Source organism: Amycolatopsis regifaucium (assembly GCF_001613935.1).
In the GTDB taxonomy this organism is placed as follows: domain Bacteria; phylum Actinomycetota; class Actinomycetes; order Mycobacteriales; family Pseudonocardiaceae; genus Amycolatopsis; species Amycolatopsis regifaucium.
The window spans coordinates 403,701-516,086 of record NZ_LQCI01000009.1 but is presented as its reverse complement, the minus strand read 5'-3'; the positions used below and the strand labels follow the sequence as shown (position 1 = coordinate 516,086).

Sequence of the window (112,386 nt, the reverse complement as noted above, 5' to 3'; positions counted from 1 at the left end):
TGTCTCTGTCGCGCAGGGTGGCGGACTGGGTCGCGATCATCCGTGAGGTGGCCTCGTCGCGCTCCCGGGCCGCGATGTTCTCCCGGACGGCCACGACGATGGCGGCGGTGATCGCGATCGTCGCGAGGACGGCGAGCGCTGTGATGACGCCGCCGCGCTGCCGCTTCTTACGTCGAACCTGACGCTGGCTGCTGGACAGGTACTCGGCCGGGATGCCGGTGACCTCGCCTGGGTAGCGGGTCGACCATCGGGTGGCGTCGTCGAGGAACGTGCCTCGCAGGAGGTCTTCCGGGTGGCGTCCGCGCGTGTCCCAGTCGTAGGCCCGCTGTTCCAGATGCTGGCGGAGGACGCGGCCGCGCCGGTCGCGATTCATCCAGGCGCGCAGGGTCGGCCAGGCGACCATGAGGGCGTCGTGGGTGATCTCCACGGTGTCGGCGTCCACGGTCAGCAGCCGTTGCTGGACGAACTTGTCCAAGACCTCGTGGAAGTCGGGGTCTTCGTGCTCGCTGGGGAGTTCGGCCAGCGGGAGTCTTCGGCGGACGTCCGCTCCGGAGTCGTGGATGTGGGTCAGGCGGCGGAACAACAGCCGGGCAAGCCGTTGCTGCGCTGGGGTGAGAGCGTTGAACACCTCGGTCGCGCTCGCGGCGACCGCTTTGTCGATGCCGCCGATCGCGGTGTAGTTCGCGATGGTCATCGCTTCCCCCTGGCCGCGGGTCCAGGTTTCGTGCAGGGCGTGGGAGAGCAGGGGAAGCACGCCGGCGTCGTGGGCGGTGCGGCCTCGCCGCGAGGAGACCTCACGCAGCAGCAGGTCCGCGAAGCCGTCGTCGAGCCGGACGCCTGCCTTCTTCGCCGGTTCCTCGATCACCGCACGCAGGCCCTCATCGTCCAGGTGCGTGACGGCTACCTGATCCCCGCCGGTCAGGCTCTGCAGGTGGTGGTTGTTGAGGGCGGGTTCGTAGAGATTCGCCCGCACGCCGAACAGCACGACGCAGCCCTGGTGGGCGCGGGTCATGGCGCCGAGGACGGAGAAGAAGGTGTCGAGGGCGGCGGCGTCGTCGTCGCTGGTCTCGGTGGTCAGGGCCTGCTCGAACTGATCGACGATGAGCACCGCGCCCGACGGACCGCCGGAGGGGCTGCTGCGCTGCTGGTCCTCCAGCAACCGGTCGAGAAAGTGCGCGCCCTGTGCGGGGGAGTCGGCCAGGGTGCGGGCGATCCGGTCCGGGTCGTCGTCGAGCCGGGCGGACAGCTCGTCGGCCAGGCCGCGCAGCGGCGACGGCCCGGCCGGGATCGACAGGACGGGCCAGGTGGCGCTGCCAGGGAGCTGTCCTCGGCGCAGTGCGGCCTGGATACCCGCGTGCAAGATCGAAGACTTCCCCGCGCCGGAGGCGCCGACGAGCATCAGCGCACCACCGCCGAGGTCGTGGAGCTGCTCGACCCGGTCGAGGATGGTGCGCACGAGCGACTCCCGGCCGAAGAACCAATCCGCGTCCTCGGCCCCGAAACTCTCCAGTCCGCGGTAGGGCTCCACCCCAGCCACTACCCGTGGCTTCGGCCGCAGCCGACGTATCGCCTCGAGCCAGAGGTCGAGCTCGGCGCGCCTCGTGATCCCGAGGATTCTCAGCAGCGTCGTGAAGCCGTCCTCGTTGTTTTGCTGCGGGAGGCTGCCGCCGAACCAGCCCTGCAAGGTGCTGGAAGTGACGGCGTGTCCGGCGGCGGTGCACGCCTCACTCATGCCGCGGAAGGTCCAGCCGCCAGCGTCCCTCATCGTCCCCATCGCCTCACGGAAGGCAACGCGGGTGTGGATGAGGCGGGGGTCGGGGAAATTCTCGGTGGTGCCTGGGTGATCGGTCACCTGCAGGTGCTCCTCACATCAGCAAAAGGCAACAATGGGTAACGGCAACGCTACCGGTCGGGGACCAGCGATTTCGCCGTCCGCGGGTGTACGGGTCTTGTACGTAACCACTGTTGATCTTGATAAACCACTTCCCAGCAGGGAAGACTCGGAATGGTCAGGACGTACACCACGCCATCCGCCGCTCCGGCCTCCGCAGCAGCAAGTCAGCACACTGAGTGATCATCTTCGGATGAAGGACTCCGTCATCGGGTGCACACGATGACCTGATCCCCGACGGCGGCGTGTGCGCAATCCCCCGGAACGCGCCCCAACCCGGGCGCGACCGCCACCGCTTGTGAAAACTTTCGCAAGCAGGGAAGGGAGTTCGAACCATGTCCGTCAACTCCGACCAGCGCGGTACCGCCGCCGCGGCCCGCCGGGGTCCGCGGCGAGCGGCGATGGTCGCGGTGACCGCGCTCGGGCTGAGCACCGCCGCGACGCTGGGCCCGATCGCGGCGACCGCGAACGCCGCCCCGTGCGGGGTGAGCGCCTACAGCGCCGGCGTCACCGTCGACACCGAGACCAACGCGCCGGACTTCCGGATCAGCATCGCGCCGACCGACAACGCGCGCTGGGCGCAGGTCTCCGGCCACGGGCACGAGGCGACCGTGCACCTCTGGCACGACGTCCAAGGCTGTATCCCCTGCCTCTACCACGGGCTCGCCGACAGCATCTACCAGCAGATCGAGTGTCACGTCATCTTCGGCCGCATCGACCCGGCGACCGGATCGACGTTCGATCTGGAGAGCTGGCACGCGCCGCTGGCCACCCCGGACGTGGCGAACTACGTCGAGACCGGCTGTCTCAACAACGTCACCGGAGGCTGGAAGGGCACGGGCCGCAACCTGCCCGGCGGCCTCGACCAGCCCGCCAACTCCACCACCGCCTGACCCGGGGGAGGGGAAAAGGGGTGGCCGCGCCCGCGCGGCCACCCCGCCCACCCCCTTCCTACATCGGCACACGCACGCGGTGCACCGTGCACCGCGCGGAAAGGAGAACAAGATGTTCAAGAGAATCGCCGCGACGCTCGCTTTGGCGCTCGGCCTGGGAATGGGCCTCACGGTCCCCGCCCAGGCGGCTACCGTGGTCGGCGGCCTGTCGGTCGAAGCCGCCTGCGACACCCAGCGGGGGGCCATCACCTACGCAGTCCTCATCGGGCCCAACGCCTACAACTGGCGCTGCCGGCTCGACCTCGGCGGCACGAGCGGCTACTACAGCGTCGACCTGAACCGCGAATGCCAACGCGTATACGGAGGCAACACCTGGGCGACCCCACTCAACAGCAACGACCCCTACAGCTGGCGCTGCTGGCGCTGATCCGGCAGGGGAGATCCGTCGCCTGCCATGGACGGACCTGCAAGTGGCCTCTCGGTAGCGACCGAGGGGCCACTCGACATGCCGACGACGGCTGTCCCCGTGCGGTCTATCTCAACAACTCGCCCGCCCTCGAACTTCGGCTGCGCCACCCGCCGCGGCCAAGGACGGTGAGCACCACCACGCCTGCGTTGACTACCCCGGCATCGACCTGATCGCTCCGGTACCTGCGCTTAGGTTGAGAGTGCTGCGCGGAGGAGTTTCTCCGTCACGTCCATGCCGAGCCGAAGCCCGGTCGAGATCGGGATCAGGCGCCCGTTGATGGGGTTGGAGTACCGGCCAGCCGCCTTCAGCCCTCAGCGGCGTCCCGGCACTCGCTGTCAGGCGCCGCCCAGAGTGAACCGGCGTCGGGAGCCCGGTTCACACGTCGGGGCAGAAGCGCTCGGGCATATAGCGCTCGAACAACTCGTCGCCGAGACGCTCCCGGTCCACCGCAGAGCGCGATCGGATGCGATCAGCTCGGGCCGGCGTCAGGAAGTGGGTACTAGCATGGATCCAGAAGAGCTGACCGGTCTTGCGCGTTCGTGGCTGGCTCGCAGAGGAACGTCCCTGACGAAGGTGGAAACTCTTAGTCACTCTGCAAAATATGCAATAATATGAATGTGAATCTTCGGGATATTTGGACACGGTCAACTAAACATCTAAAACCGTGGAAAAGATTGAGCATGCGGTCGTCAGTTGATACGCCATCGACTGCTCGCGAACATCACGCACCTCGGCGTAAACGTAGGCCGAGCCGCGGCCGGCCGGGTGCCTCGCCTCGTCGACGAGGAGGGTGTTCTCGGCGTGTCCCGGATGTGGCGCGGAAAGGACGGAGCTGAGGAGCGCCAGGTGCGTTTCCGGGGACAGGACCGTCCGCGTCGCGTCGCGGGGCACCCGCCAACTTTCAGTCAGACATCTACTGCATTGGCAAGGATCAGTCGGGCGAGTGGGATAAAGATCTTGAAGCTCGACTTCGAGGAATCGGCACCAGCATCGTGAGGGTGCCAGCATGCTGGCCGGAAAAATATTCTACTACCTTGATCTACTTTGACAGGAACAATGATTGGAGCGGTTGAGCGTCTAGCTTTTCGGGTACTGCAACAGTCGACCCATGTCGCCCAATAAAGGCTTGCGCGACATCAATAGCTGGAGGATACACTCGCAGTGTCACAGCTTGTCAATCTCAGGCTCCACTATTTTGACGAATGGATCACTCGTGAGCGGACTCGACCAGGTGCAGATGAACCGCCTGGTCCACACCAAGGCACTCTTTGAACGCGCGATGCGGATCTCTCATGAGGCGCACCCCTTCGACGCCGACTCCCTGTTACTCTTCCACGACTCGGTGGAGAACCTGCTGCATCAGGCTGCAGGATTCCTTGAAGTTGAACTTCAAAAGAGTTCGACATTCGATAGCTACTGGAAAGCGACACAGGAGCAAAAGAACATCACACTTTCTGGTCGGGGGCCGATGAAACGCATGAACGACGCGCGAGTCGGATTCAAGCACCACGGTCTCGTGCCGTCAACCTCCACGATCGAGCAAGTGCGAGCAGACGTGAGAACCTTTTTTGATTGACACCATTCCAATGGTTTTCGATATCGAATTCGACAAGATCGGCATGGACTTGCTGATCCAGGATACTAAAGCGCGCAGGCTCCTGGACGAAGCCGATGAGCTGGCGGCGATCGGGACTACGTATGCGATCGCTGTTGCGATGCTCCACCTCCACGACGCCTTTCAGATGCTTTTCAACCCATTTATCAAACCTGAATCGTACGACGCGGACTGGCCTGCACTGCGGCGCGCCAGTCGCGGCGCCGACTGGGAGCACCTTCTGGGTGTCGTCGAGACCGACATATTCGCTTATCAGTACTACTGGCCAGTCTTTCTGCTCAACCTTGACTACGCCGACTACGGCAAGTTCGTGAGCCTGGCCCCGCGGCACCACGCAGGCCCGACGTGGTCAGGAACTCGCACCGAGCCGGACACTGAGCTCTGGTTCGAGCCGAAATTCATGACTAGGGAGAACTACGAGTCAAGCCGTGAATTCCTTGTCCGCGCTGCTATCCGAGTAAAGGAGATCGGGACACCTCAGCCCGCCGTCTATTCTGGCGACACCGTCCACGTCACCCTGAGCAGGCTGCTCTCGCAGGCTAAAGCAGGACGTGCGGCTCGGGTGCGAGCCAAAGGGCAAAGTTAGTTCAGAGAAGCAGGCGTGTTCGTGGATGCAGGACGTCCCGAAGGCGCGAGCGCAGGTGCCGAGCGAGACTTTGCGCTTCTCGAAATTTCTCTGCACTTGTCAAGTTGATCAGGCATGATGCTGGGGAGGCTGGCGCGCTGTCATGCCGATGAGCGGACACTGTCATGGGACTGGGGGTACGACCTCCACGACGTCGGCCAGGCCGACTAGCCGGGCACCCTCGTACATCGAGAGCCGCAGACCCGGTGCGACCTCGGGCCAAAGATCGGGTGCGAGCAGGTGGAGGCGAACCATCGCCTCTTCGCCAGGTGCGAGTGTCCTCGTCGGTTCCAGTGTCAGAGGTGCGTCGTGGCCGTCGTGATGGAGGCCGGGCGGGAAAGCCCAGTGCGACCGGTAGCCCGAGTAGATCGGGGTGCGGCGACCACCTTGCGCCGTGGTGAGTAGTCGCAATCGTGCACGAATGTACCCACGCTCATGTTCGGTCGCCGTCCACCGGTCGTGCTCGCGATCAGGATCCACGCTGAGATTTTGCCCGTCCGATGCCCCATGCCGCGAAGCGGGTATTCGCCGATCTGATTCGGCCGGGCCGTTCCCAGCTCGATGCTGGCGCTGGGAACGACCGACGGGAACTCCAGTCATCGCCGCCCAGCGATGACGGGTATACCGAGCTCGACCGGCGCGATGCGGGCCAGGCGCTTGGCCTCCTCTCGTTTCTGCCGGGTGAGATCGATGCCTTCAACCTCACCGAGCCATGCCTCGTGTTCGGCACGGGCGCGTCGGGCCAGCAGGTCTTCCTCGATCTTGTCGAGACGGTGGCCCGCAACTCTCCGGTCTCGGGTAGCACGAACCCCGCTAGACGCCGCCCGGATTGATCGCTTTGAGGCACGCACGAGCCTTCGCGTCTGCGGGCCGCCGGAACCATCCGGTACCGCGACCGCGCAGGGCTGAACCGTGCTGTCCACGTCACTGGAGGAGGTGAACTGTTGTGACGGACGACAGTCCGCGCGTGAGCACTTCCGCGCTGGATTCCGTCGATGGCGGTGCGGCGCTGGCGGCTCGATCCGGGAGCTCGCCAGTGCGGTCCGCGCTTTGGCGGCGCATTGTCCCCGCGATCCCGACGCGCTGCTGACAGCCGAGGACGTCGGTGCGTTGCTCGGCTTGTCTCCGAGGACGTTGAAGGATCGTGCTGCGGCCGGAGTGTTCCCGCATCGCCGGTTCGGCAAGCACTACCGGTTCAGCCGGGAGGACGTCGCGGAGATTGTGCAGCTGACGAAGAACGCGGTGCGTCCGTACCGCGGTGGCATGCGTGCTGCGTGAGCGTCGGCCCATCACGTCCCGGAACTGGCCGGGGCGCTCGCCAAGGAAGAGAGGTATCCGTCGTGGCTTACGCACAACCAACCGACGGTGATCCGCCGGGCTGGCGTGCTCGGTTCAAACGTCCTGACGGGACGTGGGGAAGCAGGTCGGGTTTCAACACCGAGAAGGCGGCCGAGGCGTGGGGTGTGGAGCAGGAGGCGTTGATCCGGCGCAACCTGTGGCTGGACCCGCGTGAGGCGGAGATGTTGTTCGGTGTGTTCGCCGAGGAGTTCATGGACGCGGTCGGTCCGCGGCTGGAGCCGACGACGCAGGCGAAGTACCGGTCCTTTCTGGACAACCATCTACTGCCCAGTGGTCGTCAGGGCCGCTGGCGGGGATCTTCAACAGCTACGTCGAGATCGAGAAGTGGCTCTCGGAGTTGCACGAGGACTACGCCGACTCGTCGGTGGCGTCGATCTTCTCGCTGTTCTCCACGATCCTCGGCGCTGCGGTCAAGGCTCGGAAGATCCCGGCGAACCCATGCGCCGGGATCCGGGTCACCTCGGGCGAGTTCGAGATCGAGAACCTCGTCGCGACACCGGTGCAGGCATTGCGTGCGTCGATGCGTCTCTACGAGAGCGGGCTCGGGCTCGCGGGGTTCGTGCTCGGGTTGCTCGACTTCTACACCGGTTCCCGGTGGGGTGAGCTGGTCGGTCAGCAGCGGCACGAGTACGACAGCGAGGCCCGAGCGATCCAGATCCGTGAGCCGTTGAAGGAGATCGGCGGACACCTCTTTAAAGGCGGGCGAAGGGTCGACACCTCCAGGCTGGCCGATCTCGGGCGGCAGCCGACTCGCCCGGTGACTCTGAGGCGGCAGGGTGGCCGGGCGAAGAAGGGCCGGACCAAGACCCCGGCCGGTACACGGAGCGTGGAGCTGCCGCCGAGCATCGCGGTCTTCTACGAGGAGCTGATCGACAGCCACAGCTTTACGTTCGTGCTCTGCAGCGCGGAAGGCGCACCGTTGCGGCGGTCGAACTTTCGCAACCGGTACTGGCGCCCGGTCTGGGACGGCAGTGACGCTGAACACACGCGATCGGCGGAACTGGTGCAGCCGACCCTGCCAACCTTCACCTTCCATGAAGGGCGGCACAGCCACAGCACCTGGCTGGCCGAGGACGGCATCCCCGAAGTCGCCCGTCGAGCGCGGCTCGGGCAGAAGATGAAAGGCATCGCGAGGGTCTACGACCATGTGACCCCGTTGATGCGTCGTCAGATCCTGCAGGCGCTCGAGACCCGGTGGATCGGGTCTCTGGTCGCACTCACGCCGAGCGAGCGGACGAAGCTGGGGGAGTGGTTCCCGCACCTGCACGCCACGTTCCGTGACGGGCAGTTGGAGACGGCCCCGAGGGCCATCGCCATTTCATCGCCATTGAACGACTGAAGCCCCGCCCCTCCGAGGAGGAGCAGGGCTTCTGACCTGCGAAAACAGATGGTGCGCGATACTGGGATTGAACCAGTGACCTCTTCCGTGTCAGGGAAGCGCTCTCCCGCTGAGCTAATCGCGCGAGGTGGAGACGGGATTCGAACCCGTGTACACGGCTTTGCAGGCCGTTGCCTCGCCTCTCGGCCACTCCACCGTGTCAGGCCCGAGAGGGCCTTCCGAGCGGATGACGGGATTCGAACCCGCGACCCTCACCTTGGCAAGGTGATGCGCTACCAGCTGCGCTACATCCGCACATCCTCGGTCGGGTTGGGAGGTCAGATCCTCGCGGTTCTGCTCCTCACCCCGTCGCCGTGGTGTGTGTAAACACTATCCGACCCCGAAAACGGCCCTGCAACCGGGGTGCCACTTGCTGTTCGCAAGCCCGTCATCAGGCCAAATCGTTGGGGATGAGGTGGGTCAGGGCGTCGTCGACGTCGACCCACAGGTGCTCGTTGCCGGGCAGCACGACGTCGTAGGTCCGGTCGAGGAAGTCGGCCAGCTCCTGAGCGGACGCCTCGAACATGGCGTGCCCGGACGGCGAGTTCAGTTCGATGAGGACGGACTCGGGGTCTTCGACGGAGGGGCGGATGCGTACGTCGCCGTCGCCCGCGTCGGCCAGGAGGCCGTCCGCGAGGAGATCCCGCGCGTAGACCCACTCGACCCAGCCTGCCCGGCCGGTGCGGAAGGCGGCGACGACCGCATAGGGGTCGCGTGTGTCGTATCGCAGCTCCACCTTCACCGGGACCGCGGGTGTCCGCGGCGCCAGGAGGTCGAACACCGCCGTCGAGCGGAGCGTCACGTGATCGTTGCGCATCGTCCTACCCTTCGTCTCCTTCCCGGCTCGGTCGAACCGAGTGGCGATGATGTGACGTACCGGCCGGCCGATCGGAACGCGGTTTTGCCGCAGATCACCCGGACGGGGTCATCGGACCCCGGGTCCATGCTCCGTCACCCCATCATCACCCGCGCGACGCGCAGCCCTCCATGCGCCCTGCAGGCAGTCCACATGTACATACTGCGCGGTTTAGTCGTCACGCGATAGCACCGTCGCACGAATGTCGAAACGCGTCGCGGGCGGCCCCCTGTCCGCACAGCCCCGGCTAGCTCGCGGTTGTTCGCTCCGTATTTGCTGGTGAGCGGAGTGTGGTCGGAGCGAACCACCCGTTTGCAGGCCCCCTAAAGTCGTGGGGTAGAGTCTGCCGGACACCGCGAGCGGGCGATTAGCTCAGCGGGAGAGCGCTTCGTTCACACCGAAGAGGTCACTGGTTCGATCCCAGTATCGCCCACCGGATGAAGGCCCTGGACCACTCGGTCCGGGGCCTTGTTCATTCTCGGACAGTGTCGGCAGAGAGCCGTCCGGACGCAGTGGATCCCCAGGTCGGACGCGGGTTATCCGGGGACGGTACTTCTGCCGTGGTGGGATGGTCCGGTACTGCGTCCGAATTCCCCGGTGCGACGGCGATGGCCGGAAATGGTCGCGTTCGAAGATCGGTTGCCGGACCAGCGCGACCGGTGTGGACATTTGACATAAGGCTTGCGTTCCGTAGTGAATTAGTGGCGCAAGCAGGTCGTCGAGACGATATTGTGATCCTCGGCACTGTGCCCTGCGTCGGAAGGTTCAGACCACTGTGGAAGTGATGCGGGGCACGGAGGAGCGTCCATCCGCACGGCCCCCGTGTCGTGGTCCCCGTGATGCTGACGTGATGTGACGAAACGCCACTCCGGTGACCGATTGACAAGGTAGGTCGGCGTGCCGTGGACGAGCCTCGGAGGTGGCGGCCCTCGGCGAGCGTGGAATCCACAGTGGACCGGCGGATGACCGATTCCCTCGAACCGTCCACTATGGAGTTTTCCGGGCGTTCGGCCGTTCGGGCGCGTGGTGCGCCAAGTGGCCGTGAGAGCCAAATGTTTTCGTGACTACTTTGTGTAGTTGTCCGGCGGATACGGTCTATTACGCATCGTCATCACCTTGTTATCTTTTGGACATTCATTTGCCGGAAGTCCGCACAGGATGTGGCTGGAAATCCTTGTAACGATGGCCGGAGAGTGGCCGATACCTTGGCGTGTGTCGCCCCATCGGCTGCTGAAGTACCTCGAGAATCGATCACTCTTCGACATCGTTCTCCTTGACTCAGCGTGTCGATCCGGCGTTCGGGAATTCCCACTCCGGGAGGTCTGATGGAAGAGTCGGTGCGGCCGTCGTCCACCGTCAACGGGACGTCGCAGCACATCGACCTCCAGTCGATCCCGCTTCCCCCGCAACGGGGTGCGGGCAACGCCACCGCGGTCGACCACACGTCGGCGCGGCCGCCGTACGCGGCTTGGGAATCGCGCTACCGCGCCTGGGTCATCGGTAGTGACGTTTTCACCGCCTTCGTGCTCATCGTGATGAGCGCCTTCTTGATCGATCGATCCGATCCGCACGACATGCACGCGCTCGGTACCGCCGCCGCCTTCCTGTTCGGACTGTCGGTGTGCCGTGCCTGGAGTCCGCGCGTGCTCGGCGAAGGCGCGGAGGAGTACCGGACACTGGGACGCGGCCTGATGACCACCGCGGTGCTCGTCGCTCTGGGCGGCCTGCTCTTCGGCGCGCTCGCCGTGCAGCCGTGGGTCTTCATCGTCGTCCCGATGATCTCGGTCGTCATGTTCCTGCAGCGGTACGCGCTGAGACAGGTGCTGCACCGGCGCAGACGGCTCGGTGAATGCCTGCTGCCGGTGCTCGCGGCCGGAAGCCCCGACACGGTCGCCGACCTCATCGCCCGCACCAAGGCCGATCCTCATGTCGGCTGGCGGGTCGAAGCCGTGTGCACCTACTCCGGTGCCGGGGCGGAGCGGGGGAGTGGGGAGGTGGAGGGTGTCCCGGTCGTCGGGAAGCTCGACGAACTCGCGGGCCACGTCCGCCGTGGCGGTTATCGCGTGGTCGCCGTGACCGCGGATCAGCACTGGAATCCCAAGCGCCTCCAGCGGCTCGCCTGGGACCTCGAAGGGACTTCCGCCGAGATGGTGGTCGCCCCGATGCTGATGGAGGTGGCGGGCCCACGGCTGAACGTCTCCGGTGTACTCGGCATGCCGCTCCTGCGGGTCAGCGCGCCGAGCTTCACCGGCGGACGCCGTCTGGTCAAGGAAGTGCTCGACAGGTTCGGCTCGACCCTGCTCCTCACCCTCGTTTCCCCGCTGCTGCTGGCGATCGCGGTCGCGATCAAGCTCGACGACCGCGGCCCGGTGATCTACCGCCAGCGCCGCGTCGGCCGCGACGGCCACACCTTCACCATGCTGAAGTTCCGCACGATGGTCACCGGCGCCGACAAGCTCAAGCAGAGCCTCCAGGCGGACAACGAAGGCGCGGGTCCGCTGTTCAAGATGCGCAAGGATCCCCGGGTGACCCGCGTCGGCGGCCTGCTCCGGCGGTATTCGCTCGACGAGCTGCCGCAGCTGTTCAACGTCGTGAGCGGACGGATGTCCCTCGTCGGCCCCCGCCCGCCGTTGCCGGAGGAGACCGCGAAATACGCCCCCGACGCGCGGCGCCGTCTGCTGGTGAAGCCGGGGTTGACCGGGCTCTGGCAGGTCAGCGGCCGCAGTGACCTCAGCTGGGCCGAGAGCGTCCGGCTCGACCTGCGGTACGTCGAAGACTGGTCCCTCGCCCTCGACCTGGTGATCCTGTGGAAGACCTTCCGTGCCGTCGTGCAGGGGAGGGGAGCGTACTGACGCCTACCTGTGACCGGACCCACACGCAGTGATAGTTGAACGAGAAATAGTTCAGCGCTCAACTAGGTTGGGAGGGGTACAGGCAAGCGTACGGAAGGAAGATCCACCCATGACCACCAGCGTTGAGTCGACCGAAGCCCTGCGCCTCCCGCAGGACGTCCAGGACCTGTTGTTCCGCGAAGCCCGCACGGCGAACAGCTTCAGCGACGAGCCGGTGACCGACGAGCAGATCCGCGCGATCTACGAGCTGGTCAAGTGGGCCCCGACGTCGATGAACAACCAGCCGCTGCGCGCGCTGGTCATCCGCACCGAAGAGGGCAAGAAGCGCCTCGCGCCGCTGATGTCCGAGGGCAACCGCGCCAAGACCGAGGCCGCGCCGGTGACCGTCGTCCTGGCCGCCGACACCGAGTTCCACGAGAACCTCCCGCGGACGTTCCCGCACTTCCCCGGAGCCAAGGACCTGTTCGCCGACGAGGCGGGCCGGGTCGAGACCGCCAAGCTGAACGCACTGCTGCAGGTCGGCTACTTCATCATCGGCGTGCGCGCCGCCGGGCTGGCCGCCGGCCCGATGACCGGTTTCGACGCCGAAGGCATCGACAAGGAGTTCTTCGCGGACAAGCCGTGGAAGTCCCTCGTCGTGATCAACGTCGGCAAGCCGGGCGACAACCCCTGGTTCGACCGTCTGCCGCGACTGGACTTCGACGAGGTCGTCGAGACCGTCTGATCTCGTTCCGCGCTGCGCGAAGGCCTCCTTCCGATGGGAAGGGGGCCTTCGTGGTGCTTGGGGTAATGCGCGTGAGCCGCGTCGCGCCTGACGACTAACATCACGCATATCCGAGTTGATTGAACTAAGGAGTCATCGTGCCCCAGCCGTCGTCAGGAGCAGCCGCAACCGCCCCGCGCGTGGTGGTACCGGCGGGCACTACGGCGGGCACCGCGGTCCGCGAAGCCGGGCTGCCGACCAAGGGGCCGGACACGATCGTCGTCGTGCGCGACGCCGAGGGCAACCTCCGCGATCTCGCCTGGGCCCCGGAGTCCGAGGTCGAGGTCGAGGCCGTCGCCGCGAACACCGAAGACGGCCGCAGCGTCATCCGTCACTCGGCCGCCCACGTGCTCGCGCAGGCCGTGCAGCAGCAGTTCCCGCAGGCCAAGCTCGGCATCGGCCCGCCGGTCAAGGACGGCTTCTACTACGACTTCGCCGTCGACACCCCGTTCACCCCGGAAGACCTGCAGGCGCTGGAAAAGCGCATGAAGCAGATCGTGAAGGGCGCGCAGCAGTTCTCCCGCCGCGTCTTCGACTCGGTCGACGAGGCCAAGAAGGAACTGGTCGACGAGCCGTTCAAGCTCGAACTGGTCGACATCAAGTCCGATGTGGACACCTCCGAGGTGATGGAGGTCGGCGGCGGCGAGCTGACCATCTACGACAACCTCGACCCGCGCACCAAGGAGCGCGTGTGGAGCGACCTCTGCCGCGGCCCGCACGTGCCGACCACCAAGTTCATCCCGGCGTTCAAGCTCACCCGCGTCGCCGCCGCGTACTGGCGCGGCGACGACAAGAACCCGCAGCTGCAGCGGATCTACGGCACCGCTTGGGAATCCGCCGAGGCGCAGGACGTCTACCTGGAGCGCCTCGCCGAGGCCGAGCGGCGCGACCACCGCAAGCTCGGCGTCGAGCTGGACCTGTTCTCCTTCCCCGACGAGATCGGCTCCGGGCTGCCCGTGTTCCACCCCAAGGGCGGGATCATCCGGCAGGAAATGGAGAACTACTCGCGTCAGCGGCACGTCGAGGCGGGCTACGAGTTCGTCTACTCGCCGCACATCACCAAGGGCGCGCTGTTCGAGACCTCCGGTCACCTCGACTGGTACCGCGACGGCATGTACCCGGCGATGCACCTCGACGCCGAGCACAACGAGGACGGTTCGGTCCGCAAGCCCGGCCAGGACTACTACCTCAAGCCGATGAACTGCCCGTTCCACGACCTGATCTTCCGCTCGCGCGGGCGTTCCTACCGGGAACTGCCGCTGCGGATGTTCGAGTTCGGTTCGGTGTACCGCTACGAGAAGTCCGGCGTGATCCACGGGCTCACTCGCGTCCGGGGCATGACGCAGGACGACGCGCACATCTTCTGCACCCTGGAGCAGGTCCCCGGTGAGCTGAAGTCCCTTTTGGACTTCGTGCTGAACCTGTTGCGCGACTACGGTCTCGACGACTTCTACCTCGAACTGTCCACTCGGAACGATGAGAAGTACATCGGTTCCGACGAGGTGTGGGCCGAGGCCACCGAGGTGCTGCGCACCGCCGCCCTCGACTCCGGACTGGAGCTGGTGCCGGATCCGGGCGGCGCGGCGTTCTACGGGCCGAAGATCTCCGTCCAGGCGAAGGACGCGCTGGGCCGCACCTGGCAGATGTCCACCATCCAGCTGGACTTCATGCTGCCCGACAAGTTCGAGCTGGAGTACACCGCGGCCGACGGCAGCCGTCAGCGTCCGGTGATGATCCACCGCGCGCTGTTCGGCTCGATCGAGCGGTTCTTCGGCGTGCTGACCGAGCACTACGCCGGCGCGTTCCCGGCGTGGCTTTCGCCGGTACAGGTGGTCGGCATCCCGATCACCGAGGACCAGGTCGAGCATCTGCGCGAGGTCGAGAAGGCGTTGCGGGCCAAGGGGGTCCGGATCAACGTCGACGCGAGTGACGACCGGATGCAGAAGAAGATCCGCACCCACACCACGCAGAAGGTGCCCTTCATGCTCCTGGCGGGCGCGAAGGACGTCGAGGCGGGCGCGGTCTCGTTCCGGTTCCGCGACGGCGGCCAGATCAACGGCGTCCCGGTGGCCGACGCGGTCGAGGCGATCGCCGGATGGATCCAGCGTCGTGAGAACTCCTCGCCGACGGTGGCGGGCTTGGAGGCGGTCCTCCGGTGACGGGCCCCGATGGCCCGGAAGTCGTCGGACAGGACGGTGTGGGGGTCCCGGACGCGTTGCAGCGTCTGTGGACCCCGCACCGGCTCGCCTACGTGCAAGGGTCGAAGAAACCCGACGAGGGCTGTCCGTTCTGCCATCTCCCCGAGAAGAGTGACGAGGACGCGCTGATCCTCGCGCGGGGGAAGAACGTCTACGCGGTACTGAACCTGTACCCGTACAACCCCGGCCACCTGATGGCCGTGCCGTACCGCCATGTCGCGGACTACACGGACCTGACGGCGGAAGAGACCGTCGAACTGGCGGAGTTCACCCAGCACGCGATGCGGGTGATCCGGGAGGTGTCCTCGGCGCACGGGTTCAACATCGGGATGAACCAGGGCGTGATCGCCGGCGCGGGCATCGCCGCGCATCTGCATCAGCACGTGGTGCCGCGGTGGGGTGGCGACGCGAACTTCATGCCGGTGATCGGGCATACGAAGGTGTTGCCGCAGCTGCTGGGGGAGACGCGGAAACTGCTGGCCGGGGCCTGGTAGTTCAGCGGCAAGTACGTGAAGGCCTCCTTCACTGCGCTAGACGCAGTGAAGGAGGCCTTCACGTACTTACGGAGGCGTGGGCTCAGGAGTTGAGCGCGGCCTGCAGTTCGATGTCGATCTTCACCTTCTCGGACAGGAAGGCGTTGCCCTCCGGGCCGATGCCGAAGTCGCGGCGGTTCACGGTGGCGGTGGCCGAGACGCCGAGCGTGGTGGCGTTGTTGTTGGCCGGGTTGGTGCCGATGCCGTTGAACTCGGCTTCGAGCGAGACCGGGACGGTCTTGCCGCGCCAGGTGAGCTCGCCGTCGATGACGTAGTCGCCGCCGTCCTCACGGATGCCGGTCGAGCGGAAGGTGATGACCGGGTGCTCGTCGACGTGGAAGAAGTCCTCGGACTTCAGGTGCGTGTCACGCCCGTCGACACCGCTGGCGACCGAGGAGGCGTCGATTTCGACGGTGACCGAGGAGTCCAGGATGTTGTCGGCGGTGACGACCTCACCGGTGAAGGCGGTGAAGTTGCCCCGGGACTTCGCCAGGCCGAGGTGCTTCACGGTGTAAGCGATGTCGGAGTGCGCGGTGTCGATCGTCCACTTGCCTGCGACGTAGCCCGGGATTTCGGTGGTGGTCATGGAAGTCGATCTCCAAAGTCTGTGGTCTGCCGGTGGCGAGCCCTCGGCTTGTTGAGCGCTCAACAAGGACTGTAGCGCAATTTGGTTGAGCGTTCAACCAGGGGTAGTATGGGTGGCATGTCCGAACCCCGATGGCTCTCCGACGAGGAGCAAAAAGTCTGGCGCGACTTCTCCGCGGCCACGCGGATGCTGCAAGCGCATCTGGAGGGCCAGCTTCAGCACGAGGCGGGCATGCCCCACACCTACTACGAAGTGCTCGTCGCTCTGTCCGAGGCGCCGGGCCGCCGCCTGCGCATGAGCGAACTCGCGGACGCGCGCAAGGCGTCACGCAGCAGGTTGTCGCACGCGGTCGCGCGACTCGAAGCGAACGGCTGGGTGCGGCGTGAGTCCTGTCCCACCGACAAACGCGGTTCGTGGGCGGTGCTCACCGCCGAAGGTTTCGCCGCGCTGGAGGAGGCGGCTCCCGGGCACGTCGAGGCCGTCCGCGAGAGCCTCTTCGACCCGTTGACCCCCGAACAGGTCGAAGCGCTCGGGGAGATCAGCGCCGCCGTGCTGGCCCGGCTCTCGCCGAAATGCGCCGCCGCCGAGGCGGAACTGGCCTTGCGGGAGGAATCCGGCGACCTTCGGGACACACCCGAACTGGCCGAAGCGGACTGAGGAAAAGCCGGTCCAGGGCAGGCACGGCGACAGGTGTCGGTGCGGGTGGATAGGCTTCGGGCACCCATCCGACCCTGCTGCTTAGGTGCACCTGAAGAACCGATGCTCAACATTTTCGCGCGCGCCTCCGTTTCCCGCGTCACCGACCCCATGGGGAAGGTGCTCGTCCGCGCCGGTCTGACCCCGAACGCGATGACCGTCATCGGCACGGCCGGTGCGGTGCTGTGCGCGCTCGCGTTCTTCCCCAACGACATGCTGCTGTGGGGCACTTTCACCGTGTGGGGCTTCGCGATGCTGGACCTGCTCGACGGCGCGATGGCCCGCGCCCGCGGCTACGGCACGGCGTTCGGGGCCGTCCTGGATGCGACCTGCGACCGACTGGTCGACGGCGCGTTGTTCGCCGCCATCGCGTGGTGGTGCTTCGTCCACGACGACAATCGCCCCGCCGCGGCCGCCGCGCTGATCTGCCTGGTGCTCGCGCAGGTCATCTCCTACGTCAAGGCCCGCGCCGAGGCCTCCGGGCTGGAGGCCGACGGCGGGCTCGTCGAGCGTGCCGAACGGCTGATCATCGCCCTTGTGGGAACCGGACTGCACGGTCTCGGCGTTCCGTACACCGTGGACATCACCCTCTGGCTGCTCGCGGTGCTCTCGGTGATCACCCTGCTGCAGCGGACGGCCGCGGTGGCCAAGGCGGCGAGGGCCGCCAAAGCGGCCGGGCCACCCGCCACGGAAGGCGGGTCATGAGCGGGTTCTCCCAGCGACTCGGCGATTGGGGCTACGCGGCGGGGTGGCGGCTCGCGCGCTGGCTGCCGGAGCAGGTCGGCTCGGTGACCTTCGGGCTCGGCGCCGACCTCGCCGTCCGGCGCGACGGCGGCGGGGTGCGCCAGCTGCGGAGCAACCTCGCCCGGGTCGTGCCACAGGCCGACGAGGCCGAACTGGACGAACTGACCCGCCGCGCGATGCGGTCCTACGCCCGCTACTGGCACGAGATGTTCCGGCTGCCTTCGATGGACCACAAGGAGGTCAGCCGCAAGGTCGCCCAGTCGATCACCGGCGTCGAGAACCTCGACGCCGCGCTGGCCGAGGGCAACGGCGCGGTGATGGCGCTGCCGCACAGCGGGAACTGGGACGCGGCGGGGGTCTGGCTCGCGGATTACCTCGGTGGTTTCACCACGGTCGCGGAGCGGTTGAAACCCGAGTCGTTGTACCAGCGGTTCGTGTCCTATCGGGAATCGCTCGGTTTCGAGATCGTGCCGCTGACCGGCGACAGTTCCGCGATGCGCGTCCTGCTCAAACGGCTGCGGGAGAACAAGGCGATCTGCCTGGTGGGGGACAGGGACCTGACGAAATCGGGTGTCCCGGTCAAGTTCTTCGGCGAGCAGACCCGGATGCCCGGCGGACCGGCGCGGCTGGCCGCAACCACCGGTGCCGCGTTGATCCCGGCCGGCTGCTGGTTCACCGAGAACGGCTGGCAGATCCGGCTGCACCCGCGGATCCGGGTCACGAACCGCTCCGAGGTCCCGGCGGCCACCCAGGCGCTCGCGGACATCTTCGCCGGCGACATCGCCGCGCATCCGGCCGACTGGCACATGATGCAGAAGTTCTGGCTCTCCGATCTCGAACCCGGGGAACGGGCCGACCTCGGCGAAGCGAGCTGAGCCGATGGCTCAGGCGCGGGTCATGAAGATCGGGATCGTCTGTCCGTACTCGTTCGACGTGCCGGGCGGGGTACAGGGACACGTCATCGATCTCGCGAAGGCGCTGCTCGCACGCGGGCACGAGGTATCGGTGCTCGCGCCGGCCGACGAGGATTCCGACGTCCCGGATTTCGTCGTCCCCGCGGGGAAGGCGCTCGGCATCCCGTACAACGGCTCGGTCGCGCGGCTGCAGTTCGGCCCGGTGTCCTACGCCAGGGTGCGGCGCTGGATCCGTGACGGCGAGTTCGACGTCCTCCACCTGCACGAGCCCGCCGCGCCGAGTCTTTCCTTGCTGGCGTTGAAGGTCGCGGACGGTCCGATCGTGGCGACCTTCCACACCGCGACGACTCGTTCGCGCACGCTGGCGGCCTTCCAGCCGGTGCTGCGGCCGCTGCTGGAGAAGATCACGGCGCGGATCGCGGTGTCGGCGCTGGCTCGCCGCGTGCAGGTCGAGCACGCCGGCGGTGACGCGGTCGAGGTGCCCAACGGCGTCGACGTCGACTTCTTCTCCCGCGCGCTCCCTCTGGATGGCTACCCGCGAGCGGGCGGCACGGTCGGCTTCGTCGGACGGTACACCGAGCCTCGCAAGGGGATGGGTGTGCTGCTGGAGGCGTTGCGGATCCTGCTGCCGGAGTTCGAAGACCTGCGGATGCTGGTGGTCGGCCGCGGTGACGCGGAGCAGCTCCGGCGCGAGGCCGGGCCGGAACTCGCGTCGCATATCGATCTGCTGGGCCAGGTCGACGACGAGACGAAGGCGCGGGCACTGCGCAGCGTCGACGTCTACTGCGCGCCGAACACGGGCGGCGAGAGTTTCGGGATGATCCTCACCGAGGCGATGGCGGCGGGCACGCCGGTACTGGCGAGCGGGCTGGACTCGTTCCGCCGGGTGCTCGACGACGGCAAGGCCGGGATGCTGGCCGAAACCGGTGACGCGGCCGCGCTGGCCGCCGGGTTGCGTGAGCTGCTCGGTGATCCGGCGCGACGGGTGTCGCTGGCCGCGGCCGCGGGGGAGCGGGTCGCGATGTTCGACTGGTCCGTGGTCACCACGCAGGTCCTGCGGGTGTACGAGACGGCGATCGCCGCCGACCCCCGGCGGGTCGGCGCGGGCGAACGCGAGTTCAGCCGGTGACGACGTGGTTGTGGATCGGCGGCCTGGTGGCCGTGATCGTGGTGCTGGGCGGGCTGTTCCTGCTCGCGACGGCGAACCGGCTCGACCGGCTGCACGTGCGCACGGACGCGGGGTGGGCGGCGCTCGACGCGGCCCTCGCGCGGCGCGCCGTCGTCGCCAGGGCGGCCGCCGCGATCCTGGGTGACGAGGAATTGCGCGCGCTGGCCGAACGGGCCGAGCACGCCGAGCGCCCGGATCGCGAAGGCGAGGAAAGCGAACTGACGCTGCGGCTGGCGCACGTCGACCGGACGACGTTGCCCGCGCCGTTGGCCGAGGAGCTGACCGACGCCGAGCACCGCGTCGTCATCGCGCGGCGGGTGCACAACGACGCCGTCCGGGACACGCTGCATCTTCGACGGCGGCGGAAGGTCCGGTACTTCGGCCTCGCCGGGACCGCGCGGCTCCCGGAGTACTTCGAAATCGCCGAACCCGAACTCTGACCCCCGCGCCCAGTCCCGCATTCAGTCCTCTGCATGCGGTAGTTCGTGTGGCCAACTACCGCATTTAGAGGACTGAACGCGGTGGTTGCGCGTGCATAGAGCGCGCCCAGAGGGGACGGAATGCGGGAAGATGGGCGCGTGAGCGACGAACAGCGGGTGTTGGTAGCGGTGTTCGCGACGCCGGTGGCGTCGTACCTCCTGCGCTACGGCAAGGATCTCGGGTACACGACGGTGTTGTTCGAGCCGGACGGCGCGCGGGCGACGGATGTCGCGAACGGCTTCGAAGCCGTCTCGACGGTGCCGGGCCTCGGAGCGGGCACCGACGTGGTCGTCACCGACCACAACCGGCCCGAACTCGGCGAGGTGCTCAAGGCCGTGCTCGACCACCCGGCCCGCTGGGTCGGGGTGCTGGGCAATCCACGCCGGGTCGGGCCGCACGTCGCCGCGCTCAAGGCACTGGATGTCCCGGAGAACCAGATCGCGCGCGTGCAGCGTCCAGTCGGCTTGAACATCGGCTCGCGCACGCCGCCCGAGATCGCCGTCGCGACCTTGGCCGGCCTGCTCGCCGACCGGAACGGCCGTCCGGGCGGCTTCGAGTTCCCGCCGCCCGGCGATTAGCCTCTGCATGCGGTAGTTCGTGTCGCCAACCACCGCATTCAGAGGACGAAATGCGGTGGTTCAGCGGGCCACGGCTCCTTCCGGCATGGGTTCGAACCGGGCGTGCTTGCGGGTGAACGTCGCCGTGCCCGAGGTCAGCGAGCGTAGGTCGATCGCGTAGCGCAGCAGTTCCGCGGCGGGTACCTCGGCGCGGATGACCGTGCGGCCGCCCTCACCCGATTCGGTGCCGAGCACGCGGCCACGCCGGGACGACAGATCACCCAGCACGGTGCCCAGGTGCTCATCCGGAAGCCGCACCGCCACCTCTTCGAGTGGTTCGAGCAACACGATCTTCGCGGCCGCGGCGGCTTCCTTGAGCGCCAACGCGCCCGCGGTCTGGAACGCCGCGTCCGACGAATCGACACTGTGCGCCTTGCCGTCGACCAGGGTCACCCGGATGTCGATCAGCGGATGGCCGTCGACCAGCCCCCGCTGCGCTTGGGCCCTGACTCCCTTTTCGACACTCGGGATGAACTGGTGGGGCACCGAGCCGCCGACGACCTTGTCGACGAACTCGAAGCCCGAACCCCGCGGCAGCGGCTGGACCTCGATGTCGCAGACGGCGAACTGGCCGTGGCCGCCGGACTGTTTGACGTGCCGCCCGTGCCCACGGCCCGGCCCGGCGAACGTCGAACGCAGGCTGATGCGGACGGGTTCGGTGTCCACCTCGGCGCCTCCCGCGCGCAGCCGCGACAGCACGACGTCGGCGTGCGCCTCACCCATGCACCACAGCACGAGCTGGTTGGTCTCGGCGTTGCGGTCCAGCCGTAGCGTCGGATCGCCCGCGACCAGCCGAGAAAGGTTGCGCGCCAGGGTGTCCTCGTCGCTGCGTGTCTTGGCGATGACGGCGACCGGCAGCAGCGGTTCCGGCATCGTCCACGGCTTCATGATCAGCGGATCGTCCGGCGAGGAAACGGTGTCACCCGTTTCGGCCGAGCCGACCTTGGTGAGCGCGCAGAGGTCGCCCGCGACGCAGTACGGGACTTCGCGCAGGTTGGCGCCGAGCGGCGAGTACAGGTGCGCGACCCGTTCGTCGGCGTCGTGATCCTCGTGCCCGCGTTCGGCGAGCCCGTGGCCCGAGACGTGCACCGGGCGTTCCGGGCGAAGCGTTCCGGAAAACACCCGCACGAGCGACACCCGGCCGACGTACGAGTCGACCGCGGTCCGGACCACCTCGGCGGCCAGCGGGCCGTCGGGATCGGCGCGGAGGCTCGCGTGCGGCTCGCCGGTGGGGGAGGTGACCTCCGGCGGGACATGCTCCAGCGGTGACGGGAAGGCGCGCACGATGCCGTCGAGGACTTCGGCGAGCCCGACCCCGGTGGTCGCGCACACCGGGATCACCGGATGGAAGGACCCGCGCGCGACGGCGGTCTCGAGGTCGGCGATCAGCGTGTCCTCGGCGATCTCCTCACCGGCGAGGTACCGGTCCATCAGGGACTCGTCTTCGCTCTCGGCGATGACACCTTCGATCAGTTCGTTGCGTGCCTCGCCGATCCTGGCGAGATCGGCCTCGTCCGGCTCGCCGATCTTGGGCGGGTAGCCCTCCGAATAGTCGAAGTAGCGACGTGTGATCAGCCCGACGAGTCCCTCCCGAGCGGGCAGATACAGCGGCAGGACGCCGGCGCCGAAGGCCGCTTGGCAGGCCGCGATCTCGCCTTCGGGGTCGGCGCGGTGATGGTCGAGCCGGGAGACGACCACCGCCCTCGGCATTCCGACGGCCGCGCATTCCTCCCACACCGCGACCGTGGCCGCGTCGACGCCTTCCGCGGCGCAGACCACGAACAGCGCCGCGTCGGCGGCACGGAGCCCGGCGCGCAGTTCGCCGACGAAATCGGCGTATCCGGGGGTGTCGATGAGATTGATCTTGTGGCCCTGGTGCAGCACCGGCGCGACCGCAAGGCCGACCGACCGCTGCTGCCGGACCGCGGCGGGGTCGTGGTCGCACACCGTGGTGCCCTCCACGACGGAGCCCGCCCGCGTCACCGTGCCGGACGCGGCGAGCAAGGCTTCGGCGAGTGTCGTCTTGCCGGATCCCGAGGGGCCGACCAGGACCACGTTGCGCACTTTCACCGGGTCGTCCACAGCGACGGCGGCCCCGGAGTCCCCGTTCTTGCTCTGTTTGTCGGCCATGCCGGTCTCCTCACCACACGACGCCGGTAACAGGTGTGTCCTCGATCACACACCCGCGACGGCCGTCGCGGCAAGGCGACCGGCGATGGACCCCCCGAATGTCGACCGTCGCTATGCTCGATGGTGGACACCTGGAGGCGAATCCGAATCGAATCCAACGGTGGGGAGAGCGATGGAGCTCGACAGACGGACGGTGTTGCGGCTGGCGGGCGCGGTTCCGGCGATGGCGGTGATCCCCGGGGCCGGCGGTGGAGACGAGTGGGAACGGCTGCGCGTCCGGCTCGGGGGCACGCTGTTTCGGCCCGGCGAGCCCGGCTATGACGAAGCGCGGCTCGGTTTCTTCTCTCTGTACGACCATCGGCTTCCCGCCGGTATCGCGGTCTGCGCGAACGAGGACGACGTCCGGTGCTGTGTCGATTTCGCGGCCGAGCACCAGGTGCCGATCGCGGCGCGATCGGGCGGGCACAGCTACGCCGGTTATTCCATAGTGGACAGCGGGCTCGTCGTCGACCTGTCCCGCCTTTCCGCGGTCGAGATCCTGCCGGGTGGCCGGGCGGCGATCGGCGCGGGCGCGGTACTGGGCCAGGTGTACGAGGCCCTGGCGGCGGCGGGCCGCGCGCTGCCCGCCGGCACTTGTCCGGGGGCCGGCATCGGCGGGCTGACCCTCGGTGGCGGGGTCGGCGTCCTGGGTCGCAAATACGGACTGACCTGCGATGTCCTGGAATCCGTGCGTTTCGTCGGCGCGGACGGAAAACTGCGCTTCGTATCGGCGGAGACCGCGCCGGATCTGCTGTGGGCGTTGCGCGGTGGTGGCGGCGGCAACTTCGGCATCGTCACGTCGTTCACCTTCCAGACGGCGGCCGCGCGGACGCTGACGAACTTCGCGCTCTCCTTCCCGCCCGCCGCGCTCGCCGACCTCGTCGCGGCGTGGCAGGAGTGGCAACCCGTGATGCCGGACGAACTGTGGTCCGGGATGGGACTCGGCGCGACGGTCGTGAACTGCGGTGGCTGTTTCGTGGGCTCCGCCGCGCAGGTGAACCCGCTGCTCGACGACCTCGTCCGCCGCGTCGGCACCCAGCCGACCACGCGCGAGGTGACCGAACAAAGCCATTTGGCCTCGATGCGCGCCTTCGCCAAGGAGGTTGACTTCCCGGCCGCGGCCCGTGACCGGGCGGATTATGTGGCCACTTCGAGGATGCTGACCCATCCCGGCCGGGTACGTCAACTACATCGACCCGGAGATGCCGCACTGGGCGAAGGCGTACTACGGCGAGAGCCTGCCGCGGCTGCGGCGGGTGGCGCGGAAGTACGACCCGGACGGCCTGTTCGCCTTCGCGCAGGGCCTGGCCCGCTAGCCCCCTTTTCGCATTTAGTCCTCTGGTTGCGGTACTTGCGCGGGCAACTACCGCAACCAGAGGACCAAATGCGGGCCAGATCACCCAGTGGACTGCTGAAATCGTCGCGAACTGGCCTGCCTGAGAGGTCCAAAAGCGGCCTACCCTCGGAAGGGTCACCCCACCTCGTGCGCTTTCCGAAAGGTCCAGCAGTGTCTGACGACTCCACGAACACGGCCACCACCTCGCTCACCGGCACCGCCCGGGTCAAGCGCGGGATGGCGGAGATGCTCAAGGGCGGTGTGATCATGGACGTGGTCACCGCCGAGCAGGCGAAGATCGCCGAAGACGCCGGTGCCGTCGCGGTGATGGCGCTCGAGCGGGTCCCCGCGGACATCCGCGCGCAGGGCGGCGTCGCCCGGATGAGTGACCCGGACCTGATCGACGGCATCATCGAGGCCGTCTCGATCCCGGTCATGGCGAAGGCCCGCATCGGTCACTTCGTCGAGGCTCAGCTGCTGCAGTCGCTCGGCGTCGACTACATCGACGAGTCCGAGGTGCTGACCCCCGCCGACTACGAGAACCACATCGACAAGTGGGCCTTCACCGTGCCGTTCGTCTGCGGTGCGACCAACCTCGGCGAGGCGCTGCGGCGGATCAACGAGGGCGCGGCCATGATCCGCTCCAAGGGTGAGGCCGGCACTGGCGACGTCTCGAACGCGACCACGCACATGCGCAAGATCCGCGCGGAGCTGCGCCGCCTTTCCTCGCTGCCCGAGGACGAGCTTTACGTTGCGGCGAAGGAACTTCAAGCCCCGTACGACCTCGTCAAGGAGGTCGCGGAAAAGGGCAAGCTCCCCGTCGTGCTGTTCACCGCGGGTGGCATCGCGACCCCGGCCGACGCCGCGATGATGATGCAACTCGGCGCCGAAGGCGTCTTCGTCGGTTCCGGCATCTTCAAGTCGGGTAACCCGGCGCAGCGCGCCGAGGCGATCGTCAAGGCCACCACCTTCTACGACGACCCGGACGTCATCGCGAAGGTTTCGCGTGGCCTCGGCGAGGCCATGGTCGGGATCAACGTCGACGACGTCCCGGAGCCCCACCGCCTTTCCGAACGCGGCTGGTGATCGGCGGGCGATCCGCCCGTTTCGACCTCGGCATCTGAGGACCCCGGACAGGCGTGCCTGTCCGGGGTCCTCGCTATCCAGCCGCGCACAGGTCTGTGACGCCTCTGAGGTGGCAGTTCATCCGGGTTCCGCAGTACCCCGGAGGGTGAACGCGGGTCTTCGAATCGACGTTCTACGCTCTTCGGTGAGCGGCCGTCATTATCCCAGCGCGGCCGAAGCGACGGGATAAGGTTGTTGTGATGGCGCTCGCGCAGGCCGAACAAACGGTTCCACTGAGAGCGGTGTCGGCCAAGCCACCCGCCCAGCGCCGGGACATCCAGGGGTTGCGTGCGCTGGCGGTCGGTTTGGTGATCGTCTATCACCTTCGGCCGGAATGGCTGCCCGGCGGCTTCATCGGTGTCGACGTCTTCTTCGTCATCTCCGGCTACCTCATCATCGGCACCCTCACCGGCGAACTACGCCGCACCGGGACCATCCGCCTGCGCCAGTTCTACGCTCGCCGCATCCGGCGTCTACTGCCTGCCGCCTCGCTCGTCCTGCTGAGCACCGTGCTCGTGACCTGGCTGTTACTGCCGATCTCACGCTGGCCCGCCATCATGAGCGACGTTCTCACCTCGTCGCTGAACGTTCATAACTGGGCGCTGGCCGCCAAGGCCGCCGATTACGCCCACGCCACGGCCGCCGTCTCACCGGTCCAGCATTTCTGGTCTCTGAGCGTCGAAGAGCAGTTCTATCTGGTCATCCCTTTGGTCCTGCTGATCTGCGCTCGCCTGGCTCACCGGGCCGGCCCGCAGGCCGCACGCCGCGCCGTCACGGCGGTCGCCCTCGTCACCGCCGCGTCGTTCGTGTTCTCCGTGATCTACAGCGAACTCGACCACGGCCGTGCTTACTTCGTGACACCCACCCGGATGTGGGAACTCGGCCTCGGCGGCCTCACCGCGATGACCGTCCATCGGATCCGTCTCAAGGGCGGGCTCCGGCTGCTTCTCGGTTGGGGCGGATTGGTCGCCGTCCTGGTCGGTTCGTTCCTGCTGACCACCGAGATGGCGTTCCCGGGCTACGTCGCTCTCCTGCCGACGCTGGGTACCGTCGGCTTGCTGCTGGCCGGGGTCGTCGCCGCGGGTCAGCGAGTGGCACGCCGGGAAACCGCGGTCGTGCTCGGTCTCCAGCCGCTGCGCTACCTCGGCGACATCTCCTACAGCCTGTACCTGTGGCACTGGCCGGTCATCGTGGTGGTCCTTCAGATCGCGGGCGATACGGAATTGACGCGGCGACAGGCGGTGGGTGCCCTCGTGCTGAGTCTGGCGCTGGCCGTGGTGTCCAAGCACTTGGTCGAAGACGCCTTCCGCGGCGGGAGGGCCGTGTTCCCGCCGTTCCGGCTCCGGATGCCCCGGCTCCGCGGTGCCTACCTGCTCGGCGCGGCCATGATCGCGATGACGACGGTCTCCGCGACGGTACCGTGGCAGTACGCCTCGGCGGAACTCGATCGCCTCGCGGCGGCCGCCGGCCTCGACGAAGATCATCCGGGCGCCCTCGCACTGGACAGGGACAACCCGAAAGCGGTGCCGGAAGGTGTCCCGCTGACTCCTGACCCGGCGGTGGCGGGAAAGGATTGGCCGCTGAAGGACCAGTCCGTCAACTGCACCGCATACGACATCGAGAACTGGCCGCCCACCGGCGACAAGTGCACCTATGGTGCCCCGACCGCACCGAAGACGCTCGTCTTGGTCGGCGACTCGCACGCGGCGATGTTCAGCACGGTGTTCGCCCGGTTCGTGCGCGAGCATCCGGAGTGGCGGGTGAAGATGATGCTGCGCAACGGCTGCCCCTTCAACGCTGTCGCGCCGTCCGGCCTCACCGTCTGTTCCGACCAGAACGAACTCGAACTCGCCGGGATCCTCGCCCTGAAGCCGAAAATCGTGGTGACCTCGGCGATGTCTCCCGCGTCGTACGACAAGGATCTGGGATGGCGCTGGGAGTCGCGCGCGCAGACCGTGGACGGTTACGAGTCCATGTTGCGGCGCGTCTCCGACGCCGGTATCCGAACCGGAGTGATCCGCGACGTGCCCCGGCCGGCCAAGAACACGCCGCGGTGCCTGGAAGACCACCCCGGCCGGCCCAAGGAATGCGACACCGCCCAGGCTGTCGCCTTCGGCCCGGACAAGGATCCCTTGGTGGAGGCCGCCGAACGTGTGCCGCGTTCGACGGTCGTCGACTTGACTCCGTGGCTCTGCGTCGGCGACGTGTGCCCGGCTGTCATCGGCAACGTCGTGGTGTACCGGGACAATCACCTCACGGACTCGTACGTGCGCACTCTCTACGGGCCGTTGACCGCCGGGTTACGGCTGAGATGAGCGGTCCGGCGGTCAGGAGGTCGCGCCATTCCTGGTCATCACGCTTCCTTGCGCCGCGGCACTGAGCGTCGTGGTTCCGTCCTCACCGACCACGCGGAGATCACAGCGGCAGGTGGCCTGCCGTCGGCCGCTGTAGAGGACCTGCGCCTCCGCCACGAGCCGGATTCCCTTGGCGGGTCGCAGATAGTCGATGCTGAAGCCACTGGTGAGAATGGCCGGTCCCAGCGTCGTTCCCGCCGCGAAGGTGATCGCGTTGTCCGCGGCGTAGGCGAGTACGCCGCCGTGGAGATAACCGTTCTGTTGCAACAGGTCTTCGCGGATGTCGAGTTCCAGGGTCGCCACGCCGTCGCCGAACGAGGTCACCCGGGCGCCGAGCAGAACGCTGAACGGTTGCGCGGCGAGGCCCTTCCGGGCGTCTTCGAGGGTCAACACGGTCATCAGAGCCACGCTTTCAGGTCGGTCGAATCCACCATGGTCATTCCCCAGCGCAGCGCCGCCACTTCGAGGTCGGCGCTGCCTGCCATGGTGCCGTCGGCGATCATAGCCAGCTTGTGGATCGCTTTCGGGGAAACGCGATGACGCCGTCCAGCGCGGGCGGTGACCTCGACGGTCGACGCGACTATCGGTTCTCCGGTTTCAAGGTTTCGACGGCGTAGCGTCCGGTGGTCCAGGCGATGGCCCGGCCGAACTGGTCGAAGATGACCGGGTTGACGTTGTCGAGGGTGTCGCAGGGCTGGTGGTAGCAGTGGTCGAGCATTTCCCCCGCGATTCCCCCGAACAGGGGTACCCACTCGGCAGGCTTGAGGGCTTCCGCGCCCGCGTTGACGCCACCGGCGGGGATGCCCGCCTTGATGAAGGGGGAATGATCCGAACGGTCGTCGAGTTCGAGTCCGACGGTGGGAAGGTTCCGCCCGGCGAAGTAGTCGTTGATGGTCTTCGTGATCTGTTCCGACCCCGCCGGGGCAGGCCCGCCGGGCGTGCGTCCATTGTAGACCTGGCGGGCGAAGTTCGGTGAGCCGATCATCTCGAGGTTCAGGTACAGGCCGGTCTCACCGCGCTGCCGGGGACTGAGCTGATCGACGTAGTACCGGGATCCGACGAGGCCCTTCTCTTCGGCGTCCCACCAGGCGAACCGGACCCGGTTCGCGACCTTGCCGTCGTGGTGGGCGAGCTGCCGCGCGATCTCCAGTTGCATCGCCGCGGCGGCGGCGTTGTCGTTCGATCCGGGGGTGGTGTCGACACTGTCGAGGTGGGATCCGACGACGACCGTGTGGGTTCCGGTGCCGGAAGGGGTGTCGGCGATGAGGTTGTATCCCTTGGTGGTGACCGGCTTGGTCCGGAGATCGAGGTGAAGGGTGACTTCGCCCTGATCGGCGTCGGCTCTCAGCTTTTCGGCCTCGGCACGGGTGAGGGTGGCGGTGGGGATGCGCGCGGTTTCGGGCGGCACGACCCGGTGCCGGATGTTCATCGTGGGATTGCCGTAGTTCACGTTCATCACCATCGCGATCGCGCCGGCGTCGGCAGCGGTGACCTGCTTGAGCGAGGTGGCGCAGCCCCCCGCGTCGACGAGCACGATCTTGCCGGTGACATCGCCGCCGGCGTAGTCCTCCGGCGCGCATCCTGTTGCCCTTCCCGCCGGTTCGGCGAGAGCGGCGGAGACCCCGGTCTCGGGAGTGGAGACGGAGAAGTAGGCCAGAAGCGGGTGCAGCTCCCGGCTGACCGGGGCGGTTTCGGTCCCCGTTTCCGCGACCACCTCGTAGTCCGGGAACGTGAATTCCTGGCGCTGAACGCGGTAACCGGCGTCGGTCAGGGTTTTGGTCACGTACTCGGCGGCCGCGTCGTAGCCTGGGGAACCGGAAACGCGGTTGCCGCCATGAGCGTGCGTCGCCTCGGAGATCATCTTCAGGTGGTGCCACGCCTGGCGGCCGGTCACCGCGGACGCCAGCGCTTTCGCCAGCCACCACGGCCCGGACGCGGCTGCGTGCGGCGCTGTCGTCACGGTCGTGGCGAGTAAGACGGCCGCGACAGCCGACGAGGACAGGACGCGACCGGGTCGGCTCGTCCTGCGCGGGTGACCGTTCATGAGGCTCGTTCCTTCCGGTGGATGTCGAGACGTGTCGCGGGCTATCGCGGGGACGCGGTCGAGGCAGAGGATGCGACCGCGCCGGTCCGGAGAGTGGAGCGCAGGAACAACGAAGACGCCGCGGCGGTGGCGGCGGCGGCCGCGGCGGCCAGGAACGTGGTGGTGTGGTCGCCTTCGCTCCAGGTCACGAGCTGCCCGGCGAGGGCCGTGCCGATGCCGTTGCCCACCCACATGAAGGTGCTCATCCACGCGAACGCTTCGGTCCGCTGCCGCGGCGGAGCCACCTCACCGAGCACGATCTGGTGCAGCGTGTCGCGCGGACCACTGACCAGACCCACGGCGAGCAACGCCGCACCGGCCGGCAGGAGTCCGGGCACGAACCCCGTGGCGACGAGCAGAACGGCGGACGCGGTGTGGAAGGTGACGAGCTGGCGGCGGGGACGGCCCTCGCGACGTCGTATGCCGTAAGCGAGCGCGCTGACCACCGCGCCCACCGAGTAGGTACCGAGCAGTACACCGGAGAGGCCGGGAGTCCCGCCGGAAGCCGCCGCGGCCGAAACCCCGACGACGACGCAGCCGAACGCCAGCATGTCGCAGGCGGTGATCCCGAGCAGCACCCGGACGTGTCCGTCGGAAAGGGGGCCGAAGACCCGTCGAGTCCGGGACACCGCACTCGACGATTCCGCGCCGGCCTGTGTGCGCGGAATCGGCACCGTCACCAGGGTCGATACTCCCAGGACCGTGCAAGTCCCGGCCACCGCCACGGCGGCCACGGGGGAGGCGAGCGCGACGAGGACCGAGACCAGCAGTGTCCCGGTCACCACCATGACCTCGTTGAGTACTGCGTCCAAGGCATAGGCGGTCCGGGTGTGTCCGGCGGGCACGAGCACGGGCCACGTGGATCGGATGACCGGTGCCGACGGGGGTGTGCTCGCCCCCAAGGCGATGGCGGCACCCACGAGAACCCACGCGGGGGCCTGCTGCGCCATGCCGGTCACCGCCGCCGCGTACGCGAGGGCGTGGACGGCGAGCATTCCGAGGAGGACAGGGCGGGGACGAAGCCGGTCCACCAGCCTTCCGGACAGGGGGACGCAGACCGCGAGCGCGATGGAGAATCCGGTCAACGACGCACCGCCGACGGCGTAAGAGCCGTGCGTGGAAACGATCGCCAGCAACATGCTGAGGTTGAGGATCGGTGCCGCCAGCCTGCTCGCGATCAGCGCCAGCACCAACCGCGGCACACCACGAAACCCCAGTAAATGCCGATACGCTCGCATCCCACCCCTAGTTCGTCTTCGTCATCCGGGTCACGGCGATTCTCTCAGGCTGTCACCCGACGCCGGTGGTCTTCACCATGGCGATGCCCCCGCCCGTAGGCGGGAGCATCGCACTCTTCGGCCGGATGCACTGACTGGGGTCAGTGGGAGACCTTCGTGGGGGGCCAGTACGCCATGGTCGTTCACCTCCTTTCTTCCGTGAAAGAATCGATGCGCCGGGGTGGCACGGTGATCCCCCGGAACGGGAAATCAGTGCCGCGGTGGGAGCCGGGGACTCACGGAATTGAAACAGTGGAATCAAACGCATGCTCCAGTGAATCCCGGCCGTCGGTCGATGCGGGCACGCACGGCTTCCGAACCGAAATGGTAGTCGATTCGTCGGGCGGCTTCGGACCATTCTTCGACCGTGTGAACAGAGGACAGGATTTCGGTGACGAAAGGATGACTCCATCGTTCGATCGCGCGGTGCCATAATGTCTCGCCGGACTCGTGGAGGAGACTGCCGACGGTACCTTCGTAGATCGGCATCGCCCTGACTTCGCCGTCGGGCTCGATCTGCAACGCCGTGAAGTTGTCGATCCCCTGGTCCGGCTTCATGCGCAAGTCGAGGTTGTCCGTGCAGGTGACGGTCACCGATGGCGGTGCGAGTGACCGCAGGTGCCGGGTCCAGGCGGCACTGCCCAGCTGTTCGACCTGGGCATCGGAGAGCAGTTCATGCTCGGCGAATCCCGGCCTGCTGGCCAGGCCCGCCGGGATGACGGCGCCCAGATCGAGGAACTTCAGTGCCGGGAAGCGGGGCGCGATCGAAGTGCACATCTCCTCGTGAACCTCGAAGTTGCTGCGCACCACCACGGTGTCGATGCCGAACCGGAACCCGGGCGGCCCATCGTCGAGCACCGCGTCGTCGAGCATCCGCAATGCCGCCATGGCCCGGTCGAACGAGCCGGCGCGGCCGCGGATCCGGTCGTGCACCCGCGCGGTCGGTCCATCGAGGCTGATCGTCACCGTGGCGCAGCAGCGCATCAACTTCTCGACCATGTCCGGTTTCATCGGCCATCCGCCGGAATAGCACACGACATGGATACCTGCTCGCGACAAGCGGTCCGCGACCTCGAATATCCCCTTCACCACGAGCGGTTCGCCACCGGCCAGCGCCACCATCTTCGGCTGAAGCTCGATAATCGAATCCGCAACTCGTAGTTGTTCGTTCAGGCTCAATTGCCGGGTCGGCCGTCGACCGGATTCGGAGTAACAATGGATACATCGCAATGGGCACGCGTAGGTGATATCCCAAATGATGTTCGTCGGCCGGGCGGGCGCGCCCATCGTCGGACCCCCTGTGTCGCATCCCGAATTTGTTTCCACTTCGGCTTGCTTTTTCACGCTACCGCCGTCGCGAACGTCCTCGCAACGGCGGAATAACGTTTACACTCGGTTGGCGCAACAGTCGCATATCGCCCCGAAGGTGTTCGCGGAATTCCTATTCCTGTCGGTATGGGGAAGTCCGACGACGCGATTCGAACCCAGGTAGCCGAACGACTGCCGGATAAGCAATCGGCCACCCGTCGTGAAGGTCGGAGCGTCGTGGGATGCGGTCTGTGGGGTGGAGTCCGTTGCAGCGCGGAGCGTCCGCGGTGATACTCGACCGATGGTGAGGAAGCAGGTGAACGTGAACTGCTGCGAAACGTGCGGACGTCGATGGGAAATCAGCGGTTCACCGCAGCGCGTCATCGCGTTCTGCACCTGGCACTGCCTTTGGCAGGGCATCCGGGCCCGATGGAACTCGCCCGAGTACCAGGCGTCGCTGTCGCGATCCATGGGATTGATGAACACCATGGTCCGCGACCTGGCGCAGCAGCGGGCCGCGCGGAACGAACACGGTGACTGACGACCGGGACGCGTGCGGCTCGTTCCGAGTCGGACGCGGGTGACGTCAGCGGCGATGGGACGCCGGGATCGTCCGGCCGCATGACGAAACTCGCTGTCGTGCTGCCTGTTCGCGCCGATTCCGCAACGTCGGCTGATTTTCGCCCCGACAAGCGCTGTGAGTCCTGTCCCGCTCATGACCGTTGAGCGATTCGCCCGAACGGATGACGCCGGCTTCCGCTATGCCGTGACACTCTTGAGCTAGGTGTCACATTAAAGGGGGCTTCATGAGGACAGGAGCACGCTTTTATCGCTTACTGGGGGAGCCGGCCGCCGAATGGGAGGGTGCGGATCTCCCACTCGGTCCACCTCAGGCCCGACGGCTCTTCGCGCTGCTGCTCATCCAGGCCGGGCAACTCGTCTCCTGCGACCGGATCATCGACGAACTCTGGGGTGCCGCTCCGCCGGCGTCGGCGAAAGTGCAGGTCCAGGGGCTGGTCTCCGGCCTTCGTCGGGCTCTGCGGTCACCGCTGGGCGATCAGCCGATCCTCACCAGGGGAGCGGCGTACCTGCTCGACGCGCGACCGGAGGAGACCGACGGCGGCCGGTTCACCTGCCTGGCCGCCCACGGCCGCGAACTGCTCGCGCGCGGAAGTCACCGCGAGGCGGCGCGACGGTTCCAGGAAGCGCTCGCGCTGTGGCGCGGGCCGGTGCTCGCCGGGGTTCCCGTCGCGGCCGAGGTCGTCGCGCGCTGGGAGGATCAGCGGCTTTCCGTGCTGGAAGACCGGGTCGAGGCCGAACTCGGGCTCGGCGAGCACGAGCGGCTGGTGCCGGAGCTGCGCGACATGCTCGCCGCGGCCCCGTTCCGCGAACGGACCTGCGGGCAGCTGATGACCGCGCTCGCCAGGGCGGGCCGGATGGCCGAGGCACTCGACGTCTACGGGAAATGGCGCCGCAGGCTTGTCGACGAACTTGGCGTGGAACCGTCCTCGGCGATCCGCGCGCTGCAGGAGGAGATCCTGTGTGACGGCCCGAAGATGACCGCGCGCGAGTATCCCGCGTACCGGGAACCTGCGGTGCCGAGCCAGTTGCCCCCCGGCATTCCGGACTTCGTCGGCCGCGAGGCGCTGGTCAAGGACCTGCTGGCGGAATTGGTCCCGGCCGGGGACCGCGGGACACCGCGCGTCCTGCTGCTCACCGGCGCGGGCGGGATCGGGAAGTCGTCCTTGGCGATCCGGCTCGCGCACGAGGTGGCCGAGGAGTATCCGGACGGCAGGCTGTTCGCCTCCCTCCGCGGCACCACGACCGAACCACGGTCGCCGGAGGCCGTACTCGCCGGATTTCTCCGCGCGTTCGGCGTTCCCTCCGACGCGATCCCCGCCGACGTCGACGAAAGCGCCTGCCTGTTCCGGAGTATGGTCCATGGGCGCCGGGTCCTGCTGGTCCTCGACGACGCCGCGGGTGAGGCCCAGCTCCGGCCGTTGCTGCCCGCCGGCGGCGGCTGCGCGGTGCTCGTCACGAGCAGGTTCGCCCTGGACGGCCTCGAAATCGGCCGCCCGGTCCCGCTGGACGTCCTGCCGCCTGCCGACGCGGCCGCGCTGCTCGCGAGGCTCACCGGCAGCGGCGAGATCGACGAGGATTCCGATGCCGCTCAACAGGTTCTCGAGTACTGCGGCGGGTTGCCGCTGGCACTGCGGATCGTCGGGAGCCGGATCGGTGATCGCTCCGGCTGGAGACTGGCCGACGTCGCCGTCGAGCTGTCGGTCGAACGGCGGCGGCTCGACTGGCTTCGTGCCGGAGATCTCGCGGTCCGCAGCAGTCTTTCCCTGGGCTACCGCCAACTGGCGCCGGATGGGCAGCGGCTCTTCCGCAGGCTGGGGCTCCTGCCCGCGGCCGATTTCCCCGCCTGGGCGGCCGGGCTCGCCGACGGCGGCGACCCTGTTCACGTCGATGGCGTGCTCGAAGATCTGAGACACCGGCACATGATCCAGCCGGTCTGTCGCGGAACCGGTGGTATCCCCCGCTACCGGGTACACGACCTGCTGCGCGCGTTCGCCGTCGAGGAGGTGAGCGCCGAGCCGGAGCGCGAGCGCGCGGACACCGTCGAGCGGGTGCTCGGCGGGTGGCTCTGGCTCGCGGAGAAGGCGGCCGGCCGATTGCCCGGCAGTGTGCTGCTGCCCGAACCCGGCACGGCCGCCCGTACGGCCGTCGACGAAACGCTGGTGGCCGAACCACATTCATGGTTCCAGGGCGAACTTCCCGCGCTGGAAGCCGCCGTCTCGCAAGCGGCGGATGCCGGACTCGGGGAACTGGCCTGGGAGATCGCCGTCGTCGCGGCGTCCTACTTCGACCACAGTGGACTGTACGCGGAATGGTCGCGGTGTCATCGGCGGGCGCTCGTAGCGGCGAGGGCGTCGGGACGCGCACGCGGGGAAGCCGCCCTGCTGCGCGGAATCGGCCAGCTCCACCTGTACTGGGACGACTATCCGGAGGCCACCAGGGCGCTCATCGAGTCGTACCGGATCAGTGAACGCATCGGTGATCCCGCCGGGCGGGCCAGAGCGCTGACCGGACTCTGCGTCGTCGCGCGGTCGACCGGACGGCCCGAGGAATCACGAGCGACCGCGAAACGCGCGCTGGCGATCTTCACCGAGATCGGCGACGTGCTCGGCATGGCGCATCTCCACACGTCGCACGCCGTCGCGAGCGCCGAACTCGACCTGCTCGACGAAGCCGAGGCGGAGCTGGACGAGGCCTGGCGGCTCTGCGTCGAACTGGATGATCCGCACCGGATGGCACTCGTCCTGCGCAGGCAAGGACAGTTGCATCTGCGGCGCAAGGACCCGCGCGGCGCGATGTCCTGCCTGCGCCGCGCTTTGGAACTGCTCGAATCGCTCTCCGACGAACTCTGCGCCGCGCAGGTCCGGCTCGACATCGGCCGGACCTACACGACATTGGGGGAGCGGCAGGCCGCCGCGAAGGTGCTGACCGGCGCGTCCTCGCAGTTCACCGGGGCGGGCAACCGCAGCAGCGCGGCCGCCTGCGCACGCCTGCTCGGCGCCCTGTCCGGTTCCTGACCCCGCGTTTCGTCCTCTGGATGCGGTCCTTGTACACGCAACTACCGCATTCAGAGGATTAAACGCGCGGGGTCAAGCGCGCCAACGTGACGTCGGGAGGGCGGGAACCCGGTGACCTCGGTGACCGGTCGTCTCCTCGTTCGCGAAGAGCGCGTTGAGCACCGCCTCTTCGGTCGCCTGCACCACGGCTTCGAAGAACGGGTCGAGCCTGCCCCAGGGAACGAATCGGAGGCTCTCGTACTCGGCCTCCTCGGTGCGCGGGAACCGGCTGGTGAGCGCGCCCGGGTTCGCCGTGCTGAAGGCGAGGAAGAGGTCACCGGAGAAATGCGAGCCCGTGGTGCCGGTCCGCGCGAGGCCGAGCGGGACCCGGCGTGCGAGCGAGGTGCACTGGCCGGGCAGCAAGGGAGCGTCGGTGCCTACGAGCACGATCACCGAACCCGCGCCCGGCGGCGCCGTCCACGCCTCCTCCATCGGGTTGTCCTCGCCCAGTTCGAGCCCGACCGGTTCGCCGGCGACGGTGAGTTCGCGGCGTGAGCCGAAGTTGGCCTGTACCAACACGCCCACGGTGTACTCGTCGTCCCCATAGGACACCAGGCGCGAGGCCGTGCCGGTGCCGCCCTTGAAGCCGTAGCAGGTCATCCCGGTCCCGCCGCCGACGGAGCCTTCGTCGAGCGCCCCGCCCCGCGCGGCGTCGATCGCGGCGATGGCGTGTCCACTGTGGATGGTCGGCGCGGTGCTGTCGTTCAGGTAGCCGTCCCAGGTTTCGGCGATCACCGGCAGCAGCCATTCGGCGGCCACGTCAGGTCGTTCGCGGACCACCCAATCGATCACGCCGCGGTGACACGGGCCGACAGCGTGCGTCGAGGTGATCAGCACCGGCAAGGTCAGCGATCCGGTCTCGGCCAGCCAGGCGGTGCCGGTCATCTCGCCGTTGCCGTTGAGGGCATCCGTCCCGGCCGCGCACGGCACGGCGAACTCCTCGCGTCCGCGCGGCAGGACGGCGGTGACGCCGGTGCGCACCGAGTCGCCCTCGACGATCGTCGTGAAGCCGACCTCGACACCGGGGACGTCGGTGAGCGCGTTGTGCTCGCCGGTCCGGCCGGACAGGGGGACACCCAGGTCGCGGGCGCGGGTCATGACAGTTCCTCCAAGGGGTGCGCGGTGGCGGTGCGGGCGTAGGAGAGCAACATCGCTTCGGCGGTGGCGGTTTCCAGTGTCGGCACGGCCTGGGTGAGGTGCAGGCCGTAGCCGTCCTCCAGTGCGACCAGGTTCCGCGCGATCGACACCGCGTCCGCGGTCAGGGCGAACTCGCCGGTGGCCGCGCCGGCTTCGAGGATGCCGGTGTAGATCCGCACCTGCTGTTCGAAGAGCGTGATGTGCCGCGCGGCGTACACGGGATCGCGCCGGGCGATGGTGCCGAGTTCGTAGAGCAGCACGCAGAGTTCGTCGTCCGGGCCGGTCGGCAGGCCGCTGCGGATCATCGAGCGCAGCCGCTCGCCAGGATCCGTCTTCGCGGCGGCGGCCTGTTCCCTCGCCGAGCAGAAGCGCGCGACCGCCTCCCGCTGCACCTCTCGGAGCAGGTCGTCGAGGGTGGGGAAGTAGTACAGGATCGATCCGGACGACAGGCCCGCGCCCTCGGCGATGTCCCGCAGCCGCAGGTTCAGCACGCCGCGTTCGAGGACGGCCCGTCTCGCCACCTCGATCAGCTCGGCTCGTCGTTCCGGTGCCTTGCTCGGTCTCGCCATGCCTCCATTCTTCGAAGGTTGTTCAAAAAACGCAACCCCGGATCCGGATCTGCTCTTGACGTCACAACGAGAAGGGCCTTTGATGCGTGCTCAACAGTTTTTCGAAGGAGACTCAAAGAACCGATTCCCGCCCCCACTGGAGGTCGGCCGTGTCCACTCCCGCTCTTCGCCGTGGTCTGCGCACCCTCGGCACGCTGCTCATCACGCTCTCCGCGATCAGCCCGGCCTCGTCGGTCTTCATCATCGCGCCGGGGGTCGTCGCCGGCGCCGGTACGGGCGCCTTCTACAGCTTCGTGGCCGCCGCGGTCGTCGGCGTGTTCATGGCCTTCGTCTACGCCGAACTCGCGTCGGCGTTCCCGCTGGCAGGCGGGGAGTACGCGATCGTCACCCGCACCCTCGGCAGACTGCCGGGGTTCGCCGTACTGGGCCTGATGATCGTCACCCAGGTGCTCATCGTCGCGGTGATCGCGCTCGGCGTCGGCACCTACCTCGGGGTGCTGATGCCCGGCGTGCCCGGCCCGGTGATCGCGGCGGTGACGTGCGCGGTCGCCGCCGTCGTGGGGGTATTCGACATCAAGCTCAACGCCTGGGTCACCGGGATCTTCCTGGCGATCGAGATCCTCGCGCTGATCGTGGTCAGCGCACTCGGCCTGCTGAACCCGGCACGCTCGTTCGGCGAACTGCTCGCACATCCGGTCGCCCCGGACGGCGGCCCGGCCACGGTCGGCGCCATCGCGATCGCCACCTCGGTCGCGATCTTCGCCTACAACGGCTACGGCTCGGCGGTGTACTTCGGCGAGGAGACGCAGGACGCCTCCCGCGGTATCGCCCGCGCGATCCTGTTCGCGCTCGGCATCACGGTCCTCGCCGAACTGGTCCCGGTGACCGCGGTACTGCTCGGCGCGCCAGATCTGAACGCGTTGTTCGCCTCGGGGAACATGCTGTCCTACTTCATCGACTCGCGTGGCGGCGGCACGCTCGACACCGTGCTCGGCCTGGCGGTCGCGCTCGCGATCATCAACGCGGTGCTGGCGATCGTGCTGATCAGCTCGCGGATGCTGTTCAGCAGTGGCCGCGACCGCGCGTGGCCTTCGCCGGTCAACCGCGCGCTGGCCGCGGTGCATCCGAAGTTCGGGACGCCGTGGGTAGCCACCGTCGGTACCGGGCTGGTGGCCGCGCTGCTCTGCTTCGTCGATCCGAAACTGCTGCTCGTGGTGACGAGCACGTCGATCGTGGCGGTCTACGCGGCGCTGTGCCTCGGCGCGATCGCCGGCCGCCGCTCCGGGGCGACCGCGCATGCAAAGTACCGGATGCCCTGGTTCCCGGTCGCACCGGTGCTGGCGCTGGCCGTCCTGGTGTTCGTGGTCTACCAGAACCTGCTCGACCCGGCGGTGGGCAGGCCGAGCCTGATCGTCACGGCCTGCGTCGCCCTGCTGTCGATCGCGTACTACGTCTTCGTGCTGCGACGGAAGGGTGGCTGGAAGCTCGCCGACGTCACCGAAGAGAAGGCCGAGGAGCCGGCCTGACTCAGGTGTACTCCGCGATCTCCACGCCGTAAGTGCCCGGTTCGAGCGCCTCGAAGATGTGCGGCACGTCGCCGGGGTAACAGATGTAGTCGCCGGGCAGCAGTTCCACCGGCTCGTCGCGCGGTCCGACCTTGGCGCGGCCCGCACTGAGGACGATGTGCTCGACGATGCCGCTCATGTGCGGATCCGAAAGCCTGGGCTTCCCGGGCTCGGCGCGAATCAGGTACACGTCGCGCCGGGCACCGGGCGGGCAGGAGCTGAGCAGCGTGCACGCGTAGTCGGCGTGTTCGGCGAACACCGTCGGCCCGCTGCCCGAGCGGATGACCTGGACGCGGGGGCGTTCGGGTTCGACCACCCGCGAGAACGGGACGTCGAGCGCGACGCACAACGCCCAGATCGTCTCGACGCTCGGGTTGCCCGTCCCGGACTCCAGCTGGGAGAGCGTCGACTTCGCGATCCCGGCGCGTTTGGCGACCTCGGTGAGGGACAGCCCGGTGCGGGCGCGTTCCCGGCGCAGGGACGTGGCGATGACGTCCAGTGGTGCGCCGTCGGACGCGGTCGGGGACATGCGTTCGCTCCATCGGTCTTTGCGTTCGCCTTGACGAACGCGGCTGCGGTCGTTCATTGTATGACGCTATGCGTTCGATATGGCGAACAACCACTCGTGTCTTGGGGCGCGATCTTCTCCGTGACATCGGGCTGGTCTGCCTCGCCGACACCATTGTCGGCATCTCCTACGGCGCGATCGCGGTGGGCTCCGGCTTCCCGATCTGGGCGCCGATGCTGCTTTCGGTACTGGTCTTCGCCGGTGCCTCGCAGTTCATGTTCGTCGGCATCATCGCCGCCGGTGGCAGTCCGGTCGCGGCCGTCGCGGCTGGTCTGCTGGCCAACGCGCGGCATCTGCCGTTCGGCTTCGCGATCGGCGATGTCCTGGGAAAGCGCTGGTCGACGCGGCTCGTCGGCAGCCATCTCATGATCGACGAATCGGTCGCGTTCGCGCTGGCCCAACGGGACGAGGAACGGCGCCGGGCCGCGTACTGGGTCTGCGGGATCGGGCTGTTCGTGTGCTGGAACGTCGGCGTGCTCGCCGGCGCGTACGCCGGGACCGCGATCAGTGACACCGACGCGTTCGGTCTCGACGCGGCCTTCCCCGCGGTACTGCTCGCACTGGTCCTGCCGTCGCTGCGCGACCGCGCCGCCCGGCTGCCCGTGTTCCTGGGGGTGGCCGTCGCGCTGGCCACGACGCCGTTCCTGCCCGCCGGTCTGCCGGTGCTGCTCGCGCTGGTCGGCGTACTGGCCGGAGTCGCCGCGAAGGAACCCGCCGACCGTGAGCCCGAGGGAGTGCGCTGATGGACCCGCTGGACCTGATCATCGCGGGCGGTGTGCTCGCCATCGGTACCTTTGCCTTCCGCTTCGCCGGACCGGTGCTCAAGGCACGATTCACGGTTTCGCCCAAGGCCGAGAAGCTGATGACACGCTCGGCCGTCGTCCTGCTGGCCGCCCTGGTCGCGGTCGCCGCGCTGACCGAGGGGCACGAGTTCGCCGGGTACGCCCGGCCCGCCGGTGTGCTGGTCGGCGGCGTGCTCGCCTGGCGGAAGGCGCCGTTCGCCCTGGTCGTCGTGGCCGCCGCCGCGACCGCCGCCCTGTTGCGGCTCGCCGGGGTCCCCTGACCTGGCCGTTCCCCGGGACGCCTAAGCTGGGGGGAAGGTCTTTCGGGAGGTCGAGTGGCGATCGCGACGGGGGCACGGCCGGTGGTCGGCGTGCTCGCACTGCAGGGTGACGTGCGGGAGCACGCCGCGATGGTGGAGCGCGCGGGCGCCCGTGCGCTGCCGGTCCGCCGCGCCGGCGAACTGTCCGAAGTGGACGGTCTGGTGCTGCCGGGTGGCGAATCGACCACCATGTCGAGGCTCCTGGAGAGCTTCGAACTGCTCGAACCCCTGCAGGAACGCATCGCGGCCGGACTGCCCGCGTTCGGCTCCTGCGCCGGGATGATCCTGCTCGCCCGCCAGGCCCTCGACGGACGGCCTGACCAGCGGCAACTCGGCGGACTCGACGTCGTCGTCCGGCGCAACGCCTTCGGGCGGCAGGTGGACTCGTTCGAAGCCGACCTCGACTTCACCGGTATCGAAGGCGGCCCGGTGCACGCCGTGTTCATCCGCGCCCCGTGGGTGGAGAAGGCGGGCGACGGGGTGGAAGTACTCGCCAGTGTTCCCGAAATACCCGGCTCGGACGACGTGGCCGCTAGGATCGTCGCGGTCCGGCAGGGGGCGGTACTCGCCACGTCGTTCCATCCCGAACTCACCGGGGACGAACGCGTGCACAGGCTGTTCGTCGACCTCGTGCGGCAGGCTTAAGCAAAACCGACACTGTGCTCAGCGGCGGGCACAGGAGTAGATGGAGGAGAGATGAGCGGCCACTCCAAGTGGGCCACCACGAAGCACAAGAAGGCCAACCTGGACGCGAAGCGCGGCAAGCTCTTCGCCCGGTTGATCAAGAACATCGAGGTGGCGGCACGGACCGGCGGTGGCGACCCGGATGGCAATCCGACGCTCTACGACGCCATCCAGAAGGCGAAGAAGAACTCGGTCCCGCAGGACAACATCGAGCGCGCCCGCAAACGCGGCGCCGGTGAAGAGGCGGGCGGCGCCGACTGGCAGACCATCACCTACGAAGGCTACGGCCCGAACGGTGTGGCCGTGCTGATCGAATGCCTCACCGACAACAAGAACCGCGCCGCCATGGAGGTACGGACCGCGCTCACCCGGAACAACGGCTCCCTCGCCGACCCGGGTTCGGTCGCCTACATGTTCAACCGCAAGGGCGTCGTGATCATGCCCAAGGGTGACGCCGCCGAGGACGACGTCCTCATGGCCGTGCTCGACGCGGGAGCCGAAGAGGTCAACGACCTCGACGAGAACTTCGAGATCGTCGCCGAGGCCACCGACCTCGTCCCGGTCCGGAAAGCCTTGCAGGAAGCCGGTTTCGAGTACGAGTCCGCGGATCTCACCTTCCTGCCGTCGGTCAGCGTCCCGCTGGACGTCGAGGGCGCGAAGAAGGTCTTCAAACTCATCGACGCACTCGAGGACTGCGACGACGTCCAGAACGTTTACGCGAACTTCGATGTTTCAGATGAGGTCATGGCCGAGGTCGGCTGATCGTTTTTCCAGTCGTGCCGCGGAAAATCCGTCCCGGGGCTAGGTGCGGGCGCGGACGTGGGGCAGAATGTCGCGCGTGACGACCTCCGAAGCCGATGCCCTCACCGCCGAAGAAACCGAACTCATCCACTGGATCGAGTCGCAGGCGAAGGCGAGAGGGAACGCGGTCATCGCGGTCGCGGGCGACGAGGAGGAAGCGGGCTTCTGCTTCACCGCGTGCGCCTGGGCACTGCACAGCGTCGCGGAAGCGGTCGTGATCGGGCTGCCCGAGCACATGGGGCCGGTCCTGCTCGACGCCTACGTCGACCGCGCGGCCAACGGTGAGATCTTCGAGGTCGGCAAGCGCTACGACGATTTCTTCGAGGGCGCGCCGGTGGTCTTCGAACGGGTCGCGAAGGGGCACTATCCCGAGTACTTCGGGAGCGCGTTCCTGATCTACCCGGACGGCGACTTTCCGGCGCTGCAGCTGATCGTCGCCACCCCGGACGGGCACTTCCCCTGGCATCCGGACGCGCCGGAGGGCTTCGCGCGGTACCAGCCGGTGCTGACCGAATCCGGTGACCCGGAGAGCTGGACGCCGGGCGTCGACGGCCCTTGAGGTGTGCTGAAGTTGAGATGAAGGGGCCTTTCATTGCAAATTTTGCGATGAAAGGCCCCTTCATTGCGCTTTGGTTCCTTGAGGTTAGGCCGCCCACCCCGCGCATTCAGAGGACTAAACGCGCCAGGGCGACAGGTCCTCGGCGGCCTCCGGCCACTCGGCGGCCAGCGCCGAAGCGGACCGGAATTCCACACAGTCGTCCGTATAGGGCGGCACCACCACGGTGCCCACCAAGCTCCACTCACCGGTACTGACCGACGCCTGCCACACCCCGGCCGGCACCACCACCTGCGGACGCTGACCCGCCGCGACGTCGGGACCCAGTACCGGCCGCGCGATCCGTCCGTCCGGGAACAGCAGCAGCATCCGCACCGGCGCGCCCGCGTGATGGGCGTAGATCTCCAGTCGGTCCAGCCGGTGCGGCGCCGAGGTTTCCGGTGGGGCCAGCAGGTAGTAGATCGCCGACGCGGTTTCGTCGCGCCAGCTCTGCGCCCAGCGGCCACCCTCCACGGGCAGGGGCTGGAGACCCAGATGAACGGTGAACTCGTCGAGGCTCGGCATGTCCTCATCTTGCCCGGAGGGATCCCGGGTAGCCTCAGGCTCGAACGGATGTTCGTGGGAACGGCGGAGGGAAACGCGTGCGGGTACTCGGGGTCGACCCCGGTCTGACCAGGTGCGGACTGGGCGTGGTCGACGGCGGCACGGGCCGCACCGTCCGCGCGGTGGCCGTCGACGTCGTGCGGACCTCGCCGGACGCCGAACTTTCCGTGCGCCTGCTGGGGATCTCCGACGCCGTGGAGAGGTGGATGGATCGCTACCGGCCCGAAGCCGTCGCCGTGGAACGGGTTTTCGCGCAGCACAACGTGCGCACCGCGATGGGCACCGCGCAGGCGGGCGGGGTCGTCGCGCTGGCGGCCGCCCGGCGCGGGCTGCCGGTCGTGTTCCACACGCCGAGTGAGGTCAAGGCCGCCGTCACCGGCTCCGGCCGGGCGGACAAGGCACAGGTCACCGGTATGGTCATGCGGCTGCTCAACCTCGAGGTCAAACCGCATCCGGCCGACGCCGCGGACGCGCTCGCGCTCGCCATCTGCCACCTCTGGCGCGAACCGATGCGGGTCCGCCTCGCCGAAGCCGAGGCCAGGGCGGCCGAGATCGCCAAGAACCACAAGGCCAGGCTCGCCGCCGCGGCCAGGCAAGCCAAAACACAGGGAGCGGCTCGATGATCTCCTCGGTACGCGGAGAAATCCTCTCCATCGGCCTCGACCACGTGGTGATCGAGGTCGGGGGAGTCGGCTTCGCCGTGCAGGCCACACCCGCCACGCTCGCGACGCTTCGTCGCGGGGAAGAGGCGATGCTGCACACCGCGCTCGTGGTCCGCGAGGATTCCTTGACGCTGTTCGGTTTCGCCGACGCCGACGCCCGCGAGCTGTTCGGCCTGCTGCAGACGGTCTCCGGGATCGGTCCGCGGCTCGCGCTGGCGACGCTGGCGGTGCTCGACCCGGACAAACTGCGGTCCGCGCTGGTCGAAGGCAACATCACCGTGCTGACCCAGGTGCCCGGCATCGGCCGCAAGGGCGCCGAGCGGCTGACCCTCGAACTGCGCGACAAGGTCACCGCGCTCGCCGGCCCGACCGACGGCTCCCCGGTGGTCGCCGCAGCCGGCGTGCTCCGGGGCGAGGTCGTCGAAGCGCTCGCCGGCCTCGGTTTCCCGGCCAAGCAGGCCGAACAGGCCGTCGACAACGTGCTCAGCGAGGGTGACGGGCACACGACGTCCTCCGTGCTGCGTGCCGCGTTGGCCACCCTCGGGCGTAAGCGGTAACGAGCCACATGGACCATGAGGCCGTGACGGATTTCGACGCCGGGGAAGAGACGCTTTCGGCGCTGCCGCAGACCGGCGAACGTGAGGTCGAGACGACCCTGCGCCCACGCAAACTCGACGAGTTCGTCGGCCAGCCGCGGGTACGCGAACAGCTCGAACTCGTCCTGGAGAGCGCGCGCCGCCGCGGGGTGCCGCCGGACCACGTCCTGCTCTCCGGGCCGCCCGGACTGGGCAAGACCAGTATGGCGATGATCGTCGCCGCCGAACTCAACGCCGCCATCCGGATCACCTCCGGCCCGGCGCTGGAACGCGCGGGCGACCTCGCCGCGATGCTGTCCAACCTGGCGCCCGGTGACGTGCTGTTCATCGACGAGATCCACCGCATCGCCCGCCCCGCCGAGGAAATGCTGTACCTCGCGATGGAGGACTTCCGCGTCGACGTCGTGGTCGGCAAGGGACCCGGCGCGACCAGCATCCCGCTGGAGATCGCGCCGTTCACGCTGGTCGGCGCCACGACGCGGTCCGGTTCGCTGACCGGTCCGCTGCGAGACCGGTTCGGTTTCACCGGGCAGATGGAGTTCTACACCGACAGCGAACTCGAACTCGTCGCGCGCCGCGCCGCCACGATCCTCGACGTCGACATCGACCGGGACGGTTGTGCGGAGATCGCCCGCCGGTCCCGTGGCACCCCCCGGATCGCGAACCGGCTGCTGCGGCGGGTGCGCGACTACGCCGAGGTCCGGGCGGACGGCAAGGTCACGCGCAAGATCGCGCGCGCCGCGCTGGAGGTCTACGACGTCGACGAACTCGGCCTCGACCGGCTCGACCGCGCGGTGCTGACGGCGCTGGTGCGTTCCTTCGGCGGCGGTCCGGTCGGCGTGTCGACACTGGCCGTCGCGGTGGGGGAAGAACCGACCACCGTCGAAGAGGTGTGTGAGCCTTACCTGGTCCGCGCCGGTATGCTCGCCCGCACTCCTCGCGGCCGGGTCGCCACAGCGGCCGCTTGGGAACACCTCGGACTGACGGCTCCGGCCGGTGCCACTCGCGGCGAGCAGGGTGGCCCGACCCTGTTCGACCAGGACTGACCGGACCGTGCACGCGGTACGGGTTCCGTGGTGGCGACGGGTGGTGGTGGAGTTTCCGCTGGCACCTGGCACACTCGGGTAGAGCACACCCCGCCAAATCGGACAAAACAGCGCACCGCGCGGCGTCCGCTCGAAATGGAGAATCATGAACCAGTTATTGCTGCCGCTGCTCCTGATGCTCGTTGTGGCGATTCCGCTCGTCATGGGCACCCGTAAGCAGAAGAAGGCGGCGGCAGCGCAGCAGGAGCTGCTCTCGAGCCTCGCTCCCGGCGACCGGGTGATGACCACCTCCGGTCTCTACGCGTCTGTCGCCGACGCCTCCGCCGACACCACGATCGACCTCGAGATCGCCCCTGGTGTCGTGACCACCTGGCTGCGCCAGGCCGTCCGCGAGAAGGTCGAGCCGGTCGTCGAGACCGACGAGGACATCCTGGACGACGAGGCCGTCGACGAGACGATCGTCGAGGCGAAGGACGACGAGCGCGTCGAGGAGAAGTCGGGTGCGCAGATCGCTCCTCCGCTGGAGCACGGCAAGAAGTAGCGGTTGTAAGGCCATCCCCGACACCAGACTTTCGTAGGTGCGGGGCCAACGCCGGGCTCACGCAGCACCGAGTAGTGTCTCGGTGCTGCGTGCGTGTCCGTCGTCATAGTCGTGCCCGTTCACCGGGCATCGGCATCGAGGCAGGTTCGCGGTACCACCGGACTCCCGTCCGGTGAGTGAACAGCCAAGTCCATTGGGGAACACCCAGTCCGTCCGAGGAGACCGAAGCACAGTGGCCGCACCGGCCGGGCATCTCCGCCCGGGACGCTATCTCGCCTTCTTCGCCCTGATCCTGGTGGCGCTGTACGCCCTGGTGTTCTTCACCGGTAGCGGCAAGCCGACGCCGAAGCTCGGCATCGATCTGCAAGGCGGCACGAGGGTTACGCTGACCGCCCGCAATCCCGACGGCGGTGACCCTCCGCGAGAGTCCCTCGAACAAGCCCGCTCGATCATCGAGCGCCGGGTCAACGGTATCGGCGTCAGCGGCACCGAGGTCGTCCTCGACGGCAGCAACGTCGTGATCACCGTCCCCGGCGAGCAGGGCGACCAGGCCAAGGCTCTTGGCAAGACCGCGAAGCTGGGCTTCCGGAAGGTCGTGACGTCGCAGCCGGTGACCCCGGTCGCGCCGCCGTCGGCCCCGCCCGCCTCGGGTGCGCCTTCGTCGGCTCCGCCGTCCTCGGGTGCTCCGGCCGCCTCGAACGCTCCGCCGAGCAGCCCGGCCAATGGTGGCGGTGGCGCCGCCGGTGCGCCGCAGCAGCAGCCCGACGAGAACGCCGACGAGAAGACCAAGCGGGAAATCGAAGAGGCCCGGAAGCTCCGGCAGAACCCCGATCTGCTGTCGACGGACCAGGCGAAGCAGTCCGCGGCGGCCGAAAAGGCCTTCGCCGCGCTCAACTGCGATCCCAAGGTCTCGGACCCGCTCGTCGGTAACGACCTCACCGACAAGCCGCTGGTCGCCTGCGGTGACAAGAACACCATGAAGTACCTGCTGGAACCGGAGTTCCTCCCCGGGACGGAGATCTCCGACGCCACCTCCGGCTACGACACCCAGAACTCCCAGTGGGTCGTCAACCTGAACTTCAAGGGCGAGGGTTCCCGGATCTGGGGCGACTTCACCTCGAAGAACGTCCAGAAGCAGGCGGCGTTCGTCCTCGACACGCAGGTCGTCTCCGCGCCGACCATCCAGTCCGCGATCCTCGGCGGCCAGACGCAGATCACCGGCCGGTTCAGCCAGTCCGAGGCGAAGGATCTGGCGGACGTGCTGAAGTACGGTTCGCTGCCGCTGTCGTTCGAGTCCTCGGACGCGACCACGGTGTCCGCGACGCTGGGTCTCGCGTCGCTGCAGGCGGGCCTCATCGCCGGCGGTATCGGCCTGCTGGCCGTGTTCATCTACTGCATGTTCTATTACCGGTTGCTCGGCCTGCTGACGATCCTGTCGCTCGGCCTGTCGTTCGCGATCGTGTACGGGGTCCTGGTGCTGCTGGGACGGTGGATCGGATACACCCTCGACCTCGCGGGCGTGGCCGGCCTGATCATCGCGATCGGTATCACCGCGGACTCGTTCGTCATCTACTTCGAACGATTGAAGGACGAGATCCGCGAAGGCAGGACCTTCCGATCCGCCGTACCGCGCGGCTGGTCCCGTGCCCAGCGCACGATTCTGGCGGCGGACGCGGTCAGCTTCCTCGCCGCGGCGGTCCTCTACCTGCTGGCCGTCGGTGACGTAAAGGGCTTCGCGTTCACTCTCGGCATGTCGACGGTCCTCGACCTCGTGGTCGTCTATCTCGTCACGCATCCGCTGGTCGCGATGGTGTCCCGGTCCAAGTCGAAGTTCCTGTCCAACCCCAAGAACCTCGGCCTCGGCGCCGTGCAGCAGCTGGGTTCGGACCGCAAGGCCGCTCGCGCCGTTCCCGGCCGTCCGAACGCGAAGGAGGCGTGACCGTGGTCGACGAGAAGAACACCACCGAGAACAAGCACGAGAGCGTCTTCCACCGCTTGTACGTGGGCAGCGGCGTGTTCGACGTCGTCGGTGTCCGCAAGCGCTGGTACCTCTTCTTCGGCGCGCTGGTGCTGGTGTGCGTCGCGTCGATGGGGGTCAAGGGCTTCAACTTCGGCATCGACTTCGAAGGCGGCACCCAGATCCAGCTGCCCGCCAACGGGAAGAGCGGGCAGATCACCGAAGAGCGCGCCAAGGAGGTTTTCGCCTCCGCACTGGGCAAGCCCGCCGACGAGGCGCAGAAGGTCGGCAGCGGGGTTTCGTCGACCATCCAGCTCCGTTCGGACACCCTGGACTCGGCCGAGGTCGCCAAGGTGAAGCAGGCGCTGTTCGAGCAGCTGGGCCCGATCGGGACCAGCGGGCAGCCGAGCGTGCAGGCCATCAGTGACAGCGCCGTGAGCGCCTCCTGGGGCGGGGAGATCTCCCGGCAGGCGCTGATCGCGCTCGGGGTCTTCCTGCTGGCGGTCACGCTGTTCCTGGCGTTGTACTTCGACCCCCGGATGGCGGCCGCGGCACTGGTCACCCTGCTGAACGACATCGTGGTGACGGCGGGTGTGTACTCGCTGATCGGCTTCGAGGTCACGCCGGCGACGGTGATCGGTCTGCTGACGATCCTCGGGTTCTCGCTGTACGACACGGTGGTCGTGTTCGACAAGGTCCGCGAGAACACGCGCGGCCTGCTCGGACTGACCCGCCGGACCTACGGCGAGGCGGCGAACCTGGCGCTGAACCAGACGCTGATGCGGTCGTTCAACACGTCCTTGATCGCGGCGCTGCCGATCCTCGGCCTGCTGGTGATCGGCTACATCCTGCTCGGCTCCGGCACCCTGCAGGAGCTCGCGCTGGTGCAGCTCACCGGAACCATCGTCGGTGTGCTGTCGTCGGTCGCCCTGGCGACGCCGCTGCTGGTCGACTTCAAGATGCGCGACCCGAAGTACCGTCAGCAGGCCGACAGGGTCGCTTCGCGGCGCGCGAACCAGGCCCGCAAGGCCGCCGAGCGCGACGACGACTTCGACCCGAACGACGAAGACGCGCTGGAAGCCGAACTCCGCAAGGAGAGGGCGTACGCCGCCGCGGCGAGCGTCCCGGCCCGGAACCAGAAGGCCCACAAGGGCCGTCCGTCCGGCAAGCGCAAGAGGTAGACCGGGGTTTCAAGCGCTATGAAGGGGCCTTTCATTGCAAAATTTGCAATGAAAGGCCCCTTCATAGCGACCGGTCACGAACACAAGCGAGTTCGAGAGCAGGGAAGTACATGGAGCTGGACAAGGCACTCGACCTGATCGCCGAGGTGCCGGACTTCCCGGAACCCGGCGTGCTGTTCCGTGACCTGAGCCCGCTGTTCGCCGACGCCGCCGGCTTCAAGGCCGTCACCGACGCGCTGGCGGCCACCGTCGGTCCGGACGTCGACTTGCTGGCGGGCGTCGAAGCCCGTGGTTTCCTGCTGGCCGCCGCGGTCGGTTACTCCCGTGGACTCGGCGTGGCGTTGATTCGCAAGCCCGGCAAGCTGCCCCGGGTGGCGGGCAGGGTCGATTACGCGCTGGAGTACGGCACGGCGACCGTCGAGTTGCCCGAAGGGATCGTCGAGCCTGGCCAGCGTGTCGCGGTACTCGACGACGTGCTCGCCACCGGTGGCACCGTCGCGGCCACCTGCAAACTGCTGGAAGACGTGAAAGCGCAGGTCACCGGGGTTTCGGTGGTCATGGAACTCGCCGGGCTCGGTGGTCGTTCCGTGCTTGAAGGGCGTCAGGTGGAGGCCCTTCGGGTGTGTTGACCGGGCGTACCAAGTGAGCCGCGAGGGGGAGCGGCTACTCTTGATGTCCGAAGGCCGCACGAAGCGCAGGAGGTGCGGGTGAGCCAAGAGCTCGATGCCGCGGTGTCCTCGAAGGACGGCACCGAGCAGAATGGTGTGTCGCGACAGGGGGCCGCGCCGACACCCTCCGCGACGCGCCGGGTCCGTGCCCGCCTCGCCCGCCGGATCACCGCACAGCGTGCCGCGCCGGTCAAGCAGGTACTCGAACCGCTCGCCGTCATCCACCGCGAGCTGCATCCCAACGCCGACCTCGCTCTGCTGCAGCGGGCTTACGACGTCGCCGAGGAGCTTCACCGCGATCAGCGGCGGAAGTCCGGCGACCCGTACATCACGCATCCGCTCGCGGTCGCGACGATTCTCGCCGAACTCGGCATGGACACCACGACGCTGGTCGCGGCACTGCTGCACGACACCGTCGAGGACACCGGTTACTCGCTGGAGAGCCTGAAGGCGGACTTCGGCGAGAAGGTCGGCGAGCTGGTCGACGGCGTCACCAAGCTGGACAAGGTCAAGCTCGGTACGGCGGCCGAGGCCGAGACCATCCGCAAGATGGTCATCGCGATGGCGCGCGACCCGCGCGTGCTGGTCATCAAGCTGTCCGACCGGCTGCACAACATGCGCACGATGCGCTTCCTGCCGCCGGAGAAGCAGGCCCGTAAGGCGCGCGAGACCCTGGAGGTCCTCGCCCCGCTGGCGCACCGGCTCGGCATGGCGACGGTCAAATGGGAGCTGGAGGATCTGGCTTTCGCGATCCTGCAGCCGAAGAAGTACGACGAGATCGTCCGGTTGGTCGCCGATCGAGCGCCTTCGCGCGACACGTACCTGCGGTCGGTGATCACCGAGCTGACCAGCAACCTGGAGGGTTCGCGGATCACCGCGAAGGTCGAGGGACGGCCGAAGCACTATTACTCGATCCACCAGAAGATGATCGTCCGCGGGCGCGACCTCGACGACATCCACGACCTGGTCGGGGTGCGGATCCTGGTCGAGGACGTCCGTGACTGCTACGCCGCGATGGGTGTCGTCCACGCGCTGTGGCAGCCGGTCCCAGGCCGGTTCAAGGACTACATCGCGCAGCCGCGGTTCGGCGTCTACCAGTCGTTGCACACCACGGTGATCGGGCCGGACGGCAAACCGCTGGAAGTGCAGATCCGCACCTACGAGATGCACCGCACCGCCGAGTACGGCATCGCCGCGCACTGGCGGTACAAGGAGACCAAAGGCACCCACAACGGGAACGCCGTGGACGTCGACGAGATGGCGTGGATGCGCCAGCTTCTCGACTGGCAGCGAGAAGCCGCGGACCCCGGCGACTTCCTCGAATCGCTGCGCTACGAACTCGCCTCGCGCGAGATCTTCGTGTTCACGCCCAAGGGGGACGTGATCACGCTGCCGGTCGACTCGACCCCGGTCGACTTCGCCTACGCCGTGCACACGGAGGTCGGGCACCGCTGCATCGGCGCCCGCGTCAACGGCAGGCTCGTCGCGCTCGAGCGCAAGCTGGAAAACGGCGAGGTCATCGAGATCTTCACCTCGAAGGCCGAGACCGCGGGCCCGAGCCGCGACTGGCTGCAGTTCGCCGGTTCGCCCAAGGCACGCGCGAAGATCCGCCAGTGGTTCGCCAAGGAACGCCGCGACGAGGCGATCGAAGGCGGCAAGGAGGCCATCACCAAGGAGGTCCGTAAGGTCGGCCTCCCGATCCAGCGGCTGGTCTCCGCCGACTCGATGGGCGCGGTCGCCACCGAACTGCGGCATCCCGACATCAGTTCGCTCTACGCGGCCGTCGGCGAGGGCCACACCAGCGCGAAGCACGTCGTGCAGCGGCTGGTCGCCCTCATCGGCGGGGTCGACGAGGCGGAGGAGGAGCTCGCCGAGCGGGCGACCCCGTCCACGGTCACCCGCCGCCGCGGCTCGAACGACGTCGGCGTCGTGGTGAAGGGCGCCAGCGACGTCTGGGCCAAGCTCGCTCGCTGCTGCACGCCGGTGCCCGGCGACGAGATCCTCGGTTTCGTCACCCGTGGCGGCGGCGTCAGCGTGCACCGGACCGACTGCACCAACGCCGACGACCTGACAGCGCAGCCCGAACGGCTGGTCGAGGTCGAGTGGGCGCCATCGGCCTCGTCGGTGTTCCTCGTCGCGATCCAGGTCGAGGCGCTGGACCGGCACCGCCTGCTCTCGGACGTCACCAAGGTCCTCGCGGACGAGAAGGTCAACATCCTGTCCGCGTCGGTGACGACCTCACGTGACCGGGTGGCGGTCAGCCGTTTCTCCTTCGAGATGGGCGACCCGAAGCACCTCGGGCACGTGTTGAAGGTGGTCCGAGGTGTCGAGGGCGTCTACGACGTCTACCGGGTGACTTCGGCTTCCTAACCGGTTCCGCGGACGAAGGCCCAGGCACTGCGGTTGAGGGTGTCCTCGATCCCGGTGAAGCCTTCGGACCGGCTGATCTCCTCCTCGACCAGGTCGACGTCAGGATCGTCGGCCGTGCCGCCGCGGCTGTCGGGACCGACCGCGAACATCGCGGCCGGATCCCCGCCGGGGTCCATGATGCCGACGACGTCGTTGGCGAGGTTCGTGTGCCAGCTGCCCGACATGTGCCCGGCCTCGTGGCTGGTGACGTTGCCGATCGCGCGGCCGAGGAAGACGATCTTGTCGCTGTCCGGCCCGAGGTAGGTGTTGAGCGACCACACCGGTCCGGCGGGCGAGCTGATGTCGTCGAGCAGGACCAGCGCGGTCTCCTCCTTGCCGAAGTTGCCCGCGTCGATGGACTGGGCGATGCCGATGGTCTGGATGCCCGATTCCAGGGTGGTGCCGCCGACGACGACCCGGCTGACGTTCGGCTGTCCCCAGGGATCGGCGTGGCTCCGGCTGTCGATGACGCGTAGCGCGAACCTCGGGTTGGTGCCCTTGGCGATCAGGTCCCGTTGGAGGTTCTCCTTGACGGTGGCGACGATCGCGTCGGTCAGCGCGTGCTCGTCACCCGCCGTGAGCCCCCAGCGTGGCAGGAAGGCGGACAGCGGGGAGAGATCGCGGATCCCTCCGCCCGCACCGTAGATCGCCGTGTTCACCCTGGCGCCGTCGAAGTCGAGGAAGATCGTGTGCACGCTGCCGCGCGGGGCGGTTTCCGTGCCGGGCCGGAACGCTTCCAGTTTGATGTCGTACGCGCCTTCGCCCGCTTCGACACCGAGGCGGTAACGGCCGTCCTTCGGTGCCACGAAGTCCACGACCGCGTTGCCGCCGCCGGGCATCGGTGAGGCAGTGGAGAAAATGGAGGTGAGGTCCTGCGAGGAGCCGAACACTTCCCGCCCGGCGGGGTCGATCACCGCGAGCCGCGTTCCACCGCCCGCCACCGATGCGCCCAGCACGTCTCCGGCACGCAGGTCGAACGAGTAGTAGTCGAGGTCACCGCCGCTCTTGCCGCTGGTAATCGTCAGGTCGTACGGGCCCTCGGTCAGGACGCCCCTGCCGGTGCCCGGTTTCTTGGGATCACCAGGCACGTTGTAGGGACCTGAACCCACCATGAGGAAGTATTCCCGGCCCGGCGGGATGGTGAAAGCGAGCGCGGAGTCGCTGGAGCCACTCGCGTTGTCGTTGGTGGCCCACACGTTGCCGTCGACGTCGAACAGCGCGAGGAACGTATCGAGGTCGCCGTCCGGCGTCCGGGTCCGCGCCGAGAACGACACCGGCGTCGACGCCGCGCTCAGCCGGTAGAAGTCGACGTCACCCGTGCCGTCGCCGGCACTGCCGTACGGTCCGTCGCCGATGACGCCGCTGGTACGGACGGCCCGGCGATCGGCGCCGACGCCGGTGTCGCGCGCGAGGCCGAGAGCGTCATCGGGTTCGGCGGCCGGGGGCAGGGTGGGGATCGAGGTGTCCGGTTTGAGGTCGCCGGTCAAGCGCACCTTGGGGTTTTTCGAACGGTGTGTCCCGAAGCCCGCGATCTGTTCGGCGGTGGCGGGGGAGTCGTTGGCGCCGCCGGTCCCGGCCGGCTCCTTTTCCGCGTACGGAAGTGGATTCCGAGCCGACACCTGCGAGCGCGCAGCGGTCTTCGCCGCCCGGTCGCGGGTGACGGCCGCCCAGTCGACGGTCCCGAAGTGCGAGGGGAACATCAGCAGCGGGTCGGGTTGGATGGGTACGGGCGCGGCCGTGGCCTCGCCGCCCAGCAGGGCCGAAGTGAGCAGAGTGACCGCGAGAATTCCGAGCACGCGTTTCGCCATCGAGTTCCCCCTTGCTCGTTGGACGACCAGGAAACCACAGGGAAGAGCGGCTGTAAGCCACCTTTCGGGGCCTTGCCCACATCCGGGTGGTTCATGGGGAGGTGCGCACTTAGGGTGCGGAACATGACTGACGGGTTCGAATTCACTCGCGACGGCGAGGTCGCGCGCCTGATGTTCAGCAGGCCGGAGAAGATGAACGCGATCACCTACGGGATGTGGTCGGCCATCCCGGACGTGGTGGCGCGGGTGGAGGCGGACCCGGCGATCAAGGTGCTCGTGCTGACCGGCGCGGGCGCGCACTTCTCGGCGGGCGCGGACATCAGCGAGTTCCGGGACCTGCGGTCCACCGCCGACGCCGCCGAAACCTATGACAAAGCCGTCGACGGGGCCGTGGCGGCGCTGGCGGCGTCGCGGAAGCCGACCGTGGCGATGATCCAAGGGAACTGCATCGGCGGCGGGTGCCAGATCGCGGTCGCTTGCGACTTCCGGTTCGCCGCCGAAGGCTCGCGATTCGGCATCACGCCATCGAAGCTCGGCATCGTCTACCACTTCGACTCGACGCGGCAGCTGATCTCATTGGTCGGCCCGGCGCACGCGAAGTACTTCCTGCTCTCGGGCGAACTCGTCGACGCGCGCCGGGCCCGGGAGATCGGGCTGCTCAACGACGTCTTTCCCGCCGAGGAACTGGAGTCGTCGACGATGAAGTTCGTCGAGACGCTGGCTTCGCGTTCACAGGCATCGGTGCGCGGGATGAACCGGATCATCGAGAAGATCGTGGCGGGGCAAGAGGAATCCGACGCGGAGGTGGACGAGATCCGGTTGGGCGCCTTGCACGGCGAGGACTACGCCGAGGGCGTGGCCGCGTTCCTCGCACGGCGGCCGCCGAAGTTCACCTACCGCTGACGTCACCTGCGGTCTCGCCCGCGTGAAGTACATGATGGCCCCCTTCCTTGCGCTAGGCGCAAGGAAGGGGGCCATCATGTACTGGGGAAGGCGGCTACCGGGCTCACCCGCCGCAGGCTCCGGCTTGACGTCAGGCGTTGACCGTGACGCCGGTGAACTTGACCTCGGTGTTGGGCGGGCCGGTGCCGTCGCCGTTGCCGCCTTGCGCGTTGGCACCCGCCTTGGCGACCTTGTCGAGCACTTTCAGGCCTTCGTCGGAGATGCTGCCGAAGACCGAGTACTCGGCGGGCAGTTCGGCTTCGCCGTAGACCATGAAGAACTGGCTGCCGCCGGAGTTCGGCTGCTGCGTCTTCGCCATCGCGAGGATGCCGCGGCCGTACTTGATCTCGGGGAACGCCTCGTCCGGCATCGTGTAGCCCGGACCGCCCATGCCGGTGGCTTCGGGGTCACCGCACTGCAGCATCTGCAGGCCGGTGGTGCCGAGCCGGTGGCACTTGGTGTCGTTGAAGTAGCCCTGCTGCGAGAGGCTGATGAAGCTCTGCACGGCACACGGCGCGAGCGCCCGGTCCAGCGTCAGCGGGATGTCGCCCGCGGTGCTCTTCAGCACGAGGTTGACGGTGCCGTTCGACGAGACGTCCTTGCCTTCGGGCTTGTTCACCTTCTTCGACGCCTGCTTCGAGGCGTCGTCCTTGAAGTCACACGTCACCGGGTTCGCCAGCGGCGTCGCCCGCTTGGGCATCGGCGCGCGTTCCGTGGGGATGGTGACCTCGGGGGTCGGAGGAGCCGAGCTCGGGGAGGCGTCGGAGGCGGCATCGTCACCACTGTTACTGCTGACGATCCACCACACCGCGCCTGCCACGATCGCGACGACGCCGACGACCGCCACCGAGCCGACGATCTTGCGCCGCTTGGCCTTTTCGGCCCGTCGCACGATCTGTCGCTCGAGCTTGCGCTTCGCGGCTTCGCGGCGCTGCTGGTTGGTCGGCACCCGCCCTCCCGGTTTCCACTCGATGTCACACGTCTGAGGTGGGGGAAGTCTATGGGCACAGCCTGTGAGGCCCCCGTACAGGGGCCGCTAGGCTTACTTGATCGTGATCAGGGCCATCCTGTCACCTGTTCGGTGGAAGATTTGAGGAGGCGTTTCGTGCTGGTTGTCGGATTTCCGGCCGGCCCCCTCGAAGCCAACTGCTATCTGCTCGCCCCGGAGGGCGGCGGGGAGTGCGTCCTCGTCGATCCCGGCGAGGACATCGGCGAGCCGCTCGAGGCCGCGCTGTCCGGACACGGGCTCACGCCGGTCGCGATGCTCGCCACCCACGGCCACCCGGATCACGTCGCTTCGGCGGCCGAGGTCGGCGCGCGCCACGGAATACCGCTGTATCTGCACGAGGCGGACAGGCCGCTCCTGGCCGCGGACGCCGGGGAATGGAAGGACGGGATCGTGCCACTCGTCGAGGGCCCGCTCAGGCTGGCCGGGCTGGAGATCACGGTGTCCCGTACACCGGGCCACACCGCCGGTTCGGTGATCTTCGGGCTGTCCTCCGCCGAGGGCGGCCGGATCGTGCTCACCGGCGACAGCCTGTTCGCCGGTTCGATCGGCCGCTCCTCCGGCGATGGTGACGAACTCGTGCGGTCCCTCGGTGCCAAAGTGATGACGCTGCCCGACGACACCGTCGTCCTGCCCGGCCACGGCCCGGCGACCACGATCGGGCAGGAGCGCGCGGGCAACCCGTTCCTGGCCGGGACGGGATCGTGAGCGAGATGGCCGAGCAGGCAGGCGGACCGGAGACGCCCGAGCGTCTCCCGCTGTTCCACGACGACCCCAAGCTCCGCCGCCGGCGCGGCTGTTCCGGCATCGTCGGTGTCGTGATCTTCGCGGCCGCGTTCGGCGGGATCACCGGGCTGATCGGCGGTGAGGTCGCCGGTCTCATCGTCGCCGGGGTGATCGCGCTGCCGCTGCTCTACGTCATGTTCTACAACCTGCGCCGCCGTGTCTGGCTCGAAGGCGACACGCTCATTGTGCGGACCTGGGGCCTGCGGCGGATCGCGCTCACCGAGGCCGAGCGCATCGATCTGGTCATCAGCGACGTACGCGGCACCCGGACGGTCAGCCTGTTGGTGAACGCGGGCGTACGCCGCAAGGTGGCGAAGGTCGACCTGGCCGTCTACTCCGGTGCGGGCGGCCGGGAACTCGGCGTCCTGCAACTGCGCAGGCTGGCGAACGCGCTGTTGAACAACACCGACGCGAACGGCCTGGTGTTCTCGGAACTGCTGGTGGCCCAGCTGAAGTCGGAGGCGCGTGGGGACGCGGCGGCGGAGCGGCCGCTCTACCGGCTGGCTTCGGCGGCGCCCGCGGGAAAGTACATCCAGCGATTCGCGATGGAAGCCGTCAGCAGGTTCGTGGCGACCTTGGAGTGAAGCGGCGGAGATGGTCCGGTCTCGTGATATGCCGCCGTCGCGACTGGCAGTGCCATTGGGCGCTGCTCGTCTCACATCTTGATCAACGGAAGATCCAAGCTCGTGCCCATCACCGTTATCGCCAGGCTCAGGCGCGGGTCTTGCTTTGGGGCGCTTGTGGCCACCGGGACTCTTGAGGCTCCCGCGAGGCGATCAACGCGGCCAGCACGGTGGTGACCGGTACGGCCGCGACGATGCCGACACTCCCGGCGAGTGTCCGTACGATCTCCTGGGCGATGTCCTCCGCCCCGAGGATCGAGCCGAGTCCCACGCCCGAAAGCGACGTGTACAGCAGTACCGGCAACGCCGCGCCCGCGTACGCCATCACGAGCGTGTTGACCGCCGAACCGACGTGGTCCCGTCCGATCCGCAGGCCCGCGCCGTAGAGCTCGCGCCAGCCGAGCGACGGGTTCGCCCGCCGCAGCTCCCACACCGCGCTTGTCTGCGTCACCGTGACGTCGTCCAGGACACCGAGCGCGCCGATCACGACGCCGGCCAGCAGCAGGCCTCGCGCGTCGATCCCGTGCCCGAGCGAGCCGATCAGCTGCGAGGTGCTGTCGTCCAGTCCGGTCAGCGACGCCGCGGCGGAGAAGATCGCCGACAGGACGCCGATCAGGATCAGGCTCACCAAGGTGCCCAGCACCGCCACCGACGTTCTCGCGGACAACCCGTGTGTCAGGTACAGCGCGACGAACATGATCGCCCCCGCACCCGCGATCGCCACCAGCAGCGGGCTTTCCCCGGCGAGGATCGAGGGCAGGACGAACAGGGCCAGCACCAGGAAGCTCAGCCCCAGCGCGAGCAGCGCGGCGAGCCCCTGCCAGCGGCCGAGCACGATGACCGCGAGCGCGAACAGTCCGGCGAGCAGCAGCAACGGCGTCCCGCGCTGGAAATCGACGATCTGGAACGACGCCGGGTTCGCGGCGTCGCCGCCGTTGTAGGACAGCACCACCTTGTCGCCCGCGGCGAACCGGGGCGTACTCGGCTCGATCGGGAGGGTCAGCTTCAGCGGCTTCCCGGTGCCGGGACCGTCGGTCATCGTCAATTCGCTGGTGAGACACGGTTTCGCGTCCGGCGACGGTTCGCCGACCTGGACCTGGCCTTCGGCGAGACACGGACCGGTGATCGTCGCGGTGATCGTGGCGTTCACCGGCGTTCCCTGTGGGAAGGCGCTTTTCGCCGGATCCTTGCCCCATGGGTAGAGCAGGACCATCCCGGCCACGGTCGCGACGGCGAGCGGGATCAGCAGCCACATCAGCAGCAGCCGGACCCGGCGTGACGCGGGTGCCGCCGGTCCGTGGCCATGCGCGTGCCCGTGACCGACCGGCGCGGATTTCGGTTCGGGTTTCGGTCCGGCGGCGCGACGTCTGCCCGGTACGGCCGGCCGCGGCCGCTCGGCGGCGGCCGGGGGACGCGGGCGCCGGACGCCTTCGGGTGGGGGCCGGCGCGGCGAACGGGACGTTCCGGGCGGACGACCGGACGGAGGGTCCGTAACCCGGCGAATCGGGCCGGTGTCGTCGTCGGAGAGGTCGCGGCGGTTCACCCGCACATCCTGCACAGCCCGTATCGGCCGCCGCGCGTCGGGCCTAGCCGAACGCCTGTCGCAGATGGACCCGCCGATACGCGGACGGGGGAGTGTCGAAATGGTCGAGGAAGGCTTGGCGAAGTGTCTCGGTGGAGCCGAAACCGCACCGCCTCGCGATCGACGTGAGCGGGAGTTCGGTGCCGCACAACAGTTTCGCCGCGTTCTCGGTCCTCGCCGCGCGGACGTACCGGCTGGGCGTGGTACTCAGATGCGCGTCGAACAGCCTGGTCAGCTGACGGGTGCTGATGCCGGCCCGTTCGGCGAGCACGGTGGTGCTCAGGTCGCCTGCGAGGTGTTCGGCGACGTACGCGGTGATGTCGCGGACCAGCCGGTTCTCCGGCGGCGGACCGGACAGGAACATGCTCACCTGTGCCTGATTGCCCGGCCGCTGCAGGTAGGTGACCAGCATGCGGGCGGTCTCCCTGGCGAGGCTGGGCCCGTGGTCCTCCTCGACGAACGCGAGGGTGAGATCGATCCCGCTGGTGACGCCCGCCGCCGTGTAGACGTTGCCGTCGCGCACGAACAACGGAACGGGGTCCACGTTCACCTGCGGATAATTCGTCGCGAGCCGGTTCGCGAACCGCCAATGTGTGGTAGCACGCCGCCCGTTGAGCAACCCGCACGCGGCCAGCACCGTGGCGCCGGTGCACACCGACGCGACGCGACGGCTGTGCTGCGCGAGCCTGCGGATGTGGGAGACGATCCGCGGGTCGGCGGCGGCGGTCTCGTGCCCGGTACCGCCCGCGACGATCAGCGTGTCGAGTGCGCCGGTCACCTGGTCGAGCCGGTGCTGTGCCTGCAGGGTCAGGCCGGATTCGCAGCGGATGCCGCGTCCGTCCACGCTGGCGAGCATGATCTCGTACCCCGGCCGTCCGCCGAGTTTCGTGGCGGCGTCCAGGACGTCCGACGGACCGGCGATGTCGAGCAGCTCGGCGTGGGTAAAACCGACGATCAACACTCGTCTGGGTGAACCCGGCATGATCGAACGCTAGCAGCCTCACCCGGCCGTAGGACGTAGTTCGCAGGAATCCGGACATCGAGGTCACCTCGGTTCCTCGGCTGCGACACCGTTGCGCCCATGACAGAGGACAAGAAGACCATCGCGTTCGTGGTGTACCCGGGGATGACCCCGCTCGACATGGTCGGACCGCTGACCGTGCTGGACGGCATGGCGAGCGCGGGGCAGGAGTACCGGACGGTCGTGGTCGGCGACACGAAGGCCCCGGTCGTCACCGACAATCCGCTGAAGCTCGTGGCGACCCACACCTACGACGAGGTCCCGTCGCCGTACGCGCTCCTTGTACCCGGCGGCGCCGCACCGACGCTGAAGGCACTCGCCGACGAGAAGCTGGTCGACTACGTGCGAAGTGCCGCCGCGAACGCGGAACTGGTGACCTCGGTGTGCACGGGCTCGCTGGTGCTGGGGCAGGCGGGGCTGCTGGAGGGTCGCCGGGCCACGACGCACTGGATGTTCCGGGACCTGTTGCGCGCGTTCGGCGCCGAGCCGGTCGCCGAACGCTGGGCCGAGGACGGGAACGTGATCACCGCCGCCGGGGTGTCGGCGGGGATCGACCTCGCGCTGCATCTGGTCGAGCGGCTCGTCGGCGCCGAGATCGCGCGGACGATCCAGTTCGTCATCGAATACGACCCGGAGCCGCCGCTCGGCCCCCTCGACTGGTCGAAGCGGCCGTACGGGCATCTCAAGCCGTTGCTGGAGCACACCTTGAACGAGGCGCTCGCGGACGAACCCGCCTTGCGGGACAGGCTGCTCGCCCACACCGGAAAGTAGGGGGGCGGCCATCCGGGTGAGAAGCGGCGAATCAGCGACCGTGCCGGGTTAGATTCTGCCCACCCGTCCAGGTGATAGGTGCTTCGTGGAGTTCAAGGTGCTCGGCCCGCTCAGGGCCTCGGTCCCGCTGCCGTCGGCGGCTCAGCCCCGGCTGGTGCTCGGGGTGCTCCTGGCCAGGCCGAACGAGTTCGTCCACCGGGACACCCTCGTGGACGAACTCTGGCCGCAGGGGCCGCCGTCGAGTGCCGCCGCCGTCGTGCAGATGGCGGTTTCCAAGCTGCGCAAGGCCTTGTCACCCGGATTGGCGGTGGACGACGCCCGGCAGCGGCTGCCGTCGGGCCGGGGCGGCTACCTGCTGACCGTGTCGGAAGGGGAGCTCGACGTCGCCGGTTTCACCGGTCTGACCGCGGCGGCCGCGACGGCGACCGGCGACGAGCGCAGGGCGCTGCTCGAACGGGCACTGGGGCTGTGGCGCGGCCGGGCGTTCGCCGACGTCCCGGCCGGGCCGCTGCTGGAGGCGCACAAACTGTGGCTGGAGGACCGGCGAAGCTCGGTACTCGGCAAGCTCGTCGAGCTGGACCTGGCGGCCGGTGACCACAAAGCGGTGGCCGATCGGCTCGGGCCGGAACTGGCCGAGCGGCCGGGTGACGAGTGCCTCGCCGGATGGCTGGCCGAAGCACTGCACGGACTCGGTCGCCGGGACGCCGCGCTCGCCGTCCTCGACCGGTGCCGTCACCTGCTCTGGGAGCACGCCGGCGTGTCGCCGGGAGAAGACCTGCTGGAGGTTCACCGCCGGATCGCCGGAACCGGCTGGTCGGCAGGTGGGCCGCCCTGCCGCCTGCCGCCGTCGACCCCGGATTTCACCGGCCGGGCGGGTGAACTGGCGGAGCTGGGACGCGCGCTGCGCGGACCGGCACCGGTGGTGCTGCACGGCGCGGCGGGAGTGGGGAAGAGCGCGTTGGCCGTCCACGCCGCGTGGCGGGTGCGCAAACGGTTCCCGGACGGTCAGCTCGTCGCCGACCTGCGCGAAACCGGCGACGTGCTCAAGGGATTCCTCCGCGCCCTCGGCTTCGCGGAGACGGAACTCCCGCGGGATCGGGTGGGGCTTGTCTCTCTCTGGCAGAGCCAAACGGCGGACCGGCGGTTGCTGGTGCTCCTCGAGAACGCGCGGTCCGAGGCCGAGGTCCGGCCGTTGCTGCCGAGCGGTCCCGGCTGCGCCACGATCGTCACGACACGGCGACGGCTGGCCGGGCTGGTCGGCGCCCGGCCGATCCGAGTCGGTGAACTGTCCTACGCGGAATCGCGGGTGCTGCTCGGCGCGATCATCGGCGAGGACCGGCCGTCCGCCGAACCCGACGCCGTCCGGCGGCTGCTGGCCTGCTGCGACGGGCTCGCGCTGGCGGTACGCGCGGCGGGAATGAAGCTGCTGCAGCGACCGAGGCTGAGTATCGCCGAGTTCGCGACCCGGCTGGAAAACGAGCGCCTGCGCCTCGACGAACTCGCGGCCGGTGACCTCGCCGTCCGTCCGGTGCTCACCGAAGCCCTCGCGGAACTGTCACCACGGCAGCGGAATTCCTTGCGGTTGCTCGGTTTTCCCGGTGCCGTCGAGATCGCCGACTGGTTCGCGACCGCCCTGCTGGGCTGTTCGTCCCGCGAGGCGGCCGAGCGGCTCGACGAACTGGTGGACGATCATCTGCTCCACGCCGCACCCGATCAGGCGGGCTTCCTCCGGTTCCGGCTGCCGGGCCTGACCCGTCTCGCGCTCCGGGAACCGCCGGACCCCGACGCCCTCAAACGCGCGTTGACGGTCACCGCGGCCTTGGCCGAACACGCGGCCTCCGCGCTCGGTGCCGAGTACTCGCCCGTCCGCGGGGTGGACGCGCCCGCGGCGGCGTTGGACCGCGTCGCGGCCGACCCGATCGGCTGGCGCGACGCGGAAATCACGAACCTCGCCCTCGCCGCCCGGACCGCGAGCGGCCACGGCTGGACCGACCTGACCGCGCGGCTGGCCGACGCTCACAGCGATCTCGTCGACCCCCGGCGTGGCGGTTCACTGGCGTTACTCGGCTTCGACATCGTGCGCGAACGCCTCGATCTCCCCGCGGAGGCGGGAAAACTGCTGAAGCTCGGCCATTCCCACTCGAACGCGGGTGACCTGGCACGGGCGCGGACGTGTTTCGCGTTGGCCGAGGCCAGATTCCGGGCCGCGGCCGATCGGCGGGGCACCGGGGCCGCACTCGTCGCGCTCGCCGACGTCGACGCGGACTCCGGCCGTCCCCGGTCGGCGGTCGACGCGTTGCGCGAGGCATTGGACCTGTACCGGGACTGCGGTGACCTGGCCGGGCAGGCGATGGCGTCGGCCCAGTTCGGCTCGCTCTGGGACGACCTCGGTGACTTCGGGCGGGCGAAGGAGTGTTTCGAGGCGAGCCTGCTGCTTTCGCTTCACTGCGACGACGGACGGCAGCACGACCGGTCCGCCAAACGCTACGCCGACGTCCTGCGCCGGAACGGTCGCCTCGACGAAGCCGGTGATCTGCTGACGAGCGCGCTGACCGGTACCCGGAGCGCGCGTGAACGCCATTGGGAGGCGCATGTTCTGCGCAGCCTCGGCGATCTCCACGCGAAGGCGGGGGACGCGGGGGAGAGCGAACGGTGTCTTTCCCGGTCGTTGGAGCTGTTCGAACACGTCGGCCACCGGCACGCGGCCGCCTACACGCATCGGAGTTTCGGCGAATCCCTGCGTCTGGCCGGTGAAGCGGACCGGGCCGAGGAGCAGCTGGGCCTCGCGATGAACACGTTCCGCGCGCTCGGTGACCGCCGGGGTGGCGGATACGCCTTGCTCAGCCTCGGCCGTCTGCGAGCGGACGAAGGTGTCGCGACCGAAGCCGCCGAAGGGCTCCGCACGGCGGCCGGGTTGTTCCGGCAACTGGGATTTCCGGTGTGGGAACTACGCGCGCTCCGGGATCTTTCCGCCGTCGACCGGGACGGGCGGCAGCGGGACCGGGCTCGTGAAGCCTTGACGAAGATCCGCTTCGGGGCGATTCCGGGATAGCGGGGAGAGGGAGTATCGGCCTCCGCGTTTGGCGAAGTTATGGCGCCGATGTGTTGACTCGACTCCGGGTGAGCGGACTTCGCGCCGTCCCGGATTCGCGGGACTGGGGGTGACGGCGCGTGCTCGTGGCCGGGTGACGCCTTCAGAGGGCAGGAGGCGTCACCCGGTTCGACGGCTAACCCTCGACGTGCAGGATCACGTCCGCGTCATCGAGGAGCGCTTGGCCGAGCGGGAAGTAGCCCTGCTGCGGAGTGGGATCGGTCCGGACACGGGCGGGCGGGACCTCGGCGGCCGGAAGCAGCCCCCAATCGGTGATGATGTGCTTTCGCAGAAACCCTTCGTAAGTGTCGGCCTCGGGAGCTTGAAGCCCCATGGCCTCGCTTCGGCCGAGGGTGCTCGCGACGAAGGTGTACCGATCGCCGAGCAGCGGCGAAACCAGCCCGCCGGCGGCGTCGGTTCCGGTGCGCCGGAGGTGGAGGTTGTGCGAGAACACCATCGTCGCGCCACGACCGGCCTCGGCGGCGCGGATGTCCAGCAGGTTCCGGGCCATGATCGCGTCCCTGACCGCGGACAGGCGCTGATACCGCTCGCCTTGGTCGAGAGGTTCGGCGCACTGCCGGTGATAGCGCAGCAGATCGATGCCCGCCATGAGGTGGAGCTCGGCGCGGGACCATCCCACGTCCGGCTTGCGGGCGCGCAGCGCGGTCAGGAGATCCGACGCGATCGCGCGCAGCCGGTAGGCATCCGCCGTCGCACCCGGTGACTCGGCGGGGTCCATCACCGCTTCCGTACGGCTCCAGCGTTCGTCGTCACCCGCCACTTTCGCGATGTCCTGGGACGAGCCGAGGTAGCGGTCGGCGTATTCGAGGTACTGCCGAGGGCTGGGGGCGGAGAAGGTCTCGGTCGGCGCGTCGAAACCGTGGAACGACAGACGTTCCCCGGGCGGGCGGTTCTCGTTGTACTCGCGCAGCCAAGCGATCAGCCGCCGGTTCGCTTCCAGAGCGCCGAAGTCGTGACTGAAGCCTTCGCTCATCGCGAGGTCGAGGGTGCCGGTGCCGTCTTGGACGAAGTCGTTCGCGACGAGCGCGGCCACGCGGTCGGTTTCGAGGGCGATGGAGCGGAAACCCCGGTCGACGAGCTGGGCGAACAGGTCGTTGCGAACCTCCGCGAAGACCGGGGTCGCGTGCGTCGGCTCGCCCAGGCCGAGCAGGTCGCACGAGGGCGTCACGAAGTCTCGAATGTCTTGGCTCATGAGGTTCAAGCGTATCGTTGATACTTCGGTTGAAACTTTGATGCAGTTTTCTCGGTGTGTGGCTACGAAAGCATCAAACGGTTGTGAGCTCTCCTCAAGCGAACTTGAGATGAGCGAGGGCGCACCCGCTCGCAGGTGTCCACAGGGGACAGCGCCTGGGGGGGCATTGAGGGGTACGCCAAATGTGGCGTGCGGGGGTATCGCGCTAGCCGGGTCCGTGAAGGCCTCCTTGCCTACCCTGAAGGTAGGGAAGGAGACCTTCACTACCGGCCGATGTGGGACGGGCGTGGCGTCGGGCTGGGGTTGGAGTCTGTGGAGGCTGCCGCCGGGCCGCCCATATCGCGAAAGCCACGTTCGCGACACACCCGATTTGCCCTACGGGTCAAGAGAACGAACCCTCTCCTGGCTCCCTACGCGTGGTTCCGGTCTTGTACGCGGGAGGTACGTGATGGCCCCCTTCCTTGCGCTAGGCGCAGTGAAGGGGCCTTCATGTACTGGGGAAGGTGCTGCTGGGTTTTGTGAGGGCCTTCGCGGCGCCTCCGGCACTGGCCGCGTGTACCACCGAGCGAGCCGACCTCGCGCGACGATCCACGTGCCAACCCGAATCGCCCCGCCCCTGCCGTCACCGCAACAATTTCCCTTTTCCGCGTCTCGACCCCATTCCTTTCATGCGCTATAAACGTTAAGAACCCTTCGCGCGCGAAGGTGCTTCGCCCGCGAAGCAGCGCTTCGCGGGAATGCGCGAGCGCAAGTTATCAGCAGTTGAGGTGAATTACCGCGTGGCAGTCACTGCGCGGCCGGAGTTCGGCTCTACTTTGGCCCGCATGGTTGAGAAGGATTCGACGGCGCGGACCCGGGAACTGGGCCACCGCATGAAGGCGTTCCGGCAGCGCAGGCACTTCAGCGGAGCCGACGTCAGCCGCCGTAACGGCTGGTTGCAGAGCAAGGTCACGAGGTGGGAGCAGGGACTGCGTGAGTTGTCCGTGGTCGACGCGGCGCTGTATCTCGCGACCTGCGGCGAGGCGGAACCCGAACGCGATCTGCTCCTGGAACTCACGCAGGCGGGCAACGACCTCTACTGGGTGCGGCCGTACTTCGACGAGCTCGTCGATCCGATGAAATCCCTGATGATCCAGGAAAATCTCGCACACACCATCGTGCGCTACGAGTCACTGATGCTACCCGGGACGCTGCAGACCGAACCGTACGCCCGCACCACCTACGAGCTGATCGGCAACCGCGGCCAGGCGCAACTGGACCAGATCGTGCACGCCCGGATGGAACGGCAGAAGCTGCTCCAGCGGGATCGCCCGCCGCGGTGCCGGTTCTACGTCCACGAGCGCGCGCTGCGTTCGGTCATCGGTGGCCCGCGGATCATGCACGAGCAACTGTTGCATCTCGTCCTGTCGGCGAATCTGCCTTATTGTTCCATTCGCATCGTGCCCGAAACGAACGAAGTGAGCAGAACTATCGAGAATTCGTTCACCATCATGGAATTCACCGAGCATCCCGCGGTGGTGTACACGGATTCCTATGCGGCCGGAGTGTTCATCGACGATCGGGTGGCGGTCGAAGCGTACTATTCTCTTGTTGCGCGGCTGGAAAGCGATAGCCTGACCGAGGAGAAGTCACGTCAAATGCTCGCCGAGTGGGCGGACCGGTACGACCGGATGGAGGAATGACCCGATGGGGGTTTCCCGGCACCACTTCGGGGGGTAATCCTTCCAGGTAGCCGAGGAGAAGGAGTTCGTGGTGGCGAAGACGCAGGGTGGTGCCCCGGTAACCGAGGCGGAGATCGAGCGAAAGTACGACTTGGCGGCCGATCGGCCCATCCCGCCACTGGTCCCGGCCGGTCCCGTCACGAACCAGGCCGAACCGAGGGTGGACGTCCTCGATGCCACGTACTTCGACACCGCCGACTTCCGGCTGGCGCAGGCCGGTATCACGCTGCGGCGCAGGCTGGGCGGAAGCGACGAGGGCTGGCACCTCAAACTCCCGGTCGGCGAGGACAAGCGCGAGGAACTGCGTGTCCCGCTGTTGGGCAAGCCGGACAAGGTGCCCGGTGCGCTGGCGAAACTGGTCCGCGGGCGCACCCTCGGCGCCAAACTGGTCCAGGTCGCGCATCTGCGCACCGAGCGCACGTCGTACGCCTTGCTCGACGGGGACGGGCACGAGCTCGCGACCCTGACCGACGACGTCGTCACCGGCGAGGCGGGTGGCGAGAAGGCGCACCTCGACCGCTGGCGGGAGATCGAGATCGAGCTTTCGCCCGGCGCCGATCCCGCGGTACTCGACAGTCTGGATCGGGCTGTCGTGAAAGCGGGTGCGGAGCGGTCGAGGTGGCCGTCGAAGCTCCGGCGACTGACCGACGAGCTTGTCCCGTCGGCTGGGGGAGCGTCCGGTTCGGTGCTGGCGGACTATTTCACCGAACAACTGGACATGTTGCGCCGCAACGACATCGGGGTGCGCCGGGATGCCGAGGACGCGGTGCATCAGATGCGGGTCGCGAGCAGGCAGCTGCGCGGCGCGCTGCGGACGTTCCGGCGTTCCCTCGACGCCGACGTCGCGAATGGACTCGCCGCCGAACTCCGCTGGCTGGGTGGAGAGCTCGGACCGGCGCGGGACAACGAGGTGATGGCGGAACGCCTGCACGACGAGGTCAAGGCGCTGCCGCCGGAACTGGTCCTCGGCAACGTCGAGCAGTTGATGACGCGGCACTTCGAACGCGAGGCGCAGGAGGCGCGGGCGCGGGCCGTCCGGGCGCTCGACAGCAAGCGGTATCTGGATCTGTTGCGAGCACTGGAGAAGCTCGCCGCGAGGCCGCGGAAAATCAAGGATGGCAAGAAAGAACTCCGTAAGGCCGTGGCGCGTGCGGACCGGAAACTGCGTGAGGCCGTCGCGGCGGTCGCCGACCTGGCGCCCGGTGCGGAGAAGGACGCCGCGTTGCACGAGGTGCGCAAGAAGGCCAAGCGTGCCCGGTACGCCGCGGACACGGTGCGGCCGGTGAGTGGCAAGAAACTTCGAAAGTGGCGGAAGAACGTCAAGGCGGTGCAAACCACGCTGGGAACCCATCATGACGTGGTGGTCACCCGAGATGTCCTGCGACTCCTCGGACTTCGCGCCTACGCCGAAAGCGAAAACGCTTTCACGTACGGTCTTCTGCATGGCCGTTCGCTGGCCACGGCCGAAGCCGCGCACCGGCGTTTCGTAGCGCAATGGCAAAAGGTAAGTAAAGGTTCTCGCCCGAAATGGCTCAAATGAGTTAGCCCGGGTTGACCTCGCGCCGCCGCCGAGTACCGTCGATGGCACTTGGTGGTCTGGAGAGAGGCGCCCCCAATGTTGCCTGGCAAGCGTGTTCCCGGCGACCCGCCTCCCTTGGCCGTGACCAGCAGCCGCCGCCCGGACGGCGTCCTCGTCCTCACTGCGGTGGGGGAGATCGACGCGGCCACGGTCGGCCGGTTCCGCACCGAACTCAGCGGCGCGTGCGTCTCGGCGAAGCGGGTAGTCCTCGACCTGTCCGGAGTCGGTTTCCTCAGCTGCGCCGGATTGCACGCCCTCGAAGAGGCCAATGCCGTGGCACCACGGTTCTCGGTGATCGTGAAGACCACGCTGGTGTCGCGCATCCTGGACATCAGCGGGGTCGGCGCCGACCTCGACGTCCGCCGAGACGTCGAAGAGGTGCTGAACTAGCCTCGTCCGTCCTTTCGACGCAGTGGACGGTGAGCTCTCCCCCGACCGGGGTACTCTTTCGCCGTTCGTGATCCCGACATCCGATGAGCCGGTCCGCTTGTCCGGCGGCGTGCTCAGCCGTCGAGTTCGACCTCGTCGGCGGAGACGTCCGGCAGCAGGCCACGCCAGCGTGGATGGCGCAGGCAGCCCGCGTCCGTCCAGCCGCCGAAGACGACTTCGCCGACGATGGTCGGCCGCGACCAGCGCGCGTCCCGCGCTTGTTTGTCCGGCACAGAGCGGAACGGGGATGTCTTGCGCTCCAGGCGGAACAGCCGGCGGGAAAGCTCTTCCAGTTCGTCGCCCGCGAAGCCGACGCCGACGTTTCCGATGTACCGCAAGCCGTCTTCGTGCGGAACGCCGAGCAGTAGCGAACTGAAGGTGCGCGCGCGGCTGCCGCCACCGGGCCGCCACCCGCCCAGCACCACTTGCTGGACCCTTGTTCCGGTGATGGAAAGCCAGTCCCCGGTACGCCTTCCCGGGTGATACGCGGAGTCGGCGCGTTTCGCGATGATCCCGGCGAGTCCGTGCTCGCGAGCCGCCCGCGCGACTGCTCCGCCGTCACCCAGGTAATGCCGGGGGACCTGCCAGTGCGGTCCGGCGAGGCCGAGTCCGTCGAGGAGATCCCGTCGCTCGACGTAGGGCGATTCGAGGCAGGCCTGGCCGTCCAGATGCAGGAGATCGGTCACCAGGTAGAACGCCGGATACCGGGCGGTGAGCCGTTTCGCGGAACTCTTCGTGGCACGCGCCCGGTGCCCGAGCCCCTCCGCGCTGGGCTTCCCGCCGTCGAAGACGACGATTTCCCCGTCGAGAAAGGCTTCCGTGGCCCCCAGTTGCTCGCCGAGCCCGCGGAATTCGGGGTACAGCCCGGTCACGTCGTCGCCCGAATCGTCGTAGGCGGTGATCCGGCCACCGGACACCCGGAGCAAGGTGCGTCGCCCGGACCAGTCGAATTCATAGGCCCATTCCGCGTCTTCGCCGGTCGAGGGGAGACGGCCGGGTTTGGTCAGCATCGGGGCGAGGAAAGGCGGAAGTTCCGTGCGGCCGGGATCGGCCGGGTCGAGCCGTTTGAGCAGCCAGCCGCGCTCGTTCCCGTCCTTCTTCACATTGAGGAACAGGTATTTCCCGCGCGCCCTCGTCCCGTGGAAGACGACCTCGACCTTGTGGTCGTTGAAGTGCAGTGTTTCGTACCGGCCGGTGTCCCAGACGGTCATGCGGCCGCCGCCGTATTCGCCGGCGGGGATCTCGCCCTCGAAGGTGAGATATTCCATCGGGTGGTCCTCGGTGTGCACCGCCAGTCGTTCGAGATCCGGCGACATCGGCAGGCCTTTCGGCACCGCCCAGGAGACCAGCACGCCGTCCCGTTCCAGACGGACATCCCAGTGCAGGCTGCTCGCGTGGTGCTCCTGGATGACGAAAAGATCGTCGGACCCGGTTGCCCCGTCGCGATCCGGAATGGGTTCGGGGGTCCGTCCCGGTTTGCGCTTACGGCGGTATTCGCCGAGTTTCTCCGCCATGGTCGGCCAGCGCACCCCTCTCCGGATCGGTCACGCCAGCCTAGCGCCGTTCACCGCACCTACGCGTGGTGAAGGCCCCTTTTCCCACTGTGAGAGTAGGGAAAGGGGCCTTCACGAAGGGTTGATCAGTCGGTTTCGGCCAACGCCTCGGCGAACTGGGCGGCGTAGAGCCGCGAGTACGCACCGCCGGTGAGCAGCAGCGTTTCGTGGTCGCCTTGTTCGACGATCGAGCCGTTCTCCATCACCAGGATGACGTCCGCGTCGCGGATGGTGGAGAGCCGGTGCGCGATGACGAAACTCGTCCGCCCCTGGCGCAGCGAATTCATCGCCCGCTGGATCAGTACCTCGGTCCGGGTGTCGACCGAACTGGTCGCTTCGTCGAGGATGAGGATCGCGGGCTTCGCCAGGAAGGCCCGCGCGACGGTGATCAGCTGTTTCTCCCCGGTGCTGACCGTGCCGCCCTCGTCGTCGATGACCGTGTCGTAGCCGTCGGGCAGGGTGCGGACGAACCGGTCGACGTGGGTCGCCTTGGCCGCCGCGACGATCTCCTCGTGCGTGGCGCCCGCGGAACCGTAGGCGATGTTCTCCGCGATCGTGCCGCCGAACAGCCACGCGTCCTGCAGCACCATGCCGGTCTTGGACCGCAGGTCCTCGCGGTCCATTTCGGCGATGTCGACGCCGTCGAGGGTGATCCGGCCGCCGTCGAGTTCGTAGAACCGCATGAGCAGGTTGACCAGCGTGGTCTTCCCGGCCCCGGTCGGCCCGACGATGGCGACGGTGTGCCCCGGATCGACGGTGAGCGACAGGTCCTCGATGAGCGGGGTGTCCGGCGCGTACCGGAACGACACGTGCTCGAACTCGACCTGGCCGCGTACCGTCTGCACCCGGGCGGGCTCGGCGGGCTCGGGCTCCTGCTCGTCCGCGTCGAGCAACGCGAAGACCCGCTCCGCGGACGCGATGCCGGACTGCAGCAGGTTCGCCATGCTGGCGATCTGCGTGACCGGCTGGCTGAACTGCCGCGAGTACTGGATGAACGCCTGGACGTCGCCGAGCGACAGTGTCCCGGACGCCACCCGCAGCGCGCCGATCACGGCGACCAGCACGTAGCTCAGGTTGCCGATGAACATCATCGCGGGCTGGATGGTGCCCGAGATGAACTGCGCCTTGAAGCTCGCGCCGTAGAGCGTGTCGTTGTGCTCGCGGAAGACCTCCTGGGCCTCCTCGCGGCGGCCGAACACCTTGACCAGCGAGTGCCCGGTGTACATCTCCTCGATATGGGCGTTGAGCCGCCCGGTGGTGGACCACTGCTTGATGAACTGTGGCTGGGCCTTCTTGCCGATCTTCGCCGCGACCAGCACCGAGGCCGGAACCGAAAGCAGCGCGACCAGCGCCAGCAGCGGCGAGATGACGAACATCATCGTGAGCACGCCGACGACCGTCAACAGAGACGTCACGATCTGCGCGAGGGTCTGCTGCAGCGACTGCGCGAGGTTGTCGATGTCGTTGGTCGCCCGGCTCAGCACCTCACCACGCGGTTGACGGTCGAAGTAGCTCAGCGGGAGTTTGGCGAACTTCTCCTCGATCCGCTCCCGGAGTTCGAACACCGCCCGCTGCACCAGGTTCGTGGTCAGCCGGGTCTGCAGCAGCGCGAAGAACGACGCCACGATGTAGAGCAGCAGCACCCACATCAAGACCTGGCCGACGGCGTCGAAGTCGATCCGCTGACCCGGTACGAAGTCGATCCCCGAGAACATGTCGGCGAGGGTGTTGTCGCCCTTCGCCCGCAGCCCGGCGATGACCTCTTCCTTGCTGACCCCTTGGGGCAGGTTCTGCGCCACGACGCCCGCGAAGATCAGGTCCGTCGCCATGCCGAGGATCTTCGGGCCGATGACGCTCAGCGTCACGCTGGCGACACCGAAGGCCAGGATGCCGTACAGCACGGCGCGCTGCGGCTGCAGCAGGCGCAACAGGCGTTTCAGCGATCCCTTGAAGTCCAAGGCCTTCTCCGCGGGACCGCTCATGAGGGCGGCGGGGCCACGGCTGAAGACGGTGCCGCCTCCGCCCGGCCCGCGGGGTGCGCTCGCTCGCTCACCAACGCCTTTCGCCGGCGTGGCCGACGCGCCTGAACTGCCTGAGGTGTCCGCTGTGGACTCGGGCGCGCTCATCAGGCGGCCTCCTGTTCGGTCAGCTGGGACAGCACGATTTCCCGGTAGGTCTCGTTACCGTCCATGAGTTCGGTGTGCGTTCCGCTGCCGACGACCCGGCCTTCGTCGAGCACGATGATGCGGTCGGCGTTGCGGATCGTGCTGACCCGCTGCGCGACGATCACCACGGTCGCCTCGGCGGTCTCGGCCACCAGCGCCCGCCGCAGCGCGGCGTCGGTCGCGTAGTCGAGTGCGGAGAAGGAATCGTCGAAGAGGTAGATCTCGGGGCGGCGCACCAGCATGCGCGCGATCGCGAGCCGCTGCCGCTGACCACCGGAGACGTTGGTGCCGCCCTGTGCGATGGGGGAGTCGAGGCCCTCGGGCATCCGCTCGACGAACTCCTTGCCCTGTGCCACCTCCAGCGCGTGCCACAGTTCCTCGTCGGTGGCGTCGGCCTTGCCGTAGCGGAGGTTGCTCGCGACCGTCCCGGCGAACAGGTACGGCTTCTGCGGTACCAGCCCGACGGCGTCGGACAGCACGGTCGGATCCAGTTCGCGGACGTCGACGCCGTCGACCCGCACGGAGCCGTCGGTGGCGTCCATCAGCCGCGGGATGAGGTTGAGCAGCGTGGTCTTCCCGCTGCCGGTGCTGCCGATGATCGCGGTCGTCTCGCCGGGACTGGCGAGCAGCGAGATCTCCTGCAGGACCGGCTTTTCCGCGCCCGGGTAACGGAATTCCACATTGGACAGCTCAAGCCGCCCGTGCACTCGCCCGGGGCTGACCGGGTTCAGCGGCAGGACGACACTGGAGTGGGTGTCGAGCACCTCGGTGATGCGCTCGGCACTGACCTCGGCGCGCGGCACCATCATGAACATGAAGGTGGCCATCATGACCGCCATCAGGATCTGCATCAGATAGGACAGGAACGCGGTCAGCGCGCCGATCTGCATGCTGCCGTCGTCGATGCGCAGCCCGCCGAACCACAGCACGGCGACGCTGGAGGCGTTCATCACGAGCATGACGATGGGGAACATCAGTGCCATGAGCCTGCCGACGATCAGTGAGACGTCCAGCAGCGCGGTGTTGGCCGTGGTGAACCGCCGCCGCTCGTGGGTGTCCTTGACGAAGGCTCTGATCACGCGGATGCCCATGATCTGCTCGCGCAGGATCTGGTTGATCTTGTCGATCCGCTCCTGCATCAGCCGGAAGGCCGGGCGCATCTTCGCGATGATCACGCCGACCGAGATGCCCAGGATCGGGACCACGACCACCAGCAGCCAGGACAGCGTGACGTCCTGGTTCAGCGCCATGACGATGCCGCCGAAGCACATGATCGGCGCCGACACCATCAGGGTGAACGCCATCAACGTCAGCATCTGCACCTGCTGGACGTCGTTGGTGGTGCGGGTGATCAGTGACGGTGTGCCGAACTGGCCGACTTCGCGGGCGGAGAAGTCCTGTACGCGGTGGAAGATCGCGGCGCGGACGTCGCGGCCGACCGCCATCGCGGTGCGGGCGCCGAAGTAGACGGCGCCGATCGAGCACGCGATCTGCACCAGCGACACCAGCAGCATCACGCCGCCGACGCCGAGGATGTAGTCGATGTCGCCCTTGACCACGCCGTCGTCGATGATGTCGGCGTTCAGGGTCGGCAGGTAGAGCCCGGCGAGGGTCTGGACGAACTGCAGCAGCACGATCAGCCACAGGTCTCGCCGGTATGGGCGCAGGTGAGTGCGCAACAGCTTGGTCAGCACAACGGTTTCTCCCCCAGTGGTGGGTAGGGTGTTACTTCTTGTTCGGTTTCTTCACCGGTTCGCGTCCGGTGAGCGAGGGGACGCCGGACGAGGCCTCGCGCAGGAGGGTCTCGACCGTGCTCAGGAACGGCTCGGCACCCTCGTTCACCAGCCAGTTGAAGAACGCGGTCTTCACCGCGGACTCCACGATCGCCGCCATGAGCCGCGCGTTCAACGCGTTTTCCGGCCCGGCTCCCGCCCGTTCCAGGATCGCCTCGGCGAGTACCTGCTCGACGGTGGCGTGCGCCTTGAGGAACTCGCCGTGCACCGACGGGTGCAGGATCATCGAGCGCGCGACCTTCACCGAGTCGCGGTTCGGCTCACCGTCGCGGCTGTAGGTCTCCAGCGTCGCGGCGCTGACCGCCTCCCACAGCGTCTCTTCCGGCGGCCGCGTGCGCAGCGCCTCCCGCAGGCGTTCCTGTCGTTCGACGATGAACGAGCAGATCGCCTCCTCCTTGCTGGAGAAGTAGTTGTTGAACGTGCGTGGCGAGACTCCCACGGCGCCGGCGATGTCCTCGACGCGGACCTGCTCGACGCCCTTCTCCATGGCGAGTTTCAACGCGGCCTCGCTCATGGCGCGCCGTGCCGCGCGCTTCTTGCGTTCGCGTAGTCCGAGAGGAGCGGCCGAGTCGGTGGTCACGACGGCCAGGGTAGAGAAAAGTTGCGGGGCGCGCAAATTTATGCGCACTCCGCACTTTTCGGACACGACACGACGCGGCCGATGGGCAAATTGAGCCGAATGGCCTAGCGCGCACCGCTCACCAGCCGCGACGCTTTCGTTATCAGGTCACTGCCAGCGGTTGAACGGAAACCGGTTGTGGACACCGGTAGTTCCGTCTGCTTGCATGTCGGACGTTGTCACTGGGGAGTGCAATACGGGTCCGGGTACGTGAAGAGAAAGAAGTGGAAGCACATGGTGACGCGGGCTCGAGGCTTGCTTGACCGCTCACGGGTTCTTCTGGACCGCTCCCGGGTCGCCGCGGCGCAGTTCCTCGCCGCTCCGCCCCGGCACGCCCCTTCGGCGCCGCCGCCCGAACCGGCTGCGGAACAGCGGCCCGCCGTGGAAGCGCCGGACGCCGGAGCACTCGCCGGCGTCTGCTCCAACGTCGCGCTGCGCGACCTCAACCTGCTCGACCAGCTGCTCGCGCAGCTGGAGACGATGGAGGCGGGGGAGGAGAACTCCGACCGGCTCGCCGAGCTCTACCGGCTCGACCACCTGGCGACCCGGTTGCGGCGCAACGCCGAGAACCTGCGCGTCCTCGCCGGCCGTGACGCCGACGACGCGGCGGCCGGGACCTCGTCCGTGCTCGACGTCATGCGGGCCGCGATGTCGTCGATCGACCACTACTCGCGGATCACGATCGGCCGTGTCGCCCCGCTCGGTGTCGTCGGTTTCGCCGCCGAGGACGTCAGCCGGATCCTCGCGGAGCTGTTCGACAACGCGGCGAACCAGTCGTCGCCGAGTTCCCCGGTCAGCGTCAGCGCGCATCTCACCGAGCAGGGGAGTGTGCTGATCCGCATCGAGGACGAGGGCATCGGCATGCCACCGGAACGCCTCGCGGTGCTGAACGAGCGCCTCGCCGCCGGTCCCGTCCTCGACGACGATTCGGTGCGGCACATGGGCCTCGCCGTCGTCGGCAGGCTCGCCGACCGGCACGAGATCACCGTCAAACTCGACCGCCGCACCCCGCACGGCACGGTCGCCACCGTGCTGCTGCCGGTTCCGGTGGTGTCGGAGCTGGCGGAAACCCAGTGGTCCGGCACGCAAACCGTGGTGTTGCCGCAGACGAAGATCGCCAATGGAGCTCCCGTGGGAAGCCCGGTCGCGACGCCGTCGGGGCTGCCGAGGCGCCGCCCCGCGCCGTCTTCGGCGGAACCGGAGCGGAAGCCCAGCCCGCGTCCGCGTGCCGCCGTCCCCCCGCCCGCCGACGGTGGCACCACGCCCAGTGGCCTGCCGCGCCGGGTTTCCCGCAGTATCAGGACTTTGCCCGACGAACCGGCCCCGCCGACCATTCCGCCCGCCGACTCGGCGGACGGGCACGAGGCGCTGCTGGCCGACCTCGACGCCTTCACCGACGGCGAGCGCGCCGCTCTCGATGACCGGCGCGAGCGTGAGACCGGAGGAAACACCCAGTGACCGCCCAGGACGCGACCACGGATTTCACGTGGCTGCTCGACGATTTCGTGCGGAAGGTGCACGGCGCCAGTCACGCGCTGATCATGTCCGTCGACGGTTTCCCTTTGACCGCCTCGGAATCGGTGTCCAACGACGACGCCGAGCAGCTCGCCGCCATCGCCAGCGGCCTGCTCAGTCTTGCCGGGAACAGTGCCTCGTTGTTCGGCAAGGGAAACTGCGAGCAGATCATCATCCGGCTCACCCGCGGCTACTTCCTGTTCATGGGGATCGGCGCCGAGGCCGGGCTCGCCGTGCTCACCGAACCCGACTGTGACATGAAGGTCGTCGCCTACGAGATGACCCAGTTCATCACCAACGCCGGTCACGCCCTCACCCCCGAAGTGCGCGCGGGACTCCGGCAGGTCCTGACCGCCCGACGGCCGCAGGCCTGAGAATCCGGAGAAGGAAGGGATGACCGTGTCCAGCGACCAAGCTCCGGACCGGCCGGTCAAGATGCGCAGCCGCAGAATCCGGCCGTACGCGCTGACCGGCGGCCGGACCAAGAGCAGTCACCTGCTGCTGGTGGAGACCCTGATCTCGGTGCCGCGCTACGACCCGGCGCTGGCCGAGGCGCTGATGCCCGAATCGCGTTCGCTGTACGAGCGCGCCCGCGACCGCTCGTCGATCGCCGAGCTGTCGGTGGGGCTCGACCTGCCGCTGGGCGTGGTCCGCGTCCTCATCGGCGACCTCGCCACCCAGGGCGCGGTCTTCGTGCACCCGACGGCACACGCCTACAACCACGATACGAACGTGCTCGAGAGGATCCTCGATGGACTCAAGCGCCTCCCGGTCTGACTCAGACGGAGCGGCGGAGCCTTCGGGTCGTTGGCCGCACGAGTACCCAAATCGAACCCGCCCCGGCCGTCACGCCCCGCATTCGGGGTGTCAGGGCGCCATTCAGGAAGGGCGTGAGTGACGTCGTGAAAGAGCGCCCTGGCGACATGAATGCGGTCGCGGGTTCCCAGTCGGACACAGATCTTCTCGCCATTTCGGCGAAGATCGTGGTCGCCGGTGGATTCGGCGTGGGCAAGACGACGTTCGTCGGCTCCGTCTCCGAGGTCCCGCCGCTGAGCAACGAGGCCTGGATGACCGAGGCGGGCGTCGGCGTCGACGAGCTGGTGCCCCCGGGAACCAAGTCCACCACCACGGTCGCGATGGACTTCGGCCGGATCACCCTGCGTGAAGACCTGCTCCTGTACCTGTTCGGCACGCCGGGTCAGGCCCGGTTCTGGTTCCTCTGGGACGACTTGTCGCGCGGCGCGCTCGGCGCCGTCGTGCTGGTCGACACGAGCCGCATCGACCAGTCGTTCGCCGCGATCAACTACTTCGAGAACGACTCCGAACTGCCGTTCATCGTCGCGGTCAACCAGTTCGAGGGGATGCCGGTGCACGACCTCGAGGAGGTCCGCGACGCGCTCGCGCTGTCCCCGGAGATCCCGCTGATCACCTGCGACGCGCGCGACCCGAAGTCGGCGGTCGCGACGCTGCAGGAACTGGTGACGCACACGTTGTCCCTCGCCGTGGTCTCCGGGCCCGGTCGCGAATTCGTCGGTTCGGTGGGCTGATTCTCTTTCTGGAGGAACGTAGAGGATGCGCAAGGTTCTGATCGTCGGTGCCGGGCAGTCGGGGTTGCAGCTGGCACTGAGCCTGCTGAACCACGACTACGACGTCACGGTGATGTCGGCACGGACGCCGGAGGAGATCCGGTCCGGCAAGGTGATGTCGACCCAGTGCATGTTCCACTCCGCGCTGCAGCACGAGCGCGACCACCAGCTGAACCTGTGGGAGAACGAGACCGTCAAGGTGGAGGGGCTCGGCGTCTCGATCGCCGGACCGGACTCCAGCCGGGTGCTGGACTGGTTCGGGCCGCTGGAGCAGTACGCGCAGTCGGTGGACCAGCGGGTGAAGATGGCGGGCTGGCTCGAACTGGTCGAGGACCGCGGCGGCAAGGTCGTCATCCACGGCGTCACCACCTCGGACCTGGCGCCACTGGCGAAGCTGTACGACCTCGTGGTCATCGCGGCGGGCAAGGGTGAGCTGGTCCAGCTGTTCGATCGCATTCCGGAGCGTTCCCCCTACACCGAACCGCAGCGCGCGCTCTCCCTGGCCTACGTACACGGCCTCGAACCCCGGCCGGAACACCCGGACAAGGCCGCCGTGCGGTTCAACATCATCCCCGGGGTCGGCGAGCTGTTCATGATCCCGGCGTACACGCTGAGCGGGAACTGCGACATCCTGTTCTTCGAGGGCATCCCCGGCGGGCCGTTGGACTGCTGGAACGACCGGCCTTCGCCACAGCAGCATCTCGACCGGATCCTGTCGCTGATGAAGCAGTTCCTCCCGTGGGAGTACGAGCGGTCCAAGAACGCCGTGCTGACCGACGAGAAGGCGACGCTGGCCGGCGGGTACACCCCGGTCGTGCGGAACGCGGTCGGCAAGCTGTCCTCGGGCACGCTGGTGCTGGGCATGGCCGACGTCGTGGTCGCCAACGACCCGATCACCGGGCAGGGCTCCAACAACGCGAGCCACTGCGCGGCGTCCTATCTGGACTCGATTCTCGAGCGCGGGGACAAGCCGTTCGACGCCGATTGGATGACGGCGGCGTTCGAGAAGTACTGGGAGTACGCCCAGCACGTCACGACCTGGACCAACGCGATGCTGCAGCCGCCGCCACCGCACGTGCTCCAGATCATCGGGGCGGCGGGGGAGAACCCCGCCGTGGCGACGCGGTTCGCGAACGGATTCTCCGATCCCACCGACTTCCAGCACTGGTTCTTCGACCCGGCCAAAGCGGAGAAGTACCTGGCCGAAGCGTGATTTTCGGCCCGCGACAGTCCCGCGATCGGGTTCACGGGACTGTCGCCGTCCGATGTTTCGGGCTACGGTTGTTACCGAGCGTGAGTACGAGTCGGTAACGGCGGTGGAGGTGCGGCGCGATGCGTTCGATGTGGAAGGGCTCGGTGTCGTTCGGGCTGGTGAGCATCCCGATCCAGCTCTATGCGGCCACCGAGAACAAGAACGTCTCGCTGCGCCAGGTGCACGAGTCCGACGGTGGCCGCATCCAGTACAAGCGGTTCTGCACGATCGACGGCGAGGAAGTGCCCTACGCCGAGATCGCCAAGGGCTACGAACTGCCCGACGGCGAGATGGTCGTGCTCACCGACGAGGACATGGCCGAACTGCCGCTGGCCTCGTCACGCGCGATCGACGTGCTCGAGTTCGTGCCGCTGGAGTCGATCGACCCGATCAACTTCGACAAGACCTATTACCTCGAGCCGCAGAAGAACGCGGTCAAGCCGTACGTCGTCCTGCGTGACGCGCTGCAGAAGGCCAGTCACGTGGCGATCGCGAAGGTCGCCATCCGGCAGCGGGAGGCCCTGGCCGTCCTCCGGGTGCACAACGATGTCCTGGTGATGACGACCATGCTGTGGCCCGACGAGGTCCGCGTCCCGGACTTCGGTTTCCTCCACGACGACCCGCCGCAGGTTCGGCCGCAGGAACTGACGATGGCGGGGTCACTGATCGACTCGCTTTCGGAGCCGGTGTTCGAGCCCGAGAAATACACCGACTCCTACCGCGAGGCGCTGGAGGCCATGATCGAGGCCAAGGCCGCGGGGAGCGAGACGACGAAACCGAAGGCCGTCAGCGCGAAGGGTGACGTCGTCGACCTCATGGAGGCGTTGCAGGCCAGCGTGAGCGAGGCGAAGAAGAGCCGGAAGTCGTCGGCGTCGTCCGCCAAGAAGGCCACCGCGGCGAAGAAACCCGCCACGGGCAAGCGAACCCCGAAGAGCGCCTGACTCTCCTTTGTGGACGGTGTGGCCGGGCTCACCCACCCGGGTCTCGCGACACGCCGCGCGTATGCCAGAATCTGTCGTCCCTCGGTGGTAGTAAGGCAATCGAGGAGAACTTTTCCGAAGCGATCTTCGAACGATCGCGGGAGGCGGCATGAGCATGGAGTGCGCGTTCTGCGCCGACGGTCTCGACCACTGCCACGGAACCCTGGTGGTCCACCTCGAAGGTGGGTTCACCGAATGCAGTGAGGACGGCTGCGTCGACTTCGACTTCGCCCGGCACACACTGACGATCGACTGCTTGGACGTCGACGGTGACTGCACGTGTGCGGAGGTGGAGGCCCGCCTGCTGCTGCGGGCTTCCTGACCGGCGGCGAATACACCAGTCCGGCCCGATCGGGGCGATCAGGACCGATTGCCACCCGAAGGTGTACGCATTCGTGTACATCCGGGCCGGAAATGTGTTAACTATGACGGGGTCCTCCGGCTCTCCCTCCCCCTCGGAGCCGGGGGACCCCTTCATGTCACGGTGCTTCCTTGGCGGTGTCGTGGATCGAGGCGCCATCGCACTCGCACACCGCTTCCCAGACCCCGTCTCCGTCCGCGTAGTCGGTCGCGGGAAGTGTCCCCAGTGGACCCAGGACGTCGTCACCCGCTCCGGCCGCCGCGGCGGCCCGCAGGAGTTCATCGCGTCCGCACGGGTATTTCGCCGCCGTCAAGTATGGGCGGGGGTCTGTTCCGGGCATCGGCTTCCCTCCTTCTCCTGGTCCAAGGTGGATACCCGACGGGCGGGGAACGGAAACAGCACGGGCACGCGGCGTGAGGGGAACGCCGCGTGCCCGTGCTGTTTCCGTGCTGGTACCGGGGACTCAGTACCAGGGCCGGATCGGTGCTCAGTACCAGTGGGCGCGACCGCCGATGGCCTTCCCGGTGTTCCCGAGAACGGCCAGGATGATGCCGATGACCGCGAGCGCGATCCCGATCGAGTACAGAACGGGGATGCTGGCGATGACACCGATGACAATCAGGATGACGCCGAGAATGATCACGGGGCACCTTCTCCTTCGTAGTCGCCCGGCCGAGTTGATGCCGGGGTGTGGCTACCTAGGGGATGCCCGGTTCTCGCGTGCGGAAACAGGTCCATCCGGCCGCAGTTTTCACGCATTCGGCCTAATGGCTGCTGCTCGGAAGCGTTCAAGCGCCTACGGCGCGTGAGTTCGGTAGCGGCCGGCCCGTGATGGCCCCCTTCCTTCCGTCACGCGCAAGGAAGGGGGCCTTCAGGTACTTACCACTCACGAGGCGTACCTCAGTACCGGTAGTGGTCCAGCTTGTACGGCCCCTCGACGTCCACGCCGATGTACTCGGCCTGGCGCTTGGTCAACTTCGTCAGCCGGACACCCAGCGCGTCGAGGTGCAGGCGCGCCACCTTCTCGTCGAGGTGCTTCGGTAGTACGTGGACGTCGGTGGTGTACTCGCCCTGCTTCGTGAACAGCTCGATCTGCGCGATCGTCTGGTTGGTGAAGGAGTTCGACATCACGAAGCTCGGGTGGCCGGTCGCGTTCCCGAGGTTCATCAGCCTGCCCTCGGACAGCACGATGATCGAGTGCGCTTCGCGGTCGGCGGTCGCGGGGAATACCCACTCGTGCACCTGCGGCTTGATCTCGATCTTCTGGATGCCCGGGATCTTCGCGAGTCCGGCCATGTCGATCTCGTTGTCGAAGTGCCCGACGTTCGCGACGATCGCGTTGTGCTTCATCTTGGCCATCTGGTCGGCCATGATGATGTCGAAGTTGCCGGTGGTGGTGATGAAGATGTCACCGCGCTCGACGACGTCGTCGAGTTCCACGACGTCGAGCCCTTCCATCGCCGCCTGCAGCGCGCAGATCGGGTCGATCTCGGTGACGACCACGCGCGCGCCCTGGCCGCGCAGCGATTCCACCGCGCCCTTGCCGACGTCGCCGTAACCGCAGACGACGGCGACCTTGCCCGCGATCATCACGTCGGTGCCGCGGTTGAGACCGTCGATGAGCGAGTGACGGATGCCGTACTTGTTGTCGAACTTCGACTTCGTCACCGAGTCGTTCACGTTCATCGCCGGGAACAGCAGCTCGCCTTCCTTGGCGAGTTTGTAGAGCCGCTTGACGCCGTTGGTGGTCTCCTCGGTGACCCCGCGGACCTCCTTGGCGATGCGGGTGAACCGGCCGGCGTCACGCGCGAGGCTCTCGCTCAGCGTGCGCAGCACGGAGTGGTATTCCTCCGGGTCGTCGTCGGTCGGCTGCGGGACGGCACCGGCGGCCTCGAACTCGACGCCCTTGTGGATCAGCATGGTCGCGTCACCACCGTCGTCGAGGATCATGTTCGGGACGCGGCCGTCACCGAAGTCGAAGAGCTGGTCCGTGCACCACCAGTATTCGGCGAGCGTCTCGCCCTTCCACGCGAACACGGCCGAACCGGAGGGGGCGTCGACGGTGCCGTTCGGGCCGACGACGACGGCCGCGGCCGCCTCGTCCTGCGTGGAGAAGATGTTGCAGGACACCCAGCGCACTTCGGCGCCCAGCGCGACGAGCGTTTCGATCAGCACGGCGGTCTGCACGGTCATGTGCAGCGAACCCGCGACACGCGCCCCCTTGAGCGGCTGCGAGGCGGCGAATTCGCGGCGCAGCGCCATCAAGCCGGGCATCTCGACCTCGGCGAGACGCAGCTGCTTGCGGCCGGCCTCGGCGAGGGAAAGGTCGGCGACGGCGAATTCGATCCCGTTGACCTTGGTCAGGGTAGGACTCACAGGTTCTCCAATCGTGAAGGAAGGCAGGGCGGAGCGGTTCTTCCCGCCGATGGCGGGAAGAACGGAGTCAACACGGGAGGTCAGCGTGCGGCCGCGAAGACGGCGGCAGCCGGAAAAGTGTTACAACGCAAAAAAGGGACACCTCCGCGATGGGAGGCGCCCTTACGTCTGTCACGGCGGGCCGAGCGTGGCGGAAGAATTCCGTCGCAGCGCCTCTCGGCCCGAAACCAGGATGGCAAAGCGCCGCGAGCGCTGTCAAGGCGACGTGGATCGCGCCGCCGCGGCGGAGAATTCGGCGCGGACGCCCAGCAGGCGGACCGGTCTGCCGAGGTCGAACATGTCGAGCACGGCCAGCGCCGCCTTCTCGATCTCACCCGGGTCCGCGGTGGGTGCGGGCAGGGTCACGCTGTGAGTGTGGGTCAAGAACGGCGCGAACCGGATCTTGACCGCGACCCGCGCGGCGGGCCTGCCTTCGTCGGCCACGTCCTGTGAAACGCGTTTCGCCAGTGCGACGACCTCGGCGGCCATGGCCTCGGGGTCGGTCAGGTTCTGCTGGAACGTGGTCTCACGACTGCGGGATCGGGCGACGTACGGCGTCGCGGTGACCTCGGCGTCCCCGATTCCGCCGGCGAGGATCCGGTACCACGGGCCGAGCTTCGGGCCGAACCGTGCGGCGAGGTCGGCCGCTTCGGCGCCCGCCAGGTCCAGCACGGTGTGATAGCCGGCCGCCGCGAGCTTTTTCGTGGTCTTGGCGCCGATGCCCCACAGCGCGTCCGTCGGCCTCTCGGCCATGACGTCCCACCAGTTCTCCTGGACGAGCCGGAAGACCCCGGCCGGTTTGGCGAAGCCGGTGGCGAGTTTGGCCCGCAGCTTGTTGTCCCCGACGCCGACCGAGCAGGACAGCCCGGTCTCCTCGGCGACCACTCGCCGGATGTCGGCGGCGAGGGCTTCGGGATCGTCGGTGGCGGCTCCGAGAAACGCCTCGTCCCAGCCGAGTACCTCGACCACCACCGGGAATTCGCGGAGCGTCGCCATCACCCGGTCGGAGACCTCTTGGTAGGCGGGGGCGTCCGTGGCCAGGAAGATCGCTTCGGGACAGCGTTTCGCGGCGGTCCGCAACGGCATCCCGGACTGGATGCCGAATTCTCGCGCTTCGTACGACGCCGTCGCCACCACGGCCCGTTCGGTCGGGTCACCGTTGCCGCCGACGACGACGGGCTTCCCGCGCAGCTCAGGCCGCCGGGCGACCTCGACAGCAGCGATGAACTGGTCGAGGTCGACGTGGAGCACCCACTCCCGGACGGTCATACGGCGAGCTTAAGACCGTTCGGCGATCTCGTCGCGCATACGCTGCTCGTTCTCCTGCAGTTCCGGCGTGAAGTTCTCGCCGAAGTCCTCGGCTTCGAGGATCTTGCGGATCTCCAGCACGGTGTCGCCGTGCGGGGGAGTGGGGCAGCGCTTCGCCCATTCGATCGCTTCGGCGCGTGACGGCACGTCGACGATCCAGAAGCCACCGACGAGTTCTTTGGCTTCGGTGAACGGGCCATCGGTGACGGTGGCTCCCGCGGCACTGAGGGTGACCCGCGCGCCCTTCGAGCTTTCCTGCAGACCTTCGCCGCCTACCAGCACTCCGGCGTCGAGCATCTCCTGATTGAACTTCGCCATGGCGGTCAAGGCTTCCATCGGCGGCATCTTCCCGGCTTCGGAATCCTCGTCCGCCTTGATGATGATCATGAACCGCATGGTCTTCCTCCCAGTGAACCGGACGTATCGCCCGGACTCTACCGGCGTACGGGAAGGCGGTCAGTCGCGCCCGAATCGCGACAGGTGAACGATCACGGCCGCGGTCACGGTGATCATCCCGACCAGCAGCAGGGCCGGGCTGTTCGTCACCAAGCCCAGCAGCATCAGCAGTCCGGCGGTCACATCGATGCTCAGCACGACCGCCAGCCGGAGGAGGGGAGGCGGCGCGGGTTTGCCGGACCGGAGCCGAGCGGCCAAGGCCGGCTCGGTGAGCTCGAACCAGCGCTCGATCTTCTCCAATTCCTGCCGATCGTGATGGCTCAGCATCGGTTGCTCCTTCGGCGCGCGCCCGCTCGACAACGAGGGAATACCCAAGACCAGGGCGGGATAAGCGTCGAACTTCAACCGGATTTCGTATAACGACCTATACGTCCGGTGAATGGTGCGTTCGACTGGACCGCATTGGCCCATTCGGGGTCTCCGCACGCAGAAAGATCTTCAACGAAGGGAATGATCGGTAGTTTTCGTGATCACGACCGTAGGCGGCTTCACCTGGGAGGAAAACGCACGATGACGATACCCACCGAACCGATCGGCAGCATTCCCCGTCCGGCGTATCTCCTGGAAGCTCTCGGTGAGCACGCGGCCGGCCGGCTGGACGCCGACGGGCTCGATGAGGCGAAGGAAAAAGCTCTCGTGGAGACCATCAATCGGTTGGAGGAGACCGGTTCCCCGGTCGTCACCGATGGTGAACAAGGTAAGCCGAGCTTCGCCACATATCCTTTGGCGGGCCTGGATTCGCTCGCGCCGGACGGGGTCGTCATCCCCTTCGCCGACGGGCACACCCGGCAGCTTCCGCGGCTCACCGCCGGCCCGTTCCGCTACCAGACCCACGCCGCCGCTTATCTGCGCGAGGCCAAGAAGTACGCGACCAGGCCGGTCAAGCAGGCGGTGATCGCGGCTTCGGCGGTGAGCCTCGTTTATCCCGGTGAAGAATTGGCCGGATATAGCAAAGAACAGTTCATCGCCGACCTGGTGAACGAAGCGGAGGCGGATATCCGCGGCAGTCTCGACGCGGGCGCGGACAGCGTCCAGATCGACTTCACCGAAGGCAGACTGTCGCTGAAGCTCGACCCGTCCGGCGGGCTGTTGCAGTCCTTTGTGGATCTGAACAACGCCGTTCTGGAGCGCTTTTCCGAGGAGGAGCGCAAGAAGATCGGCGTGCACACCTGCCCCGGCGGGGATCAGGACTCGGTGCACAGCCTCGATGTCGACTATGCCGAACTACTGCCGACGTTGTTCCAGTTGAAGGTGGGCAACGTCTACGTGCAGCTGGCCAGCGAGGCGGATCCCGAGCGGGCGCTCGGCGTGATCGCCGCGCACTCCCGGCCGGAGCAGCGGATCTTCGTCGGCGTGACCGACCCGATCGACCCGCGCGTCGAAACGGCCGAGGAGGTTCGGGACCGGGTGCTCCAGGCGGCGCGGTACATCCCGGCCGAGCGGCTGGGCACGTGCGACGACTGCGGTTTCTCGCCGTTCGCCGACGACACGTCGACGTCGCGGGAGATCGCGTTCGCCAAGATCGCCGCTCGGGTCGAGGGCACGCGTCTCGCCGCTGAATCCCTGTAGCCGGCAGTGATGGTGATGGGCACCTTCAGCTCTGGACGGCGACCCTGATCCCGAGCCCGACGAGCAAGGTGCCCATCACCGCGTCCATCGCGCGCCGCACCCGGCCGGTGGAGAAGAACTTCCGCAGCGAACCGACCAGTGTCGCCAGGACGAAGGTCCACACGACGGCCACCGCGGTGGCCAGCATCGCCAGCTGCAGGGTCTGCGCTGTCGAGGCCGTGTGCGGAAGGAACTGGGGGAGCAGGGCGAGGAAGAACACCGCGACCTTCGGGTTGAGCAGATTGGTGAGCAGCCCGTGCCGGAACGCCGCCCTTGGCGCGACGACCGGCGTCACCTTGTCCTTGAGTTCGCTGTAGTCGCCGCGGCGCACCGCCAGCCAGGCTTTGACGCCGAGGAAGACCAGGTAAGCGGCGCCGATCAGTTTCACCACGGTGAAGGCGATCGCCGACGCGGTGAGAATCGCCGCGACACCGAGCGCGATCGCGACCACCCAGACGAAGACGCCGAGCGCGATCCCGAGTCCGGCGGCGATCCCGGCCTTGCGCCCGCCGAGGATCGCGCTGCGGGTCACCACCAGGAAATCCGGACCGGGCGCCATAGCGCCGAGCAGGCAGACCAAGACGAACGAGAGTGCGGTGGCCCCGGAGATCATTCGCCGATGCTATCCGGCCGGTCGATGTCCCGGACCATCACGGCGCCAGGGACGTCGACGCCGTCGGGCGTCGTCACCGTCACCCGCTCGACCTCGGTGAAGCCGAACGCGCGGTACAGCGGAACACCGGGCATGGTCGCGGTCAGCGTCAGCGACGTGAACCCTTCGGCTTTCGCCGCGAGGCGGCACGATTCGAGGATCGCGCGCCCGAGCCCCCGCCGGGTCCAGTCACCGCGGACGAACATGGCGCGAACCCGCGCGGGTTCGGTGGCCGGGTCGAGCGGGCGGTCGTCGTCCGCCGCGTCACCGGCGCCGGCGTGCATCTTGTTGCGTCTGCTCCAACCGCCGCAGGCGACGATTTCGCCATCCGCCTCATGCACGAAGTAGGTGCCGTCCTCGATCAACCGCAGGTCGAGGTGCGCGATGTGCTCCGCCGCGCTCGCGGTCTGCCGTTCGTCGTAGAACCGGGGGAACAACTCCAGTACCGAAGCCCTCATCAGCGCCGCGATGGCGGGCGCGTCGGCGAGCGTGGCCGTCCGCTGCGGCGGCGTGTACGTCGTCATGCGCGGAAGATAGCCACACCTTTCTCAGTACATGATGGCCCCCTTCCTTGCGCCTAGCGCAAGGAAGGGGGCCATCATGTACCTCACGCGAGCAAAAGCAGAACCGGGCATTGAGGCGTCAGTCCTTGGCGATCGGCTGCTGCAGCTCGGTGACCCACTTGTCGCCGTTGTCCGGGGCATTCGAGGTAGAACTCCCGCGCCGGCCCGCTCGCGCGGTACCCGTGCGTGTCGACCCACTTCGCCAGCGCCTGGTAGCTGGAGAGCGCGGTCTCCAGCGAACCCCGGTGCAGGATCGTCGCCGCGGACGGCACCTCGGCGAGGTTCACCGTCGAAAACCCTTCCTTTCCGCTCGTTTCGGCCGAGATCGGGACGGCGGCGTGGATCAGCACCTGGTCGCCGTCGGAGTCGTCTTCGTAGTAGGCGATCAACGGTCCCAAGCATCCCGCGCAGCTCGTCCACGCCGATCCGGGTGTCGAGGATCTCCTGCACCTGCGTGAGCGTGAAACCGAGATCCTTGAGCGCGATCACCCGGTTGAGCCGGGCCAGCTGTTCGCCGGTGTAGGACCGGTAGCCGCTGAACGGGTCGACGTGGGCCGGCCGCAGCAGCCCGATGGCGTCGTAGTGACGCAGCATCCGGACCGACACCCGGCCGTGTTTGGCGAAATCTCCGATGCTGAACATGACGCCTCCCACCAGACAACCTGACACGGTGTCACGGTCAAGCGATCAGCGTACGAGCCGGAAGAACGACCGCACCTCCTCGGTGAAAACGCCCGGCTGTTCGAAGGCCGCGAAGTGCCCACCCCGCTCGAGCTCGTTCCAGTACCGGATGTCGGTGAACCGGCGCTCGGCCCAGCGCCGCGACGGACGCGGTGTCTCGCGCGGGAAGATCGAGCATCCGGTCGGAACGGCGATCTTGTCCACAGTGGAGTCGGAGAACCAGCTCGAGACCTCGGCGAAACTCTCCCAGTACAACCGGGCCGACGAGGCGCCGGTGCCGGTCAGCCAGTAGAGCGTGATGTCGTCGAGCATGGCGTCGCGGCTCAGCGCGTTCTCCGGATGGCCGTCACAATCCGTCCAGGCCTGGAACTTTTCGAGGATCCACGCGCACAGCGCCACCGGAGAATCCGCCAGCGCGTAGCCGATCGTCTGCGGCCGGGTCGCCTGCTGGTTCGCGTAGCCGGAACCGTCCACTTTGGCTTGTTCGAGGTCTTCGAGAGACTTCCGCTCGAACTCGGTCAGGTCGTCGAACGTCGCCGGATCCGGTGCCGCCAGCGGCGGGTTGAGGTGGATCCCGACGAGGCGTTCGGGAGCCGTCCGTCCCATCAGCGTGGTGATGCTCGTGCCCCAGTCGCCGCCTTGCGCGCCGAAGCGTTCGTAACCCAGGCCTGTCATGAGGCGGACCCACGCGTCGGCGATGCGCTGGATCGACCAGCCGGTCTCGGCCGGTTTGTCGCTGAAGCCGTAGCCGGGAAGGGACGGGACGACGACGTGGAAGGCGTCGGCCGGATCGCCGCCGTGCGCGACCGGATCGGTGAGCGGACCGACCACGTCGAGGAACTCGAAGACCGAACCCGGCCAGCCGTGCGTGAGGATCAGCGGCAGCGCGCCGGGATGCGGGGAACGGGCGTGCAGGTAGTGGATACCGAGGCCGTCGATCTCGGTCCGGAACTGGGGGATCGCGTTGAGCCGGGACTCCGCGGCACGCCAGTCGTAGGTCTCCGCCCAGTACGCGCAAAGTTCGCGCAGGTAAGCGGCGGGGACCCCTTGCGACCAGTCGTCGACGGTCTCGTTCTCCGGCCAGCGGGTACGGCGGAGCCGATCGCGGAGGTCTTCGAGGTCGGCCTCCGGGACCCGGGCTCGGAATGGCGTCGTGTTCATGGCGGTCGACGATAACGACAGGGTCCGACAATTCGTGGACTTCCACCCCGCGGACCGCTCATCTCGCTCCGGAGCTGCCCGTTGACCGAGGTCAGTTCGGCGAGCTATTCTCGATATACGAAAGAAAGTTTCCGCATAGCGAAATTGCAGAGGTTTCGATGGCTGATCTTGCCGGTTCGCGTCATGCGCTGCCCTACGTGCTGAACCTGTCGATGGTCTTCACCGAGTTGCCGCTCCTGGAGCGCGCGGAGGCGGCGCGGGCGGCGGGATTCACCGCGGTCGAGTACTGGTGGCCGTTCGAGACGCCGGTACCGGGCACCGCCGAGGTCGACGAGTTCGTGGCGTCGGTAGAGAAGGCGGGAGTCGCGGTGACCGGGCTGAACTTCTTCCCCGGTGACATGGCGGGCGGCGATCGCGGCCTGGTCACCTGGACCGGCCGGGAGGAGGAGTTCGCCCACGGCATCGCTTCCGCGATCGAACTCGGCGAGCGGCTCGGCTGCCGCCGGTTCAACGCCCTCTACGGCAACCGTCTCGACGGTGCCGACGCGGCCGAGCAGGACAAGCTCGGCCGGGAGAACCTCGCGCTCGCCTCGGACGCCGCCGCGCGGATCGGTGCGGAGATCGTCCTGGAGCCGTTGTCGGGAGCGGAGAAGTATCCGCTCAAGACCGCGGACGACGTGCTGAAGGTGCTCGACGAACTCGGGCGGGACAACGTGAAGCTGCTGGCCGACCTGTACCACCTGGCGGTCAACGGTGACGACCTCGACACGGTCACGACCGTCCACACCGGACGGATCGGCCATGTGCAGATCGCCGATGCCCCAGGGCGGCACCAGCCGGGGACCGGAACGCTGGACATCGAGGGATACCTGGAAAAGCTGCAGACGGCGGGTTACCGCGGGCAGGTCGGCGTGGAGTACAAGCCCGCCGGGCCGAGCGCGGAATCGCTGTCGTGGCTGCCTTTCGAACGAAGGGGACTGGCATGACCAAGCTGGGTTTCATCGGGCTGGGGATCATGGGCGGGCCGATGGCGGGACATCTCGTCGCGGCCGGGCACGAGGTGAGCGGATTCGACACGAACGCCGACGCGCTCGCGAGGCTGGAAGCGGCGGGCGGCCGGGCCGCGAGCGGGGTGACGGACGCCGTCTCGGGCGCGGAAGTCGTCATCACCATGCTGCCGGACCACCCGCAGGTCGAGGCCGTCGTGCTGGCCGAGGGCGGGGTGCTGGAGTCGGCGAAACCGGGGACCCTCCTGATCGACATGAGCACGATCCGGCCGGAGACCTCCATCGAGGTGGCCGAACGGGCGGGCGAGCGGGAGATCCGAGTGCTGGACGCGCCCGTTTCGGGTGGTCAAGCCGGCGCCGAACAGGCGTCCCTGTCCATTATGGTCGGTGGTGCGGACGAGGACTTCGCGGCCGCGCTGCCGATATTGGAGGCCGTCGGCAAGACGGTCGTCCACGTGGGGCCACACGGTGCCGGTCAGGTCGTCAAAGCGGCCAACCAGCTGGTGGTCGGCGGGACCTACGGGCTGATCGCCGAGGCGATCGTGCTGCTCGAAGCGTCCGGTGTGGACGCCGGGGTGGGGCTGGACGTGCTCGCGGGCGGGCTGGCGGGCAGCCGGATCCTCGAACTCAAGCGGAAATCCATGGTGGCGCGGGACTTCGCGCCGGGTTTCCGGATCGACCTGCACCACAAGGACATGGGTATCGCGCTCGCCGCCGCGAGGCAGGCCGAGGTCGCGCTGCCGCTCACCGGGCTGGTCGCCCAGCTCGTCGCCGCCGGACGGGCGATGGGACACGGCTCGCTCGATCATTCCGCACTGCTGAAGGTCGTCGAAGCGTTGTCCGGCGCGGAAAGCAAGGAGTGAGGAATGCCCAGAATCCCCGCCATGCGGGCCGTCGTCGACGTCCTGATCAGTGAGGGCGTCGACACCGCGTTCGGCTGCCCCGGCGCCGCGATCCTCCCGCTGTACCACGCCATGCAGGGCAGCGGCATCGAGCATTTGATCGTGCGCCACGAAGAGGGCGCTACCCATATGGCCGACGGCTGGGCGAGGACCACCGGCAACGTCGGCGTCGCGATCGGTACCTCAGGCCCGGCCGGGACGAACATGATCACCGGGCTCTACACCGCGCAGGCGGACTCGATCCCGATCCTGTGCGTCACCGGGCAGGCCGATTCTCGCAAGCTGCACACCGAGGCGTTCCAGGCCGTCGACATCGTCGAGATCGCCAAGCCGGTGACCAAATGGGCGGTCCAGGTCAAGGAGGCGGCGCAGCTGCCGTGGGTGTTCCGGGAGGCGTTCCGCGTCGCCCGGTCCGGCCGTCCAGGGCCGGTGCTGATCGATCTCCCGATCGACGTCCAGCGGCAGGAGATCGAATGGGACTCCAGCATCGATTCGCCGCTGCCGGTCACCACGGTCACGCCGTCGCCCGCCAGGGTGGAGCGGGCGCTCGATCTGCTGCTCGCCGCGGACCGGCCGCTGATCCTCGCGGGCGGCGGCGTGGTCCTCGGCGGCGCGAGCGACCGGCTGCGGACCGCGGCCGAACTGCTCGGCGTCCCGGTCGGCGTGACGTTGATGGGCAAGGGTACCTTCCCCGAGGATCACGAGCTGTTCGCCGGGATGGCCGGCATCCAGACGTCGCAGCGGTGGGCGAACGCGGCCTTCCTCGAAGCCGACCTCGTGCTCGCGCTGGGTGCCAGGTTCGGTGACCGGCACACCGGTGAGCTGGAGGTCTATCGCGGCAGCCGTAAATTCATCCACGTCGACATCGAGCCCACGCAGCTGGGCAAGGTGTTCGGTCCGGATCTCGGGATCGTGTCCGACACGGGCGCTTTCCTGGACGCGCTGATCGAGGCGGCGTCGCACCGGTCCCCGGCGCGGGATCGGGCGTGGCCGCGGCGGATCGGTGAACTCAAGAAGAGCCTGCCGCGGCGGGAGGACTTCGACGACACGCCGATCAAGGCGCCGCGGGTGTTCAAGGAGATCAACGAGTTCTACGGCGAGGACGCCTACTTCGTCACCGCGATCGGGCTGTACCAGATCTGGTCCGGGCAGTTCCAGCGCGCGCACAAGCCCCGCCACTACCAGGTGTGCGGGCAGGCCGGCCCACTCGGCTGGGAGATCCCGGCGGCGATCGGGGTCAAGAAGGCGAAGCCGGACGCCGAAGTGGTCGGCGTCGTCGGGGACTACTCGTTCCAGTTCCTGGTCGAGGAGCTGGCGGTGGCCGCGCAGTACGACGTCGGGTTCGTGCTGATCATGCTGAACAACGAGTATCTCGGGCTCATCCGGCAGGCCGAAACCGGCTACGAGATGAACTTCGAGGTCGACATCCACTACGACAAGATCGGCACGGACAACGTGAAGGTCATGGAGGCCTACGGCTGCTCCGGCACCCGAGTGACCGAGCCGGGCGAGATCCGGGCGTCGCTGGAATGGGCGCGCAAGGAGGCCGAGCGGACCTCGCGGCCGGTGCTGGTGGAGATCATGATCGAACGCGAAGGGAACGCCGCGATGGGCAGGGCGCTCGACAGCGTGGTCGAGTTCGAGCCGATCGCGGGATGAGGGCGTGAGATGAACGGGACTTTCCTCGCGAAAAACGAGAGGAAAGTCCCGTTCATCTCATCCGGTGCTACGCCTTGGACTGGTCGTTGCTCAGCCACTTCTCCGGCCGGACCCGGACCAGCACGGACTTGTCGCTGAGCGCGCCGTCGACGTACTTCGCGCCTTCGTCGCCGGGGAGGTAGCGCTGCGCGATCTTCAGCGCCTGCTCCCGCGTCGGGGGCACGTCGTTGGCGACGACCGGACCCTCGACGGTCACGTACTTGTACGGCAGGGTCTCGGTCTGGGCGACCAGGCTGAGCCTGCCCGCCTTCTTGATGGCCTTGTCCTTGACCGAACCGCCGTCCATCCAGATCAGGAGTTCCCCGCCGGGCTCGTAGTCGTACCAGACCGGTACGGCCAGCGGCGCCCGTCCTTCCCGTTCCACCGCCAGGACCCCGATGTGAACCTCGCTCAGGAAGGCTTCCCGTTCTTCGGCGGTCATGACCATCGACGACATCCGTGTCTCACTTCTCTCGGCTTGACGATCTACGAGGGAAGGTAACGCGGCACACGTTCAGGACATTCCGGTCAGTGTGCCGCATTCAGAGGACTAAACGCGGGTGTCACGGAGTCGGCGAAGCGGAGCTGGTGGGGGTCGCGTCGCCGGTGTCGCCCGCCGGGGTGGAGGCAGGCGGCGGCGTGGTCGTGGTGCTCGACGGCGGAGGCGTCGAAGACGGCGGGGTGCTCGAAGGCGGTGTCGAGGAGGGCGGGTTCGACGACGGTGGCGTCGACGAAGGCGGCGTGCTGCTCGGCTTCGACGGTGAGGAGCTGCTCGGCGGCGCGCTGCTGCTCGGCGGCAGCGACGAACCGGGCGGCGTGGACGGCGGCGGTGTGGTCGTGCCAGGCGGGGGAGCACCGGGCAGGGTCGGCACCGGCACCTGGCCGTCGGGCGTGCCGGCGGCGACGTCCTGGGAGTCGGGGGCACCGACGGGGACCTGGCTGTCGGGGAACGTGGCGACACCGCCACGGTAGGTGACCGCCCACCGGATCACAGTGTCCACATAGGACAGCGAGTGGTTGTAGCGGTACACGGCGACGCGCTGGGTCTGCTCGGACGTCAGGTCGACTCCGCCGGAGCAGAGGTACCGGCCCGAACCCAGGGTCGCGTCGTAGATGTTGTTCGGGTTCGACTCGCCGTCGCCGTTGCCGTCGGAGGCGTAGCCCTTCCACGTGGACGGGATGAACTGCGTCGGGCCGACGGCGCGATCCCAGACCGTGTCGCCGTCGTACTTGCCGCCGTCGGTGTCGGAGATCGCGGCGAAGGGGCCGGCGCCGTTGAGCTGCGGACCGAGAATCGGCTCGAGGGTGTTGCCCTTGGCGTCGACATAGCCGCCGCGCGCGTGGTTGGACTCGATCCGGCCGATGCTGGCGATGAGCGCCCAGTCGATGTGACAGCCCGGCAGTTCCTTGGCGAGGATGTCCGCCGCGTTGCGGTAGGCCTTCATCATGCTGGCGGGGATGCCGAGCGCACCCGACGGCGCGAACGAGCCGCCGACGTTGCCGGTGCCGCCGGGGACGATCAGGGGATCCGGGTTGGGCGGCTCGGGGAGACTGCCGTCGACCGCGATCTCCGGGACGGTGCCGGCGGGCGGCCGCCAGGGCGTCACCTGATTCTGCGGCGCGGTTTCCTTCGCCGCCGCGATCGGGGTGTCGGGACCGGCCGACGCGGTGACCGCGGGCAGGACGGCGAGTGCGCCACCGGCGAGCGCGAAGGCCGTCCGGTGCCGGGCGGACAACCTGTCCGGCTGTCGAGGGCGGTGCTTCGGCATGTTCTCTCCCGCTAGGTCGACTCCGGGCAAAACTATCGGATACAACCGAATTTCGGGGAAGACACAACGAAAAACCTGCGAGCCCGCCGGGATTTCGTCCGCCCGGCACAAGACCTTCGTAGTGAAGTTGTCAATTTCACGCTGAGTTCACCGAAACGCCAGCAGAATCCTCGGCCGCTCCGCGCGACTGGTCTGAACCGCGTGCAAAGATGTCTTTGCATAATCTCCTTTGCACGGCTACCTTGGTGTCATGACCGGCCCACCGCCCCCCGAAGAGATCACCGATCCCGCCGTGCTCAAGGCGGTGATGCATCCGTTGCGCAGACGGATCATGGAGTCGTTGGGCCGGGGCCCGGCGACAGCGACGAAGCTGGCGAAGGAACTGGGGGAGAGTTCGGGCGCGACCAGCTATCACCTGCGGGAACTGGCGAAGTACAACTTCGTCGAGGAGGCGCCGGAACTCGCGCACGGCAAGGAGCGCTGGTGGCGAGCCAGGTCGCGGGACATCCGCTGGCCGCGGCACAGCCAGCAGAGCGAAGAGATGCGCGCGGTGTTCGACGAGGTGCAGCGTGCGGCGTTCACCGAGGACCTCGAACAGATGGCGCGTTTCCTCGAACGGCGCGGCGAACTGGGCGAATGGGGTGACGCGCTGGTGTTCTCCCGTGGCGCGGTGCACGTGAACATCGAGGAGCTCAAGCAGTTCTGGGAGGAGTACCTGGAGCTGTTGCGCCGCTACTGGCGGGCGGAGCCCGGCCCGGGCACGCGGAAGGTGTTCGTCCGCTGGACGGCGTTCCCGGATCCGGACGGGGAGGTGCGGGAGGAAGGGCAGAAGGGGAACTGAAGAACCGGTGGGAGAGCGGCCACTCGACCGCCGGGATCGCGTCACCACGCCGGACGGCGTGTCTTCACGAACGACTTCACAGGTAAAGGGGGAGCAGCATGCTGCTCTGGAAGAGAATCGCGGCCGTCGGTACCGCGATGGGCCTGCAGGACATCCTCGCGTCGCCGTCACTCGAGGTGGTCCGGGTGAGCAGGCGATGATCGCCGCGCTGCTCGCGGCCGTCATGGCGGTTTCGTCGCCGGTGCCGGGCGCCGCTCCCACCGGCGACGTCTCGTTCGCCAGTCATGGCGTCACCTTGCGCGGAACGGTGGTGGCGCCGGAAGGCGGCGGTCCGGCACCGGGGATCGTCATGGTGCACGGCTCGGGAGAACACGAGCGGGACGACTACCGCACCGAGGCCGAGGCCTTCGCCAAAGCGGGGATCGCGACGTTGATCTACGACAAGCGCACCGAAGGCTATTCACTGTTCGAGCGGGATTACTCGGTACTGGCCGACGACGCGCTCGCCGCGGTACAGGCGCTGCGTTCGTATCCGGGCGTGGATCCGGCCCGTGTCGGGGTGTGGGGTTTGAGCGAGGGCGGCTGGGTCGCCCCGCTGGCGGCGTCGAAGTCGAAGGACGTCGCTTTCGCGGTCACGGTCGGGGCGAACGGCGTCTCACCCGACCGCCAGCAGTCCTGGGCCTTCGAGACCTACCTGCGCCGAGGCGGGGTCACCGGCTCGATGGTGGACATGGTCGCGTCGACGAACATGCGGACTCTCGCGGGCGCCGGTGTGTTCCCCGAGGCCGGATACGACCCGGTGCCGGTGCTGGAGAAGGTACGGCAACCGGTGCTCGGGTTGTGGGGTGAACTGGACCGGCTCACCCCGCCCGGCGAGGCCGTGCGCATCTTCCGGGAAACGCTGGAGCGAACGGGAAACCGGCAGTACACGCTGAAGGTGTTCCCCCAAGCCCAGCACGGGCTCCGGCGGACGACGGACGGATTCGACAAGCTCGACGGCTTCGTGCCCGGCTACCTCGAGCTCGTCGGGACCTGGGTGAACGGCCTGAAGGACGGACCTGTCCAGCCGTCCGCGGATCCGCCGCCGGTGCAGGCGAGCGAGAGTGCCGCACTGGCGCCACTGGCCTGGTACGAGGCGCCGTGGTCGCAGATCGCGGTGTGGGCGCTGGCGTTGCTGGCGTTCGCGGCCTATCCGGTGACGGCGTTGTTCCGCCGCCGTAAGGAGGTTGTGCCGTTCGCCCGGCCCGCCCGCTGGCTGGCGTCGACCGGTCTGCTCGCCACGGCGGGATTCCTCGTCTACTACATCGCCTTGACGACGGGTGCGGCGATGGCGCCGGGGCCCGTCCTTTTCGGACGGACGCTGCCGTGGCTCGCGTTGCAGCTGATCTCGGTTGGCGTCGTGGTCGCCGGGGTGCTGACCGCGGTTTCGTGGTGGCGGCGCAAGGACAACGGGGGAGTGCGCGTCGGGCTGCTGGTGGGCGGGGCCGTCGTGTTCGTCCCGTGGGCCGTCCACTGGGGACTGCTCGTGCCGTGAGCCGAGAGCCTGGGTGCCGGGCGGCCACCCGGCACCCAGGCGAACGGAAGCCGCGTCACCACGCCCGAGGGCGTGTCTTCACGAACGGACTCCGCCTGGAGAAGATACTCAGGACTTCGGGGTGACGGCGAACCGGCGCAGTCGCAGCGCCGGGTTCTTGGCGCGGACTTCGGAAACACGGTCGGCCGAAAGCTCGGCGGCGGCGGTTCCCGTGCGCTCGCCGACGGAGGCGAGCACGACACCCATCGGGTCGACGATCATGCTGTGCCCCGACCCGGTCGGCGCCGCCTGGCCCGCCGCGACCAGATAAATCGTGTTCTCGATCGCCCGCGCCCGGACCAGTGTGGTCCAGTGGTCCTCCTTGAGCGGGCCGGGCATCCATTCCGCCGGCAGCAGTACCGCGTCCGCGCCCGCGTCGACCAGCCGCCGGGTGACTTCAGGGAAACGCAGGTCATAACAGGTCTGCAGGCCGAAGACGAAGCCGTCGGCCTCGAAGGTCTCCGGCGCTTCGATGTCGCCGGGCCGCACCAGTTCCGACTCGCGGAAACCGAAGGCGTCGTACAGGTGCAGCTTGCGGTAGAGCGCGGCGATCGCCCCGTCGGGACCGGCCGCGACGAGCGTGTTCGAGATCCGGTCACCCTCGGGGAGCGCTTCGTTGATACCCGCGACGACGGTGATCTGCCGGTCCTTCGCGAGGCCGCGCAGCTCGGTGACGAACGGGCCGTCGAGTTCTTCGGCCGAGGTCACGAATTCCCGGCTCATCGTCGGTACGGTGAACAGCGAGTACTCGGGCAGCACGACCACCCGCGCCCCGCGGTCGGCCGCTTCACCGACGAGGGAGGCGACGCGTGCGAGGTTGGCCTGTTTGTCGTTGCCGGGCGCGAACTGCGCCACCGCGACGTGCACCATGGGACCCCTTCGGATAGGTGGAACTCATGTATACATGATGGATACTTGAGTGGTCCAGGTGTAGGCTTCGTCGCGGAAAGTGACGGCTTGGAGGGGGACGAGATGACTGTGACCGCCGAAGGAGGCGGCCCGGCACGCGAGCGGGTCTACACATGGCTGCGCGACGGGATCATCTCGGGTGAGCTGGAAGGCGGCCGCTTCCTCGACGAAATGTGGGTTTCCGGCGAGGTCGGCGTTTCGCGGACCCCGGTGCGCGAGGCGTTCCACCGGCTGGCGGCCGAACGGTTCATCAGTCTGTTGCCGCGCAAGGGCGCCCAGGTGCGCACGGTCACCGCGCGCGAGCTGGAAGAGGTCTACCAGAGCAGGCGGCTGATCGAAGGACACGCGATCGCGGCGCTCTGCGCGAACCGTGCCGGGGCGCCCGCCGAATTGCCGGAACTCATCGAAGCGATGGTGAACGCCGGGAACGAACGCGACTGGTTCGCCGTTTCGGGCTTCGACCGCCGGTTCCACCGCGCCATCGTGAACGCCGCGGGCAACTCCGTCCTGACCGAGCTGTACGACACCCTCCGCTCGCGGCAGCAACGCGTCACGGTCCGCGCGCTGGAGGCCCGCCCGGAGAGGCTGACGGTGATCAACGAAGAGCATCGGGAACTGGTCGCTGCCTTGAACGCCCACGACGCGAAAGAGGCGTCGCGGTTGCTGGAAGAGCATTTGCGCCCGGTGTCCGAGGTCATGTCGGTGCTGCCGCAGGAAGGCTGACCGCGATGGGACTCGAGAAGGTCGCCGGCACCATGCGCGACATCCTCACCGTCCGCCGCGTCTACGGCGAACCGGTGGAGCACGACGGGGTGGTGGTGATTCCCGCCGCGCGCGTCATCGGCGGTGGTGGCGGCGGACACGGCGCCGAGCAGGACAAGGAAGGCGAGGGTGGCGGTTTCATCCTGGCCGCGCGCCCTGTCGGCGCGTACGTGCTCAAGGGCGGCGACGTGCGCTGGGTGCCCGCCGTGGACATCACTTTCCTCGGCGCCGTCTTCGCCGTCACGGTCGCGGCGATCCGCAAGGCCCGGCGCCGGAAAGCTTGACGCCCGGCCGCTCAGGCCCGGTTCGAGGCGGTGATGCCGGTGAGGATGAGATCGACCCCGGTGAGGAACTGCTCCCGGTCGTCGTGCTCACGCACCTGGTCGGCGATGGATTTCATGAACGGGTATTCGCCGGGGTCGAGTTCTTCCCACACTGTCGCCGCGGCGTGGAGGAATTCGGCCCGGTCCACTCCGGGTTCGAGTGCGCGGGCGTTCGCGGCGTTCTGGCCCGCGGCGCCGAAGACGTAGTGCATGAGCGCCGAGGCCGCCGTGAACCAAGTGGCTTCGGGCACGCCCAACGCGGCGACCCGTTGTCCGAAGCTTTCGAAGATCCGCGGGGTCACCGAACCCCAAGGGCTGCCGGAAAGCTGAACGGCGAGTTGCGCGGAAAGCCACGGGTGGTCCGCGATCGCGTCGAACAGGCCGAGTGCGAGGGTGCGGATCTCGTCCTGAGGCGTGTCCGATGGCTCGTCGTGCTCGATGGCCAAGACGTCCGCGATGACGGAGTCGGTCGCGGCGGCGAGTAGTTCCCCTTTGTTGGCCACATGCCAGTAGATCGCTCCCGGGCCGGTGGCGAGGCGTTCGGTCAGTGTCCGGAAGGTCAGCCCGCTCTCGCCTTCCGCGTCGAGCAGTGCGACGGCGGCCTCGACGATGCGCTCCCGGGAGAGCGCCTCCGTGCGCCGCGGTGTCCGGCTTGTCCGTGTGGCCATGCCGTCATCTTGACAGACCTGGAGCGCCGTTCCAATATGGAATGACATTCCACCATGGAACGCCATTCCAGAAGAGGTGTCATGAAGGCGACCGTCACGATCATCGGCGCGGGACTCAGCGGGCTCACCCTGGCCCGTGTCCTGCACGTATACGGCATCCCGGCAGTGGTCTACGAGGCGGAGAATTCGCCGGAGGAACGCGCACAGGGCGGGATGCTCGACATCCACGACTACAACGGACAACTCGCCGTCCAAGCGGCGGGCCTGATGGAGGAGTTCCGCGGCCTCGTGTTGGAGGGCCGCGAGGCGATGCGGATCCTGGCCCCGGACGGGACGGTCCTGTTCGAGCAGGCCGACGACGGGACCGGCGGCCGCCCCGAGGTGCAGCGCGCCGACCTGCGGAGGATGTTGCTCGAGTCCCTCCCGGACGGCACCGTCCGCTGGGGCCACAAGGTCACCGGCGTCCGGCGGCTCGACGAAGGCGGCCACGAGGTGACCTTCGCCGACGGCACCACCGCCGGGGGAGACGTGCTGGTCGGCGCGGACGGCGCCTGGTCGCGAGTACGGCCTTTGCTCACCGGCGCCATACCCGAGTACGCCGGTACGTCGTTCGTCGAGACCTATCTGTACGACGCCGACACCCGGCATCAGGCCGCCGCGAAGGCGGTCGGCGGTGGGGCGCTGATAGCGCCCGCACCGGAGAGGGAGATCCACGCCCACCGGGAAAGCGGTGACACCTTGCACACCTACGTGGTGCTCAACGAGACGCTGGACTGGTTCGCGGACATCGATTTCACCGACCCCGCCGCGACCACCGCGCGGATCGCGCGGGAGTTCGACGGCTGGGCGCCGGAACTCACCGCCCTGCTCACCGAGACCGACACCGCGCCGGTCCATCGTCCGCACTACGCCCTCCCGGCCGGGCTCCGCTGGGACAGGGTGCCGGGGGTGACCCTGGTCGGTGACGCCGCCCACCTCGCCGCTCCCAACGGCGAAGGGGCCAACCTGACGATGCTCGACGGCGCCGAACTGGCCAAGGCGCTCGCCGCGCATCCCGGCGACGTCGAGGCCGCGATCGCCGAGTACGAGGAGGCCATGTTCGTCCGCAGTGCCGAAGTCGACGACGCGACCGCGGTCCTTCGGGAACGCGAGTTCCGCGAGAAACTTCCGCGGAGCCTGGTCGAGATGTTCGTCGGAAGCGAGTGATCCTGATAGGCCGGGTGGCCGGTTTCGGGCTAGTTTCCCCTCATGGCGAAAAGCTCGGCTGTGGAGATCGAGGTCGGCGACCGGACGGTGCGCGTCTCGAACCCGGATCGGGTCTACTTCCCGGCACGGGGTGAGACCAAACTCGATCTCGTCCGGTACTACCTCGCGGTCGGCGACGGGATCGTGCGGGCGTTGCGGGAGCGGCCGTGCATGCTGCACCGGTTCCCGTCCGGGGTCTCGGGGGAGAAGGTCCACCAGAAACGCGTCCCGAACGGGGCCCCGGACTGGCTGCAGACCGTCCGCGTCGACTTCCCCTCCGGAAGGCACGCCTACGAACTGTGCGTCACGCATCCCGCCGACGTGATCTGGGCGGTGCAGATGTCGACCGTCGAGTTCCACCCCTGGAACTCCCGCCGGGCCGACACCGAACGCCCCGATGAGTGGCGGATCGACCTCGACCCGATGCCCGACTGCCCGTTCTCCACCGTGCGGAAGGTCGCGCATACCGTCCGCGAGATTTTGGACGAACTCGGGATCACCGGCTGGCCGAAGACCTCCGGCGGCCACGGCCTGCACGTTTACGTCCGGATCGAACCGAGGTGGGGCTTCCAGGAGGTACGCCGGGCCGCGCACGCCTTCGCGCGCGAGGTCGAGCGCCGCATGCCCGACGAGGTCACCACCACCTGGTGGCGCAAGGATCGCGATCCTTCGAAACTGTTCGTGGACTACAACCAGAACGCCCGCGACCACACCATCGCCAGCGCCTACTCGGTCCGCGGTGTGCCCGAAGCCGTCGTCTCGACGCCGATCGGGTGGCACGAGATCGACGACGTCGAGCCGCGTGAATTCACCATCGCCACCGTGCCCGCGCGCTTCGCCGAACTCGGCGACCTGCACGCGGGCATCGACGACACCGCGTACTCGCTCGACACCCTCCTCGAGTGGGCCGACCGAGACCCGGATCTAGAGGACTAAACGCGGGCGTGGGGCGTGGTCCACCTACGCATTTAGAGGACTAAACGCGGGCGTGAGGCCGGGGTCACTTGCCGACGTAGGCCGCCAGATGCTCGCCGGTGAGGGTCGAACCGGTCGCGACGAGGTCGGCGGGCGTGCCCTCGAAGACGATCTTTCCGCCGTCATGACCGGCGCCGGGGCCGAGGTCGATGATCCAGTCGGCGTGCGCCATGACGGCCTGGTGGTGCTCGATCACGATCACGGACTTGCCGGAGTCGACGAGCCGGTCCAACAGGCCGAGCAGGTTTTCGACGTCGGCAAGGTGCAGGCCGGTGGTGGGCTCGTCGAGGACGTAGACGCCGCCCTTGTCGCCCATGTGCGTCGCGAGCTTCAGCCGCTGCCGCTCGCCGCCGGAAAGCGTGGTGAGCGGCTGGCCGAGGCTGAGGTAGCCGAGCCCGACATCGTTGAGCCTGCCGAGGATGGCGTGCGCGGCCGGGACGCGCCCGTCGCCTTCGCCGAAGAACGCCTCGGCTTCCGACACCGGCATCGCGAGGACCTCGCTGATGTTCTTGCCGCCGAACGTGTACTCCAGTACCGAAGCCTGGAACCGTTTGCCCTCGCACTCTTCGCAGGTGGTCGCGGTGCCCGCCATGATGCCGAGGTCGGTGTAGATGACGCCGGCGCCGTTGCAGTTCGGGCAGGCGCCCTCGGAGTTGGCGCTGAACAGCGCCGGCTTCACACCATTGGCCTTGGCGAACGCCTTCCGGATCGGTTCGAGCAGGCTGGTGTAGGTGGCCGGGTTGCTCCGCCGGGAGCCGCGGATGGGTGTCTGGTCGACGGAAACCACGCCCTCGGCGGCGGGGATCGAGCCGTGGATGAGCGAGCTCTTGCCGGAGCCCGCCACCCCGGTGACGACGCAGAGGACGCCGAGAGGGACGTCGACGTCGACGTTCCGGAGGTTGTGGCGGTCCGCGCCGCGGATCTCCAGTTTGCCGGTGGGCGTGCGGACGCTGTCCTTGAGCGCGGCCCGGTCGTCGAGGTGGCGGCCGGTGATGGTGTCGCTGGCGCGCAAGCCGTCGACGGTGCCCTCGAAGCAGATCGTGCCGCCGGCCGTGCCCGCGCCGGGGCCGAGGTCGACGACATGGTCGGCGATGGCGATCGTCTCCGGCTTGTGCTCGACGACCAGCACCGTGTTGCCCTTGTCGCGCAGCTGCCGCAGCAGGTTGTTCATCCGCTGGATGTCGTGCGGGTGCAGGCCGATGGTCGGCTCGTCGAAGACATAGGTGACGTCGGTCAGGGAAGAGCCGAGGTGGCGGATCATCTTGGTGCGTTGTGCCTCGCCACCCGACAGCGTGCCGGACGGCCGGTCCAGTGAGAGGTAGCCGAGCCCGATCTCCACGAACGAGTCGAGCGTGTGCAGCAGCTTCTCCAGCAGCGGCGCCACCGACGGCTCCTTCAGCCCCCGGACCCACTCGGCGAGGTCGCTGATCTGCATCGAGCAGGCGTCGGCGATGTTGATCCGCTTGATCTTCGACGACCGCGCGGTCTCGCTGAGCCGGGTTCCGTCGCATTCGGGGCAGGTGGTGAAGGTGACCGCCCGGTCGACGAACGCGCGGATATGCGGCTGCATCGCCTCCCGGTCCTTGGCCAGGAACGACTTCTGGATCGAGGGGATGAGCCCCGAATAGGTCAGGTTGATGCCCTCGATCTTGAGCTTGACCGGCTCCTTGTAGAGCAGATCGTTCAGCTGCCGCTTGGTGTACTTCTTGATCGGCTTGTCGGGGTCGAAGAAGCCGCAGCCGCGCAGGATGCGGCCGAACCAGCCCTCCATGGAGTAACCGGGGATCGTGAGCGCGCCTTCGTTGAGGGATTTGTTCTCGTCGTACAGCGCGGTGAGGTCGATGTCGTTGACCGTGCCCCGCCCCTCGCAGCGTGAGCACATGCCGCCGGTGATGCTGAACTCGCGGCGTTCCTTCGTGGTCCGCCCGGCCTTCTCGATGGTCACGGCGCCCGCCCCGCTGATCGAGGCGACGTTGAAGGAGAACGCCTGCGGTGAGCCGATGTGCGGCTTCCCGATCCGGCTGAAGAGGATGCGCAGCATGGCATGGGCGTCGGTGGCGGTGCCGACGGTGGAGCGCGGGTCGGAGCCCATCCGCTGCTGGTCGACGATGATCGCGGTGGTCAGGCCGTCGAGTACGTCGACTTCGGGCCGGGCCAGCGTCGGCATGAAACCCTGCACGAAGGTGCTGTAGGTCTCGTTGATCAGCCGCTGCGACTCGGCCGCGATCGTGTCGAAGACCAGTGAGCTCTTGCCCGAACCGGAAACGCCGGTGAACACCGTCAGCCGTCTCTTCGGCAGCTCGACGGCGACGTCCTTGAGATTGTTCTCGCGCGCGCCCAGTACCCGGATCAGGTCATGGGTGTCGGCGGGGTGCGGCTCGGGCGGCTGCGGCCTGGTGGTCTTGCTCATCGTCTCTCCATCCTGATGTGGGCCGCGTGTACGGTCCGTCAGCCTCACCGGGCTCGATCTAACCAGTTTCGAGCCGTCCGTCCCCTATGTACGTGCGGGGTGTCCGCGACGATGATCACGCTAGGTGAGCCGCGGCCTCCGGCGCTTCTCGATTCCTGATCGGGTTCAGACGCTCCAGCCCTCGCTCTTCGTCGCCTTCAGGTAGTCCTCGACCGGCGGTCCGACCGGCCTGCCTTCGAACTGCGTCGACAGCACCACCGAGGACCGCAGCTCACCGTGCTTGCCCAGCCGTTCGAAGAGGCCTTCGAGATGTTCAAGCGACACGGCCCGCACCTTCAGCATGGTGCAGCGATCACCGCTGAGCCGGTGCAGCTCGACCACTTCGGGGTAGTCCTCCGACTTGCTGGTGCGCAGCAGGCAGCTGCCGAGCGAGCAGCGCATCTCGACGAACGCCTGCAGGTCGTACCCCGTGCGGCGGGCATCGACCTGTGCGCGATATCCGGTGATGACGCCCGTCTCCTCCAGCCGCCGGACCCGCTCGGCGACCGCCGGCGCGGAGAGGTTGACCCGGCGTCCCAGCTCCTTGAACGAGAGCCGCCCGTCGCTCTGGAGGGTCTCGACGAGCCGCCAGTCGAGGTCGTCCAGCGGCCTTTCCGATCGTAAGGTCATCGCGCCAGGATTCCTTTCATGATGGGCCTCGCACCCCCGCAAGGCCTTCGTGAGCCTATTCGCCGGAACGCCCGGATTCCTTAGGTTTGAATCATGAAACCGATGTTCGCGCTCTTCATGGGCGTCGCCTGCCTCAGCACCGCGGTCGTCGGCCTCTCCACCACGGCGGCGTTGATCGTGGTCGAGCACGCCGGTGCCGCGTGGAGCGGACTCCCGAACGCCGTGCTGGTACTCGGTTCCGCCGCGGGGTCGCTGTCGTCGGGAGCGCTGGCCGCCCGCTACGGCAGGCGCCTGGTCTTGGTGCTGATGTACGGCGCCGCGGTGGCGGGTGCGCTGATCTCGTTCGCGGGAGTGCTCGGCGGATCCATACTCGCGCTGGTGGCGGGGATGCCCTTGATCGGCTTCGGCAACAGCGGGGCACAGCTTTCTCGCTACACGGCCGCCGACCTCTCCCCGGAGCGCCGCAAGGGTTTCGCACTGTCCACAATGGTCTGGGCGGGGACGGTCGGCGCGGTGGCCGGTCCGGCGTTGATCGCGCCGGCCGCGGCGCGGGCGGAAGCCGCCGATCTGCCCGCCCTGTCCGGTCCGCTCGCGGCCGGGGCGATCGTCGTGGCCATCGCGGTGCTCGCCGTCGCCACCCTGCCGCGCGGTCTCGCCGCTCCGGCGGAAGGAGCGACCAGGCGCGAGCGGATGTCCGTGCGGAACCCGCTGATCCTCGGACCGCTCGTGGCGATGGTCGGCGCGCAGCTGGCGATGGTCGCGGTGATGACGATGACGCCGGTCCAGCTGCACCAGCACGGTCAGGGACTGGACGTCGTCGGCTGGGTGCTGAGCGCCCATCTGGTCGGGATGTTCGCGCTGGCGCCGTTGTCCGGCTGGCTCGCCGACCGCTGGGGCGGCCGCGCGACGATCTTCGGCGGTATCGGCACGCTCACCGTCGCGGCGGTCACCGCGATCGGCGGCCCTGATTCGCATCACGTGGGAATCCCGGTCGCGATGTTCCTGCTCGGCTACGGCTGGAATCTGGTGTTCGTCGGCGGCAGCAGCATGCTCAGCCGCGATCTTCCGCCCGCTCAGCGGGTGCGGGCCCAGGGCACGGTCGACGCCTTCGTGTGGGGAACCTCCGCGGCGGCGAGCCTGCTCGCCGGGCACCTCTTCGGCCTGGGTGGATACGTTCTGGTCGCCATCGCGGGCGGGCTGTGCGCCCTCGCCCCGCTCGCGGTGATCGGTCGCCGGGTGCGCACCGCCGCGCCGGTTGAAAAAGCCGGCCTTCCCTGAGCTGCGAAACCATGGTGGCACCGGCATACTTCTTCACTTCGACCGCGAACGAGCCTGTGATGACGCAGATCACGTCGGTGGTGAATTCGGAGGGCCCTAGGGTGAAGACGGACGAGGTGCGGGAGATCGGGGGTGCACGATGAGCGAGTTCGCGGTGAATCTGCGGGAGCGGGTACGACAGGCGAGGGAAGAGGTCCGGATCGCCAGGCGGGATTCGGACGAGGATCGCGCGTCGGCCGTCGGCGCCGATCTGGCCAACCTGGAGCGCCTGGCCGCCGAACACGGGGTGGAATTGCCTGAGCAGGCCTCGGGCGACGCCCGGGCGTGACCCCGGGTTCCGCGCCCCCCATGAGCCTTTGACACCCTGGGGCGCGTGACCGAAAGCCTGAACCGGATCCGCGCCTTCCTGGCGGACCGCGAGCCGCCGACACCGTGCCTGGTCGTGGACACCGACCTGGTCGCGGACCGGACGGCCGCGGTCTCGGCGGCCTTCCCGGGCGCGCTGATCCGGTACGCCGTCAAGGCCAATCCCGTTCCCGCCGTGCTCGACGCGGTGCGGTCGGCGGGTGCGGGTTTCGACGTCGCGAGCACGGGCGAGATCGACCTGTGCCTGTCGCGCGGCGCGGACGCGGGGGAACTGGCCTACGGCAACACGATCAAGAAGCCGTCGGACATCTCGTACGCGTATGCGCGCGGAGTCCGTGAATTCACGACGGATTCCGCCGGGGATCTGGCGAACCTGGCCGAGCACGCGCCCGGTTCGCTGGTCTCGATCCGCCTGCTGACCGGCGGTCCCGATTCGGTTACGCCGTTCGGCCACAAGTTCGGCTGTGAGCCATCCGTGGCGGCCGCGTTGCTGCGCCGGGCCGCGGAAGCCGGGCTGCGGCCGGGAATCGCGTTCCACGTCGGGTCTCAGCAACCCGATCCGGCCGCCTGGGAGATCGGCATCGCGACGGCGGCCAAGGTCGCCGCCGACGCCGGCGTCGGGCCGGCACGGCTCAACATCGGCGGCGGGTTCGCCACCGAGCACCGGGAACCCGTGCCTTCGTTGGCGGGCTACGCGGCGGTGATCCACGACGCCATCCGGCGGCACCTGCCGGGGCCGGAACTGATGCTCGAGCCGGGTCGCGTGATCGTCGCCGACGCCGGGCTCATCCGCACCGAAGTCGTCCTGGTGACCACTCGCGCCGTCGCCGACGAACGCCGCTGGGTCTATCTCGACGTCGGCAGGTACAACGGGATGGCCGAGTGCGAGAACGAAGCCGTCGCGTATCGGCTGGAGCCCGTCGGCGTCAAAGGACCGGAAGGACCAGTGGTACTGGCGGGGCCGACCTGCGATGGTGACGACGTGCTCTACCAGCGAACGCCGTGCGCGCTGCCACTGGCGCTGAAGGCGGGCGACCGGCTGGACATCCCGGGCACCGGTGCGTACACCGCCAGCTACTCGTCGGTCGCTTTCAACGGAATCGAACCGTTGCGTACCTATGCTGTGGGGAGGTTCGCCGATGCCGGGTGAAGTGCCACTCGTCGGCCGGTTCGCCGGTCGCCACGTACTCGCGGAGTTCGAGGGGATCGAGCCGTCGCTCCTCGATGATCCCGCGTTGCTCAAGAAGACTCTCGCGGACGCGGTGACGGAAGCGGGGGCGACGGTATGCGAGGTCGTGTCGCATTCCTTCGCGCCGCAAGGGGTCACCGTGCTCGCGCTGCTGGCCGAGTCGCACGCGTCCGTGCACACCTACCCGGAGATCGGCTCGGTGTTCGTGGACGTGTTCACCTGCGGGGACCGGGCCGATCCGGAGCGGGCCGTCGCGTTGCTGGCGAAGCTGCTTGGTGCCGGCATCGTCCGGATGTCCACTGTGGAACGAGGAGAGAACTGATGGCGCAGCGGCGGATCGTCGAACCGATGGGGCCGGGACTCACCCGGCACTGGGACGTCGACGAGGTGCTGTTCGAGGGCCGCACCGCCTTCCAGCACGTCCTCATCGGACGGACGGCACAGGGGGTCTCCCTGTTCTGCGACGACGAACGGCAGAGCACCGAGCTGAGCCAGCTCGTCTACCACGAGGCATTGGTGATCCCGTCGCTGCTGCTCGCCGAACGGGTCGAGCGGGTGCTGATCATCGGTTCCAGCGAAGGGGTCGCCTCGGAACTCGCGGTCGCCGCGGGTGCGGAGGTGGTCGATCACGTCGACATCGACGCCGAAGCGGTGCGGGCCTGTGCCGAGCATCTTCCCTACGGTTACACGCTCGACGACCTCACCCGTGCCGAGCGCGGCGACGGGAAGGTCCGTATGCACTATCGCGACGGCTGGGAGTTCCTCGCCGAAGCAAAGGATCGCGGTGACTCCTACGACGTGGTCGTCATCGACCTGCCGGACGAGAACGACGATCCCCAGGCCCAGCACAACCGGTTGTACGGAACCGATTTCCTGGCCCGGTGCGCGGCATTGCTCACCACCGGGGGAGTGGTCGGCTGCCAGGCGGGCTGCCCGACGCTGTGGCGCAATCAAACGCTGATCTCGTCGTGGCGCCGGTTCACCGAGTCGTTCGGAACCGTTCTCTACTACGGGTCGGACGAGCACGAGTGGGCGTTCCTGAGCGGCAGGGCCGACGTGCTCGAAGATCCAGGTGCCTTCGTCGCGGAGAAGATCGGCAAGGCGCGCATCGGGGAGTCCACTATGGACGAGCAAGCGCTGCGGGCGAACACCGTGCCCCCGATTTCCCTGCGCCGGTAAGGCGAACATTCGCGCCGCGAGCACGCGCTGAAGGATCCTCCATCTGGTCGTTGCCGGGTGCGGCCATGCGGGCCAGAATCGCTCGGGTGACTAGATGGCGCGCGGGGTCGCGAATGCAGTTCCGGGATCGGTGATGGCGTTCATGGGGAGGGACACCGAACTCACCGCCGGGCTGGCCAGGGAATCCGCGGTCTGCGCGGCGTTCGTGAGTTTGACCGCGAGTGTCGTGGAGGATCCGGAACCGGACCGGGTCGTGGACATCCTGTCCAGCGAATGCGTACGCCTGCTGCCGATCGACTCGATGGAGGTCTTCCTCCCCGGGCTGGAACTCGAACGCTATCCCGCGGCCGCCGAAGAAGGGCCCGCTCTCGAATCGTTCGAAACCGGCGGTGGCCTCGCGATCGACGATCTCTCCGCCGAAGAGTCCCGCTGGCCGGGTTACGTGGCCAGAATGTCCGAACTGGGTTATGCCGCGGTTTCCGCGCTTCCCTTGCGCGCGATGGAGGAAACCCTCGGCGCGCTCACCTTTCTGCATACCGAAACCGCGGCTTTGAGCGCGGAGGACCGCCGCCTTGGGCAGGCGCTCGCCGACGCCGCGACCCTGTGCCTGCTCCAGCAACGGGAACTGCGGCACTATCGGACGCTTTCGGAACAGTTGCAGACGGCCCTCGACAGCCGGATCGTCATCGAGCAGGCGAAGGGAATGCTCGCCGAGCGTGCCGGGGTCAGTGTCGGCAAGGCTTTTCAGCGGTTGCGCGCGTTCGCTCGCGGCTCGAACCGGAAGCTGGCGGACGTGGCAAGCGGGGTCGTCGACGGTTCGCTGGACAGCGAGGTGTTCCTTCGGTCCCGCCGTCGTTGACAACTGCCGAATGATGACCGGCAGTTGCCGGTAGGGTCGTTGGTCACCGAAACCGATGACTTGTCCCGGGAAAGGCGTGACCGTGCGGCCCTACGGGGCCGCGATGACATCGGGAAGGCTTCACGCTGAAGAGAGGATGCGTGGATGCCATGGCGCGGCTGGGAAGCCTTCTGGGGAGGAGCCGCTCGGTACGGCCGAGCCTGCTCCCGCTGCTGGAACTGAGGTCGGCGGCGTCGCCGTTGCGGGCAGGCTACGGACTCGCGCCGACCGGAACGGGGACCGTCTGCTTCGTCGCGGAAGGCCGTCCCGGCGACGGGACGGAAGCGGAGATCATCGCCGGTCTCGCCGGGGATTCCGTGCGCCGCAACGTGATCAACCACGACGCCCTGGGGAGGACGATCGTGCGTTGCTGGCGGGAGAACGGGGATCTGGGCTGGCTTCTCGGTGACCTCGTCGACGTCAACGACCGGCTGGCGCAGGCGGGTTTCGCGTCCTGGTTGCTGCACACGACGGTCGATTTCGCCGAGGTGCGGGATAGGCGCCACCCCAAGCTCACCATGGTTTATCGCCGGGAACGCGGCACCTTCTATCCCTATGCGCCGCGCGGGAGCCGTGGCCGGGACCGGGCGATGGAACTGAAGGTGCGTTCGTCGCTGACCCGGATCGTGCCGATGGAGGCCGACATCGGCCGATGGCGGCCGGTCTGACCGATCGCCCGGTCAGCCGGTGGTGCCGCTGAGCCAGCCGCGCAGTCGCTGAACGCGCCGGTCCCGTGGGTTCCATCGCGGGAAGTGGTACCGCTGCCGGGGTCGTGCGGTGCCGTTCGTGGCCGCGGCCGCTCCGTCGGGCTGCTGGAGGATGGTCAAGACGTCGTCGAGGAGGGAGGGGTGCGGCTCGGGTTTCGCGGACACCCGCGGCAACCTTTCGAGTTCGGCGGAGACCGGTGTCCGGATAGGGCCGGCGCGCGTGCCGGGACGACGGCGGGTCTCGCAGATCCTCGTGGTCACGTCCCGGTCACCCTTCCCTTCGGCGGTCCGGCGATTGCCATCTTCGACGATGCGGTATCACGAGGTGCTCAGGTCACCGCCGAAGGTAGTGGCATCGAGGGCACAAAGACCCCAGTCGGTCGCCGAACGGGTACGGCGTGTCACGGGTTGGCTTCGAAACGCCGGAATGACGGAAGTCGGTGGGACAATGTCCGCCGGCTGGCTCACGATCGACGGAGAAGGTGCATGCCGAACCCGACCTCCCCGCAGTCCGGAACCCGGGCGGCGGCTCCGATCCGGGTACTGCTCGTCGAAGACCACAAGATGGTGGCCGAGGCACTCGGCGCCGCCTTCGAAGAATTCCCGGAGATCCAGCTGGTGGCTTCGGTGGAGTCCCTCGCGCACGGCATGATCGCGGTGGAAGAACATCTGCCTGACATCGTTTTGCTCGACAGGCGGCTGCCGGACGGCGACGGGATCGAGGCGATCACGAGACTCCGCGCGCTTTCGCCGTCGAGCCGCGTGCTCGTGCTGACCGGTGACGCGAACAGTGCGATCGCCGCCAGGATCCTCGAAGTCGGCGGTGCCGGATTGTTGCTGAAATCGGGGCTGCTCGACGAGCTGATCACGGCAATCCGCACCGTCGCGGCGGGTGACGTGATCATCGACCCGGAACTGCTCAGCGGCGCTTTGGCCATGCTGGCAGGCAGTTCCGGCCCGCTCGGTCCGGTGTTGTCGTTACGGGAGCGGCAGGTGCTCGGTTTGATCGCCGACGGGGCGGGAACCGATCGGATCGCCGAGGAGTTGCGGCTCGCGCGGAACACCGTGCGGAATCACGTGCAGCGGATACTGGTGAAGACGGGAACCCATTCGAAACTCGAAGCGGTGGCGCACGCGCGCAAGAACGGCCTCCTCGAACGGCCGTAGCGCCGGAGCGCGCCTGAGTGCCAAGCTGCACTATGGCCATGC

At 68.0% G+C, this 112,386-nt stretch carries 107 protein-coding genes, 4 tRNA genes and 2 pseudogenes (2 of these 113 running past the window's edge); 71 read left to right on the top strand and 42 right to left on the bottom strand.

Features of this window, described 5'->3' with window-relative positions; genetic code table 11:
* A protein-coding gene (locus tag AVL48_RS12275; protein ID WP_061982831.1) for an nSTAND1 domain-containing NTPase crosses the window boundary here: on the bottom strand, window positions 1–1,852 show its start. The gene continues 2,093 nt to the left of window position 1, outside the view; only the first 1,852 of its 3,945 coding nucleotides appear in the window; it begins with the start codon at window positions 1,850–1,852; its stop codon lies beyond the left edge, outside the window.
* Window positions 1,853–2,226: 374 nt separating this feature from the next.
* On the opposite strand from AVL48_RS12275, the gene AVL48_RS12270 reads away from it, so the two are divergent.
* From AVL48_RS12270 to AVL48_RS12235, 7 genes are all read left to right on the top strand, one after another.
* Window positions 2,227–2,784, top strand: coding sequence for a hypothetical protein (locus AVL48_RS12270; protein WP_061982832.1), 558 nt, complete (start codon window positions 2,227–2,229; stop codon window positions 2,782–2,784).
* A 112-nt stretch (window positions 2,785–2,896) separates the two neighbouring features.
* Complete coding sequence (locus AVL48_RS12265; RefSeq protein WP_061982833.1) at window positions 2,897–3,211, top strand: hypothetical protein; 315 nt, start codon at window positions 2,897–2,899, stop codon at window positions 3,209–3,211.
* A 1,255-nt stretch (window positions 3,212–4,466) separates the two neighbouring features.
* Window positions 4,467–4,829, top strand: coding sequence for a hypothetical protein (locus AVL48_RS12255; protein WP_061982835.1), 363 nt, complete (start codon window positions 4,467–4,469; stop codon window positions 4,827–4,829).
* A 10-nt stretch (window positions 4,830–4,839) separates the two neighbouring features.
* Entirely contained in the window at window positions 4,840–5,454 is a 615-nt protein-coding gene (locus AVL48_RS39525) for a hypothetical protein (RefSeq protein ID WP_061982836.1), read from the top strand.
* 539 nt (window positions 5,455–5,993) lie between these two features.
* Entirely contained in the window at window positions 5,994–6,326 is a 333-nt protein-coding gene (locus AVL48_RS38990; protein WP_061982837.1) for a hypothetical protein, read from the top strand.
* A gap of 217 nt (window positions 6,327–6,543) precedes the next feature.
* Window positions 6,544–6,771 carry a helix-turn-helix domain-containing protein gene (locus AVL48_RS12240; protein WP_244162574.1) on the top strand — a complete coding sequence of 76 codons (228 nt, stop codon included), beginning with the start codon at window positions 6,544–6,546 and terminating at the stop codon, window positions 6,769–6,771.
* A 418-nt stretch (window positions 6,772–7,189) separates the two neighbouring features.
* Window positions 7,190–8,191, top strand: a complete 1,002-nt coding sequence (locus tag AVL48_RS12235; RefSeq protein ID WP_244162573.1) for a site-specific integrase — start codon at window positions 7,190–7,192, stop codon at window positions 8,189–8,191.
* Window positions 8,192–8,240: 49 nt separating this feature from the next.
* Here the strand turns inward: AVL48_RS12235 and AVL48_RS12230 are convergent.
* The 4 genes from AVL48_RS12230 to AVL48_RS12215 form a co-directional block, all read right to left on the bottom strand.
* Window positions 8,241–8,315 (bottom strand) — tRNA-Val (locus tag AVL48_RS12230).
* A 1-nt stretch (window position 8,316) separates the two neighbouring features.
* Window positions 8,317–8,387, bottom strand: a tRNA-Cys gene (locus AVL48_RS12225).
* A 25-nt stretch (window positions 8,388–8,412) separates the two neighbouring features.
* Window positions 8,413–8,485, bottom strand: a tRNA-Gly gene (locus AVL48_RS12220).
* Between the two features lie 136 nt (window positions 8,486–8,621).
* Window positions 8,622–9,047, bottom strand: a complete 426-nt coding sequence (locus tag AVL48_RS12215; protein WP_005159130.1) for an SsgA family sporulation/cell division regulator — start codon at window positions 9,045–9,047, stop codon at window positions 8,622–8,624.
* A gap of 400 nt (window positions 9,048–9,447) precedes the next feature.
* Between AVL48_RS12215 and AVL48_RS12210 the strand changes: the two genes are divergently transcribed.
* The 5 genes from AVL48_RS12210 to AVL48_RS12190 all read left to right on the top strand — a co-directional run bounded on the left by AVL48_RS12210 (window position 9,448) and on the right by AVL48_RS12190 (window position 15,393).
* Window positions 9,448–9,519: transfer RNA gene (locus AVL48_RS12210), tRNA-Val, on the top strand.
* Between the two features lie 892 nt (window positions 9,520–10,411).
* Complete coding sequence (locus AVL48_RS12205; RefSeq protein WP_061982838.1) at window positions 10,412–11,938, top strand: sugar transferase; 1,527 nt, start codon at window positions 10,412–10,414, stop codon at window positions 11,936–11,938.
* A gap of 109 nt (window positions 11,939–12,047) precedes the next feature.
* Window positions 12,048–12,662, top strand: a complete 615-nt coding sequence (locus AVL48_RS12200; RefSeq protein WP_061982839.1) for a malonic semialdehyde reductase — start codon at window positions 12,048–12,050, stop codon at window positions 12,660–12,662.
* A gap of 137 nt (window positions 12,663–12,799) precedes the next feature.
* Entirely contained in the window at window positions 12,800–14,860 is a 2,061-nt protein-coding gene (thrS, locus tag AVL48_RS12195) for a threonine--tRNA ligase (RefSeq protein WP_061982840.1), read from the top strand.
* On the top strand, window positions 14,857–15,393 hold the full coding sequence (locus AVL48_RS12190) for an HIT family protein (protein WP_061982841.1): 537 nt from the start codon (window positions 14,857–14,859) through the stop codon (window positions 15,391–15,393). Before thrS ends, AVL48_RS12190 begins: the two co-directional genes overlap by 4 nt.
* Before the next feature lie 82 nt (window positions 15,394–15,475).
* Here AVL48_RS12190 and AVL48_RS12185 read toward each other — a convergent pair whose 3' ends face one another.
* Complete coding sequence (locus AVL48_RS12185; RefSeq protein ID WP_061982842.1) at window positions 15,476–16,018, bottom strand: YceI family protein; 543 nt, start codon at window positions 16,016–16,018, stop codon at window positions 15,476–15,478.
* Between the two features lie 117 nt (window positions 16,019–16,135).
* Here AVL48_RS12185 and AVL48_RS12180 point away from each other — a divergent pair, with 117 nt between their 5' ends.
* The 6 genes from AVL48_RS12180 (at window position 16,136) to AVL48_RS12155 (ending at window position 20,598) form a co-directional block, all read left to right on the top strand.
* A complete protein-coding gene (locus tag AVL48_RS12180; RefSeq protein WP_061982843.1) occupies window positions 16,136–16,675 on the top strand; it encodes a MarR family winged helix-turn-helix transcriptional regulator in 540 nt (179 codons plus the stop codon).
* A gap of 102 nt (window positions 16,676–16,777) precedes the next feature.
* A complete protein-coding gene (gene pgsA, locus AVL48_RS12175; protein WP_037307085.1) occupies window positions 16,778–17,419 on the top strand; it encodes a phosphatidylinositol phosphate synthase in 642 nt (213 codons plus the stop codon).
* Window positions 17,416–18,333, top strand: a complete 918-nt coding sequence (locus AVL48_RS12170) for a phosphatidylinositol mannoside acyltransferase (protein ID WP_061982844.1) — start codon at window positions 17,416–17,418, stop codon at window positions 18,331–18,333. Before pgsA ends, AVL48_RS12170 begins: the two co-directional genes overlap by 4 nt.
* Before the next feature lie 22 nt (window positions 18,334–18,355).
* The gene (locus tag AVL48_RS12165) at window positions 18,356–19,501 is read left to right on the top strand and encodes a glycosyltransferase family 4 protein (protein ID WP_061982900.1); all 1,146 of its coding nucleotides are present in this window, start codon (window positions 18,356–18,358) and stop codon (window positions 19,499–19,501) included.
* Window positions 19,498–19,980 (top strand): hypothetical protein, encoded by a 483-nt coding sequence (locus AVL48_RS12160; RefSeq protein WP_061982845.1) that lies wholly within the window; start codon window positions 19,498–19,500, stop codon window positions 19,978–19,980. The genes AVL48_RS12165 and AVL48_RS12160 overlap by 4 nt, the downstream gene beginning before the upstream one ends.
* A gap of 138 nt (window positions 19,981–20,118) precedes the next feature.
* Window positions 20,119–20,598 carry an XdhC family protein gene (locus AVL48_RS12155; protein ID WP_244162572.1) on the top strand — a complete coding sequence of 160 codons (480 nt, stop codon included), beginning with the start codon at window positions 20,119–20,121 and terminating at the stop codon, window positions 20,596–20,598.
* A gap of 60 nt (window positions 20,599–20,658) precedes the next feature.
* On the opposite strand, the gene AVL48_RS12150 is transcribed toward AVL48_RS12155, so the two are convergent.
* Window positions 20,659–22,767, bottom strand: a complete 2,109-nt coding sequence (locus AVL48_RS12150; protein ID WP_061982847.1) for an elongation factor G-like protein EF-G2 — start codon at window positions 22,765–22,767, stop codon at window positions 20,659–20,661.
* 172 nt (window positions 22,768–22,939) lie between these two features.
* Here AVL48_RS12150 and AVL48_RS12145 point away from each other — a divergent pair.
* From AVL48_RS12145 to AVL48_RS12135, 3 genes and pseudogenes are all read left to right on the top strand, one after another.
* Window positions 22,940–24,122, top strand: a pseudogene (locus AVL48_RS12145) (FAD-binding oxidoreductase).
* A gap of 191 nt (window positions 24,123–24,313) precedes the next feature.
* Window positions 24,314–25,228 carry a pyridoxal 5'-phosphate synthase lyase subunit PdxS gene (pdxS, locus tag AVL48_RS12140; RefSeq protein ID WP_034307818.1) on the top strand — a complete coding sequence of 305 codons (915 nt, stop codon included), beginning with the start codon at window positions 24,314–24,316 and terminating at the stop codon, window positions 25,226–25,228.
* Window positions 25,229–25,467: 239 nt separating this feature from the next.
* Window positions 25,468–27,582 (top strand): acyltransferase family protein, encoded by a 2,115-nt coding sequence (locus tag AVL48_RS12135; protein WP_061982848.1) that lies wholly within the window; start codon window positions 25,468–25,470, stop codon window positions 27,580–27,582.
* 12 nt (window positions 27,583–27,594) lie between these two features.
* Here AVL48_RS12135 and AVL48_RS12130 read toward each other — a convergent pair whose 3' ends face one another.
* From AVL48_RS12130 to AVL48_RS12115, 4 genes are all read right to left on the bottom strand, one after another.
* Window positions 27,595–28,020, bottom strand: a complete 426-nt coding sequence (locus AVL48_RS12130) for a PaaI family thioesterase (protein WP_061982849.1) — start codon at window positions 28,018–28,020, stop codon at window positions 27,595–27,597.
* 181 nt (window positions 28,021–28,201) lie between these two features.
* Complete coding sequence (locus AVL48_RS12125) at window positions 28,202–29,665, bottom strand: M28 family peptidase (protein ID WP_082857620.1); 1,464 nt, start codon at window positions 29,663–29,665, stop codon at window positions 28,202–28,204.
* 41 nt (window positions 29,666–29,706) lie between these two features.
* Window positions 29,707–30,906 carry an MFS transporter gene (locus tag AVL48_RS12120; protein ID WP_061982850.1) on the bottom strand — a complete coding sequence of 400 codons (1,200 nt, stop codon included), beginning with the start codon at window positions 30,904–30,906 and terminating at the stop codon, window positions 29,707–29,709.
* A gap of 333 nt (window positions 30,907–31,239) precedes the next feature.
* On the bottom strand, window positions 31,240–32,268 hold the full coding sequence (locus AVL48_RS12115; RefSeq protein ID WP_061982851.1) for a radical SAM protein: 1,029 nt from the start codon (window positions 32,266–32,268) through the stop codon (window positions 31,240–31,242).
* A gap of 322 nt (window positions 32,269–32,590) precedes the next feature.
* Between AVL48_RS12115 and AVL48_RS12110 the strand changes: the two genes are divergently transcribed.
* Window positions 32,591–32,830, top strand: coding sequence for a hypothetical protein (locus AVL48_RS12110; RefSeq protein WP_061982852.1), 240 nt, complete (start codon window positions 32,591–32,593; stop codon window positions 32,828–32,830).
* A gap of 265 nt (window positions 32,831–33,095) precedes the next feature.
* Window positions 33,096–35,885 (top strand): AfsR/SARP family transcriptional regulator, encoded by a 2,790-nt coding sequence (locus tag AVL48_RS12105; RefSeq protein ID WP_061982853.1) that lies wholly within the window; start codon window positions 33,096–33,098, stop codon window positions 35,883–35,885.
* Window positions 35,886–35,957: 72 nt separating this feature from the next.
* Here AVL48_RS12105 and AVL48_RS12100 read toward each other — a convergent pair whose 3' ends face one another.
* Both AVL48_RS12100 and AVL48_RS12095 read right to left on the bottom strand, forming a co-directional pair.
* Window positions 35,958–37,022 (bottom strand): DmpA family aminopeptidase, encoded by a 1,065-nt coding sequence (locus AVL48_RS12100; protein WP_061982854.1) that lies wholly within the window; start codon window positions 37,020–37,022, stop codon window positions 35,958–35,960.
* A complete protein-coding gene (locus tag AVL48_RS12095; protein WP_061982855.1) occupies window positions 37,019–37,630 on the bottom strand; it encodes a TetR/AcrR family transcriptional regulator in 612 nt (203 codons plus the stop codon). The genes AVL48_RS12100 and AVL48_RS12095 overlap by 4 nt, the downstream gene beginning before the upstream one ends.
* 149 nt (window positions 37,631–37,779) lie before the next feature.
* Here AVL48_RS12095 and AVL48_RS12090 point away from each other — a divergent pair, with 149 nt between their 5' ends.
* Window positions 37,780–39,156, top strand: coding sequence for an APC family permease (locus AVL48_RS12090; RefSeq protein WP_061982856.1), 1,377 nt, complete (start codon window positions 37,780–37,782; stop codon window positions 39,154–39,156).
* A 1-nt stretch (window position 39,157) separates the two neighbouring features.
* On the opposite strand, the gene AVL48_RS12085 is transcribed toward AVL48_RS12090, so the two are convergent.
* Window positions 39,158–39,724 carry a helix-turn-helix domain-containing protein gene (locus AVL48_RS12085; RefSeq protein ID WP_061982857.1) on the bottom strand — a complete coding sequence of 189 codons (567 nt, stop codon included), beginning with the start codon at window positions 39,722–39,724 and terminating at the stop codon, window positions 39,158–39,160.
* Window positions 39,725–39,792: 68 nt separating this feature from the next.
* Here AVL48_RS12085 and AVL48_RS12080 point away from each other — a divergent pair, with 68 nt between their 5' ends.
* The 5 genes from AVL48_RS12080 (at window position 39,793) to AVL48_RS12060 (ending at window position 42,909) form a co-directional block, all read left to right on the top strand.
* Window positions 39,793–40,506 carry an AzlC family ABC transporter permease gene (locus AVL48_RS12080; protein ID WP_061982858.1) on the top strand — a complete coding sequence of 238 codons (714 nt, stop codon included), beginning with the start codon at window positions 39,793–39,795 and terminating at the stop codon, window positions 40,504–40,506.
* Window positions 40,506–40,826 (top strand): AzlD domain-containing protein, encoded by a 321-nt coding sequence (locus AVL48_RS12075; RefSeq protein ID WP_061982859.1) that lies wholly within the window; start codon window positions 40,506–40,508, stop codon window positions 40,824–40,826. The genes AVL48_RS12080 and AVL48_RS12075 overlap by 1 nt, the downstream gene beginning before the upstream one ends.
* 54 nt (window positions 40,827–40,880) lie before the next feature.
* Entirely contained in the window at window positions 40,881–41,510 is a 630-nt protein-coding gene (gene pdxT / locus AVL48_RS12070) for a pyridoxal 5'-phosphate synthase glutaminase subunit PdxT (protein WP_061982860.1), read from the top strand.
* A 51-nt stretch (window positions 41,511–41,561) separates the two neighbouring features.
* A complete protein-coding gene (locus AVL48_RS12065) occupies window positions 41,562–42,311 on the top strand; it encodes a YebC/PmpR family DNA-binding transcriptional regulator (protein ID WP_037308275.1) in 750 nt (249 codons plus the stop codon).
* 67 nt (window positions 42,312–42,378) lie between these two features.
* Window positions 42,379–42,909 (top strand): DUF4262 domain-containing protein, encoded by a 531-nt coding sequence (locus AVL48_RS12060; protein WP_061982861.1) that lies wholly within the window; start codon window positions 42,379–42,381, stop codon window positions 42,907–42,909.
* Between the two features lie 114 nt (window positions 42,910–43,023).
* Here AVL48_RS12060 and AVL48_RS12055 read toward each other — a convergent pair whose 3' ends face one another.
* Window positions 43,024–43,470 carry a cupin domain-containing protein gene (locus AVL48_RS12055; RefSeq protein WP_061982862.1) on the bottom strand — a complete coding sequence of 149 codons (447 nt, stop codon included), beginning with the start codon at window positions 43,468–43,470 and terminating at the stop codon, window positions 43,024–43,026.
* Between the two features lie 77 nt (window positions 43,471–43,547).
* Between AVL48_RS12055 and ruvC the strand changes: the two genes are divergently transcribed.
* The 8 genes from ruvC to AVL48_RS12015 all read left to right on the top strand — a co-directional run bounded on the left by ruvC (window position 43,548) and on the right by AVL48_RS12015 (window position 52,530).
* Window positions 43,548–44,132 carry a crossover junction endodeoxyribonuclease RuvC gene (gene ruvC, locus AVL48_RS12050; RefSeq protein WP_061982863.1) on the top strand — a complete coding sequence of 195 codons (585 nt, stop codon included), beginning with the start codon at window positions 43,548–43,550 and terminating at the stop codon, window positions 44,130–44,132.
* Entirely contained in the window at window positions 44,129–44,728 is a 600-nt protein-coding gene (gene ruvA, locus AVL48_RS12045) for a Holliday junction branch migration protein RuvA (RefSeq protein ID WP_061982864.1), read from the top strand. The genes ruvC and ruvA overlap by 4 nt, the downstream gene beginning before the upstream one ends.
* A gap of 8 nt (window positions 44,729–44,736) precedes the next feature.
* Window positions 44,737–45,813: a Holliday junction branch migration DNA helicase RuvB gene (gene ruvB / locus AVL48_RS12040; protein ID WP_061982865.1), complete on the top strand. Its 1,077-nt coding sequence runs from the start codon at window positions 44,737–44,739 to the stop codon at window positions 45,811–45,813.
* Window positions 45,814–45,958: 145 nt separating this feature from the next.
* Window positions 45,959–46,354 carry a preprotein translocase subunit YajC gene (gene yajC, locus AVL48_RS12035; RefSeq protein ID WP_061982866.1) on the top strand — a complete coding sequence of 132 codons (396 nt, stop codon included), beginning with the start codon at window positions 45,959–45,961 and terminating at the stop codon, window positions 46,352–46,354.
* Window positions 46,355–46,586: 232 nt separating this feature from the next.
* The gene (gene secD / locus AVL48_RS12030; RefSeq protein WP_061982867.1) at window positions 46,587–48,293 is read left to right on the top strand and encodes a protein translocase subunit SecD; all 1,707 of its coding nucleotides are present in this window, start codon (window positions 46,587–46,589) and stop codon (window positions 48,291–48,293) included.
* Entirely contained in the window at window positions 48,290–49,492 is a 1,203-nt protein-coding gene (secF, locus tag AVL48_RS12025) for a protein translocase subunit SecF (RefSeq protein WP_061982868.1), read from the top strand. The genes secD and secF overlap by 4 nt, the downstream gene beginning before the upstream one ends.
* A gap of 110 nt (window positions 49,493–49,602) precedes the next feature.
* The gene (locus AVL48_RS12020; protein ID WP_061982869.1) at window positions 49,603–50,121 is read left to right on the top strand and encodes an adenine phosphoribosyltransferase; all 519 of its coding nucleotides are present in this window, start codon (window positions 49,603–49,605) and stop codon (window positions 50,119–50,121) included.
* A gap of 78 nt (window positions 50,122–50,199) precedes the next feature.
* Window positions 50,200–52,530 (top strand): RelA/SpoT family protein, encoded by a 2,331-nt coding sequence (locus AVL48_RS12015; protein WP_061982870.1) that lies wholly within the window; start codon window positions 50,200–50,202, stop codon window positions 52,528–52,530.
* Here AVL48_RS12015 and AVL48_RS12010 read toward each other — a convergent pair.
* Complete coding sequence (locus AVL48_RS12010) at window positions 52,527–54,377, bottom strand: PPC domain-containing protein (RefSeq protein WP_061982871.1); 1,851 nt, start codon at window positions 54,375–54,377, stop codon at window positions 52,527–52,529. The genes AVL48_RS12015 and AVL48_RS12010 overlap by 4 nt on opposite strands.
* A gap of 123 nt (window positions 54,378–54,500) precedes the next feature.
* Between AVL48_RS12010 and AVL48_RS12005 the strand changes: the two genes are divergently transcribed.
* The gene (locus tag AVL48_RS12005) at window positions 54,501–55,280 is read left to right on the top strand and encodes an enoyl-CoA hydratase/isomerase family protein (RefSeq protein ID WP_061982872.1); all 780 of its coding nucleotides are present in this window, start codon (window positions 54,501–54,503) and stop codon (window positions 55,278–55,280) included.
* Window positions 55,281–55,410: 130 nt separating this feature from the next.
* Here the strand turns inward: AVL48_RS12005 and AVL48_RS12000 are convergent, their stop codons facing one another.
* Window positions 55,411–56,268: a peptidylprolyl isomerase gene (locus AVL48_RS12000; protein WP_061982873.1), complete on the bottom strand. Its 858-nt coding sequence runs from the start codon at window positions 56,266–56,268 to the stop codon at window positions 55,411–55,413.
* Between the two features lie 156 nt (window positions 56,269–56,424).
* On the opposite strand from AVL48_RS12000, the gene AVL48_RS11995 reads away from it, so the two are divergent.
* Together AVL48_RS11995 and AVL48_RS11990 are read left to right on the top strand one after the other, a co-directional pair.
* Window positions 56,425–57,033, top strand: a complete 609-nt coding sequence (locus tag AVL48_RS11995) for an MBL fold metallo-hydrolase (RefSeq protein ID WP_061982874.1) — start codon at window positions 56,425–56,427, stop codon at window positions 57,031–57,033.
* 5 nt (window positions 57,034–57,038) lie between these two features.
* A complete protein-coding gene (locus tag AVL48_RS11990; protein WP_061982902.1) occupies window positions 57,039–57,695 on the top strand; it encodes a hypothetical protein in 657 nt (218 codons plus the stop codon).
* A 127-nt stretch (window positions 57,696–57,822) separates the two neighbouring features.
* Here the strand turns inward: AVL48_RS11990 and AVL48_RS11985 are convergent, their stop codons facing one another.
* Both AVL48_RS11985 and AVL48_RS11980 read right to left on the bottom strand, forming a co-directional pair.
* On the bottom strand, window positions 57,823–59,277 hold the full coding sequence (locus AVL48_RS11985; protein ID WP_061982875.1) for a YibE/F family protein: 1,455 nt from the start codon (window positions 59,275–59,277) through the stop codon (window positions 57,823–57,825).
* A 43-nt stretch (window positions 59,278–59,320) separates the two neighbouring features.
* Window positions 59,321–60,298 carry a GlxA family transcriptional regulator gene (locus AVL48_RS11980; RefSeq protein ID WP_061982876.1) on the bottom strand — a complete coding sequence of 326 codons (978 nt, stop codon included), beginning with the start codon at window positions 60,296–60,298 and terminating at the stop codon, window positions 59,321–59,323.
* A gap of 99 nt (window positions 60,299–60,397) precedes the next feature.
* Between AVL48_RS11980 and AVL48_RS11975 the strand changes: the two genes are divergently transcribed.
* Together AVL48_RS11975 and AVL48_RS11970 are read left to right on the top strand one after the other, a co-directional pair.
* Window positions 60,398–61,108, top strand: a complete 711-nt coding sequence (locus AVL48_RS11975) for a DJ-1/PfpI family protein (protein ID WP_061982877.1) — start codon at window positions 60,398–60,400, stop codon at window positions 61,106–61,108.
* An 85-nt stretch (window positions 61,109–61,193) separates the two neighbouring features.
* Window positions 61,194–64,160 (top strand): AfsR/SARP family transcriptional regulator, encoded by a 2,967-nt coding sequence (locus AVL48_RS11970; protein ID WP_061982878.1) that lies wholly within the window; start codon window positions 61,194–61,196, stop codon window positions 64,158–64,160.
* 175 nt (window positions 64,161–64,335) lie between these two features.
* Here AVL48_RS11970 and AVL48_RS11965 read toward each other — a convergent pair whose 3' ends face one another.
* Complete coding sequence (locus tag AVL48_RS11965; RefSeq protein ID WP_061982879.1) at window positions 64,336–65,412, bottom strand: erythromycin esterase family protein; 1,077 nt, start codon at window positions 65,410–65,412, stop codon at window positions 64,336–64,338.
* A gap of 824 nt (window positions 65,413–66,236) precedes the next feature.
* On the opposite strand from AVL48_RS11965, the gene AVL48_RS11960 reads away from it, so the two are divergent.
* The 3 genes from AVL48_RS11960 (at window position 66,237) to AVL48_RS11950 (ending at window position 69,102) form a co-directional block, all read left to right on the top strand.
* The gene (locus AVL48_RS11960) at window positions 66,237–67,094 is read left to right on the top strand and encodes a helix-turn-helix domain-containing protein (protein WP_061982420.1); all 858 of its coding nucleotides are present in this window, start codon (window positions 66,237–66,239) and stop codon (window positions 67,092–67,094) included.
* A gap of 70 nt (window positions 67,095–67,164) precedes the next feature.
* On the top strand, window positions 67,165–68,673 hold the full coding sequence (locus tag AVL48_RS11955) for a CYTH and CHAD domain-containing protein (protein ID WP_244162571.1): 1,509 nt from the start codon (window positions 67,165–67,167) through the stop codon (window positions 68,671–68,673).
* 75 nt (window positions 68,674–68,748) lie between these two features.
* Entirely contained in the window at window positions 68,749–69,102 is a 354-nt protein-coding gene (locus AVL48_RS11950) for an STAS domain-containing protein (protein ID WP_061982422.1), read from the top strand.
* 113 nt (window positions 69,103–69,215) lie between these two features.
* Here AVL48_RS11950 and AVL48_RS11945 read toward each other — a convergent pair whose 3' ends face one another.
* From AVL48_RS11945 to AVL48_RS11930, 4 genes are all read right to left on the bottom strand, one after another.
* Window positions 69,216–70,670, bottom strand: coding sequence for a DNA polymerase ligase N-terminal domain-containing protein (locus AVL48_RS11945; protein WP_082857617.1), 1,455 nt, complete (start codon window positions 70,668–70,670; stop codon window positions 69,216–69,218).
* A gap of 110 nt (window positions 70,671–70,780) precedes the next feature.
* Window positions 70,781–72,820: an ABC transporter ATP-binding protein gene (locus AVL48_RS11940; protein WP_061982424.1), complete on the bottom strand. Its 2,040-nt coding sequence runs from the start codon at window positions 72,818–72,820 to the stop codon at window positions 70,781–70,783.
* A complete protein-coding gene (locus tag AVL48_RS11935; protein ID WP_061982425.1) occupies window positions 72,820–74,553 on the bottom strand; it encodes an ABC transporter ATP-binding protein in 1,734 nt (577 codons plus the stop codon). The genes AVL48_RS11940 and AVL48_RS11935 overlap by 1 nt, the downstream gene beginning before the upstream one ends.
* Window positions 74,554–74,584: 31 nt before the next feature.
* Window positions 74,585–75,232 (bottom strand): TetR/AcrR family transcriptional regulator, encoded by a 648-nt coding sequence (locus AVL48_RS11930; RefSeq protein WP_061982652.1) that lies wholly within the window; start codon window positions 75,230–75,232, stop codon window positions 74,585–74,587.
* A gap of 273 nt (window positions 75,233–75,505) precedes the next feature.
* Here AVL48_RS11930 and AVL48_RS11925 point away from each other — a divergent pair, with 273 nt between their 5' ends.
* The 7 genes from AVL48_RS11925 to AVL48_RS11895 all read left to right on the top strand — a co-directional run bounded on the left by AVL48_RS11925 (window position 75,506) and on the right by AVL48_RS11895 (window position 80,926).
* Window positions 75,506–76,729 carry a sensor histidine kinase gene (locus AVL48_RS11925; RefSeq protein ID WP_061982426.1) on the top strand — a complete coding sequence of 408 codons (1,224 nt, stop codon included), beginning with the start codon at window positions 75,506–75,508 and terminating at the stop codon, window positions 76,727–76,729.
* Entirely contained in the window at window positions 76,726–77,160 is a 435-nt protein-coding gene (locus AVL48_RS11920; protein ID WP_061982427.1) for a roadblock/LC7 domain-containing protein, read from the top strand. Before AVL48_RS11925 ends, AVL48_RS11920 begins: the two co-directional genes overlap by 4 nt.
* A gap of 19 nt (window positions 77,161–77,179) precedes the next feature.
* The gene (locus AVL48_RS11915) at window positions 77,180–77,563 is read left to right on the top strand and encodes a DUF742 domain-containing protein (protein WP_044855021.1); all 384 of its coding nucleotides are present in this window, start codon (window positions 77,180–77,182) and stop codon (window positions 77,561–77,563) included.
* A 146-nt stretch (window positions 77,564–77,709) separates the two neighbouring features.
* On the top strand, window positions 77,710–78,333 hold the full coding sequence (locus AVL48_RS11910; protein ID WP_061982653.1) for a GTP-binding protein: 624 nt from the start codon (window positions 77,710–77,712) through the stop codon (window positions 78,331–78,333).
* A 25-nt stretch (window positions 78,334–78,358) separates the two neighbouring features.
* Window positions 78,359–79,585, top strand: coding sequence for a styrene monooxygenase/indole monooxygenase family protein (locus AVL48_RS11905; protein WP_061982428.1), 1,227 nt, complete (start codon window positions 78,359–78,361; stop codon window positions 79,583–79,585).
* A gap of 119 nt (window positions 79,586–79,704) precedes the next feature.
* Window positions 79,705–80,565: a non-homologous end joining protein Ku gene (gene ku, locus AVL48_RS11900; RefSeq protein ID WP_061982429.1), complete on the top strand. Its 861-nt coding sequence runs from the start codon at window positions 79,705–79,707 to the stop codon at window positions 80,563–80,565.
* 148 nt (window positions 80,566–80,713) lie between these two features.
* Window positions 80,714–80,926 (top strand): hypothetical protein, encoded by a 213-nt coding sequence (locus AVL48_RS11895; RefSeq protein WP_082857616.1) that lies wholly within the window; start codon window positions 80,714–80,716, stop codon window positions 80,924–80,926.
* A 157-nt stretch (window positions 80,927–81,083) separates the two neighbouring features.
* Here the strand turns inward: AVL48_RS11895 and AVL48_RS11890 are convergent, their stop codons facing one another.
* From AVL48_RS11890 to AVL48_RS11870, 6 genes are all read right to left on the bottom strand, one after another.
* Window positions 81,084–81,305, bottom strand: coding sequence for a DUF2795 domain-containing protein (locus AVL48_RS11890; protein ID WP_061982430.1), 222 nt, complete (start codon window positions 81,303–81,305; stop codon window positions 81,084–81,086).
* A gap of 147 nt (window positions 81,306–81,452) precedes the next feature.
* Complete coding sequence (locus tag AVL48_RS39520; protein WP_005159014.1) at window positions 81,453–81,608, bottom strand: DUF6131 family protein; 156 nt, start codon at window positions 81,606–81,608, stop codon at window positions 81,453–81,455.
* Window positions 81,609–81,865: 257 nt separating this feature from the next.
* A complete protein-coding gene (gene ahcY / locus AVL48_RS11885; protein WP_061982431.1) occupies window positions 81,866–83,341 on the bottom strand; it encodes an adenosylhomocysteinase in 1,476 nt (491 codons plus the stop codon).
* A gap of 255 nt (window positions 83,342–83,596) precedes the next feature.
* Window positions 83,597–84,649: a DNA polymerase IV gene (locus AVL48_RS11880; protein ID WP_061982432.1), complete on the bottom strand. Its 1,053-nt coding sequence runs from the start codon at window positions 84,647–84,649 to the stop codon at window positions 83,597–83,599.
* Window positions 84,650–84,658: 9 nt separating this feature from the next.
* On the bottom strand, window positions 84,659–85,084 hold the full coding sequence (locus tag AVL48_RS11875) for a YciI family protein (protein WP_061982433.1): 426 nt from the start codon (window positions 85,082–85,084) through the stop codon (window positions 84,659–84,661).
* 60 nt (window positions 85,085–85,144) lie between these two features.
* Window positions 85,145–85,411: a DUF3040 domain-containing protein gene (locus AVL48_RS11870; RefSeq protein ID WP_061982655.1), complete on the bottom strand. Its 267-nt coding sequence runs from the start codon at window positions 85,409–85,411 to the stop codon at window positions 85,145–85,147.
* Between the two features lie 243 nt (window positions 85,412–85,654).
* Here AVL48_RS11870 and AVL48_RS11865 point away from each other — a divergent pair, with 243 nt between their 5' ends.
* Complete coding sequence (locus AVL48_RS11865; protein WP_061982434.1) at window positions 85,655–86,713, top strand: cobalamin-independent methionine synthase II family protein; 1,059 nt, start codon at window positions 85,655–85,657, stop codon at window positions 86,711–86,713.
* Between the two features lie 25 nt (window positions 86,714–86,738).
* Here AVL48_RS11865 and AVL48_RS11860 read toward each other — a convergent pair whose 3' ends face one another.
* The 5 genes and pseudogenes from AVL48_RS11860 to AVL48_RS11845 form a co-directional block, all read right to left on the bottom strand.
* Complete coding sequence (locus tag AVL48_RS11860; RefSeq protein WP_061982435.1) at window positions 86,739–87,365, bottom strand: LysE family translocator; 627 nt, start codon at window positions 87,363–87,365, stop codon at window positions 86,739–86,741.
* Window positions 87,362–87,928 carry a GNAT family N-acetyltransferase gene (locus AVL48_RS11855; RefSeq protein ID WP_061982436.1) on the bottom strand — a complete coding sequence of 189 codons (567 nt, stop codon included), beginning with the start codon at window positions 87,926–87,928 and terminating at the stop codon, window positions 87,362–87,364. The genes AVL48_RS11860 and AVL48_RS11855 overlap by 4 nt, the downstream gene beginning before the upstream one ends.
* An 83-nt stretch (window positions 87,929–88,011) precedes the next feature.
* Window positions 88,012–88,356: a GyrI-like domain-containing protein gene (locus tag AVL48_RS40825; RefSeq protein ID WP_425266129.1), complete on the bottom strand. Its 345-nt coding sequence runs from the start codon at window positions 88,354–88,356 to the stop codon at window positions 88,012–88,014.
* A gap of 103 nt (window positions 88,357–88,459) precedes the next feature.
* A pseudogene (locus AVL48_RS40820) lies at window positions 88,460–88,561 on the bottom strand (MerR family transcriptional regulator); the annotation flags it as partial.
* A 93-nt stretch (window positions 88,562–88,654) separates the two neighbouring features.
* The gene (locus tag AVL48_RS11845; RefSeq protein WP_061982437.1) at window positions 88,655–89,809 is read right to left on the bottom strand and encodes an epoxide hydrolase family protein; all 1,155 of its coding nucleotides are present in this window, start codon (window positions 89,807–89,809) and stop codon (window positions 88,655–88,657) included.
* Between the two features lie 158 nt (window positions 89,810–89,967).
* On the opposite strand from AVL48_RS11845, the gene AVL48_RS11840 reads away from it, so the two are divergent.
* The 3 genes from AVL48_RS11840 to gcl are packed head-to-tail and all read left to right on the top strand — an operon-like array spanning window position 89,968 to window position 93,377.
* Window positions 89,968–90,795, top strand: a complete 828-nt coding sequence (locus AVL48_RS11840) for a hydroxypyruvate isomerase family protein (protein ID WP_061982438.1) — start codon at window positions 89,968–89,970, stop codon at window positions 90,793–90,795.
* A complete protein-coding gene (locus tag AVL48_RS11835; RefSeq protein WP_061982439.1) occupies window positions 90,792–91,679 on the top strand; it encodes a 2-hydroxy-3-oxopropionate reductase in 888 nt (295 codons plus the stop codon). Before AVL48_RS11840 ends, AVL48_RS11835 begins: the two co-directional genes overlap by 4 nt.
* Window positions 91,680–91,682: 3 nt before the next feature.
* Complete coding sequence (gene gcl, locus AVL48_RS11830) at window positions 91,683–93,377, top strand: glyoxylate carboligase (RefSeq protein WP_074038256.1); 1,695 nt, start codon at window positions 91,683–91,685, stop codon at window positions 93,375–93,377.
* Window positions 93,378–93,444: 67 nt separating this feature from the next.
* On the opposite strand, the gene AVL48_RS11825 is transcribed toward gcl, so the two are convergent.
* Together AVL48_RS11825 and AVL48_RS11820 are read right to left on the bottom strand one after the other, a co-directional pair.
* A complete protein-coding gene (locus AVL48_RS11825) occupies window positions 93,445–93,873 on the bottom strand; it encodes a pyridoxamine 5'-phosphate oxidase family protein (protein ID WP_061982441.1) in 429 nt (142 codons plus the stop codon).
* Window positions 93,874–93,979: 106 nt separating this feature from the next.
* The gene (locus tag AVL48_RS11820) at window positions 93,980–95,185 is read right to left on the bottom strand and encodes a lytic transglycosylase domain-containing protein (RefSeq protein ID WP_061982442.1); all 1,206 of its coding nucleotides are present in this window, start codon (window positions 95,183–95,185) and stop codon (window positions 93,980–93,982) included.
* 250 nt (window positions 95,186–95,435) lie between these two features.
* Here AVL48_RS11820 and AVL48_RS11815 point away from each other — a divergent pair, with 250 nt between their 5' ends.
* Together AVL48_RS11815 and AVL48_RS11810 are read left to right on the top strand one after the other, a co-directional pair.
* Entirely contained in the window at window positions 95,436–96,026 is a 591-nt protein-coding gene (locus AVL48_RS11815) for an ArsR/SmtB family transcription factor (protein ID WP_061982443.1), read from the top strand.
* A gap of 196 nt (window positions 96,027–96,222) precedes the next feature.
* A complete protein-coding gene (locus AVL48_RS11810) occupies window positions 96,223–97,560 on the top strand; it encodes an alpha/beta hydrolase family protein (protein WP_143104810.1) in 1,338 nt (445 codons plus the stop codon).
* Between the two features lie 108 nt (window positions 97,561–97,668).
* On the opposite strand, the gene AVL48_RS11805 is transcribed toward AVL48_RS11810, so the two are convergent.
* The gene (locus AVL48_RS11805; RefSeq protein WP_061982444.1) at window positions 97,669–98,469 is read right to left on the bottom strand and encodes a carbon-nitrogen hydrolase family protein; all 801 of its coding nucleotides are present in this window, start codon (window positions 98,467–98,469) and stop codon (window positions 97,669–97,671) included.
* A gap of 102 nt (window positions 98,470–98,571) precedes the next feature.
* On the opposite strand from AVL48_RS11805, the gene AVL48_RS11800 reads away from it, so the two are divergent.
* A complete protein-coding gene (locus AVL48_RS11800) occupies window positions 98,572–99,231 on the top strand; it encodes a GntR family transcriptional regulator (RefSeq protein ID WP_177242319.1) in 660 nt (219 codons plus the stop codon).
* 5 nt (window positions 99,232–99,236) lie between these two features.
* Window positions 99,237–99,554, top strand: coding sequence for a sporulation protein (locus tag AVL48_RS11795; protein ID WP_061982445.1), 318 nt, complete (start codon window positions 99,237–99,239; stop codon window positions 99,552–99,554).
* Between the two features lie 11 nt (window positions 99,555–99,565).
* On the opposite strand, the gene AVL48_RS11790 is transcribed toward AVL48_RS11795, so the two are convergent.
* The gene (locus tag AVL48_RS11790) at window positions 99,566–100,261 is read right to left on the bottom strand and encodes a TetR/AcrR family transcriptional regulator (RefSeq protein WP_061982446.1); all 696 of its coding nucleotides are present in this window, start codon (window positions 100,259–100,261) and stop codon (window positions 99,566–99,568) included.
* Window positions 100,262–100,342: 81 nt separating this feature from the next.
* Here AVL48_RS11790 and AVL48_RS11785 point away from each other — a divergent pair, with 81 nt between their 5' ends.
* Window positions 100,343–101,467, top strand: a complete 1,125-nt coding sequence (locus tag AVL48_RS11785; RefSeq protein WP_061982447.1) for an FAD-dependent oxidoreductase — start codon at window positions 100,343–100,345, stop codon at window positions 101,465–101,467.
* A gap of 42 nt (window positions 101,468–101,509) precedes the next feature.
* On the top strand, window positions 101,510–102,442 hold the full coding sequence (gene ligD / locus AVL48_RS11780; protein WP_061982448.1) for a non-homologous end-joining DNA ligase: 933 nt from the start codon (window positions 101,510–101,512) through the stop codon (window positions 102,440–102,442).
* A 64-nt stretch (window positions 102,443–102,506) separates the two neighbouring features.
* Here the strand turns inward: ligD and AVL48_RS11775 are convergent, their stop codons facing one another.
* Complete coding sequence (locus AVL48_RS11775) at window positions 102,507–104,891, bottom strand: ATP-binding cassette domain-containing protein (RefSeq protein WP_061982449.1); 2,385 nt, start codon at window positions 104,889–104,891, stop codon at window positions 102,507–102,509.
* A gap of 165 nt (window positions 104,892–105,056) precedes the next feature.
* A complete protein-coding gene (locus AVL48_RS11770; RefSeq protein WP_037304977.1) occupies window positions 105,057–105,560 on the bottom strand; it encodes an Lrp/AsnC family transcriptional regulator in 504 nt (167 codons plus the stop codon).
* A gap of 93 nt (window positions 105,561–105,653) precedes the next feature.
* Here AVL48_RS11770 and AVL48_RS11765 point away from each other — a divergent pair, with 93 nt between their 5' ends.
* From AVL48_RS11765 to pspAB, 7 genes are all read left to right on the top strand, one after another.
* Window positions 105,654–106,838, top strand: coding sequence for an MFS transporter (locus AVL48_RS11765; RefSeq protein ID WP_061982450.1), 1,185 nt, complete (start codon window positions 105,654–105,656; stop codon window positions 106,836–106,838).
* Window positions 106,839–106,977: 139 nt separating this feature from the next.
* Window positions 106,978–107,166 carry a hypothetical protein gene (locus tag AVL48_RS11760; protein ID WP_061982451.1) on the top strand — a complete coding sequence of 63 codons (189 nt, stop codon included), beginning with the start codon at window positions 106,978–106,980 and terminating at the stop codon, window positions 107,164–107,166.
* 45 nt (window positions 107,167–107,211) lie between these two features.
* Window positions 107,212–108,354: a type III PLP-dependent enzyme gene (locus AVL48_RS11755; protein ID WP_061982452.1), complete on the top strand. Its 1,143-nt coding sequence runs from the start codon at window positions 107,212–107,214 to the stop codon at window positions 108,352–108,354.
* Window positions 108,344–108,715, top strand: coding sequence for an adenosylmethionine decarboxylase (gene speD, locus AVL48_RS11750; protein ID WP_061982453.1), 372 nt, complete (start codon window positions 108,344–108,346; stop codon window positions 108,713–108,715). Before AVL48_RS11755 ends, speD begins: the two co-directional genes overlap by 11 nt.
* Window positions 108,715–109,572, top strand: a complete 858-nt coding sequence (locus AVL48_RS11745; RefSeq protein WP_061982454.1) for a spermidine synthase — start codon at window positions 108,715–108,717, stop codon at window positions 109,570–109,572. The genes speD and AVL48_RS11745 overlap by 1 nt, the downstream gene beginning before the upstream one ends.
* Before the next feature lie 133 nt (window positions 109,573–109,705).
* On the top strand, window positions 109,706–110,431 hold the full coding sequence (locus tag AVL48_RS11740; protein WP_244162570.1) for a GAF and ANTAR domain-containing protein: 726 nt from the start codon (window positions 109,706–109,708) through the stop codon (window positions 110,429–110,431).
* Window positions 110,432–110,580: 149 nt separating this feature from the next.
* On the top strand, window positions 110,581–111,138 hold the full coding sequence (gene pspAB / locus AVL48_RS11735) for a PspA-associated protein PspAB (protein WP_061982455.1): 558 nt from the start codon (window positions 110,581–110,583) through the stop codon (window positions 111,136–111,138).
* Between the two features lie 12 nt (window positions 111,139–111,150).
* Here pspAB and AVL48_RS11730 read toward each other — a convergent pair whose 3' ends face one another.
* Window positions 111,151–111,438 carry a hypothetical protein gene (locus AVL48_RS11730; protein ID WP_061982456.1) on the bottom strand — a complete coding sequence of 96 codons (288 nt, stop codon included), beginning with the start codon at window positions 111,436–111,438 and terminating at the stop codon, window positions 111,151–111,153.
* Between the two features lie 225 nt (window positions 111,439–111,663).
* Between AVL48_RS11730 and AVL48_RS11725 the strand changes: the two genes are divergently transcribed.
* Both AVL48_RS11725 and AVL48_RS11720 read left to right on the top strand, forming a co-directional pair.
* Entirely contained in the window at window positions 111,664–112,344 is a 681-nt protein-coding gene (locus AVL48_RS11725) for a response regulator (protein WP_061982457.1), read from the top strand.
* A gap of 38 nt (window positions 112,345–112,382) precedes the next feature.
* Window positions 112,383–112,386 carry the start of a PAS domain-containing sensor histidine kinase gene (locus AVL48_RS11720; RefSeq protein WP_244162569.1) on the top strand. 1,070 nt of this gene lie beyond the right edge of the window, so only the first 4 of its 1,074 coding nucleotides appear in the window; it begins with the start codon at window positions 112,383–112,385; its stop codon lies off the right edge, out of view.

What these genes read in the sequence shown, in the direction of transcription:
- AVL48_RS12100 (WP_061982854.1), bottom strand. Translation starts at nt 37,022, where the DNA reads ATGACCCGCGCCCGCGACCTGGGTGTCCCCCTGTCCGGCCGGACCGGC.
- AVL48_RS12075 (WP_061982859.1), top strand. Translation starts at nt 40,506, where the DNA reads ATGGACCCGCTGGACCTGATCATCGCGGGCGGTGTGCTCGCCATCGGT.
- AVL48_RS12125 (WP_082857620.1), bottom strand. Translation starts at nt 29,665, where the DNA reads ATGAACGGTCACCCGCGCAGGACGAGCCGACCCGGTCGCGTCCTGTCC.
- AVL48_RS11880 (WP_061982432.1), bottom strand. Translation starts at nt 84,649, where the DNA reads ATGACCGTCCGGGAGTGGGTGCTCCACGTCGACCTCGACCAGTTCATC.
- AVL48_RS11895 (WP_082857616.1), top strand. Translation starts at nt 80,714, where the DNA reads ATGAGCATGGAGTGCGCGTTCTGCGCCGACGGTCTCGACCACTGCCAC.
- AVL48_RS12165 (WP_061982900.1), top strand. Translation starts at nt 18,356, where the DNA reads ATGAAGATCGGGATCGTCTGTCCGTACTCGTTCGACGTGCCGGGCGGG.
- AVL48_RS11855 (WP_061982436.1), bottom strand. Translation starts at nt 87,928, where the DNA reads ATGACGACGTACACGCCGCCGCAGCGGACGGCCACGCTCGCCGACGCG.
- AVL48_RS11760 (WP_061982451.1), top strand. Translation starts at nt 106,978, where the DNA reads ATGAGCGAGTTCGCGGTGAATCTGCGGGAGCGGGTACGACAGGCGAGG.
- pgsA (WP_037307085.1), top strand. Translation starts at nt 16,778, where the DNA reads ATGCTCAACATTTTCGCGCGCGCCTCCGTTTCCCGCGTCACCGACCCC.
- AVL48_RS12065 (WP_037308275.1), top strand. Translation starts at nt 41,562, where the DNA reads ATGAGCGGCCACTCCAAGTGGGCCACCACGAAGCACAAGAAGGCCAAC.
- AVL48_RS11825 (WP_061982441.1), bottom strand. Translation starts at nt 93,873, where the DNA reads ATGTCGTCGATGGTCATGACCGCCGAAGAACGGGAAGCCTTCCTGAGC.
- AVL48_RS11820 (WP_061982442.1), bottom strand. Translation starts at nt 95,185, where the DNA reads ATGCCGAAGCACCGCCCTCGACAGCCGGACAGGTTGTCCGCCCGGCAC.
- AVL48_RS12010 (WP_061982871.1), bottom strand. Translation starts at nt 54,377, where the DNA reads ATGGCGAAACGCGTGCTCGGAATTCTCGCGGTCACTCTGCTCACTTCG.
- AVL48_RS12115 (WP_061982851.1), bottom strand. Translation starts at nt 32,268, where the DNA reads ATGGGCGCGCCCGCCCGGCCGACGAACATCATTTGGGATATCACCTAC.
- AVL48_RS11980 (WP_061982876.1), bottom strand. Translation starts at nt 60,298, where the DNA reads ATGCCGGGTTCACCCAGACGAGTGTTGATCGTCGGTTTTACCCACGCC.
- AVL48_RS11990 (WP_061982902.1), top strand. Translation starts at nt 57,039, where the DNA reads ATGGCCGAGCAGGCAGGCGGACCGGAGACGCCCGAGCGTCTCCCGCTG.
- AVL48_RS12185 (WP_061982842.1), bottom strand. Translation starts at nt 16,018, where the DNA reads ATGACCACCACCGAAATCCCGGGCTACGTCGCAGGCAAGTGGACGATC.
- AVL48_RS11975 (WP_061982877.1), top strand. Translation starts at nt 60,398, where the DNA reads ATGACAGAGGACAAGAAGACCATCGCGTTCGTGGTGTACCCGGGGATG.
- AVL48_RS12135 (WP_061982848.1), top strand. Translation starts at nt 25,468, where the DNA reads ATGGCGCTCGCGCAGGCCGAACAAACGGTTCCACTGAGAGCGGTGTCG.
- AVL48_RS11745 (WP_061982454.1), top strand. Translation starts at nt 108,715, where the DNA reads ATGGCGCAGCGGCGGATCGTCGAACCGATGGGGCCGGGACTCACCCGG.
- AVL48_RS11915 (WP_044855021.1), top strand. Translation starts at nt 77,180, where the DNA reads ATGACCGTGTCCAGCGACCAAGCTCCGGACCGGCCGGTCAAGATGCGC.
- speD (WP_061982453.1), top strand. Translation starts at nt 108,344, where the DNA reads ATGCCGGGTGAAGTGCCACTCGTCGGCCGGTTCGCCGGTCGCCACGTA.
- yajC (WP_061982866.1), top strand. Translation starts at nt 45,959, where the DNA reads ATGAACCAGTTATTGCTGCCGCTGCTCCTGATGCTCGTTGTGGCGATT.
- AVL48_RS12265 (WP_061982833.1), top strand. Translation starts at nt 2,897, where the DNA reads ATGTTCAAGAGAATCGCCGCGACGCTCGCTTTGGCGCTCGGCCTGGGA.
- AVL48_RS12110 (WP_061982852.1), top strand. Translation starts at nt 32,591, where the DNA reads ATGGTGAGGAAGCAGGTGAACGTGAACTGCTGCGAAACGTGCGGACGT.
- AVL48_RS12270 (WP_061982832.1), top strand. Translation starts at nt 2,227, where the DNA reads ATGTCCGTCAACTCCGACCAGCGCGGTACCGCCGCCGCGGCCCGCCGG.
- AVL48_RS11775 (WP_061982449.1), bottom strand. Translation starts at nt 104,891, where the DNA reads ATGAGCAAGACCACCAGGCCGCAGCCGCCCGAGCCGCACCCCGCCGAC.
- AVL48_RS11785 (WP_061982447.1), top strand. Translation starts at nt 100,343, where the DNA reads ATGAAGGCGACCGTCACGATCATCGGCGCGGGACTCAGCGGGCTCACC.
- AVL48_RS11965 (WP_061982879.1), bottom strand. Translation starts at nt 65,412, where the DNA reads ATGAGCCAAGACATTCGAGACTTCGTGACGCCCTCGTGCGACCTGCTC.
- AVL48_RS11840 (WP_061982438.1), top strand. Translation starts at nt 89,968, where the DNA reads ATGGCTGATCTTGCCGGTTCGCGTCATGCGCTGCCCTACGTGCTGAAC.
- AVL48_RS11860 (WP_061982435.1), bottom strand. Translation starts at nt 87,365, where the DNA reads ATGATCTCCGGGGCCACCGCACTCTCGTTCGTCTTGGTCTGCCTGCTC.
- pspAB (WP_061982455.1), top strand. Translation starts at nt 110,581, where the DNA reads ATGGCGCGGCTGGGAAGCCTTCTGGGGAGGAGCCGCTCGGTACGGCCG.
- AVL48_RS12215 (WP_005159130.1), bottom strand. Translation starts at nt 9,047, where the DNA reads ATGCGCAACGATCACGTGACGCTCCGCTCGACGGCGGTGTTCGACCTC.
- AVL48_RS38990 (WP_061982837.1), top strand. Translation starts at nt 5,994, where the DNA reads ATGCCCCATGCCGCGAAGCGGGTATTCGCCGATCTGATTCGGCCGGGC.
- AVL48_RS11890 (WP_061982430.1), bottom strand. Translation starts at nt 81,305, where the DNA reads ATGCCCGGAACAGACCCCCGCCCATACTTGACGGCGGCGAAATACCCG.
- AVL48_RS11910 (WP_061982653.1), top strand. Translation starts at nt 77,710, where the DNA reads ATGAATGCGGTCGCGGGTTCCCAGTCGGACACAGATCTTCTCGCCATT.
- AVL48_RS11790 (WP_061982446.1), bottom strand. Translation starts at nt 100,261, where the DNA reads ATGGCCACACGGACAAGCCGGACACCGCGGCGCACGGAGGCGCTCTCC.
- AVL48_RS11845 (WP_061982437.1), bottom strand. Translation starts at nt 89,809, where the DNA reads ATGAACACGACGCCATTCCGAGCCCGGGTCCCGGAGGCCGACCTCGAA.
- AVL48_RS12170 (WP_061982844.1), top strand. Translation starts at nt 17,416, where the DNA reads ATGAGCGGGTTCTCCCAGCGACTCGGCGATTGGGGCTACGCGGCGGGG.
- AVL48_RS11800 (WP_177242319.1), top strand. Translation starts at nt 98,572, where the DNA reads ATGACTGTGACCGCCGAAGGAGGCGGCCCGGCACGCGAGCGGGTCTAC.
- AVL48_RS11835 (WP_061982439.1), top strand. Translation starts at nt 90,792, where the DNA reads ATGACCAAGCTGGGTTTCATCGGGCTGGGGATCATGGGCGGGCCGATG.
- AVL48_RS11925 (WP_061982426.1), top strand. Translation starts at nt 75,506, where the DNA reads ATGGTGACGCGGGCTCGAGGCTTGCTTGACCGCTCACGGGTTCTTCTG.
- AVL48_RS12020 (WP_061982869.1), top strand. Translation starts at nt 49,603, where the DNA reads ATGGAGCTGGACAAGGCACTCGACCTGATCGCCGAGGTGCCGGACTTC.
- AVL48_RS11960 (WP_061982420.1), top strand. Translation starts at nt 66,237, where the DNA reads ATGGTTGAGAAGGATTCGACGGCGCGGACCCGGGAACTGGGCCACCGC.
- AVL48_RS11770 (WP_037304977.1), bottom strand. Translation starts at nt 105,560, where the DNA reads ATGACCTTACGATCGGAAAGGCCGCTGGACGACCTCGACTGGCGGCTC.
- AVL48_RS11810 (WP_143104810.1), top strand. Translation starts at nt 96,223, where the DNA reads ATGATCGCCGCGCTGCTCGCGGCCGTCATGGCGGTTTCGTCGCCGGTG.
- AVL48_RS11950 (WP_061982422.1), top strand. Translation starts at nt 68,749, where the DNA reads ATGTTGCCTGGCAAGCGTGTTCCCGGCGACCCGCCTCCCTTGGCCGTG.
- AVL48_RS12080 (WP_061982858.1), top strand. Translation starts at nt 39,793, where the DNA reads ATGCGTTCGATATGGCGAACAACCACTCGTGTCTTGGGGCGCGATCTT.
- AVL48_RS12005 (WP_061982872.1), top strand. Translation starts at nt 54,501, where the DNA reads ATGACTGACGGGTTCGAATTCACTCGCGACGGCGAGGTCGCGCGCCTG.
- AVL48_RS11795 (WP_061982445.1), top strand. Translation starts at nt 99,237, where the DNA reads ATGGGACTCGAGAAGGTCGCCGGCACCATGCGCGACATCCTCACCGTC.
- ku (WP_061982429.1), top strand. Translation starts at nt 79,705, where the DNA reads ATGCGTTCGATGTGGAAGGGCTCGGTGTCGTTCGGGCTGGTGAGCATC.
- AVL48_RS12205 (WP_061982838.1), top strand. Translation starts at nt 10,412, where the DNA reads ATGGAAGAGTCGGTGCGGCCGTCGTCCACCGTCAACGGGACGTCGCAG.
- ruvB (WP_061982865.1), top strand. Translation starts at nt 44,737, where the DNA reads ATGGACCATGAGGCCGTGACGGATTTCGACGCCGGGGAAGAGACGCTT.
- AVL48_RS39525 (WP_061982836.1), top strand. Translation starts at nt 4,840, where the DNA reads ATGGTTTTCGATATCGAATTCGACAAGATCGGCATGGACTTGCTGATC.
- gcl (WP_074038256.1), top strand. Translation starts at nt 91,683, where the DNA reads ATGCCCAGAATCCCCGCCATGCGGGCCGTCGTCGACGTCCTGATCAGT.
- AVL48_RS11740 (WP_244162570.1), top strand. Translation starts at nt 109,706, where the DNA reads ATGGCGTTCATGGGGAGGGACACCGAACTCACCGCCGGGCTGGCCAGG.
- AVL48_RS12055 (WP_061982862.1), bottom strand. Translation starts at nt 43,470, where the DNA reads ATGCCGAGCCTCGACGAGTTCACCGTTCATCTGGGTCTCCAGCCCCTG.
- AVL48_RS11875 (WP_061982433.1), bottom strand. Translation starts at nt 85,084, where the DNA reads ATGCGGTTCATGATCATCATCAAGGCGGACGAGGATTCCGAAGCCGGG.
- AVL48_RS12200 (WP_061982839.1), top strand. Translation starts at nt 12,048, where the DNA reads ATGACCACCAGCGTTGAGTCGACCGAAGCCCTGCGCCTCCCGCAGGAC.
- AVL48_RS12130 (WP_061982849.1), bottom strand. Translation starts at nt 28,020, where the DNA reads ATGACCGTGTTGACCCTCGAAGACGCCCGGAAGGGCCTCGCCGCGCAA.
- AVL48_RS11905 (WP_061982428.1), top strand. Translation starts at nt 78,359, where the DNA reads ATGCGCAAGGTTCTGATCGTCGGTGCCGGGCAGTCGGGGTTGCAGCTG.
- AVL48_RS11725 (WP_061982457.1), top strand. Translation starts at nt 111,664, where the DNA reads ATGCCGAACCCGACCTCCCCGCAGTCCGGAACCCGGGCGGCGGCTCCG.
- AVL48_RS12180 (WP_061982843.1), top strand. Translation starts at nt 16,136, where the DNA reads ATGTCCGAACCCCGATGGCTCTCCGACGAGGAGCAAAAAGTCTGGCGC.
- AVL48_RS12095 (WP_061982855.1), bottom strand. Translation starts at nt 37,630, where the DNA reads ATGGCGAGACCGAGCAAGGCACCGGAACGACGAGCCGAGCTGATCGAG.
- AVL48_RS11865 (WP_061982434.1), top strand. Translation starts at nt 85,655, where the DNA reads ATGACGATACCCACCGAACCGATCGGCAGCATTCCCCGTCCGGCGTAT.
- AVL48_RS11870 (WP_061982655.1), bottom strand. Translation starts at nt 85,411, where the DNA reads ATGCTGAGCCATCACGATCGGCAGGAATTGGAGAAGATCGAGCGCTGG.
- AVL48_RS12085 (WP_061982857.1), bottom strand. Translation starts at nt 39,724, where the DNA reads ATGTCCCCGACCGCGTCCGACGGCGCACCACTGGACGTCATCGCCACG.
- AVL48_RS11765 (WP_061982450.1), top strand. Translation starts at nt 105,654, where the DNA reads ATGAAACCGATGTTCGCGCTCTTCATGGGCGTCGCCTGCCTCAGCACC.
- AVL48_RS11805 (WP_061982444.1), bottom strand. Translation starts at nt 98,469, where the DNA reads ATGGTGCACGTCGCGGTGGCGCAGTTCGCGCCCGGCAACGACAAACAG.
- AVL48_RS11815 (WP_061982443.1), top strand. Translation starts at nt 95,436, where the DNA reads ATGACCGGCCCACCGCCCCCCGAAGAGATCACCGATCCCGCCGTGCTC.
- ligD (WP_061982448.1), top strand. Translation starts at nt 101,510, where the DNA reads ATGGCGAAAAGCTCGGCTGTGGAGATCGAGGTCGGCGACCGGACGGTG.
- ruvA (WP_061982864.1), top strand. Translation starts at nt 44,129, where the DNA reads ATGATCTCCTCGGTACGCGGAGAAATCCTCTCCATCGGCCTCGACCAC.
- AVL48_RS12150 (WP_061982847.1), bottom strand. Translation starts at nt 22,767, where the DNA reads ATGGCCGACAAACAGAGCAAGAACGGGGACTCCGGGGCCGCCGTCGCT.
- AVL48_RS11940 (WP_061982424.1), bottom strand. Translation starts at nt 72,820, where the DNA reads ATGAGCGCGCCCGAGTCCACAGCGGACACCTCAGGCAGTTCAGGCGCG.
- AVL48_RS12060 (WP_061982861.1), top strand. Translation starts at nt 42,379, where the DNA reads ATGTCGCGCGTGACGACCTCCGAAGCCGATGCCCTCACCGCCGAAGAA.
- AVL48_RS12105 (WP_061982853.1), top strand. Translation starts at nt 33,096, where the DNA reads ATGAGGACAGGAGCACGCTTTTATCGCTTACTGGGGGAGCCGGCCGCC.